This window comes from Chryseobacterium sp. X308 (assembly GCF_020733145.1).
In the GTDB taxonomy this organism is placed as follows: domain Bacteria; phylum Bacteroidota; class Bacteroidia; order Flavobacteriales; family Weeksellaceae; genus Chryseobacterium; species Chryseobacterium cupriresistens.
Window position 1 is genome coordinate 172,128 of sequence record NZ_JAJFZH010000005.1, and the last position, 115,343, is coordinate 287,470.

Sequence of the window (115,343 nt, forward strand, 5' to 3'; positions counted from 1 at the left end):
TCGATGTATTCTATATCGCTATAGCCTTCCAGATATCCCATTGATGCCTTCTGAGGAATAATTTCTATGGTATCATTTCCATGAGTATCCACTGCTACCGGAAGAACGATTCTGTTATCAGGAAGCTTTAGCATTTCATCTATCGGATGCTTCTCAATATCTACTGAAAGCATAAGATCAATACTCACATGGAAATACTTTGAAATTTTTACCAGCAGCTCGATAGGAGGCTCCGAAATTCCGTTTTCATATTTTGAATACCGGACTCTTGAAATCATGAGTTCATCGGCTACATTTTGCTGGGAGAGCTTTCTCCTGGCTCTTAAAAAGCGTATATTATTTGAAAAAACTGACATTGATATAAGTATGTCAGCAAAAATACAAAATTTGATTCCTTTATCAATCAACCCGTGTGGGTTTTACCCGATAAGAATACAAATTTCATTGATGTTTTTTTATTTTTTATCTAAAATGAGGAAATCCAGGTATTTCAGCTTATCCATTTTACCTTTTACAGCACCATTGGAAACTGTTTTAGTTACATTGAAAAATAAATATCAATAATTAACATTTAATGCAAAAATAATAACTCTAAATTCCACAAATTGAGTTATGTTTTTTAACTTTTAGAAAATCAATCACATATAAGTGAAAATATTATTCTCATTAATTCGTATTTATATTAATGAATTATTAAATAATATAAACATATAATTAATTTATTTAAAATTATTTGCAATTTTACTATTATTATTCATATATTCGTGATGTAATAATCATATAAAATTATAGTTATGAAAAACTTAAAAAAATTGGACAGAAACGAATTAAAAGCTATTTCAGGTAACGGATTACTAGATCCAATCGGCGGACTTCTAGGTGGACTAGGAGGAGTAGTTGGTGGAGTAGTAGGCGGTGTAGGTACTATCGTTGGTGGCGTAGTTACCGGCGTAGGATCTACAGTAGGTGGAGTAGTTGGCGGTGTAAGCACTGTTGTAACTAACGCTTTATGCCAGACACAATGTGTTGTTAATGGTGTAATCCACATCAAATTACTTGAGTGCGGATCAACTTGCTAGTCAGAAAGCATTACATGTAAAAAACAGACCGCCCTTTTCAGGGCGGTTTTTTTCTTATCCATATCATTCCTTTTCAATGACTTAGATTTATTACATGGCTTTTGATAAACCGCAATAAAGCAACAATGTTGCATTAATAAATTTAATTTTCTAGCTTTGCCGGATCATTAAAGTATATGCATATGAAAAGGACCTTTTATTTTTTGGCAGGCAGTTCACTTATTTGTTCGTCATCACTTCTGAAAGCACAGAAAATTATCCCCGAAAAAAGAACGGTAAAAGACATAGAGTCCATTCAGGTACAGGGAAAAACAAATTATAACTCTGCCAATATTTCAAGAAAAAAACTGAATTTCATTCAATCCAATACACTGGGAGAAACATTGAGTAAAATTCCAGGAATTCAAAATTCGGGATATGGACCGAATTCCGGAGCTCCCGTTATCAGAAGCTTAAGCGGAAACCGGGTAAAAATACTGGAAAACGGAATGGCAGTGAATGACCTTTCGGGAATAAGTCCGGATTTTAATACGGATATCGAAATGAACAGTGTTCAGAATATCACTGTTTACAAAAATTCTGCATCGGTTTTGTATGGTGGAAAAGCTATTGGAGGAGCTGTAGATATTGAAACAGATTATATTGCCAGACAGCTTCCGGAAAAAAAGATAAATTTCAAAGGACTCCTGGAGGGAGGCAGTAATAGTGGTCAGAAACAGGCTTTTTCAGCCAGAGGAATTATTGCTAAAAACTGGGTCTGGACGGTTGGAGCATCCAATCAGAAGCAGGAAATAGTCAGAATTCCGGGAAAATCAAAAGACGGCAGATGTTATGATCCTGAGCTTGTAGGTTTCAACAGTATTTTACAGTCACTTTGCCAGATCAATGTAGATTCCAGACGTGTCCTGAACAAGAGCCTTTTTCCTTATATCAGCCAGTTTGCCAAAGATCATATGATAGAGTATGAGCTTTCGGAAGATGATCTGTATACATTCAGTTCCACGTATTACAATCCTGCTGACGGTAAATATTATCCCAACCCGAAAAACGATTTGTATGTTCCTGGTCAGGATGCTGTGAAAGACCGATATAAAAGTGAAGTAAACGGAATCAAAGATTATGTGGAAACAAAAGATGGTGAGATCCCCAACAGTCATTCGGAAAGCAATTCATTTTATGTAGGCACCAGTTATATCGGAAAATCATTGTATGCAGGAGGCGCGTATCAGAATTCTTACTCCTATTTTGGGGTTCCGGGATATGCAATCCCTAAAATCCCCAAACATAGCCATGGAAAACCACAACCCAAAATAGAATATAGTCCCATCAACATCAGAAGCCTATCTCATAAAGCCATGTTTGAATCCGGTTACAAGTTTACCCATTCTCCGATTTCAAGCATCAAACTGAATTATATGGGGGTATTTTCAAAAAATGCTGAACTTCTGGATCGGTACCGTGCCAATCAGTTTACTGTAAATCAACACAATGGACGCCTGGAAATCAACCAGCAGAAATTACAATTTCTTACCGGAACTACGGGGCTTGAAATACAATACAGAGATATGGAAGGCACCGGAGGCCAGAGATACTTACCCAATAATATAAGCCGTGAAATTGGAATCTTTACCATGCAGCACCTTGATTTTAATTTTCTTCAACTGGATCTTGGGTACAGAAACGATCATGTACAACGCAGGGCAGAAGCAGATAACAAGTATGTCAGAAGCCGCGGACTTTCCGGAGGAAAACTCAGTGACAGAGATTTCACTCTTCATCAGTTCCATAGTTCCGCTCAATGGACTCTCTTTAAAAAAGGGTATCTGAAAGTACAATACAATCACTCGGAAAGGGCACCGGAGGTGAATGAGCTTTATTCAGGAAACAATCATTTTGCGATCCTGACAGAAGAAAATGGTGATGATACACTGGATAAGGAAACAGCCAATACCGTTGAAATCGGGACCGGAGTTAATCTGAAGAACCTGCGGGTATCTGCCAGCTGGTATCATACTTCTTATAAAAACTATATTTATCTTGCCCACACCGGAATTTCCAGAGAAGTTTTTCTGGTAAAAGAATGGCGCTCCGATGATACGGAAATCAATGGAATTGAAGCGGAAGCTGCTTATAAAGCAGATCTCGGAAAAGCAGGAAAGTGGGAGATAGGCGGATATTATGATCTGGTACGAAATATAAGCGTTGCCGACAGCTCCATAAGAAAATGGAGTGATGGCGATTATATGCCCAACATGCCTACCAGCCGTTTCGGATTCAATCTGGAAGGAACACTGCAGAACTTCAGCGTGAATCTCAGCTTAGACCATTACTTACAGCAAAAATATTTAGGTAAAAATATTAATCCTGAACTTCCGATGCCTGCATTTTCACTGCTGAATGCCCGTTTTTCTTATAAGGACAGCAGTCTGGGTTTAGGTGATCTCGAATATTATATCATAGGAAACAATCTGCTGAATGCTGAGGCCCGACTTCAGAACTCTCAGTTAAAATTCCTCAGTCCGCTTCCCGGAATTACTATTTCCGCCGGTGTGAAAATCACCATATAAATCAATCTGTTTTCTGCAGTTATTATTACTTAATAGCTGCAGATTTTTTTTAGGTTATCCATGTAAAACCACCTTTTAGGATACAGACTATTTCTGGTAGTTTTTATACAAAAATTAATCAAAAAAAAAGAAGGAAAAAATTTTAATACGACGAGTTTTGTCGCTGTGCGCCAGTACCTTTGTATCAGAGATAAGATAAAGAATCCCGGGAAATTAATTGTCTTACCCAAACCAATTTTAACCTTAAAACAACTTTTTTAAATTATGTGTAAAAAACAACTAATAATCATTTTTCTCCTTTTATTTTGCATTTCCTATGCGCAGAATGAATTTACTACCATCTGGAAACCCAATGCAAACGGCGTCATTGATCATTCAATAAGATTCGGCGGCACAGGAACCGATTACACCATTTACTGGCACGAAGTAGGATATCCTGAGCATAACGGGATGTTTGATTATGTAAACTCCAGCAGCAGTGAGCCTTTACTTATATATTTTGGGCCATCATTCCATCCAGATCCTCTGCAGGCCACTTACGAATTAAAAGTATCCAGCGGTAACGGATCATTTTACGGATTCAGGGCCAATACCGACATCATTCCTCCGGGTGGAAATCAGGAACTCATAGAACTCAGCCAGTGGGGAAATACGACATGGCTTCAGCAATTCGACAGAGCATTCGCCAACTGTCCCAATCTTAACGTAACGGCTGCAGATACTCCTGATTTGACACAGATAACCAGTTTATCACAAATGTTCCTTAACTGTTCATCTTTGACAGGCCATACTTCATTTTCTTACTGGAATCCATTCCGTATTACGGACATGAGCGGTATGTTCAGCGGAGCGACGCTGTTTAATCAGAATATCGGAAACTGGGATACGGCAAAAGTAACCAATTTCAGCAGCATGTTTTCTTCTGCATCTTCTTTCAATCAGGATATTTCTGCCTGGAATACGATATCCGGAACTGACTTTTCCTCTATGTTTGCAGATGCCATAGCTTTCAACCAGCCATTAAATTCATGGAATACAGAAAATGCAACTAATTTCCGCTATACATTCTATAATGCGGCAGCATTTAATCAGCCTCTTGATAACTGGAATACAGGTAAAGTGACAGATTTTGAGCATATGTTTGAAAATGCAGTATCGTTCAATCAGCCCATCGGAAACTGGGATGTAAGTAAGGCTGATTATTTCGCCGGATTTAATATGTTTGCAGGTGCTTCACGTTTTGACCAGGATATTTCTTCGTGGAATATCAAGCTTCAAAACTTCAGCTGGAATACAATCTATTTCGGATTTAAAAATGCAGGCTTATCATGTACGAATTACAGCAATTTTCTCATCGCTCTGAATAATAATCCTACCTGGGCGAACTCCACAATAACGTCCGGAACTATAGATGCAACAGGATTGGTTTATTCTACACCGCAAGCGATGCTGGCCAGAGCGCAGCTGATCAACAAAGGATTTAATATTATCGGAGATTCCTATATTTCAGGTTGTTTTCTGTCAACAAGAGAAGCTTCCCCAAAAACAAAAACTTCGGCTTATCCTAATCCAACGACAGGAGTGATCAACGTGGAATCCTCAGTAGACGAAAATGTGTATTTATATGATAATAACGGTAACCTCATTAAAAATATATTGTTCAGAAAAGGGAAAAATACCATCGACCTGACTGAATATCCTTCAGGAGACTATATCTTTAAAGGTGATACTTTTTTCCATAAAATCACCAAGCAATAGTACAACAGCCGAAAGGTTAGCTATTTAAACCCTGCTCCAAAATCTGCGGATTTTGGAGCTTTATGGTTTTCCTCATTTTATATATAAATAACTGTGCTATATTTGTGTACACTGGAATAATCAACTGCAAACTAAGAATTGAATTTCCAATATACAAAATAACAATTATGAAAAAAACAATTACTTTTTTTACTATTCTCTTATCGATAGTAAATATTCAAGCTCAGGAAAATATCAATTTATTGACCTACGAAAACACACAGGATATTAATTTCTTCAACACTATTAAAAACGGCGCCCAGGTTAAGGAATATATAACAACGAGTAAAAATAGTGTAAAGGTAGGTGATACTTTAATATTAGGATCTCCAACCTCTGAAGAACTAAATACAAGGACTTATTCAGGAAGTTACGGAAACAAAGCAAGAGGTGGGATTTCACAATCAAGAAGTACTTCCAAAAAGACTTATGAATTTGTACAAATGGGAAGGCCGGCTGGATTTGGAAGTATTATGTCTGCTATGGGTGGTGAAGCACAAAATATGGCAGATATCAGCTTAAAAAATACTAAAGTGATTGTCAGAGAAATAAAAACTTATCATAGAGGCAGCAAAAATAAGCCTTTGTACGTAGTTATGGTTTTGGGAGAAATAAATGACAGAGCTTTTGGAATCAATAAATATTTAAGCGTCATGGATACGGAGCTAGGGATTGAATCTGGTGAAATTCTTTTAAAAAATAGAAAAATGACCAGAGAAGAAGCGATTGCAAAATTAAAAGAAGCAAAAGAACTCGTGGAAATTGATATGATGAGCAAGGAGAAGTTTGAGGAATTGAAAAAAGAACTTGCTCCGATTATTAACAATAATAACTAAGAATTACACTTGTATTGATAGTATGGTCAGCAACTTCCCGGATATTTTAACGAACAAAAAGGATAATGTAAAAAAGCCAGAATTTCGAAATGCACTATTTAATTTAAACAAAAGTATTATCAGCAATGACAATATAGAACATCTGATTACTATTTACAACTCAGCAAAACAATTAGATATTCGAAATAAAATATTGAAATTGCTTTATGACTTTACTTATCCGTTACTGAAGGATTTTTTCCTGAATGCCTATAAGAAAGAACGTTATCTGGATATGAAAATATATGCCTTACGCGGACTTTCAAATTTTATTGAGGAAAAGGAAATCGCTCAGCTTTAAAAAAAATTTAACCAATCATTGGCTAAAAGACAGCAAACGACACCTTATAACTTTCAGGAGTATGAACTTTTAAAAGGAAGAAATGCTTTGCCGTACTTAGTTGAAAAATTCGGTTATCCTTGTTTTAAAGAAACATTAGAACAAGTAAACAGACAATACGATGCAATGCCAGATGCCTTTAAAGGGCATTATAGAATTGATGACAATGGAGATATCAAAATGCTGAAAAGCCCGGGAGAATCTAAGGCAATTATGGACAGATTCTGGGAAGAGGAGAGAAGCAAGCTAAAATAACTCATTTAAATTTTTAGAAAAAATTCATCAAATCATCTAAGACTTAGGATGATTTTTTTTGTGATTTCTTAACAATCCCATCATCAAAATAAACTTTATATTCGTAGCATAAATGGCTTTAGGAAAATTATATCAATTAAACTGAGCCTGTAAACAAACGTAACCATCTAAAATTTAAGAATTAAATACAGAAAAAATGAGAAACACTATTTATGCTTTGTTGTTATTATTTTTATTCACAGGCGCTAATGCTCAGGAATACTCAAAATTAATCATTGAAGCTGATCAATTATACAGGGCAAAAGATTATAAAATGTCTACGGATGTATATGGTAAAGCTTTTAAAATCGAAAGCGAAAATCCAAGTCACTTATATAATGGCGCATGCTCATCTTCCTTGGCAGGAAATACAAAACAAGCATTCAAATGGCTGAACCTATCCATAGATAAAGGCTGGACCAATCTCAAGCACTTAAAATCTGATTCTGATTTGGATAATTTACATTCAAAAAAAGAATGGGGGAAAACAATTGAAAAGCTAGAAAAGAAAATAGCGGTCATAGAAGCCAATTATGACAAACCATTACAGGCTGAATTACTGGCAATTCTTGAGGAAGACCAAAAATACAGAATGCAAATGGATGAAACACAAAAAAAATTCGGTCCGCAATCTAAGGAAATGAATGATCTTTGGAAAAAAACAATGCAGAAAGACTCTCTTAACCTGTTAAAAGTAAAAAAAATATTAGATGAAAAAGGCTGGGTGGGTAAAGACAAAGTAGGCGCACAGGCCAATAGTGCATTATTTCTTGTGATTCAGCATTCAGATCTGGAAACGCAGAAAAAATATTTGCCCATGATGAGAGAAGCTGTCACAAAAGGAAATGCAAGTGTCGGTTCTTTAGCGTTGTTAATTGACAGAATAGAAATCCGGGAAGGCAGAAAACAAATATACGGAAGCCAGATAGGAATCAATCAAAGTAATAATACTTACTATGTTTTACCTTTGCTAGATCCGGATAATGTAGATAAAAGAAGAACAGAAGTTGGCCTGGGTCCAATCTCTGACTACGTTAAAAACTGGAATTTAGCTTGGGACGTTGAAAAGTACAAAAAAGATTTACCTGAATTAGAAAAATTAAATAAAAAGAATTAAATCAATAGAAAAAACTTCTGATCACAGCAGTTTACAAGATGGTGGATTAAGGGTGTTAAAATTCTTTAATCCGCCATTTCTAATTAGTACAATCTTGAATAGAGTTGTGTATTACCTGAAAAACCCGATACAATAATCAAGAGAGCAAAGTAATGAAATCTAAGATGTTCTGTGAATCTTTGAAACCAGAATAATATACAATTTAACATAATATAAATTATAGGATTTTTATAATAGTAGTGAAATAGAGCATTTACTGTCTGAGAATCCGTTATTCTCAAACTTTTCCTACCCAATAGCTTTTAACGAATTCTCGGAACTCTTCTCTGTCGTAAACCTATCCGGAAAATCTCCGGCTTATCGTCATCCAATTCTTTAAAATTTTGTTAAGGATAAAACAAAACGAAAAATTCTATTTCAGAGCTTTTACAACTTCCCCTAAATCTTTTTTCTTTATAAGCCGTACAGCTCTTCATAATATTCTGAATTTTCTCTAAGCGATGTAAAACTCATTTATTGAAAAAATATTAATTGTGTGGCAATTCATGGTCAGAAAAATATTGTTTTTAAATTCAAATAATTTTTCTTGCCACTGACCGGGCGAAAATCTTTAATTTCTGATAAAGGTAAAATTCCTGATTCAATTATTTGAAAAAATTAGTTGTGGATAGCAACCCTTGTCAAGGTTCAAAACCTTGACAAGGGTCTTTAAAGGGTCTTAGATCATCAATTATAACTTAACTTCTTTTATATTATGTTAAATTACCCAACAGGAAATTTAGAAGGAAAACCATCTCCTGAAATATAGTTTTCATAATGTTCATTTACCCCTTAAAAATACGAAATCTTGCCACATGACAGTTTTTATTCTGTAAAAACCAAATACCTTTATCCTAACCAAAATATCACCGATATGAAACCTAAAATGATCTGGGCCAATCTGGCCGTAACCGACCTTGAACGCACACAGAAATTCTACACTGAACTGGGTTTCAGGCCCAATAATCCACATACGTCCAATGAACTGGTAAGTTTTTTTATGGCTGGAAATGAATTCATTATTCACTTTTTCTTACAAACTGTTATTGAAAACAACCTGAAAAGTATGAAGTTTGGAGATCCCCACCACTCCAACGAAATCATATTTACCCTTTCTGCAGAAAATAAAACTCAGGTAGATGATTGGGCTGAAGAAGTTAAAAATGCTGGCGGAACCATTGTATCAGAGCCTGAAACTTTTGGAGACAATTACTACGGTTTTGTATTTGCAGATCCGGATGGACACAAGTTTAATGTATTTTTTATGTAACCCTTTACAAAAACCAAATAATCAGGCTGAAATACAATTTGCCCGTAAATCTCCTCTGTTTTCAGTCAGATAGCATAGTTACTGACTCGATAAACACGGCTTATTTGGGTGGTTTTCATTGATTTTCATATAATTACATGATAATCAATGTTTTTTATAAAAAACGTAAGGTGAATTCTACCTTTATTGTCGATAATAAATCAATCTGTCGCTTTACATCGGATTAGTTTTATCATGCTTCTGTTGTTTAACAATTGATTTTCATAAAGAAAAACACTAAAAATCACCCCATATCAATAAAACATTCTACAATATCTCATTTTCGATTATTTTTTTATTTAAAATTATAAATTTGTACTTAAATAAAAATAACCGTGAGTAAGCCTATTATATTTGGTGAGATAGATGGAATTGAAGAAGGATATCATTTTAACAATAGACGGGAAATGATGTCCACCAGTTTTCATAGAAATTGGGCAGCAGGAATAGATGGGAATTCAAATGAAGGTACTTCTGCTATCGTTCTTTCTGGAGGATATGAAGACGATTTAGATTTTGGAGAAGAAATTGTTTATACAGGTGCAGGTGGTAACGATAGTAATACTGGAAAACAAATAAAAGATCAAGTATGGGAAAAAGGTAATGCAGGACTTGTCATAAGTATGGACCAAGGATTACCAGTAAGAGTTATCCGGGGTGCAACTCATAGATCGGAATTTTCACCTAAAGAAGGATATTTATATGCTGGGTTGTATAGTGTTGTAGATGCTTGGGAGGAAATTGGTAAAAGTGGGTTCAAAATTTGTAGATTCCGTTTAGAATATTCAGGCAATAATCAATCTAAAAAAACAATAAAGCAAATCGAATTAGATTATTCTAAAAGAATAAAAAGAACTGCAGAAAGTACAGTTCTAAGAATTGTACGAGATACAAAAGTAGCATGGCAAATAAAAAAATTATACGATTTCAAATGCCAAGTGTGCCAGATTACTATTCCAACCAAATTAGGTCAGTATGCTGAAGGTGCCCATATTAAACCATTAGGTAAGCCACATAGTGGAGATGATAATCCTGATAATCTTATTTGTCTTTGCCCTAATCATCATATTATGTTTGATAAAGGAGCATTTTCAATTGCTGATAATTTTCAATTAATTGGCTGTTTATCAGGAAAACTAACCATTCATGATCATCATAAATTGAATTATTTAAATCTAAAATATCACCGTCAAACACACGGTTTTGAATAAAAATAGCCTCTCAAAAAAAATTTGAGAGGCCTTTTTATTTAGTTTTGTATAGTGTTATGCTTATTTAATGTTGTGTTTATAATTAAATATAGAATACTACCCGTTCAATCCCAAACTGTTATACAGCTGCACCTGCCATATTCCCAGTACTTCTTTTAGCATCACAAAAGTAAATGCTGCGTTATAGCTGTTAGGAAACCAGGTAATTTCCGTATCTATAAAATCTGAAGCTTGCGGAACGGGATTTACCCCAAATGTCTGAAACAAAGCCACAGACCTTTTCATATGAAAACCGGAAGTCACCAGGTAGACATCAGAAGGAGCCATCTGTTTAAGGATCTTGCTGGAATATTTTGCATTTTCATAGGTATTCATACTTTTGTCTTCTTTGATGATATCAGCATCCGAAACCCCCATGTTTTTAAAATTTTCACTGAAGAGTTCTGCTTCACTTGTATGTCCTCTCCCCTTTCCTGAAATGACTATTTTACAAGGCAGATTATTTTTCCTGTATTCATGATACAGCTGATAGGCGGTCACCAGTCTGGAGTAAGACAATGTATGCAGTTTTTCTGTATGGTTAAAATCTACAACGCCGCCACCCAATACAACGATAACAGGATTCTGAGAAGTCCTGTTTTTATTCGCAATAGTATTCACATAACTTTTCTGCAGATAGTCTGCGGTGAACTTTCCGAGAAAACCGTTCCCTATAAAAATGATCATTAAAACGGCAACAATGCCAATTCCTATCCGTAGGTTTTTACGCTTGTTTTTTCTTCTTAAAAGTACAATGATAACCACTGCGAGAAATACTAAGAAATAAGGCTCTGTAAAAAGCTGGATCATACGAAACAAAAGGTCTAATAAAAACTTCATCTTCAAATACTATTATTTAATACCTGCAAACATTAAAAGCCCAAAGATAAAGCAATTTTCTGAGTATAACTTTCTACAGCAGCAGACCATTCCATATAATCAGGATGATTTCGTCTTATTTTTCTTTTGATTTTTTCCATTTATTTTATACATTTGCATACAACACACTTTTTAGTGTGTTAAATAAAAATACCTACCCCAGTGAAAAAGCAGAAAAGTATTACCGTTTTGATGACCGTACTCCATATATTTTTGGAAAGGCATTTTTGTAAAGGAAAAAACAAAAATTCTTCCTCACGTATAAAAAAACGATTTCTACTTTAAAAAACTGAAAGCCAGACTGATCTATTCAATTAAAAACAAGAAGAGATCTCACTGATAATTTCCGGACTGTATTTATTACAAAACCTTAACAGATTTACTGTTAAAATTAATGTTGCCTCAATGCAATATGGCCTTAAAAAAAAGTACATTTGCTGAAAACTATAATACAACATCTGTGAAATGTCAACAGTCCTCAAAACATTTGTAGCTTATCTTAAAAGGCCCCCTCTTTATCCTGAACTGGGCAGAAAAATCATTAAAAATACTTTCAACAGAAGAAGTCCTTTCAAAGGAAAAGCAAGAGCAAATTTCTGGGCTGCATCTATAGCCGTTTCTCAGGAAGAGGTGATCTCCAGACTGTTCTCCAGGGATGCTGATCATTTCAGATCTGATTATGCCGATATCCTGCAAAAAGCCAGTGTAAAAGAAAAAGAATGCCCTATCAAAATGGGTGGGCCAGGTGCATTGGAGCTTATTTATTATGCATGTGAATTCACCAAAGCACAAAACGTGCTTGAAACCGGAGTGGCTTATGGATGGTCTTCACTAGCTATATTGCTTTCGCTTCAAAAAAGAAACGGTATACTTTATAGTTCAGATATGCCTTATCTTGCTCAGGATGGTGATCAGTATGCAGGATGTGTTGTTCCGGAAAATCTTAAAAAATACTGGAAGCTGTTCCGTTTTGCCGATAGAGAATCTCTGCCTAAAATTTTCAAACAGGCTACCTCATTTGATGTTTTCCACTATGATTCCGATAAAAGTTACCACGGAAGAATGTGGGCGTATCATCAGATCTATAAAAAACTGAGACCTGGCGGAGTGTTTATCAGTGATGATATCGGAGACAATTCCGCGTATCAGGATTTTTGCAACAGAATGAATATCAGCACTTGTGTTGTAGAATATAATGGAAAATATATCGGCATTTTTGTAAAAGAATATATTCCGCTCATCAGAGCTAAATAACACAATTGATGAGATAAAACTATACTTAAATTTAAAAACCATTAAGAAAGCGGTAAGCTGTTAAGAATATGAAGAGAACACAAGACATTCATGAAGCCTTACCGCTCTATTTAAAAGCACTCTCATTAGGGGCCGAAACGAATCTTAATCCTCTTAACGTCTTCCTACAATCTTAATGGTTCAAAATAAAAAAACTTTAATTTTAAAAATTTAAGCCTCCTGATGGTTTAAAACCAATACTTTCACTCATAGCTCACTTCCCTTTCTAAAATAATCTGGTTCCTGCTTACGGTAACCAATATCTTATCTCCTGCCTGAAAGCCACATTGCTGTACCCACTTTCCTGTAATTCTTATTTCAGGAAAATATACAATTTTGCCATACGCTCTTGAAAACGATTTGAGGAAAACCGTAAGGTTACGATTATGCAGTTCATTATATTTGCTGCTGTTCATTCTTCTTTTTCTTTTCATCTTTGTTATTTTTCAACAAATGAAAGGATAATAAGAAGGATAAACCACCCGTATAAAGGATATTTTATTCAGAAAGACGGATATTTTAGAATAGTATTTATTTTAAAACAGAGCATTATTTTTTTGTTCTAAAGCTTTATATTTGTTATTATGACTTACACAGATATGCAAAATAAAAAAATACATCAGGGTAGAAATATAAAGCGTTTCCGCGAAATGCTGGGCATCAAACAGGAAGCTCTGGCTTTTGAGCTGGGCGACGACTGGAACCAAAAGAAAATTTCCCTTCTGGAACAAAAAGAAACCGTAGAATCTGATATTCTGGCGCAGGTAGCCCGGATTTTGAAAGTTCCCGCGGAAGCGATTGAGAATTTTGATGAGGAACAGGCAGTGAATATTATTTCTAATACTTTCAATGACCAATCAAATGGTTATAACTATTATCCTAATTTTACTTTTAATCCTCTTGATAAAATGGTAGAGCTTTATGAGCGTATGCTTCAGCAGCAGAAAGAAATGATTGAGAAGTTGGAGAGGTTGATTGAGAAAACATAAAATTTATTATAAAATATTAAAAAATGAAACTAACAGAATCAAAAATAACTATAGATTCTGAGCATTCAATTGAATTTGGTAAAGCACCATGGGATTCTAGTGTAGAAGTAATACGAAGAAGAAAAGATAATTCGTCTGGGGGATATGACCCTCGCAGTAGAAGTACAATACCTATTAATGGCGGATTTATTGATATAGCCGATTTAGTTAATACTTGTTTAGATTTCGATAAAGTTCCCCCTCACAATATGTACAAAATACAAGCTGCACTACATGCTTCAGCTACAAGATTAGGTATAACATTATGATGTATACTAAGATTATAATAAGTGATTAAAAGAAAGTAATCCGTTAATAATTATAACTTACAAATTTGTTTATAAACGATCATTAATAAACTTCTTTTTATTCCTTTCATAAGTGTACAAAGGAATGATCATGATTTGGATGATACTTAAAGAGAATCAATTTTATTTTCTAAGCAAGATATTCAATACATAAAAAATCAATATATTTGCACAATATGCAATTTTTATGAGTAAAAAGGCAATTAATAGATTGAAAGTAGTACTTGTAGAGAAAAATCTTAGTAGCAAGTGGCTTGCAGAACAATTAGGCAAAAATGAAGCTACCATCTCAAGATGGTGTACGAATGATGTACAGCCCAGTTTAAAAACATTGATGGAGATAGCAAGTATTTTAAAAATAAAGCCTGCGGATTTAATCAACAATATTGAGCAATAAGTATGGATAATCAAAATAAATTATTAGAGTTAAAACAAAGGTTGTCCGAAGAAATCTTAAAAAAAGAATCTGACAATAATATTATTATCTCTCTATCGAATGAAATAGCAAGCCTAGACGAATCTGCTGTAAGATTTTCCGTAGATGCCGGTATTATAAATAGGCTTGGTAAAGAATTGGTTGGAAAACAAGAAACAGCAGTTTCTGAACTTATAAAAAATGCATATGATGCAGATGCTACAGAAGTAAATTTGATTTTTGAAAATGCTTGGAATAAGGGTGGCATTTTAACTATTGAAGATAACGGACATGGGATGAACCGAGAACAATTGGTCAATGGCTTCATGAGATTGTCTTCATCAGATAAAATTCACAATCCGGTATCTACAAAATATAAACGTCAAAAAGCTGGCAAAAAAGGTATCGGGCGTTTTGCAACGCAACGTTTAGGTGAGAGGCTTATAATTATTACTCAAACTGAACAATCTCCTGATGCTTTAAAAGTAGTTGTCAATTGGGATGACTTCGCAACGGATAAAGATTTATTAACTGTTTCAAATAAAATAGAATTTATTCCTAAGACTAAAGAGAATGGTACAACTCTAACAATAGAAGGTCTCAGAGAAGGTTGGTCTGATGTTATGATTAAAAGAGTTTACCGCTATACCTCTGAATTACTACAACCCTTTCCCCTATCAAAAAAGAAAGAAAAAGAGAAAGAAAGCTCTATTGATGAGGGTTTTAAAAGCCATTATTATAGAAATGACAATGGTAATTTAGTAGCTATTGTAGATGAAGAAAAGGCTATTTTTCAACATGCTTTAGCAGAAATTGAAGGATATGTTTTGGATGATGGTCAAGGCTGTTGGGCATTGAAAAGTGATAAATTAAATTTTCCTCAAGAAGTATTTGCCATTGGTAACAATGAAAAAGATAAAGATGATACTACTACTCCATTTAATTTAATAAAAGGAGTTCATTTTAAGGCCTATTATTTTATTTATGACCCCAAACTCTTTTCACCCGGCACTATAACTTTTATTAGAGAATTAGGATATGAGAAAGGTGGCATAAAATTATATCGAAATGGATTTCGCGTTTTACCTTATGGAGAGCAAGGTGATGATTGGTTAGGATTAGATAAATCTAATAATAGAAATATTATATTAGCTCAACATCCTAATCGAAATTTTTTCGGTTTTGTTGAACTAGAAGATTTAAATAATGATTTTGAAGAAACTTCTAGTAGAGAAGGATTAATCGAAAATGATCGTCTTAATGAACTTACAAGTTTTATTTATCGTTCTTTAATAAGCGCAGTAATGAAAGTTCAAGAATTGAGAGGTAGAAAGGTTACAGCTTCTCAAAAAGGATATAAAAAAGAAAAAGAAAATCCATCTGAAAGGGTCGATGATACTATAGAACAAATAGAAGAATTATTCAAAAAACCAGAAATAAACAATGAGAATAGCCCAGAGTCTTCAAAACCTGAGGTTACAAACGAAAGAGCTAACGAATTAATTGTTGAACTAAAAAAAGCTAGAGAAGAAGAAAAAGTAAAAAATCAGGAATTGATAGATGAAAATAATATGCTTCGTATTCTGGCAGGATTAGGTTTAGTAATTGGTGAATTTGTACATGAAGTTAAACGCTTTTTACCTGGTTTTGACGCTGATATTAGTTTTTTGAAAGATGCGGTTAAAGATTATAAAGAAATATATGAAAGAACCGAATTATTAGAAACAAACGTAAAGTCCTTTAGTGCATATACTTCTTACTTTGATAAAACTATCTCTAGAAACGTGCACCGTGAATTAGAATCAATAGAATTAAGAGATGTAGTAAGAGATTTTGAAATAGTTATTTTGAATGATTTGAAAAGAGCATCAATCGAAATGATTCCAACAAAATTTGAAGGTTACGACTTATTTACTATTCCGATGCATCCTTCAGAATGGGCTTCAATATTATTTAATTTATATACAAATTCGAAAAAAGCTATTAAAAGGGCTAATTCAAATGGCAAAATTTTCATTAGATGTGGCAAGGATGAAAATATTGTTTTCTTAGAGTTTTCAGATAACGGAGATGGGATAAGTAAAGAAAATGAAGAAAACATTTTCAATGCATTTTATACTACCTCTACAGTTGCTAATCACACTGTAGATGATGCTACAGCCCTTACAGGAACTGGATTAGGATTAAAAATAGTAAAAGATATAATCGAGTTTTATAATGGTGAAATTTATGTTTCAACTCCATTAGATGGCTATAATACGACTATTAGAATAGAAATACCAAAAATTTAAATAACTAAAGCTATGTCAATACCCAAATATATATATGTTGATGATGAAAATGATACTTCAATTGAATCGTTAATAAATGGTTTTAACGATACCAAATTGATTGAAGTAAATCAGCTCACTATAACTAAAGGAATGGATTTTTCTGAATTAGAGAATTTAATAAAAAGCAAAATAGTAGATGAAAAATACGACGGGCTATTAATTGATTTAAGATTAGACGGAGAAGGACCCAATCAATTACGGTATAGTGCTATTTCAATAAGTTCTGAATTAAGAGCCGTTTGTGCAAGGAAAGAAATACCATCTTTTCCAATTGTATTATGTTCAACTTTAGATAAAATGAAAGAAACATATAAATCTGATAAAACGAGTCATGATTTATTTGATTATACTTTTAGAAAATCAGAAAATCCAGATTATGAAAGATTTTCACGAAAGTTAAAAGCGTTAGCTGAAGGATATAAAGGATTACCCAATGATATAGACACATTAGATAAAATATTTCAAAGAAAAGATTTAAATAACCTAGACCAAAGAATATTTGAACGCTTTTACAATCAAGATATAATAGTACCATATGATTTTGCTCATTTTACTGTAAAAACACTTTTCCATGCAACTAATCCACTAATAAAGGAAACTATTTTAGCTGCTAGACTAGGTGTAAGTATTAATAAAAGTGGGAAACATTGGATAGAGTTGCTATCAAAATTTGAAGATTGCAAATTTTATGGCCTATTTTCAAATGGTTGGGATAGATGGTGGGCTGATCTACTAAATATAAAATTAAAAGGAATTTCCGGAAAGAATTTTTCGTTCTTAAAAGCCGAAGAAAGAGTTGCCATTTTAAAAGAAACTTATAAAGTTGATGGTATTATAGCTGCAGAACCTTTATCACATAATAACAGTAGTGAATTTTGGACAATTTGTGAAGCTACTAAATGTCCATTAGACCCTTTAGAAGGATTTAAAGTAAGATTATCTCATGAGTTAAAAGCATGGCAGGAACCCAAATATATGTCATTGTATGCGATACTAGAAAGAATAGGCATAGATAAAGGGATAGAGCCTAATTATACAGAAATTGAACGGATTGAAGAATGTAAAAGAAACTTATAAGATATGGCAGTAAGTACTAAAAATATGAGTTTCAGAAATGAAAGAGCCAAAGACTTAAGACAATTAAGCCAATTATTATCAAGAGTTGTTGGTGGAGATGTAAATACTTATGTATTGGAATCTGTAATTTCTCAACTTCAAAATAAAGATTTCATACCAACATTAAAAGATGGGTCAACAGATGAGAATGTTTGGGGATATGATATTGAAGACTTTAAAATGCCCTTAGATACTTTAAGTCATGTAAAACCACAAGATATTACAAAAGGGGAAATTATATTGAATATGAAATTACGTGCCAAAATAGAACATTGGAATACATATCATGATCCTTTCATAGAATTGGCATATAACGTTATGATTAAAGGTGTTGGCAATAGAACTTATCATTTGGGATTCCACATTGATAAACATATTGCAAACACTCAAACTAAAGAACCACATCCTATTTATCACTTACAATACAATTTAAATCCGACAAAATCAAACAGTCCTAATCTAGGTAATTTATTCTATATTGATACACCAAGAATTATGCACAAACCTATTGATTTTATATTAGGAATTAGTTTTCTTACATCTAACTTTTATCCTATAGCATTTGAAAGTTTAAAAGATGAAAGAGAATTTGTAAAATTACAAGAGAATTATCAAGACGCAATTTGGAAACCATATTTTCATACTATAGCCAATAAATGGAAACCATTTCAAGAGACAAATATAGTATGGAATCCAATTAATGATATTTGCCCAATATTTATATGACAAACATATTCAGATACTTAAAAACTTATTCAACTCAACCATTAGATGTTGATAGGCTTATCGTGTCTGCTTTTTTAGAAATTAATCGGTTAACAATAATTGAAAACCGTTTTTTGTTAGAGTATTCAATCCAAAGAAATCAAACTCAAGAATGGAATAGCTTAACCCAATTTATTGAAATCATCAATAATGAAATAGCTGATTTTGATATCGAGAAACTTATTGAATTATTTGAATTTGTTATATCACCATCCGACAGAATCATAAATGGAGCAATATATACTCCTGCAGAAATAAGGGAATATATTGTAAATCAAACATTCGACAGAGCAGGCAATGAACTTCAAAATGCTAAAATAGCGGATATTGCATGTGGTTGTGCAGGATTTTTATATACTGCTGCTCAAGAATTAAGAAGAAGAACAGGAAATACTTATCAATATATTTTCCAGAATCAGATTTTTGGCTTGGATATACAAGAGTATTCTGTTACTCGTAGTACATTGTTACTAAGCTTATTAGCATTGTCCGAAGGTGAAGATATTAGAGAATTCGATTTTAATATTCATCAAGGTGACACCTTAATTTTTAAGTGGGAAGAGCATTATGAAAACTTTGAAGGCTTCCAAATTATTATTGGAAACCCACCTTACGTACGTGCTAGAAATCTAGAAGATGTGGTAAAAGAAAACCTGCAAAATTGGGTTGTATGCCGAACTGGAAATCCTGACCTTTATATTCCTTTCTTCCAAATTGGTTATGAGAGCCTTGCTCCAAATGGTATTCTTGGCTTTATAACAATGAATAGCTTTTTCAAAAGTTTAAATGGCAGGGCTTTAAGAAATTATTTTGAAAAAAATAGGGCTACAGTAAGAATTATTGACTTTGGTACACTTCAGGTTTTTAAATCTAAAAGCACTTATACTTGTATTTGCTTTTTAGAGAATGTAGAACAAAACTATGTTGAATATTACAAGTCGATTGAAAAAGAATTGCCTACAAATGAGAATCAATACAGCAGGATCAATTATCAGAATCTTAATGCAAAGAATGGCTGGAATTTAAACAACCATGAAACTATATCTCGACTTGAAGCTATTGGAAAGCCATTTGGAGAAAAATATAAAACTAGACACGGTATTGCTACTTTGAAGAATGATATTTATATTTTCAAGCCTGTAGCAGAAGACGATGATTTTTTCTATCTACAGAACGGCAACTTATACCCCATAGAGAAAGGCATATGTAAAGATATTCTAAACTCAAACAAATTAAGTAGAGATATTGATTTTGATTCAGTAAAAGAAAAGGTTCTATTTCCATATGATAACGAAGTAAAACCTAAAGCAATTGAAGAAGAATTATTGAGAGAGCAATTTCCAAATGCTTATGAATATTTGCAAATAAAAAAAAATATTTTAGCTGGAAGGGATAAAGGAAATGGAGAATATGAAAAATGGTTTGCTTTTGGAAGGACACAATCTTTGGAAAAGGTTACTAATAAATTGTTTTTCCCTAAATTTTCAGATAGAACGCCAAACTATTTAATTAGTGATGATGTTGATTTATTGTTTTATAATGGTCAGGCAATCATTGGACACTCGGAAGAAGAAATGCTACTGATTAAGAAGATTTTAGAATCTCGTTTGTTTTGGTATTATATAAAAACTACAAGTAAACCATATTCTTCGGCATATTATTCATTAAATGGTACCTATATCAAAAATTTTGGTATTCCTGATTTTAATAGTACCGATATTGATTTTCTAATTAATGAAACTAATAAGGATGTCATTGATAATTTTTTGGAGGATTATTATAATGTTAGGCTCAAAGAAGACTTAGTATATTGATAATAATATGTAATGTTATTTAAAGTGGAGAAACTAGTATTCTCCATTTTTCTTTTAATAATAAGGTTTTTAATTATTTAATCATTTTTTTCCAAAAAAACTTGCGTAGCTAAATAACTACACATATATTTGTAGTCAAATAACTACACGATGAATTTAAGAAGAGATGTATTTCAGGCAATAGCAGATCCTACGAGACGGTCTATATTGATGTTGGTGGCGGCACAGTCGATGACGGCGGGAGCCATTGCTTCCAATTTTGATACGGCGAGACCTACCGTTTCAAAGCATCTCCAGATCCTTACAGAATGCGAACTGCTGAGATCTGAACAAAACGGCAGAGAAATTATCTATCACCTAAATCCCAATAAAATGAAAGAAATAGCCGATTTTATAGAACCTTTCCGCAAAATGTGGGACGAAAAGTTCAACAAGCTGGAAAGTGTGATGAAAGCGTATCAGAACAGAGAAGCGTGATGCGAGGTGCGAGATACGTGTTTCGGGGTGCAAAGTTCCGAGATAGATTGGATAAATGAATGGCAATTTAAAATCTAAAATACCTCGAATTTCTTACCTCGAACCTCGCAAACACAAAACCCCGGATCCGCAAAAAACAAACCCCGAACCCCGAACCCCGAAACCCGCATCAAACTCTCCCACTCTAACACTCTCAAACCCTCAAACTTAAACACCCAACTCAAAATATGGAACTTAAAACAAAAATCCACGCAGAAGACGGCAAACAGGAAATCTTCATCATCAGAGAATTTGACCTTCCTGTAGAACTGCTTTTCAAGGCATATACAGAAGCTGAACTTTTCGGCCAATGGATGGGAACCAAAGTAACCAAATTCGAAAACAAACCGCACGGAAGCTACCGTTTTGAAACCTTAAATCCTCAGGGTGATGTGGTCTTCAGTGCCAACGGAACCATTCATGACATTGTTCAGAACGAGAAGATTATAAGAACTTTCCAGATGGAAAACACGCCTTTTCCCGTTCAGATGGAGTTTCTAGAATTTGAAAAATTAACGGATACCACCAGTAAAATTACCATCCAAACCATTTATAAATCTGTAGACTTCAGAGACCAGCACCTGAAAATGCCATTTGCACAGGGCATTAATATGGCGCATAACCGTTTGCAGGAATTGTTGGGTGGAAGGTAGCAGGTAGCAGATTATAGATAAAAGATAATAGACGAAGAGATAATAGACAATGGGCAACAGGGCTCAAATTGTGAACATCAATGTCAATAGTGAATTTTGCTTTGCAAGTGAATCGTCAATGATCAGTGAAGGATAACAACTTTAAACATCAAACTTTAAACATTAAACCTTGAACCCTTATACTCTCCCACTCTAATACTCTCAAACCCTCCGACATAAATAATCCCGAAACCCAAAACTCTCCCACTCTCAAACCCTCTAACCCAAAAACCCAGAACTATGAATCCAAAAGTTAATTTTTTCTTCGAAAATGCCGGACAATGGCAGGAAGAATTTGAGAAATTAAGAACGATTGCTCTTAGTACAGAACTTACAGAAGATTTAAAATGGGGTTGTCCCTGTTATACTTATGAAGGGAAAAATATTTTCCTGATCCACGGTTTTAAGGAATATTGTGCGCTTCTCTTTTTTAAAGGAGCTTTAATGAAAGACCCGGACCATATCCTGATTCAGCAGTCTAAAAATGTACAGGCGGCCAGACAGATCCGCTTTACAGAAGTAGGGCAAATCAATGATCTTGAAGATGTTCTTCGTGCTTATATGTTTGAAGCCGTTGAAATTGAAGAATCGGGCGCAAAAGTGGAAATGAAGAAAACAAAAGAGTTTGAAATGGCTGAAGAGTTTCAGGAGAAGCTGGATCAAAATCCTGCTTTACAGGAAGCTTTCAAAGCATTAACTCCCGGAAGACAAAGAGCTTATCTGCTCCACTTTTCTTCTGCCAAACAATCTAAAACCCGTGAAGCCCGCATTGAAAAATGCATCCCACAAATCATGGACGGAATAGGATTAAACGACTAATTATATAAAAAAACAATCATGAACACACCACAACCCTCACAAAAAAGAACAAAAATCATCTATTGGATATTTACCCTATGGATGGCTCTGGGCATGGTTTCAACAGCTATTGTCCAACTGATGAAAAACAAAGATGAACTGGCCAATTTTACCCATCTCGGCTATCCTTCTTATCTGATGACCATCATCGGAGTATGGAAAATTCTTGGCGTTATTGCCATATTAATCCCTAAACGACTAATACTGAAAGAATGGGCTTACGCAGGATTTTTCTTTGTAATGTCAGGCGCCGTCATTTCCCACCTTATCGTTGGCGATACAGCCGGCAGAACTTTTCCGGCAGTATTACTATTGGTATTAGTACTTATTTCCTGGTATTTCAGACCTGCAGAAAGAAAAATTACTATCATTGATTAATCATTTTGATATTAAAATTGTTTAAACTTTTATTTTTGAAACATTAAGATTGTATTAAGCTATTTAGAATATTAAGATGAGCTTCGCTTTAAGCTTAAAGTCAGAATAATTCATCTTAATATTTATCAATTAAATCCTTCTTAATGATTCAATATGTACTAAGTATTTTTTGATAAGTTTAAACAATTTTTTATAAAATCATTTTTAAAGATAAAGAGTGAGAAATTTTATTGAAGATAAAATCCTTGCGCCTTAAACACTCCTCAATAACAAAACTTGCGCCTTTGCGATTTCCAACAATACAACACAATAAAACAAAATTTGACATGAAAAATAAACTAACCCCGGAACAGACCAACGAGCTTTTAAAAACATTAAAAACCCGTTTCGAAAAGAATATGAACCGTCATAAAGATCTGAAATGGGAAAAAATCCAGCAAAAACTGGAAGCCCATCCCGAAAAAATCCGCTCTTTATATGAAATGGAAGCCACAGAAGGCGAACCCGACGTGGTAGATTATAATAAAAAAACAGATGAATACTCTTTCGTTGACTGCTCTCCCGAAAGCCCCAAACGCCGAAGCTTATGTTATGATTATCAAGCCTGGGATGCCAGAAAAGCCAACAAACCGGAAAGTAACGTCATCGACACCGCTAAAGAAATAGGTATTGAACTTTTGACAGAAGAACAATACCGTCATCTTCAGGAATTGGGAAAATTTGACCAAAAGACTTCAAGCTGGATCAAAACACCACCGCAGATCCGTGAACTTGGAGGTGCTGTTTTCTGCGACAGACGATACAATACCGTATTTACGTATCACAACGGTGCAGATTCTTATTATGCCGCAAGAGGTTTCAGAGGAATATTAAAAGTATAAGGAGAATAATCAACTGGGATCTCTCAGCCAGGGAGATTCCACACTCCAGAATATAATTTTTACGCCAAGATAGTTTTCAGCATATTCTGTAAATTCTTCTTTGGTGAAAGGCTTTTTAGTTTTGGGATTTGTATACGTCAAAGTCGGCTCCTGAACAGCCATCGCTACCAGAGAAAGTTTTCCTTTGTACTGATTAAAAAAAGGATAAGAATTTTTCATTTGGGCTTTCTTATCCGGAACAATATCCGGTCCGCCCAGTCCTATATTATTTTGGTAAGCAAAATCGAAAAGTCTTGACATATACTGGTGATCATTTTCCCATTCGCACGGAAAGAAATTGACATATTGCAGAACGTAAGAATAATGGAAAGCATTTCTTGCAAACTTTAGATTTTCCAATTCGGCCTGAAAATAACGGTCGCAGCTGAAGCCTGTTTTATCTTTCTTCATATCAATATCGATCGATGTTTCCGGAAGATTAATCCCCTGAATCTTTCTGTCAAATTTCTTTGCGAGTTCTCCTATCAGCTTCTGAAATCTCATCCGGACAGCCGGATTCCATTGCTGGGCAACCCAGCCGTTTCCAACAGGTTTATTCTCTCCCGGATTATCATATTGAGGCACCAATCCCCCGTTATATTCTTTATCTTTCAATATATAATCAGGAACATATCGTGCCTGCGGCTCAAAAAATCTGTCCTGAAGCTGGATAAATAGTTTTTTGTTAAGGCTCGTCAGATAATTGAGATCTTTCTCAATAGCAGAAAAATCATAGACATCTTCTGATTTTTCTAAAGCCTTCCAGTTGTAGACAATCTGTACACCGCCGATATCTTTACGGGTAATCAGTTTTTCAATTCCATGCAGATCTCCCGACGAAGTGTAAATATAATTCTGAGGAGCCTGTCCTTCGACAAAACATACACCTACAATAAATAATCCTAAGCTCAGCACTTTAGTAATCTTTTTCATTACAATCAATTTTAAAGAGTAAATCATTTTCCGTGCCTAAAAACATCAGACATTTTTAAGAGCATTAAAATAGTATTTCATTATGGACTATATTTTTAAACATTGTTGTCCAATTAGATTAAAATATAATTAACAGATCGCTCCTCTGGAGCTTTATTATTACGAAGACTTCATTTTTTCTATTAACAGTAGATCCCAATGGGATCAAATTCAGCTCCAATAGGAGCTAACTGTTAATAGGACGTATTTGTTTTAAAATTATAGCTCCAGAGGAGCGACCTGTTAATACATGCTGTAAGTATTGGTAATTTCAATGTATTTTTTAATTAATATTTTTCCTTAAAATCCATTTTATGAAATATTAATTTTCACCAAAAAATCATTATCTCTTCATATCCTATTTTTAATATATAAATACTATTATTATTTTAGCAGAATAGAAATTTGATTTTTAACAATGAAGGATATGAAAAAATTAATCTTATTGGGCGCTGTATCAGCTTTTTTAATCAACTGTAATAAGAAAACTGAAGCTCCGGCTCCCAAAGTGGAAGCAGACACCATTGCTGTGGAAGAAGCGGTAATTGATACCCTTGGGCCAAAATCGTTCTGTTATATCGGGGTTACAGGAAAAGACAGTGTTTTTGCTTCTATTGATGACAATTTAGGAACAATCACCGGAAAATTATCCTATAAAAACAGCGAAAAAGACAGTTCAAAGGGAGATGTAACGGGTTTCAAATCCGGAGATACCCTGAAACTAACTTATGAATTCAGCTCTGAAGGGAAAAAGAGCAAAAGAGATATTTATTTCCTGCAGAAAGATAATGTTTTAACGGAAGGTATTGGTGATCATAAGGAAGAGGACGGACAAACCAAATATGCTGACGAGAAAAAAATCAGTTATAAAGACGGACAGAAGCTAACGCCTGCAGACTGTAAAGTAGTCAATGAAGCTTTGAAAAAATAATCATTATAAAATAAAAAAAGGCTGTCTCAAAAGTGTCATTCTGAACACAGACTAAAAGTCTGCGAACGAAGTTCATAAATTAGTGAAGGATCTCATGTAGTTGTTTGTCATAGAGATTCTTCCTTCGTCAGAATGACAAAAATCCACTAGTGGACTTTTGAGACAGTCTTTTCATTCTATCTTAATTCTGTTCAATCATTTCAATAAAACGGTTCACAGCTTCATCCCCTGTACTCCACGAAGTAATAAGACGAATGGCTGAAAAATTTTCATCTACTTTTTTCCAGACATAGAATTCAAATTTTTCAGATAATACCTCTATAAGCTGGTTACTGAGAATAGGAAAAATCTGGTTGGTATAAGTGTCTGAAAGAAATGCAGTTCCTTTTTTTTGCAGAGCTTTCTTAATCTTCATGGCCTGCTGATTGGCATGTTGTGCCAGCTCAAAATACAGGTTATCTTTCATCAGCTCTGAAAACTGAATACCCAACAATCTTCCTTTCGCCAGTAATGCTCCTTTCTGTTTGATATTAAAAGCAAAATCTTCCTGCAGCAAAGGATTATTGATTACAATTGCCTCTCCTATTAATGCTCCGTTTTTCGTTCCTCCAAGATAAAAAACATCGGTAAGAGCGGCTACTTTCTCCAGGGTAAGATCACTGATTTCTGCAGTCAGTCCATGACCAAGCCTTGCCCCATCCATAAACAGGTATAATTTATTTTCCTTACAAAATGCAGAAAGTTCTTCCAGCTCTTTTGCCTGATAGATTGTTCCCAGCTCTGTAGAATTGGAAATATAAACCAGTTTAGGCATCACCTGATGCGGTACATTACTGTGTCCCTCTAAAATTGGAACAATATCTGATGGTTTTATTTTTCCGTCTGCCGTTTCGATGCTCAGTACTTTATGACCTGTAGCTTCAATGGCTCCCGTTTCATTATTCAGGATATGCCCCGGAGCAGCAGATATGACACACTGATAAGGTTTTAGAATTGCAGAAATAACAATTAAGTTAGCCTGTGTTCCTCCGGAAACAAAATAAATATCCGAATGCTGATTATTGATTTTCTCCTTAATCAAAGCCTTGGCCTTCAGTGAAAATTCATCTTCGCCATAGCCGGCCTGCTGAACAAGTTTATGCTGTAAAAGTGCCTGTAAGATATTAGGGTGACAACCCTCAGAATAGTCGTTTTTGAATGAAAATTTCATAGAGTAAAAGTAAAAAAAGTTAAAATAACAAGAGCGAACTTTTCATTTTATTTTGTTAGATTTGTAGTGAAAATCATCTAACATTTTGAGAACAACCCTAACAGAAGAGAATTACCTGAAAGCTTTGTTTCATTTAGTTGACAATGAAGGAAAGGTTACGATTAATGAACTCAGCAAATTTTTGAATGTAAAAATGCCGAGCGTCAATAACATGATGAAGAAATTTGCCGAGAAAAAATGGGTGGTCTATGAGACCTATAAACCCTTAATCGTTACAGAAAGCGGAAGACGTGAAGCTGCACTGGTAGTTCGTAAACACAGGCTTACCGAAATGTTTCTGGTTAAAAAGATGAATTTCGGATGGGAAAACGTTCATGAGATTGCAGAACAGCTTGAGCATGTACATTCTCAAATCTTTTTTGATAAAATGGATGAAATTCTGGATCATCCTAAATTCGATCCTCATGGAGAACCTATTCCTGATAAAGATGGGAATATCATTGCCCAGGATCTGCAAAAATTAAGCAGTTGTGAACCGGGAGAGACCGTCACCTTTGCCTCTGTTACCCTTTCCGACGATGCTTTCCTTACCTATCTGAATGACAGGAAATTGCTGCTCAATACCAAAGTGAAAATTGTAAAAATAGAAAGTTTTGATAAATCAATGACGATAGAAATTGAGGGAAAGACAGAAATTTTAAGCAAAAAAGCTGCTGAGAAAATACTCGTAAAGAAATAGTTCAGTAATGCTACTACTACGTGACGGAAGAACTTAAAATCCCTGTTAATATGTTGTTTTAATATCAAAAAATATAGCAAAGACGGCTACAGGAAACGCAACCACCTTTGCTATATTTATATACCTTCAATATTAAAAAGGAATTATCAGCTTTAAAGAGACATTTCTTCCCATATTATAGATACTTCCCAAATATTTTAACCGGCCGAGATGAGACTGATAAGCGCGGTCAAATACATTATTGACCTGAAACTGCAATACGGCAGAATGGCTTTCAGAATAATGAAGCTCTACGGATGTCCCGATATTGAACAATGTATAGTCCCGTGTAGCAGTTTCTGTATTATCCAATCCCAAATACCTGTTTTGAGCTGCTGAAAATTCCATTTCTGCGATGGGAGTCACTGATGAAATTAATTTTGAGCTTACATCTATTTTCTGAGACAGATTTCCAGATAATTTTAATGGAGAAATCAATGGTAAGTATTCTCCCTGAGTTTCTTTATTTTTAAATCTTTGATCACGATTGAACCCATAAATAACAGATAAACTGGTTTCAAAATTACACCCTTTCCATTTCTCAGGATGTAAGGAGAGCCGCGCTTCCATGCCATAAAGCTGTGCAGAAGCTTGCTGATATTGGTAGGTTTTATTTCCCTGTGCATCTACAACGGGGCTTCCATGTGAGTCTACAAGTAATGACAGATAAATATAATTCTGAATATTATTGTTGAACCAGCTTACCTCCGCTGAAAAGTCTTTGAAACGGGTACTGATTCCAAGATCTTCCTGTAATGAAAATTCGGGATCAAAATCTCTGTTTCCTTTGTAAATAATATGAGCTCCAGGATCCAGCCCGTTCGAACCAATTTCTGTAATATTGGGGGCCCTGTAGCTTCTTCCCACATTAGCTTTAAGACTGATATGTTTCGTCAATTGAAATGCAGATCCTATGCTGGCCGATAAACCACCGAATGTTTTATGATAAGCAGCAAAGCCAAGTCTGTTATCCGGTGATGGCTGAGCAGCCTGTTCTTCAAATTGTGTTACAGGATTGGTTTGTATATAGAAGTCGTTCCATCCGATTTTCCGGATATCATAACGGATTCCTCCGCTGATGTTCAGTCTTTTGTATTTCCATTTGATATAGGTATATACACCTCCTTCATTCAGATTATAATCGGGAATAGGAAAATCTGTCGCCGATTCATTCTTATTATTTTGCATCATTCCATTAACCCCTGCAGAAATTTCGATAGCGGAAAATTTAGGAAAATTGTAGCATAATCCATAGTTTAAAGTATTTAGACGGACATACATTCCCGGTTGTGAAGGCGCTGTAGGATGGTTATATTCTCTGCGGACATTCTGTTGCAAAGCCAGCTGCACATCCAGTTCTCCATTCCCTATCTGCTGATTATGCTGAGCATATAGTCTGTAATGCTGAATTCTCTGATGCAAAGGGGAAAGTCTGTATGAATTAAGATCTTTTTCTGAAACAGCAGGTCTATTTTCTATATCATCATCATCTCCCTCACCTATCTGGTATGTGAATTTTCCGGTCTTTGGATCTCTGCTCCCATCAGGAATTCCCTGCAGATTATCATATAATGTAAAATTGATTTTGGAAAAGCTGGTTGACGTTTTGCGCCCCAAAAGGAAAGAAAAGTTCTTTTCTTCAAAATTGGTGTTGTATACCCGTCCATCTATAGCATTTCTATAGTTTTTAGCCATCCTGTAAGAAGCGTTTAAAGAGGCTATGAAAGAATTCTTTTTATAACCCAGCTGCATCCCGTTACCGATAAGATCGTTATTTCCCTGATATTCACTAGTTACCTTTCCGTGCACTATACCATCATTCTGAGAAGGCATATAAGGAAAAAGGCTAACTACACCTGCCAAAGCATCAGAACCAAACATCAGGCTGGCAGGCCCTTTGATCACCTCTGCCCGTTCTACAATATATGGAGCGACTTCTATACCATGCTCATCTCCCCATTGCTGACCTTCCTGACGTATACCATCATAAAGAGTCAGTACCCTGTTATAACCCAACCCGCGGATAAAAGGTTTTGAAATGTTAGGCCCTGTTTCTACCACACTTAAACCCGGAGCAGATTTCACCAATGAACTGATGATGTTTGTAGCCACAGCTCTTTCTATTTGCTTGGTAGAAATGCTAAGAATAGCAACAGGTGTCTCTTTAATTAAAGTTTCTCTTGAAACTCCTGTTATGGCTATTTCATCTATGCTATGAGCATTGCGGAGCACGATATCCGGAATTAGTGTCATTTTTTTATCAACAGTGATTTCCTGTTCATACGTCTCATATCCTTTGGCTTTTACTAAAAGTCTGTAATTTCCTAAAGCCAGATTTTTGATTGTATAAGCCCCGTTTTTATTGACCATCGTTTTTCCCGGAGTATCTTTCAGCATTACCTCAGCAGGTATACTATCTCCATTTTCAAAAAGTACCTTCCCCACCACTTCTGCTTCCTGAGCACTGACTATCGAAGCAATAGAGATCGCAAAAGCTGACCACATCAATCTGAATTTCATATAACATTAATGTTTTTTATTGTATCTGTTAAACTTTTAAAAGAATGATTATTAACAAAAGCCAAAAATAATAAAAAAACAATAACGCAACAATGTTGCATTATTTAATTTTAAACTTTTACCTGAAACTATAGGAATAGAAATTACAGCTGTATAAAAATATCTTCTCTTCAAAAAGGATTAGCCTCTAATTGTTAAAAAACGGTTAAACCCTCCTTCTCTGAATATCCGAAAGTTTATTTTTAGTTAGGTTTGCAAAACAATCTGCAGACTTTGTCATTTCTGACAAATACAAACATTAATTATTACTCAAAAAAAATTATGAAAAAAAGCATTCCGTTTTTTATTATTTCGATGTTGCTAAGCCCATTGGCAAATGCTCAGGATACTCAGGTAAGAGATTTTGTCATTGAGCCTCAGATTCAGCCCAATTTTTATATTTACAAAACTTTCGGAGTATTCGGAGGGAAAGAATATTCTACCAATGCCGTTTATCTGGTGACCAAAAAAGGAGTTGTTTTATTTGATGTTCCATGGCAGAAAACCCAATATCAAAGTTTGATGGATACCATTCAGAAAAGACATAACCTTCCTGTGATTGCCGTGTTTGCCACTCATTCGCATGAAGACAGAGCCGGAGATTTAAGCTTTTATAATAAGAAAGGGATCAAAACCTACGCTACAGCGAAAACCAATGAGCTTTTGAAGAAAGATGGAAAAGCAACTTCTACTGAACTGATTAAAACAGGAAAACCTTACCGCATTGGTGGAGAAGAGTTTATAGTAGATTTTCTTGGGGAAGGACATACTGCTGATAATGTAGTGGTATGGTTCCCGAAATATAAAATACTGGACGGAGGTTGTCTTGTAAAAAGCAAAGCAGCAGCTGATCTTGGCTACACCGGAGAAGCCAATGTTGCAGAATGGCCGAAAACCATGACAAAACTTAAAAACAAATATTCGCAGGCAACTTTGATTATCCCCGGACACGATGAATGGAAAGGAGGCGGACACGTAGAACATACACTTGATCTTCTTAATAAAAAATAAATTAGAAGCGCCCTGGCGCATGCCAGGGCGCTTCGATTTTTAAACCATCATGTTAATGGTTACTGTTTTTTAAAAGCTGTGAAACCCTTTCAATTTCTTCCATTGTATTGAAGTAATGAGGTGATAAACGGATCGCATGATCTACATTTTTAGAGGTAAAATCTATTAATGCATCCTGTCTGCGGTTTTCCTTAAAAAACACGTTATGATCACTCAAAGCCTTATGAATTTTTTCAACCTTTCCATCTGCCTGGCAGAAAGTAACAATACTGCTTAATCTGTTTCCCTGATCCAACACTCTGAAACCGTAGTTCTGCAGATTGATTCTTAAAGTATCTGCCAACTTGCGGTTATAGCTTTCAATCTGATCCATTCCAATCGCATTGGCATAGCGTAAAGCCTCTGCAAATCCAGCCAAAGCAGCATAAGGTCTTTCAAAAAGTTCAAATCTTTTAGCAGAGTCATTGAGCTGAAAATCATCAAATAATGTCCATTGAGCCCCAAAACTATCTAAAAACAGAGGATACATCTTCTGGTTTAATACTTTATCTGAAACGTATAAAAATCCTGTCCCTCTAGGTCCCCGCATGAACTTTCTTCCGGTTGCCGTCAGAAAATCACAATGGATTTTTTCTACATCCACCACAATCTGTCCTACAGACTGACAGGCATCTACAAGATACAAAACATCATACTGTTTACACAACTTCCCCACTCCTTCCACATTCTGAATTAAACCGGAATTGGTAGGAATATGAGTAACCGCAATTAATTTCGGATTATGTTTTTTAATTAATCTTTCAAAGTCTTCCAGATCCAATTCATGGTCGGGAAGATTGGCAACCCTTACAATTTCAATATGACATCTTTTCTGCAGAGAAATAAAAGCAATCTGATTGGATATATAATCATCATTGGTGGTAATGATACAGTCACCTTCTTTAAAATCAATACTGGATAAAGCTTTTGCATAGCCATCTGTAGAACTGCTTACAAATGCTATATTGGAAGGTTTTGTATTAATCAGTTTTGCGGTTTCATCATAAAACCGGTTGATGAGACCTGTGTTTTTAGTTGCGGCTGTATAGCCTCCAAGCTGCTGCTCTTCATATAAAAACTTAATTGTTGCCTCTACAACGGTTTTTGGCATCAGTGATGCGCCTGCACTGTTTAAAAAAATCTTATCCGAACATCCCGGAGTCTCCTGTCTTATAACCTCTAAATTCATTTTTATCAATCCTTACAACAAATTTACTTTTAATTTTTCCTAAATACGACCATAAAAAATCCCGAATTTTCATCCGGGACTCTATTTTTAATTAATGATTTTAATCTAAAACACTCCAACCTCTTTTTGGATTCGTGTTCGTGGATACTTCCTGCTCATTAACGATAATATTTTCTTTTCTCTGACCAATATAATCAAGCTCGCTCAGTTTAGAGAAAATAATTTCAAGGCTTCTCAACATCTGTTGAATATAAAGCAATGGTTCACCACAATTATGGTGGTCATAATTCGTTTCTGCTACAATAGAAAGCTGATTTAATAAGGTATGAGGAGCAATCTCACTCCACTCTAAGCTGTAGTTCAGCATTTCCTCCAGTTCTGCCGGAACAAGAAGCTGGGTTGAATTGTATAAATGAAGCGCCAGTCTTGCAAAAGATTCAATTAAAAATACAGGTGGCTGCCATGGTGTTATATTTCTGAACTGGAAATACATATCACCAAAAGTATTGATCATGGTAGTACACAAAAACTTAACGTTTTGTGCTAAAGCTGTATTCTGATTTTTGTGAGAAGCTTTCTGGATAATTTTAAAAGCATACTGCTGAAGGTTTCCAATAGATTTTGCATAGCTGCTGTAATAATCTACCAAAGCCGGATGACTCTGCACAGAAGTACAAGGCGGAATAAAGTTGGAATCAACCTGGGCAATATTTCCTTTTAAATCTACCTTACCGATAATAAGATAATTTCCTCCTGAATAGCTGCTGTTCAAGGATGTTACTGGAAGCAGTTCAATATGATGATTCGGCTGTGCACTTGGGTGGCGTGGCGGAATTTCTTCAGGATCAATATCGCCGAAAGGTACTTTATCAAAAGGATTTACAGAGATCAGAATATAATATTCCCCGTCTGCCTGCTCTTCATTCATTGATTTCGCCAAAGACTTCACACTGATTCTTCTGTCTGTCAGTTCAATACGGTATCCTGCCATTGTCACAGCGCTGCAACGCTTAATTACCAGCTGTACGTCATTGGTTGCCGTATTGTGAACATCAAAAATGGTACGGTCTGTAAATTCATTGGAAATAGGCAGAAGCCCGTAGTTATATGTAGTAATTCCAAGGGAATTGGAATCTCTGATGGTATCAATTAAGAAATTATCCTGATCATTAAGGTGTCTCTGGGAAACTTTCATCCCATCCACCCAATTGATGGCAAAATGTTTAATAGGCTGTATCATGTTTAATACTTTTTAATTTTTTGTGTTATGATTTTCTTGTGACTCCCTCCTCTTCATGCTGAATAACTCTCTTACAAATCACCACTTCATTTTCAGAAATGTTGTTTGTCGTAATGTCGTGGTCGAAATCTATATATTTTCTAAAACTGAAAAACGATTTTTTGGTGTAAAAGATCCAGTAATAAGGCTCATTTCCCTCGTCTGAAAGATGAATAATGGAACCCGGATTTTTATGATTGTAATCATCTACTACCCTGTAGAACCAGTCTCCGAAAGTAACTCCGGTAGGAAGTGTTTTGGCTTTAATTCTGAAGCGGTTGGTATCTTCTAATTTTTTGCTCAGTTCAACATTCAGGACCATTAATCTGTCAAAATCAGCACCTTCAAAATCAGGCAGTTTCTGCTCCGGAGAATATCTCCACGTTTTATAAATATCAAAAGGAATGCTGATAAACTGAATATAGCAGTAATAAAAAACCATCGGAACCACAAAGATCACCATACTTGTCGCTGCCATTACAGCATATCCTGTACCTTTACTCATCAGGTTGAAGAGCAGTGTAAAAAGATATCCGCCCAAAGCGATACACGTCAGAGAAAGGATAGATTCAAACAGAATGCTCATTGCCAGAGAATCGATGTGCTTTTTGAAATATTTATGCAGCAGATTCACATGAATAATCCCAAAAATAAGATAGATCACCTGTGCAATAAGATACCAGTACGGATTAAAAAGGTTTCCCGCAAACCCGAAAACACCCGGAATAGCCAGACATAAGCTGCAGAGCAGTACGTATATAATAATTACTTTAATTTTTATCGCAGGTTTATTTCTCCTGATTACACCCAGTATAACCATCATAATAATAGCGATTAAAGGCATTAAGATATACCTTAGAAAAATACCTTTTACTGAAGAAATTTCCATTTGTTTCTTTTCGAATTTATACTTTGTTGGTAGTTGTAAATATAATAAAATAATTTAGAGGAATGTAGAGTATCCAAGGCGGCTGGCATTTCTTTCATCGTCCTCAAGACTGAATGAATATTCCTTCTTTTCGGTAACAAAATTCTCCTCTACGTCCACTGTTACAGGAAGAAAATAATCATACAGAGCCTGAAGCACATTTCTGAACGGACTTCCCGGAATATATTTCTTCATATCCCCGTAAGGAATAGGACCAATGTTTACCACCCAGTTTCGCTGCCCGTCCATATGAGGTCCGCTTGGAATATAGGTGACGCCCAATCTTGAATTTCCCAGTAACATGGAATCATCGTTTTTCTCGATTCCGTCAATAATATTAGGTGAAAAACTTACTTTTACCGGTACCTGCAGAAAAGCAGTCATACATCTTTCAAACCATCTTTTATCTCCTCTGATCTGATGGAAAAACGGTAAAATATGCATGAAAATATAAGCGTTCTGCTTGTCCAGCATTTTGATCAGAGGCCAAAGCTCACTCACTGTTTCCAGCAAAGAATCTGTATTGCTTGTAATATCAAATTCTGATTCTTTAAGCAAAGCACTTATTTCTGTAAAAAATACTTCCAGCTCAAAAGGCCGGAAAAACTTACGGGCATCATCTTCTACCCTTTTCTGCTTCCGGATTTCTCTTACCACAGTATCTACATTCTTTCTGGAAGCCCCGAGAGACGGCGGATGGAATAAACCTTCCGGAAGATAGTCATAAATACCTTCCCTGTAAGTCTCTATAGTAAAAACTTCCTCATCAAATCCTAAATAACTGCTTGAAATACTTTTAATATCTTTCAGGTAAGCACGGTCGTTTACGCCCACACGCTCAATGAATATATTACTTACCGCACGATGGTATTTCAAGAGGTTTACAGCCACAGCTTCAGCCTTAAAGTCTGTCTGCAGCTTATTGTAATGCATATCTACAATATTATTCTCATACATAGTGTTTCCTCTGATTATGACTTGTAAAGATAATATATCTCATAAGTTTGAAAAAATATTTTTACAACAATTTTATCCTAAAAATAATAATTTATTGACATTAATAGGAATAATTTTCTACAAATTCCGTGAAAATACGGTAAACAACCTATTTATTTGCTTTTTAAAATTTAAAATTAACTGTTCATAATCAATCGATTAAAGGGTTTTCATTTATAGTTCAAGGTTCAAGGTTCAAGGTTTAAAATTTAAAGTGTAAGTTGTGATTCAGATTTTACATTATAATCCGTATTGTTCTCTCCTGTTACCTTTATTACCGGAAAAATTCAAGCCGTCAAACCTACTTTAATTGCTTCTTTTATTTAAATTAAATTTTATTAACATCATCATATGGAATAAATTCAGGATAAAGCATGCTCATTCCGAAAGCGGGCCGTATCTTTGCAGACTGAAAATTGTTATTTAAAATGAAAAGTATTTATTCTAAAATTCTGATTTTAGCATTCATGGCCTCTTCACTTTATTCTTATGCGTGGGGATTAACGGGACACAGAGTGATTGCAGACATTGCACAAAACCACCTTTCCCGCAAAGCAAGAAGAGAGATAAAAAAGATCATGGGGAAAGAGCGTCTGGCTTATTGGGCAAACTGGCCGGATTTTATCAAATCTGATACAACAGGCGCATGGAAGCAGGCTTCATCATGGCATTATGTAAACATTGATCCGATGACTGATTTTAAAGCTTTTGAACAAAACTTAAAAGCACAGGCAGGGCCAAGCCTTTATACTCAGGTAAATACCCTTTCCAGCCAGATCAAAGATAAAAACACTTCTGAAAAAGACAGAAAAATTGCTTTGATCTTCCTTATTCACATTATGGGAGACCTTGCACAGCCACTACATGTAGGAAGAGCTGAAGACCTTGGTGGAAACAAAATCAATGTTACCTATTTCGGGGAAAAAACAAATTTACACTCTGTTTGGGATGGAAAATTGGTAGATTCTCAAAAATACAGCTACACCGAATATTCTAAGCTTTTAGATATCAAATCTAAAGAAGAAGTAGCACAGATTCAGTCCGGAACACTGGAAGACTGGTTGTACGATTCTCACAAAATCGCCAATAAGATCTATGCACAGACTCCAAATGATTCTAAATTAGCTTACGATTACCAGTACAAGTTTAATGAAACGATGGAAAGACAGCTTCTATACGGTGGATTGAGACTGGCAAAAGTATTGAATGAGCTTTTCTAAGTAGATTGCGAGTTGCGAGTTGCAGGTTCATTAACTATAATAGCCTGCAATAGTAATCTTAGATATAAAACGGGACTTTGGTTTCGTTTTTTTTGTTTAAGGTTTAAGGTTTAAGGAAATTATAGAGTTTGTAAATGAACTTACCTCTTTTAGAATTTATATTTATTTTTTTAAATGATAAACCAAAACACACAACAATTTAGTTATCAGTTATTTAATCTATTATTAAAAAATCATTAATACATTTTATAGTATACTTTGCAAAAAATATTGAATCCTGTGTAACCTTTTTACCTTTTCATACGTATATATTATAGTAACTCTTTTTTGAGGAAAAAATAAATGAGACAATTAAAAATCACTAAGCAGGTTACCAACAGGGAAACTGCTTCATTAGACAAGTATTTGCAGGAAATTGGTAAAGTGGAACTGATCACTGCGGACGAGGAAGTAGAATTGGCACAAAGAATACGTGCAGGCGACAGAGCCGCACTTGAGAAATTAATCAAAGCCAACCTTCGTTTCGTAGTATCTGTATCTAAGCAATACCAAAATCAGGGTCTTTCTTTACCCGATTTGATCAATGAAGGTAACTTAGGATTAATGAAAGCGGCAAAAAGGTACGATGAAACTAGAGGTTTCAAATTTATCTCTTATGCAGTATGGTGGATCCGTCAATCAATTTTACAGGCATTGGCTGAGCAGTCAAGAATTGTAAGATTACCATTGAACAAGATTGGATCTATCAACAAAATCAATAAAGCATACGCTCACCTTGAACAGGAAAATGAAAGACCACCTTCTCCGGAAGAATTGGCTGAAGTTCTTGACATGAGCGAGGAAGATATCAAAGAATCTATGAAAAACTCCGGAAGACACCTGTCTATGGATGCGCCTTTGGTAGAAGGTGAAGATTCTAATCTTTATGATGTATTACGTTCAGGAGAATCTCCAAGTCCTGATAAAGATCTGATGCTGGAATCTCTGCAAATTGAGATTGAAAGAGCATTGAATACTTTGACGCCAAGAGAGGCTGATTTAGTAAGATTGTACTTCGGACTGAACGGAAAACACCCAATGACTTTAGAGGAAATTGGTGAAACTTTCGATCTTACAAGAGAGAGAGTTCGTCAGATCAAAGAAAAAGCAATTAAGAGACTAAAACACAATACCAGAAGCAAGATCCTTAAATCTTACCTGGGTAAATAATTTTAGCGTAAAAATTTTATAGGCGGAGTCTGTTTTCAGGCTCCGTTTTTTTATGGATGTAACATTTTTCAAAGTTTGCTCAACTAATTAAAATCATATCCTTTAATCCCTTGTGGTAGCATTGAAATGATTAATTTTAATTGCTTTGGATATGATGCTGATTTTCAACCAAAACAAAACATACTATGAAAAAAATACTTTTCGCTTCTGCTGTGGTTCTTTCTTTACTTTCCTGCAGTGAAAACAAATCGCATCAGGCTCCTGTGGTAGAAAACGCAGTTGACAATGCCGAATCTTCAGTTTCAGGCGCTATTAAAAAAAATACCAGGTACTCCTCACGTGAAGGAAATCTTGTTCATGAAATCTATCAGGAGCTTATAAAAAATGATAAAACTTTACAGGATCTTGACTTAAGAATAGAAAATATTCAAAAGGAAGCTGAAACCTCCATTTCGGAATATGATGATATTATCGGTAAATCGGAAACATATTATAATGATGCAACGGCACTATCAAATTCGGTAACCGATTCTGTTACAAAGAAGCAAATTGAAAAAGAGATAAAAGCAAGCGCTGAAAAATATAATGTAAAAACACAGACGATCAGAGACCTCACCGCTAAAATAAAAGCAAACAGGACCACACTTCATGATCAATACCTTGTATTCAAAATCAGAAAAACACTTCCTGAAATTGAAAAATATCAAAAAGCTCATCCTCTGAAAACAGATAGTCTCAATCAATTTATCAACAAGCAGAATAAACTGCTGCAGGAACTGAAAAATCTAAAATAAAAACCATTACACCTCATGAAATATACGACCCAATGGCTTACCGATAAAAGCCGCGTGAAAGAACTTGTAGACTTTTTTATTACCCATAAAACAGATGCTTATATTTCTCATGGCGAAATGATGTCCGGCAGAGCCATAGACTCTCACCACTGGAATCCTGATCTTGAACTGATCCTGACAGAACAGCTGATCACCGATTTTAATTCCGATGGCAGTTCCAAACTGAATATCCTGATTGCAGAAAATGAAAATGGAGAAATTGTCGGTATGATGGTTTTTAACGTGATTAACAGTCCTTTTAAAAAATATGCCATTCTGGAGGATATGCTCCTGGATCAGTCTGTGAGAGGGCAATCCCTTGGAAGCAAACTGCTGGAGAAAGCTATTCAAGAATCTAAAAGCTGGAATATCAGTTTTATCTTATTAGAAAGTGGAGTCAACAACCATGGCGCTCACAACTTTTTCAGTAAGTACGGTTTCAAAAAAGTGTCGGAGAGTTATATTTTAAGTTTATAAATTAAAATCCAGGTCCTAACTTATGAACATCATTTCAATTATCGGAGCCGGAATCGGAGGACTTACCCTCGGAAATGTACTGAAACAACATCAGTATGATTTCGCGATCTATGAATCTGCGCCTGAAATAAAACCTGTAGGAGCAGGAATTATGATGGCCGTCAATGCAATGCAGATATTCGATAAATTAGGTTTAAAGGAAAAAATTGAAAAAGCAGGTAATAAAATTCACAGGATTATTATTACTGATGAATCTTTAAAAACTATTTCCAAAACGGAGATTAACAAACTGGAAGCCCTGTACAATTCCTGTAATGTTGCGATTCACCGGGCTGAGCTTCAGAAAATACTTGCTGAAAATTTAAGCCCTGATTCTATACAGCTTAATCATTCATTGCAAAAAATAAAGAAAGAAGAAAACTATATTTTGGATTTTGAAAATGGAACCGAGATTGAAAGTCAGATTGTTTTCGGTGCTGATGGCATAAAGTCGTCTGTCAGAAATCAGATCATGAAAACCGGCATAATAAGGGATTCCGGGCAGAAATGCTGGCGTGGCCTGGTAGATTTTGATCTTCCTGAAAAACATCATCAGGAAGCTTTTGAAATATGGGGCAAAGGAAAACGTTTCGGTTTTGTAAAAATTTCTGATAAAAAGGTCTACTGGTATGCCTGTATCAATGAGAAAAGCTTCGGAAAGGATTTGAAAATTGCAGAGATCTTTAAGGATTTTGATGCTTTGGTTTTAAAAATTATTGAGGCTACAGCCGATGAAAATATTATCTGCAACATTATTTCTGACCTCGCTCCTATTCCTCAGTGGTATTCTGAAAATCTCTGTCTGGTTGGTGATGCGGCTCATGCTACCACTCCCAATATGGGACAAGGTGCCTGCCAGGCCATTGAAGATGCTTATATCATCGGAAAATTGCTGGAGAAAAATCAGAATTTCAATGCAGTTTTTGAAGCGTTTCAAAGTATCAGAAGAAAAAAAGTAGATTATATTGTCAATACAAGCCGTACCATCGGAAAGGTTTCTCAATGGGAAAAAGGAAATTCACTCCGGAATTTTCTGATGGGTTTAATTCCGGAAAGCATCAATCAGAAAATGGCAAAAAGAATTATAGAACTGGAAATGTAGATTATTATGATAAGAAAAGATACAAATTAAATCATAAACAATTTATTAATAACAACTAAAACTTAAAAACATGAAAAAAATCTTTTATGTATTGCTCCTGCTCATAGGAGTTCATACGGCACAAGCTCAGGAAGTCCCTGTACTGGACAGAGCTTTATTCTTTGGTAACCCGGAGATTGCCGGAGGACAACTGAGCCCCGATGGGAAATGGATTTCCTTTACAAAAGAATATGAAGGGATTATGAATATCTGGGTAAAAAAAATTGATGAACCTTTTGAAAAAGCACGTCCTTTAACAAACAGCAAACGCCCGTTGAATGGATATTTCTGGACAGAAGACGGAAAATATATTCTGTATGTAAAAGATAATAATGGGGATGAAAATATGAATATTTTTGCAGTAGATCCTATGGCAAAAGTAACAAAAGGAGTTCCGGAATCAAGGAATATTACACCGCTTAAAGACGTTACTGCAAGTATCTACATGGCAAGCAGAAAAGATCCCGATTTGCTGATGATTGGATTGAATAACCGCGATAAAGCATGGCATGATCTGTATTCGGTGAAAATTTCTACAGGAGAACTGAAAAAGATTTATGAAAATAAAGACCGCATCACCAGCTATGAATTTGACTGGGATGAAAAATTAAGGGTTCTTTCCAAAACGGATGATAAAGGAACGACACAGTTTTTTTATAAAGAAGGTGATAAACTGACTCCTATTTACGAAACACTGGTAACGGAAAGTGCTTATATCTCCAACTGGAACGAAGACAATTCTAAGTTTTATCTGGTAACCAATAAAGGAGATCTTGATAAATCTGCTCTATTCCTGATGGATCCTAAGACAAAACAGATCACAAAAGTGGAAAGTGATCCTAAAGATAAAGTAGACTTTGGAGGGCTGTTTCTGGACAGAAATACAAGAAAGATGATTAACACCTCGTACACCGGAGATAAAACGGAGTATTACTGGAAAGATAAAGCATGGGAAGCTAACTACAAATTTCTGCAAAGCAAATTTCCCGGAAGAGAGGTGGCTTTTTCAAGCTCAACCAATGACTATTCTAAGTTTCTGGTTTCTGTAGGAGGAGATAAATATGCTTCAGAAGCCTATTTCTTTGATGCCAAGACAAAACAGCTGATATTCCAGTATACGCCAAGAACAGAACTGAAAAAAGTTGAAAAATACCTGGCTGCCATGACTCCTATCAGCTATAAAAGCAGTGACGGACTTGAAATTCCGGCTTACCTGACTTTACCTGTAGGTTCTTCTGGAAAGAATGTTCCTGTTGTGGTTTTAGTACACGGAGGCCCGAAAGGTCCAAGAGATTATTGGGGATATAACTCAACCGTACAATTTTTAGCTAACAGAGGATATGCCGTGCTTCAGCCTAACTTCAGAGCAAGTGGCGGATATGGTAAAAAGTTCCAGAATGGCGGAGATCTTCAGTGGGGAAAACTGATGCAGGATGACATTACCTGGGGTGTAAAATATCTGATCGATCAAGGAATTGCAGATAAAAACAAAGTGGTCATCATGGGAGGAAGCTACGGTGGCTATGCAACGCTCGCAGGTTTAGCTTTCACTCCTGATGTATATGCTGCCGGAGTAGATATCGTAGGACCTAGCAATTTATTTACGTTGCTGGATTCTGTTCCTGCTTACTGGGAATCTGCCCGTGCATTCCTTTATGGGATGGTAGGTGATCCAAAAACAGAGGAAGGAAAAAAGCGGATGCATGATGCAAGCCCACTATTCAGTGTAGATAAAATCAATAAACCATTACTGATTGTTCAGGGAGCTAATGATCCTAGAGTAAAGCAGGCTGAAGCAGATCAGATTGTTATTGCTCTTCGTGATAAAGGGAAAAAAGTAAATTATATCTTAGCCGATGATGAAGGGCACGGATTCCGTAAACCAGTGAACAGTATGGCGATGTATGCTGAAACCGAAAAATTCCTTGCTGAAGTAATCGGAGGAAGATATCAGAAAGAAATGCCTGAAAATGTGGCAAAACGTCTGAAGGAAATGACGGTTGATATTTCAAAAGTTACTTATACACCAGCAAAGACTGAAAAAGCCGTGGGAGCTTCTAAATAAAAGCATCCTATATATTACATAAAGCCATCTCGTGAAACTGAGGTGGCTTTTGTTTTTTACATAAACTCATAACGTTTGTAATCACCCATCAAGTCGTACAAGCAAGCATTTAAATTATAATAAAATTTACTATCCTCATAAATACCACAATAGTGACACACTACATTTGGATAATTAATAATGAAAATTACTATTATAATAGATTTAAAACGCAAAGGCTTCACTTTTTGAATAGTAAAATTTTAAGGGAGCAAAGCCGGAATCAATTTCATTGATTCTTTTTAAGCGAATGTATTATTTAAAGCTTCATCAGCGACAAAGTCGCAACTCTTTGCCCTCTAAAATTAAGCATTGCAATGATCTATTCTTTGCGTTTACATACAGTTTGCCAACAACTAACATCTATTTGAACTGCAGGAGCTTCTGAATAAAGTTTCTGTATCCATAAACAAAGCCATTCGTTTCAGAATGGCTTTTATTTTTTTTAATTCTTATTGGTTTTATTATTTTCAGTCTGCACCAACTCGATCCAGCGGACCATTTCTTTTATCTGACTTTCAGAAAGCACTGCTTTAGGATGTAGATAAGTATAAGACGTAAGCGGCATTTTTTTCTGCTGGATCTGATTAGCAACAGATTCTAATTTATTGGCCTGCTTACGTTGACTGTAGCTACCCCATTCATTAAAATTCAATTCTTCTTTTCCTTTTTTTATATGTTTTTCAATATAATACCGTAAAGGCTGTATATAGGAATAGAACGGATAATGCGTAGAATTGCTGTGACAGTCATAACAAGATTGCCTCAAAACAGACTGTACATTATCAGGAACTTTATAAACCTTTGAAATATCTGTTGAAGGAACCTGCCCGTAATCAATATTACGGGCAGGCTGAATGATCTGAATAAGTAAAAAAATGAGAACAAACCCTAAAAATATGCTTTTAATGTGCCGGTTCATTTCTTTTTACATTTTAAAATACTTTTTTTACAGAGCCACAGTTAATCATTTTCTGTCCCTCATATGGATTGACAATCTCCTCCGACTCGCTGATCCAGGTTCCACCTTTTCCGTTATTGTACATTGGACAGAAATCCTGGTATAATTTTAAACCGCCTGTTCCCTGTTCTTTTATTAAATCGGTGATATCATTACTCAGGGAAAGCAGATGTTCTCTCTGATGAGCTATATCTTCAGATTTTTTACCTATATGTTCTGCGTTGTCTGCTGCACTTTCTATAATATCACGCAACTCAGAATTGTTTTTTGCATCGGTTGTACTGATGTCTATTTTCTTTAAGATGGAAAACAGGCTTTTAGCCGCATCGGAAGCTTTTTTAGAATCATCCTGAGCAAGGGCATTTTTTAGAGGAAGGTAACCTTTGATAACTTGCTGAATCGGAAAAGCTGAAAGCTCATCTGCTTCTTTTTTATTTTCCGGGTTTTCTTTTACCACCTGATTTGAAGTTGCACCAGCCTCAGTTGTTTCTATTGTTTTAATTTCCGGTTCAGCGGCCTTGTTTTCGGCTATTTTATGATCGGGTTTATTACAAGAATATAATGTAGCTCCCACAAACAATACGGTTATTATATTTTTCATTGTTTCTTAAATAATAGGGTTAAAAAATTAATACGTTAAAGTGACACCTGCGCCCCAGCCCAGTTCGTTATCATAATTTCCTGAAAGAGACAGCCATTTTTGAACGATATATCGCAATCCGGTTGAAAACTCACCGTCTGAATTGACAGAGAAATTTCCTCTCAGCCTTCTGGAAAGCGGGATATCTTCGCGGCTAAGCTCCAGTAGTACTTTTCCGTTCTGATCTACACTTGCATCAGCAGTAATCAGCATTGGCAGCACATACTGCATACCCACCATGAATGTAAACTTATTTTTGGAGGCTTTCTGCTGTCCGAACCAGGTCTTTTTACCATGAAAATCCGTTCCCATATCTTCTGCCATCTGTCTTTCCATGATCTCATGATTCTTTTGAACTCTGATTCCGGCATAAGGAAGCGCCCACTGGAATTTACCTAAAAAACGTCCCACTTTCGCACTTCCTTCGAAATGATCAAAGTTCCAGTTGGAATGAAACTCATTAAGGTTAGCCCATCTAGGCCCGAACATCGTCATCGTTTCTGCATGGATTCTATTGCTTGCTACATCCAGCATCGCCATAGAACTGGTCATTTTATTATCCTGTATAAAATTTTTCCAGGCTAATTTCCTGTTGGGAAGCTGCGGATTGGGCTTTGAGTTTTCATAACTGAAGATTCTTCCCATACCTGCCATCATATGGTATAAAATGTGACAGTGGAAAAACCAGTCTCCATCCTGATTCGCAGCAAATTCTATCGTTACGGTTTCCATCGGCATGATATCCACAACATTTTTCAGTGGAGAATATTCTCCCTTTGAATTGATCAATCTGAAATCATGACCGTGAAGGTGCATCGGGTGGCGCATCATAGAATTATTATACATCTTGATTCTAAGAACCTCTCCTTTTTTGATCAGAATTTTATCTGTCTCTGTAACCGTTTTGTTATCCAGTGTCCACAGATAATGATTCATATTCCCTTCCAGCGTAAATTTCATTTCACGAATACTGTCTGTGGGAAGAATGGTTTTCTCAGGAGATTTCAAAATATTGTAAGACAGTCTTTTGATTGTTTTCTCTTCCTTCATATCCATTCCGGCATGTTGAGAATGATCCTCTTTCTGATCTTCCTTCGTCTTCACGCCCATCATTTCATTGATGTGCTTCGCTGTAGTCTTTCTCTGGCTTTCGGATAATTCAGGGTACATCACTTCGTTCATATCCATCATCTGATTTCCCATCGTCATATTCATCGGTTTCATATTTCCGCTCATCTCCATCATACCGTTCATCATTTTCATGCCTTCAAAAAGCATCAGCCTTGGAAGATTGGGAGCTTCAACTTTTTCTCCTGAACCCAGCCAAAGAGAAGCGTGTCCTATTCTGTCTTCAGAAGTCGCTCTGAATTCAAAGCTTTTGTTTTCAGGAATGGTCACTTCAATATCATAGGTTTCGGAAACTCCGACAATCAGGCGGTCAACTTCTATAGGAACCACATCATTTCCGTCATTTCCCACTACTTTTATCTTTCCTCCACCATAGTTCAGCCAGAAATAGGTAGAGGAACCTCCATTGGCAACTCTCAGTCTTACTTTATCACCAGCTTTTACATTAGAATAATCTGAGCTGGGAACACCATTAATTAAGAATTTATCGTAATAGACATCACTTACATCCATGGCTTCCATTCTTTTCCATTCATTCAGTACTTTTGTTCCAAAATTTCCGGATTTGATGGCTTCCCAGTAACTCTGTACGGCATTTTTCTTTACCGCATACCAGTCTGTATTCGCCATATGAAGCCTTCTTGCAATCTGCATCGGATCATCATCACTCCAATCTCCGAGTAATACCGGAATTTCAGCATTGTATGTTGTTTTCGGCTCACCTTCTCTTTTTTTGAAAACCAGAATACCGTTCATCCCAATCTGTTCCTGAAGGGCTTCGTGCGAATGATACCAATAGGTTCCGTTCTGAGAAATTCTGAATTTGTATAAATGAGTTTCCCCGGGTTTTACAGGTTTTGTGGTAAGGTATGGAACACCGTCATGTTCATTGGGAAGAATCACGCCGTGCCAATGCAGCCCTGTATTTTCTTTAAGCATATTGTGCAGGTAGATCTCAGCGGTATCTCCTTCTGTAAAATATAAGGTCGGAGCCTGAAGCTTCCCGTTGATTGCAATTGCTCTTCTGTTTTTTTCTGTAAAATTGACAATCGTATCTTTTACATAGAGATCGTAACGAACTGTTTTTCCTCCGAAAGTAATCTTTCCATTTTCTGAATTACGTTTTAAAACAGATTTTTCTTCTTTAGGATTTTCAGTCTGTGTATGGGAATGATCTTCTTTTTCTACCAGTTCCATCCCGCATTTCGGACATTTTCCCGGTTTGTCCGAAACTATTTCAGGATGCATCGGGCAGGTATACGTAGTTTGAGCCTGTTTCTGAGCTTTAGATTCCGATTGATTTAAATCCTGAGTTTTAGCCGGCAATACAGTCTTTGTTTCAGATTTAGCATCATTAACCTTTTTAGCTTCTGCTTTTTTCTCAACCTTTCTCTTATTTATTTTTGTTTCTGCAGGTTTTGCTTTAGTCTCTGTTTTAGGGGTAGGTTTTACTTCCGGTTTTGCTACTTTGGGTTTTATAACCACTGTTTTTTTCACGAGAGTCATTCCGCATTTCGGGCAGTCTCCGGGTTTTGATGACACCACTTCCGGGTGCATCGGACAGGTATAATACGTTTTTGTAGTTTGTGCGAAAGTAAAAACAGAGAATAAAAGCATCAGAAACATTATCAGTTTTTTCATAATATTTCGAACTTTTTAGAAGCTGTATGGATTAAAGTTAATTCTAACTTAAACCATACAACTCATTGCTTTTAATAATAATACAGCAATTAATTAATTTCTGACTTTACACTTCCGCAAGAAAGCATAGACTTCCCATAGTATGGGTTAGCGATCTGTTTTTCATCGCTTAGCCAGCTTCCCTCTGCCATTGGGCAATATTGTACATACACTGGTTTTTCAGAAAGTTTGAACTCTTTGGTCAAAGCAATCATATTGTCGGAAAGATTGAAAAAAGTTTCTCTTTGTGCGGCTACGGTTCTTGCTTCAGAAATGGCAGAAGCATCTTTTCTGAGAATATTAAGATTTCCTTCAGAAACAACTTTATAGTCGATGGCTGAAGCTGTTTTAATGAATTCTGTTGCTGCTTTTGAAGTTGTGTCAGCATCATCTGAAGCTAAAGCTGATTTAATAGCGATATAGTTCTGATACAGCTTAATAACCTGAGCATCCTTTTTAGATTGTGCTGATAATGAAATGATTGAAAATAAAGATAAGGCTGCTGTGATGATATATTTTTTCATTGTTTTAAATTTTAGAATTAATTTTTTAATAAAGAATAAAGGGTAACGCATCGGTAAGTGCGTCAGAACATGTCGTCTGTAACGGTATATGATTCATTATACCGGAAACGACTGACGGATTCTAAATTCTAAAATTACAATGATTGATATAAATAGGGACCGGCCGGTATTCAGGCGGCGCATTAATCTGGATCTGAGTAAATTTTGTAGCTGAAAAAGACTTGTCAACAACTGGAAACTGCTGTTTCACCGGAATTTCTGAAACTGCACTTAAGAAATCCACATTCAGATAATCTGATTTCTGTGAATCGTCTACTTTTACGATTTTGATCTCTGTTTTGCAGCATCCCTTTTTATCTTTAACTCCGCATTTTCCACAGATGTCATCTACTTTCTGGCTTACGGAAACAAATTCTTTCATGCAATAGTGAATGCTAAATGCTGCTCCGGAAGAGAATCCGAAGTAGAAAATAGAAAACAATATGGCAAGAATCTTTTTCATTGGTAAGACAAAGTTAAAAATATCTGTGATACCGTTGTTATAAAATTTGGTAATGTTGTTATAAAATTCGGGTAAATAAAAAGCTTCCAAAAAATTTGAAAGCTTTTATTTTACATATTTTCTGACAGATTAAGATAAAATCAACCTCAACCTTTATTTTTTACAGTTTGAATTCCAGTTTTACATTAAAGAAACGTCCTGTAAGACGTACCGGAACAGGATACATATAATTGCTGTTATAATCTGTGATCCATTGGTTCGCAACCGTATTGTTAATGTTAAATGCGTTGAAAACCTGAACGCCTAATGTCAGCTCCTCAAAATTACCCCAGAAACCGGATCTCTTATTTTTTTCTTTTGGATCAATAAATACCTTTGTCAATCCTAAGTCTACCCTTTTGTAGGAAGGCAGAGTCTGCTGATAATTATAAGCTGAACCAAAATCCGGCTGTCCGTTACTGTTAAACATTACGGGAGCTCCTGTAGGTAATCCCATAGCGTACACGAGGGTAAGGTTCACACGCATAGACGGAAAACTTGGCATATAATCCTGATAGAACATCGCAAACCTCAACCTTTGATCTGTAGGTCTTGGAATATCTCCTCTTCCATCAATATTTTCATACACTCTGGCATAACTTGCAGATAACCATGAATCTACACCAGGAACAAATTCTCCGAATAACCTGGTATCGATACCATACGCATATCCTTTTGAATTATTCTGCCCGGAATAACGAATCCTTACATTATCCATATAATAAGGGATCAGGTTATCCATTTTCTTGTAATAAAGTTCCGTTGTCAGTTTGAATGGTCTGTCATACATCTGGAACTCATAATCATTGGCAAGAATGACCTGGATAGAACGCTGCGATTTTATATTAGAGTTAAAATTACCATCCAAATCTTTAATTTCTTTATAGAAAGGAGCCTGATAGTAGATTCCCCCTGAAATTTTGAACAACATATCGCTGTCCCAATCCGGTTTGATCGCAAATTGGGCCCTTGGTGAGAAGATGGTTTCTTTATTGAAACTCCAGTTGGCAACACGTACTCCGGCATTCACAAACACTTTACTGGCTCCCCAGTAGAACTTCTGTGAATATTGTGCGTATGCTGAAAGTCTTGTAGGCTCAATATTATTTTGCCCGGCAATATAATAAGCAAGCTTAAGATCTCCTGTGGTTCCTGTTCTCGGATCAATAATTTCCGGCCTTGGAAGGCTGTATCCTGCAGAGTCTACCAACTTCCATTCATTGGTAAGATCTTTCAGGTTTTCTTTTTCATATTTAAAGCCTACCTCAAAGTCTGTGTTTACATTAGGTGAAAATTTAGCTCTGAATTGTGTTCCGTAGGTTCTTACAAACAAGTCGTTTCTTGCATGTTCTATTTGTCCTCCCACATCAAAAGACGTTACAGGCTGCTGTGTCACCGGATCAAAAGTCTGAAGCTCGTATGCTGACTGTATCGTGTAATATTCTCTTTCTCTGTTCTGATAAGCAAAGGCATCCAGGGTAAGCTTCCACTTGTCTGCCGGCTTATAGTTCATAGAGAATGTTCCCATCATATTTTTATATTGGTCATTTTCCTGACCTCCATAGCCAATATTTACGGTAATAGGCTGCTGAAGACTTCCGAAAGTAACACTTTTTGCCCTTGGGATCATCTCATAATCATTCTTGGAATAATATCCTATGAATGACATGGAGAATTTATCATTGACATGATAGTTCAGATAAGACTGGAAATCCCAATAGGTTGGATTAAAGTCTGTATCTTCTTTTAAGGTATTAAGGACAAGGTTGGTATTTCTGTATCTGCCGGAAAATAAAGCAGTAAATTTTTTATTTTTTGAAGCCAGACCTGTTGTAAGCCTTCCTCCAATTAAGCTTGCCTCTCCTGAAACTTCAAATTTTTCAGGCTCACGGTAATAGATATTTAAGGCAGAAGACATTTTATCGCCATACTTAGCTTCAAATCCTCCCGCAGAAAAATTCACTGCGGAAACCATATCCGGGTTGATAATACTCATCCCCTCCTGTTGAGAGTTTCTGATCAGGAAAGGTCTGTAGATCTCAATATCATTAATGTAGATCAGGTTTTCATCATAGTTTCCACCACGAACCATATATTGTGAAGACAGCTCGGTGTTGGAGTTTACGGAAGGAAGTGTTTTAAGCAATCCTTCAATTCCACCATTAATAGAAGCTACTGATTTCGCTTCTTTTGCTGAAATTCTTACGTTGGTAAGGTCGTTTGTTTTTCCTGTTGCTTTTTTCTGGAAGACAACTTCCTCTATATCGGTTACTTTAGTGGTCGCTGTATCTTTTTTCCTTTGCTGGGAGAAAAACAATACAGGGACCATAAGGCTTAGCGGTAAAACTAGTTTTTTCAAAAGAAATGTTTTAGAATTTCTAAAATTAATGTTTTTTTAACAATTACAAAATCGATTCTCTAATTCTTGTCAATTTTTGTAACAAATCTTCTAATAAATCTAATCTTAACATGTTGGCACCGTCAGATAATGCGGTTTCCGGTGTAGGATGTGTTTCGATGAAAATTCCGTCTGCTCCCACTGCAATTCCTGCTTTGGCAACCGTTTCAATAAGATCCGGTCTTCCGCCTGTAACGCCTGAACTTTGGTTAGGCTGTTGCAGAGAGTGTGTAACGTCCAGAATCACAGGAGCGTATTCTCTCATGGTAGGAATTCCTCTGTAATCTACGATAAGATCCGTATATCCGAAAGAATTTCCTCTTTCAATAATCGCTACTTTCTGGTTATCGGAATCTGTAATTTTCTGAACGGCAAACTTCATCGCCTCCGGAGAAAGGAACTGACCTTTCTTAAGGGTAACACATTTTCCTGTTTTAGCTGCAGCCACCAATAAATCAGTCTGGCGCACCAGGAATGCAGGAATCTGTAAAACATCCACATACTGTGCTGCTAATGCTGCATGTTCATTCTCATGAATATCTGTTGTGGTAGGAATATTGAATGTCTCTCCCACTTTTTTAAGAATTTCCAGAGATTTCTCTTCACCAATGGTTGTGAAAGAATCTACACGGCTTCTGTTAGCCTTTTTGAAGCTTCCTTTGAAAATATAGGGAATATTGTATTTGTCTGTAATACTGATTACTTTTTCAGCAATTCTTAATGCCATATCTTCCCCTTCAATAATACAAGGTCCGGCAATAAGGAAAAAGTTTTTTGAATCTTTGTGCGAAATATTATCTAAATACTGAATCATTTTGTTGTAATTAAAAAGTTCAGTAAAAATACTGAGAAAGTTTCACAAATGGAAATTATTTGATTGCTTTAACAGGCTATGGCTGCAATAGTTTTTGGCTTTTGGATTTCTTATTATTTATTGATAGATGCTTCCACAAGCTCAGCATGACAGCTCTCATACTAGCTGTTTTATTTATTTGAAAATTATAATACAAAGTATAAACCATCCATGTATAAACACCTACGTCGAAGCCACATTATATTAACGTTATTTTTTACCGGTGTCATGCTGAGCCTGTCGAAGCATTGCGATAATTATTTAAAATTTTTTTAAATTTTCTCATGCCCGTTCACCTTCCTGCTGGTAAACTGATCTTTAAGGCTTTTTTGCCCAATACTTTCCAAAGGTAGAATCTATGTAGATCAGCAAAATCTGTGGGAAACTCTACTATAACTTATAAGACAGGTTTTGGCTGAAGCCCGTTCCTATTGAATTTCCAATAAATGTTATAATATAACTGGATAAGCTATATCCGAAGGGTAATTCGTGTATTTTAATTCATCTTTTTCAAAATCTTTTCAAAAGTATTCACATTTCTGCTGGTAAACTGATCTTTAAGGCTCTTTTTACCTAATACTTTCCCGAAGGTAGAATCTAAGGTATTTCCTTTCGGAACCTGCCAGTAAAACATATCATTAACGATTGCAGCGTTTTCATTTTCTACCTGAGTGGCTTTCTGAAACTCCTCCATCAAAACCTTTTCCACTCCGGGAATTCCGACAAACCCATAAATATGAAGCTCGTCTTTTTTTCCAAAAGGAATACTGTTCCAGAAAACCTCAGTTTCTTTCTGAGATTTCACAAACAAAAAAGCTTCATAAGAAAAATGTTGCGACATCGCTTTTTCCAGAATAGTTTTTAATTCTGTCGTATTTTTATCTGACGAAAAAACAATATTTCCGGAAGCCAGTATGGAACTTACCTCCTTCATTCCTGCATCTTTAAAAACCTGGCAGACTTCCGCCATTTTCATATTGGTTCCTTTTACGTTGACGCCACGGAGAAAAGCACAGTATTTCATTTTTTCAGGTATTAGGTTTGTTTTGAGTTTGAGGGTTTGAGAGTATTAGAGTGAAAGAGTTATTTTAAACTGTTTCACTAAAATATTTCAATCTTTTAATCAACTCTAATGTACAAATTATAGTCTGTTCCGGAAGGTTTCAGATGGTAAATTTTTTCCAGAATCTTATTATCACTATTCAGATGATCTTTCACACGGAATTCCTTCAGAAGCTTATAATGAGTTTTATAGTATTCTGAATTGGCATTATTCCCTTCATAAAGGTTTTTATAGGAAAGAAGATATTTCGGTTTTCTTGTTTTTACAGTATTAATCCAGTAATTTGTTTTATCTTTTTTAATTTCCTCCTGAATCTGTTTATCAACCAATCCAACCTCATCAATCGTTTTTAATCCTGAGAAATAAGGAACATAACCTGCCGGCTCCAATAAAATCCATTGGTTTTTATCTTTTTCATATTGATTTAAAAAGGTACCAATCGTTCTGCGATAGTTCCACTCTCCGTTTCCTGTTGCAATACAGTGAACAGTCTGGAAAACAAACATCGGAAAAATGTAGAATACAATTAATAATGAAAGCCATAGGTTTTTCTTCTCTTTCTGTTCCAGTACGAAAATAAGAACAGGAACAAAAAGTAAAAGCTGCGGCACCCAGTAATACCAGTCGAATAAGCTTTTTTGAGAAATGAATATGATTTGTTTTGCCCATCCGAAAAGGAAAATCATCCATAAGAAGTAGTTTCTTTTTTCCCTTTGTCTGATCAGATAAATAAAGCAAAGCAATTCAAAAATCAATACTACGATAGTCAGCGGATTGAAATCTCCCGGAACTTTCAGCATTCCCCAGAAATTCCCAAAGCTTTTAAAGAAATACCCGATATGCTGCTGGATCGTAAAATTTTCACTGTAAAGTAATTTTTTCGCGGTAATGGTATTGTTCACCAGTTCCCCAAAGTAAAACCAGTTGAAAGCAACGGTTGATAAAACTCCAAAAGCTCCTCCAAAAATATAATTCCATCTTATTTTTCTGTTCCAGAACAGGTCCACAAGAAATACAATTCCAAGGAATATGACGGTATCAATTCTGGTAAACATGATTAAAACGGGAAGAAGTGTCACAACCCATTTTTTCCCTTTGTTAAATCCATAGTACAGCAATGCCATCTCCAGAAAAAACAGAATTCCGTATTCCATACCAAGGATTGAAATTTTAATGGATGGCGGCAAAATCCCGATCAGAAATATAAAGATTGCTTTATGCCATGGATTTTTTAAAACCAAATGAGACAGCCATAACGTTCCTACAGTAAACAGTAGAGAATTAAAAATCAAAAGGGGCTCAATAAAATTTTCTTTTCCAAAAATAAGATTGAAAATATAGGATACAAATACATACAGATGTGTGGTAGAAGCAGAAATCCTGGTATCTCCATTGAAGCCAATGACTCCGTAATCCAACAGATTCTGGGCAACCCTCCAGGTAATAAATGCATCTTCCTGAATGTAGTGCGTTAATAAAAAAAGAAGCTTAAAAAGAACCGTAGCAATGACGGCATAGATTGGGAATTTGCTATTTTGTGTTTCGGACATTATGTATTTTTACTTTCACAAATATAACCTTAATATTCATGATTGCCAATAATAAAAAAACGGAACCGAAGTTCCGTTTTAAAGTATTTTTATTTTGTCGCTTTGATAATCGCGTTGGTAATCTGACTTTCCTTTTCTTTTGAATACGTAGAATCATAAGGTTCCATGACATCAAATAAGTACTGATAGAATGGTGTGATCTGCTGAACATTTTCAGACTCTTTCATCGCCTTATCTCTTCCCATTTCCTGAAGATCTTTGATAAACACATTGAACTTCTTGTCAATCGGCTCTATGGATTTTACCAGATAAGCATATGCTTTTTCTTTCTGTCCGATCTTTGTATAAGCATCTGTTACTGCAGAAACCACAAGAGAATATTCCATTGGTTTTGTTCTCATCTGTCTTCTCAGATAACTTTGATCTGCTTTGGAAAGGCTTAAATAATAATCATACTCTTCAAAGATTCCTTTTTTAAGCACTTCAGCAATCTGAAGACCTTTCTGTTCCTGTCCTGCAATGATGTATCCTGAAACAATTGAACTTAATGAACGGGGATCATTATATTTCTCTGCCGGAATTTCTTTGGCTGCAAGATCCAGAATTTCCAATGCTTTCGCTTTCTGTCCGCTTAATGCAAGGGCAGCTGCCGCTCTGCTCGCTGACATTCTGTAGCTGATGATATTGGAAGTAGCCGTTTCATCAAAGTGAGCATTTAAGTTTTTGAAGTTCCCCCATCTGAAGTTTTTCACTACATTATAAAGAGAATTGGCATCTACTCTTCCCATATCGCCATCGGCTGTCGGAGGCGTCTGGATAGGAATCAATCTGTAACTGAATCCGTCAAACTGAAGGTAATCGTTCAGATAGAAAATATTCTCACTGTCATAAATACCTCCTGATGAGAAGTTGATCGGACGCTTCCAGTCGAAGTTTGCTAAAAGATCCATCAAAATCAGGTTATTCTTATAAAGCGTATTTCCTTTGTAAGTAATCATGATCTGATTGGCAACATTCGGAAGATCTTCTTTGTTGATGATGCCTGCTTTTAAAGCATTTTCTTTGTTAACAGGAAGGATGAATTTGTTTACCGGAAGGATATTGTATTTTTCAAATTTCTCTTCTCCGAAATACATTTTCAACAATTCATCTTTTTCAGGAGATTTGAACTTAATGAATTCAATTGCTTGTTTCAACGTTAACGAATCCTGAGTAAGATATTTTCTGAAAGACTGGAATTCTGTTTCCGGAGCTCCCTGTTCTTTCAACATAGAGAAAACACCTTCCCAATCTTCCTTCTTCATCATATAGATCTGATCGTTTACACCATCTCTGTAATCATCATGCGTCAATTGGCTAGGGATTCCCATCGCATTGTACGTTCTTCTTTTGATCTGATCCAGATTCCATGGAGTTGAAGCAAGGGTAAAGTTAACCACCTTCACATCATCCCTGAACTGCTCTGTCTCCTGAATAGCCCAAACCGGGTAAGTATCGTTATCTCCGTAAACGAAAAGGATATCGTTTTTCGGCAATGATTTCAATACTGAATACGCATAATCGTATGCAGTATATCTGTTGCTTCTGTCATGAACATTATAGTTCTGGAAGCCCATCATGAATGGTACTCCTAATAAAACCACTCCCAGAGCAATATTGGCCCCTTTTGATTTTATTTTAGATTGTAAGAACCAAAGAATAGCTCCGGCACCCAAACCGATCCAGATCGCAAATGCATAGAAAGAACCTACCATCGCATAATCTCTTTCTCTTGGTTCAAATGGTTTTACCCCAGTGTAGAAGATAATTCCTACACTTGTTAAAATAAATAAAGATAACAGTGCATAGAATCTTCCGAAGTCTCTGTTCAATTGGAAGAAGAATCCGATCAATCCTAAAATTAACGGAAGGAAGAAGAATTTTACCGTACTTTCATTCTTAAATTTAGCAGGCATTTTATCCTGATTTCCTACAGTAGCATTATCAATGAAAGGAATTCCGGAAATCCAGTTTCCTTTTGTACTCTCCATGTTTCCTTCAAGATCATTTTGTCTTCCTACGAAGTTCCACATCAGATATCTTACAAAGTAATATCCGTTCTGGAAAGTAATAAAATAATCCATATTCTGAAGAAATGAAGGCTTCTGAACATTGATCAGATTATAAGGTTTCACTTTCAGATAATCTGAAGCGGTAATTGATTTGTCTTCATATTTTGCTCTCAGTTCATCAAAGATTTGCTTTGCCTGTGGATTGTCTGCTACATCTTCATTCGCATAGTTGAATGTAAAATCAGGAGCACCATACATAGAAATATAGTTCGCCATTACATCCTTATCCTCATTAAACATTCTTGGCATTAAGCTCACCTGAGACTTGTTGAATACATAATTGAAACGGTCTCCGGTTTTTCTGTAGGTTCCGGTTTTTTCGTCTTTTTCGTAGATTTCTCCGGTTTTCTGTGTCTTAAAGCTTCCGTCTTCGTTTTTCTCAATTCCGTTAGCATCAAGGAAAGCCGTGTAGTTTTGTCCGTAAATAGTTGGCCAGTCACCATACTGCTCTCTGTTATAATAATCCAGCATACCAATTGCTGTATCCGGATCATTAAGGTTCATCGGCGGATTAGCATTCGCTCTGATAGGAATAACCATCCAACAGGAGAATCCGATCATCATGAAAACTACAGATAATGCAGCCGTCTGATAAATGTTTCTTTTTGCCTTTCTTGCATATTTAATTAAGAAGTAGCAGATCGCTACCATTAAAATAAAAGCTGCAATGGTTCCTGAGTGGAAAGGAAGTCCAAGACCATTCACAAAGAAAATCTCAAGTCTTCCGAACATCGTCATAATCAAAGGGAAGATAATTTTGAAAACGATAATCAAAATTCCCAGTGTAATAAGGTTTGCCCAGATAAAGTTTTTCCAGGTAAACTTGTAATTTCTTGCATAGTATACCAGACATACTGCAGGAATTGCCAGCATACACATCATATGCACTCCTACAGAAAGTCCTAAAACAAAGAAAATAAGAATAATCCATCTTTCACTGTCTCCCGCCTGATACTCATTCTCCCATTTGGTGATTAACCAGACCAAAAGCGCAATGAACATAGAAGCCATAGAGTAAACCTCTCCCTCTACCGCAGAGAACCAGAACGTATCTGAGAATGTAAAGCAAAGTGCTCCCACTGCTCCTGCAAATAAAATAGAGATTTCCTGATGTTTTGTAATTTCTTCAAAATCTTTGTTTAAAAGTCTTCTCACAAAATGAGTGATCGTCCAAAACAAAAATAAAATAGTCAGCGCACTGAACAATGCAGACATCGCGTTGATCACGATAGAATAGTTTTCGCCTTTCCCTAATGCAAAAATGGCTGCCACGGCACCCACTATCTGGAATAAAGCAGCCCCGGGAGCGTGCGTTACTTCAAGTTTTACTGCAGAAGAAATGTACTCGCCACAATCCCAGAAACTGAAATTGGGTTCTATGGTGGACAAGTACGTGAAGAAAGCAATAACGAAAATCACCCATCCTGAAACGGTGTTCCATTGCCTAAAAGTCCAATTTTTCATAGTATTAAATCAATTATGCGAAAATAAGGCTTTTATCTTATTTTATGCGGGTTTTAACAAAATTTAAAAATTTTGGCGCAGTATTTGCGATTATACTCGTGTCAAAACTGAAAATACTAAAATATTTTTTTACAAACTATGCCCTAGAAATCAAACAAAAGTTTAGTAATTATTTATTTTTTTGTATTTTTGCAGTCAGATTTTTATTGAAAATAACAAATAATGAGTAATGTTTACGATAATATTCTTGGCCTGATAGGACACACTCCGATGGTGAAGCTAAATACTGTGACAAAAGATATTCCAGCAACCATTTATGCCAAGTTAGAATCATATAATCCTGGACATTCTACCAAAGACCGAATCGCACTTCATATTATAGAAAACGCAGAGAAAAAAGGCCTTTTAAAAGAAGATTCTGTAGTTGTAGAAACTACTTCCGGTAATACCGGGTTTTCTATTGCGATGGTATGTATCATTAAGGGATATAAATGTATTCTTGCAGTAAGTGATAAAACAAAACCTGAAAAAATTGCTTATCTGAAAGCATTGGGAGCTACGGTGTATATATGCCCGGCCAATGTACCGGCAGATGATCCAAGGTCATATTATGAGGTAGCTAAAAGAATCGCTCAGGAAACTCCTAATTCTATTTACATCAATCAATATTTTAATGAACTGAATATTGATGCACACTATCAGACAACAGGTCCCGAGATCTGGGAACAAACACAAGGTAAGATCACTCACCTTTTTGCCTGCACCGGAACGGGTGGTACGCTGTCTGGTTCTGCCAAATTTTTGAAGGAAAAAAATCCTGATATCAAGATCATTGGTGTAGATGCAGACGGTTCTATCCTTAAAAGCTATCACGAAACAGGAGAAATACATAAAGAAGATGTACATCCTTATCAAATTGAAGGAATGGGTAAAAACCTGATCCCTTCTGCCCTGCTTTTCGACAAGGTGGATGAGTTTGTAAGGGTAAATGATGAAATGTCCGCGTACAGAACCCGCGAAATCGCTTTGAAAGAAGCCATCATGGGAGGTTATACTACCGGAGCTGTAACCCAGGGATTGATGCAGTATGCCCAGTCTCATGAACTTACAGAAAATGACGTAGTTGTTTTGATTTATCCTGACCACGGTTCCAGATACATCACCAAAGTGTACAGTGACAAATGGATGGCTGAACAGGGATTTGTTAACAACTGTGTTCACAACTATGACGAAGTTTTCAAAACCGAGTTTATCAAATAAGAACGAATAAAATCACGATACAAATAAATAAAGCCTTTTGCGTATTCAGACAAAAAAGGCTTTATTACTTAAAAATTACGATACAATGTTGGATATTTTTGAAAGAATAAAAGAAAATCCAGGACCACTTGGACAATTTGCAGATTATGGTGAAGGCTATTTTATTTTCCCAAGATTAGAGGGACCTATCGGCCCGAGAATGCAGTTTCAGGGGAGAGAAGTAATTTTCTGGAGTGCCAATGACTATTTAGGGCTGTGTAATCACCCTGAAGTAATAGAAGCGGATGCGAAAGCGGCTGCAGAATATGGAATGTTCTATCCAATGGGAGCAAGAGCAATGTCCGGAGAAACAGACCAGCACCTTCAGCTGGAAAGAGAACTGGCAGACTTCGTAAAAAAAGAATCAGCATATTTATTGAATTTCGGTTACCAGGGAATGGTTTCTACCATTGATGCTTTGGTAAGCAGAAATGATGTGATTGTTTATGATATGGATTCACATGCCTGCATCGTGGATGGAGTAAGACTTCATTCCGGTAAAAGATTTACCTACAAGCATAATGATATGGCAAGTCTTGAGAAAAACCTTCAGAGAGCCACTAAGGTAGCTGAAGAAACAGGTGGAGGTATCCTTGTGATCACAGAAGGAGTTTTCGGGATGAGAGGACAGCAGGGAAAAATCAAAGAGATCTGCGATCTTAAATCCAAATACCAGTTCAGACTTTTAGTAGATGATGCCCACGGTTTCGGAACTCTTGGTAAAACAGGTGCCGGTGTAGGTGAAGAGCAGGATTGCAATGATCAGATTGATGTGTATTTCTCAACTTTTGCTAAATCTATGGCTGGTTTTGGAGCATTCCTTGCGGGTGACAAAGAAATCATCAGATATCTTAAATTCAACCTGAGATCACAAATCTTTGCAAAATCTCTTACGATGCCAATGGTAATCGGAGGATTAAAAAGATTGGAGCTCTTGAGATCAAGACCCGAAATCAAGGCTAAACTTTGGGAGAATGTTTACAAATTACAGAACGGTCTTACCGAAAGAGGATTCAACATTGGAGACACGAATACTTGTGTAACTCCGGTAATGATGCAGGGAACTCCGGTAGAGGCTACTCTGTTGGTAAAAGATTTAAGAGAGAATTATGGTATCTTCACCTCTGTGGTGGTATATCCGGTCATTCCAAAGGGAATGATTCTTTTAAGACTGATTCCTACCGCTTCTCATACAGATGCAGAGATTAATGAAACTCTGGCAGCGTTTGAAGCTATTCACGATAAATTAGTAGGTGGCTACTACAAAGAGCAGGAACAAAAATTACTGCAGGAACAAGGATTAAGTTTTAAACCGATTTAATCTTAAAAAAATAAAGAAAGCCACTGATTAATTCAGTGGTTTTTTTGTTTAATAACTGTAATGCACATGAAACTTAGAGGTTACACACTGGGAATTTTGTCGGCCGTTTCCTATGGTCTGATTCCGATTTTTATCCTGCCCGTAAAACAGGCGCACTTTTCAATGGATATTACGCTGTTTTACAGATTTCTCTTTTCAGCATTAATGGTGGGAGGATATCTGCTGTATTCAGGGGAGAGTTTTAGAATCAATAAAAAAGAGGTCTTAATCCTGGCCATCCTGGGTATCTGTTATGCCCTTTCTTCAGAGTTTCTCTTTTTAGGGTATGATTTCCTGACACCCGGAATTGCCTCTACCGTTTTATTTATTTATCCGATTATTGTCGCATTGATCATGCTTTTCTTTTATAAGGAGAAGCTTACCAGATTATCCGGAGCATCTTTACTTCTTGCTTTCGTGGGAGTTATTGTTTTATGTTTAAAAGGAAAAGGACTGGAAATCAACTTTGCAGGGTTGGGGATTGTCATGCTCAGTTCATTGTTCTATGCTTTATATATGGTTATCGTCAACAAGTCGAATATCAAGGTTTCCGGATTCAAGCTTACATTTTATTCAATGCTTTTCACCTCAATGTTCTTTATGTCCAAAGCGGTCACAGTACACGCATCGTTTGCTATTCCTTCAACAGAGATCTTCATTAACTTCCTTATTTTTGCCTTTCTGACTACGGTGATCTCCAGTCTTTGTCTGGTATATGCTATTAAATATATCGGATCTACTCCTGTTGCTATTTTGGGAGCTTTGGAACCTGTAGTTGCTGTATTGATCAGTGTCCTGATGTTTCATGAAAAATTCACTCCGAATTTACTCATCGGGATTACTTTAATTCTTTTGGGAGTTACCCTAAACGTGATTGGAGACCAAAAGAAAATAAACCATATCTAAAATTCTTATTAACTGATATACAAAATAATACAAAAGCCGGACTTCTTTATGAGTCCGGTTTTTGTATGAAATAATCTAATTTTTCAGCTCAGGAAAGCATCAAAAAGAAAATATTTGAAAAAATCTATTTCTTTCTGGCGTAACACAATTTATCTGACTATATTGCATCAGTCTATTAACAGGTGTTTCCCCCACCGAATAGATAATGTATATACTTTTAAAAACCGATGAAAGAATTGCAAAAACTAACCAAAGACCAATTATACAAACACCTCAAAGAAAAATCAGAAAATCTATACAGCATTGCTCACGAAGCCCTGGAAAACAATTTTTTCAATGAAAGCGGCATCGATGAAGAAAGTCTTAGTGAATTTCTCGAAATGCTGGACGATGAAACAGCAGAAAAGTTAAAGGACGCTTCCCTGTACATCAATAATGAAAATGATGCTCCTGAAATTGTTCTTATACAAAATGACAGCAATACTTCTCTGGAACTGATTACTTCTGATGAGGAAGGATATAAAATTATTCTTATTGATGGTGATCTTCATTTATCAGAGAAACTTTTTGTGGAAGATTTTATTGTCCTTATAGTTACCGGTAATATACAGGCAGAAAATATCATCATCAACGGTTCGCTGTATTGCGCTGGAAATGTTACCTCAAAAGTATTGTTTGGTGCTTCGGGGAATGATAATGAAACCTACATCGGAGGAAGCATTATGACTTCACTTATTGCAGAAAACGGACATTACACAGTTGCTGAAGGTAATATTTATTCCAGATACTTAATCAGTTTTCACAATGAGATCATAGGCAAAACCGGAAAGTTTATTGAAAATATCAGCCTGGAAAAACCTAGTGAAATCGAATTATTAAATCCGGCAATTCTTGATGAAGACGGATATTTTGATGAAGATGCTTTTCTAAACTTTATCGATAACAATGCTACTGATGCTTTGTTTAACAAACCCGCTGATTTATTCTAAGATACATTTTCAAGATTGGAAATAAAACAATTGTGATAAAAAGGATGTAATAAAGCGAACTATTTCTGAAGACTTTTTCGGACTGTTTATAATCAGGAGAAAAAATTTTTTTCTAAAAAAACTTTAGAATAACTTTGCAAAAAATTTCTGTTGAAAGACCTGCTTCTTATTACTCCGCCTTTTACCCAACTTAATACTCCTTATCCTGCAACGGCTTATATTAAAGGGTTTTTAAATACCAAAAATATTTCCAGCTATCAGGTAGATTTGGGGATCGATGTTATTTTGGAATTATTTTCAAAGGACGGAATACTCAAGGTTTTCAATAAAGAAATTGATCTTCAGAACACCTCTGAAAATTCCCAGAGAATTTATGCCTTAAGAGAAGAGTATTTAAAAACGATAGATCAGGTGATTCCTTTTCTACAGGGAAAAACACCTACACTGGCAAGACAGATCTGCAGCATGAACTTTCTTCCCGAAGCTTCCCGTTTCAACCAGCTGGATGATATGGAATTTGCTTTTGGGAACATGGGTCTTCAGGATAAGGCAAAACATCTGGCAACACTATATTTAGAAGATATTTCCGATTATATTGTAGAAAATATTGATGCTGATTTTGGTTTCAGCAGATATGCGGAACGCCTTGGAAAAAGTGCTAATTCTTTTGATGAATTATATTCTAAACTATCTGGAGAGCCTACCTTTATTGATGAGTTTACATTAAAAATTCTTCAGGTAAAAATAGAAACTGTACAGCCAAAACTGGTTTGCTTTTCAATACCGTTTCCCGGTAATCTGTATTCCGGATTCAAATGTGCCCAATGGATCAAAAAGCATTATCCTCACATTAAAATTGCGATGGGAGGAGGATTTCCCAATACAGAATTAAGAGAAGTTAAAGACCGGAGAGTATTTGAATTTTTTGATTTTATTACTTTAGATGACGGTGAGCTTCCATTGGAACTTCTTCACCAAAATTTAGAAATTCCCACCGGGGAAGGCGAATTTAAAAGAACTTTTCTTCTCGAAAATAATGAAGTTGTTTACAAGAATAATTCTAAAAGACATGACTTCAAACAGTCTGAAATAGGTACTCCCGATTATACAGATTTAAAACTGGATCAATATATTTCCGTTATCGAAATCGCCAATCCGATGCACAGTTTATGGAGCGACGGACGATGGAACAAACTGACGATGGCACACGGATGCTACTGGGGAAAATGTACATTCTGTGATATTTCTTTAGACTATATTAAAATCTACGAACCTATTTCTGCAAAAATTCTGGTAGACCGGATTGAAGAACTGATCCGTACAACCGGTGAAACAGGATTCCATTTTGTGGATGAAGCCGCACCGCCTGCCTTAATGAGAGAAGTAGCTCTGGAAATTCTCAGAAGAAATCTGGTGGTTACCTGGTGGACGAATATCCGTTTTGAAAAAAGCTTTACCCGTGATCTCTGCTATCTTCTGAAACTTTCAGGATGCGTGGCTGTTTCCGGTGGGCTTGAAGTTGCCAGCGACCGATTATTGAAATTAATTGATAAAGGAGTTTCCGTGGAACAGGTTGCCAATGTAACAAGAAATTTTACAGAAGCAGGAATTATGGTTCACGCTTATCTGATGTATGGCTATCCTACCCAAACCATTCAGGAAACTGTAGACTCTCTTGAAATGGTAAGACAAATGTTTGAAATGGGAATTCTTCAAAGCGGTTTCTGGCATCAGTTTGCGATGACTGCTCACTCACCTGTCGGGATGAGCCCGGAAGATTTTGGAGTCATTCCAATAAAGCAGGAAATTTTGTTTGCCAATAACGATGTAGATTTTAAAGATAAAACCGGAATCGATCATAACAGATTCAGCTTCGGATTAAAGAAATCTTTATTCAATTATATGCATGGAGTCAATTTCGAACTGCCGCTCCAGGAATGGTTTGATTTTAAAATCCCAAGAACAACCATTCATCCGGATTATATTCACGACTGTCTTTTGGAAGATGGGCAGTTTCAGTTGAAGACTAATTCCAAAGTTGTCTTTTTAACCAAAAATGTAATCGCTGAGAATCGCGTAAAAAATAAAAAGAAATATTCTGGTACGTATACGCTTCTTACATTCCACTTAAAAACCAATATTGTGAAGGTTGAGCTGGAACAGGAAAAAGCAGAATGGCTGATGAATGTACTGGAAGAAAATGCTGTTGAAAATTCTAAAAAACCTACTATTCAACAACTTAAGAATCAATTTGAAGAAAATTTCGATGATTTTGAGCTGTTCTGGTTCTCAAAACCAATGCAGCAATTGAAGGAAAACGGCGTAATTTTAAGTTTATAAAAAATTCCGTTTTTTTCTCAGGGATTTTTAAAATTGGTGAATTTTCCGTGAATTCTTATTTTTCTGAATGAATAAGACTTGTTTTGATTAAAATATAATCTCTCACAGATTTCACGGATTACACAGATTCAAATTTTTATTTAAGAGAATAAAAAAACGGGCTAAAGCCCGTTCCTATTGATAAAATCTGTATTACATTAATTAGGGGTCTCTTTTGAAACAGTACCTACGTTTACTTTTTCCTGTATTTTGATAAAATTGGGATCCATAATCGCCATGCGCTCAGCCAGTGCTTTATAGGTCGGGAATTTCAGGATTGAAGCCCTTCCGGACATTTCTCTATAGATCGTAAAAGACTTTCCTCCCGCTGTTTTCAGCTGTTTTGTTGTGGTGATATACCTTCCGATAAGTTTACTTTTAGCATCATAAATTTCAATATCAATAGGTGTTTTGTCCATAATGGTATCTTCCGAACCAAAACTTACCGGCAGATTGGTAAAATATCCTACCGGAACGCCATTACTAAGGATCTCTCCCACTTTATTGACCTCAATATTCATCTTGTCTATTTTCTTTCTGATCGCATAAGCATCTTTTGTTTTAGCGTCCAGCTTCCTTTTCGGAACATTTGAAAAAAGCTCATCCAGATTTTTAACATTGATCCCTTTGTTATCAATAATTTTAAGATCTTTAACTGAAGTAAATACCGCAGATTTTTCTTCTCCGGAAAATGCAGAAGGTGACGAGTAATCAATTTCGATGGTTTTGTCCCTGTTATATACTCTGTTGACAATGATATAACTGTCGCGAACAGAATCCACGATGCTTTTATCAATGAATTTAATCGTATACATCGGGGTCTCTTTAAGATCCATAAACGTATATTCGCTGGATTTGTTGGAGAGCTTAGCTACCGGAATACCGTCAAGATTAATAATTCCTCTTTTGGTTTTGATATTCTGGGCATGGAGGAAAACACCCAGAACTGTAAATAATATGATTATGCCTCTCTTCATACAATCAGACTTTTACAAATAAAAAAAGTGTAACACAAAGTTACACTTTCTTGAAAATATATTTAGCTTTTCATTTAATTATTCACAAAGGATAATTCCTTTATTATGATTAAATTCTACAACACCGCTTTTGATAGCATAAGCAAAAACAGAGTCTTTTCCGGCTTCTTTAGTGAAGTTTTTAGCATAAGCCTCATCAATAGAATTAGCAAAAAGCTTTACATCACCTCCGATTAAAGAAGAAACAATTCCTGCGTGGTTTTTCATGATGTGAAATTCACCATTTTTTCCAGGCAATAATACTGAGTCTACTTCTCCTTCAAAAACTACGTACTCTGGTGTTAAAATTTTTATATTCATAGAAACAAATTTGAAATTTGATGTTTGAAATTTGAAATTACTCATCGAATTTCAAATTTCAAATCTCAAATTGTTAATAATTTATGCGTTTTCAGCTAACATTTTTTGTCCTGCTTCGATAGCTTCTTCGATAGTTCCTTTCAGGTTGAAAGCTGCTTCTGGTAAGTGATCTAATTCACCATCCATAATCATGTTGAATCCTTTGATTGTATCTTTGATGTCTACCAATGATCCTGGGATACCTGTAAACTGCTCTGCTACGTGGAAAGGCTGAGATAAGAATCTCTGAACTTTTCTTGCACGGTATACAACAGCTTTATCTTCTTCAGAAAGTTCTTCCATACCAAGGATTGCAATGATATCCTGAAGTGCTTTATATCTTTGAAGGATCTCTTTTACTCTTTGAGCACAGTTGTAGTGATCGTGACCGATAACTTCAGGAGCAAGGATTCTAGAAGTAGAAGCTAGTGGATCTACCGCTGGATAAATACCTAATGAAGCAATCTTTCTGTCAAGTACCGTAGTTGCATCCAAGTGAGCAAACGTAGTTGCAGGAGCCGGGTCAGTTAAGTCATCCGCAGGTACGTATACCGCCTGTACTGAAGTAATTGAACCATTTTTAGTTGAAGTAATTCTTTCCTGCATCGCACCCATTTCAGAAGCTAGCGTTGGTTGGTAACCTACCGCTGATGGCATACGACCAAGAAGTGCAGATACCTCAGAACCAGCCTGTGTAAAACGGAAGATGTTGTCTACGAAGAAAAGTACGTCTCTACCTTGTCCGCTTTCTCCACCGTCTCTGTAGTACTCAGCCAATGTAAGACCAGAAAGTGCTACTCTCGCTCTTGCACCTGGCGGCTCGTTCATCTGTCCGAAAACGAACGCAGCTTTTGAATCTTTCATAGCTTCTAAGTCTACTTTAGAAAGATCCCAACCTCCGTTTTCCATAGAGTGCATGAAATCATCACCATATTTGATAATACCTGATTCCAACATCTCTCTCAAAAGGTCATTTCCTTCTCTCGTTCTTTCACCTACTCCGGCGAATACAGAAAGACCTCCGTGTCCTTTTGCAATATTGTTAATCAACTCCTGGATCAATACTGTTTTACCTACACCGGCACCACCGAACAATCCAATTTTACCTCCTTTTGCATAAGGCTCAACTAGGTCGATTACTTTAATACCTGTAAATAAAACTTCTGCTGAAGTTGATAATTGATCAAATTTTGGAGCTGGTCTGTGAATTGGAAGACCACCATCCTTAGAAATATCTTGAAGTCCGTCGATAGCATCACCAACAACGTTGAATAGTCTTCCGTTTACAGCCTCTCCGATAGGCATCATAATAGGATTTCCGTATCCGATTACGTCCTGCCCTCTTTTAAGACCGTCAGTAGCGTCCATTGCGATACATCTTACTGTATCTTCGCCAATATGTTGTTCTACCTCTAAAACTACTTTTTCACCGTTTTCTTTTGTAATTTCTAACGCGTCATAGATTGCTGGAACAGCTTCCACATCTGTGAAGACAACGTCGATTACCGGACCAATAATTTGAGAAATTTTACCTTTAATTTGGTTTGCCATTGCTAAATTTTTTCTTGGTGCAAATATAGTGATTCTTCATAAACCCGCAATTGGTAAAAAAAAGATTTTTATCATGCTTTTGAAGAGAGGAAGGAGTTTGCCATTTACTATGTAAAATTCAATATTTATCATTATATTTAACAGCAAATAGGCAATTCATTAATTTGTCATTATTATCATACAATATAATGCAGGATATTTTCAGAATTTTTCATTTTTAAATTTTCAGGTTCTCTCCGTTACATTAAAAATAAAGGTTTTATATTTGCAATCAAAATTTTTCCGTTTTGAAAGTTTTCAAGAATTTTACAGATTACTCCTCACAGAAGCCTCTAGCCTTGTCTTTGGGAATGTTTGACGGGGTACATCTCGGGCACAAGAGTATTATCGATGAACTGACTAAAATAGGTACAGAAAATAACCTGGAAACTGCAATCCTTACCTTCTGGCCGCATCCAAGATTTGTTTTTAATCCGAATGAAGATTTAAAGCTTCTGAATACACTGGAGGAAAAGAAACAACTTGTAGAGAAATATGGCATTGATAATTTGTTCCTGAAAGAATTTGATGAAGAATTCAGAAATTTGACCGGAGAAGAATTTGTACGTCAGATTTTAGTTGATAAACTTAATGTAAAGTACCTTATTATAGGCTACGATCATTCTTTTGGAAAAAACAAAAGCGGAAATTTTGAGCTTCTTCAGAAATTATCAAAAGAACTTGATTTTGAAGTAGAACAGATGGAAGCGATTAATATTCATGAAAACAATATCAGCTCCACAAAAGTGCGTAATGCGCTTTTAGCAGGAAACGTTAAAGAAGCAAATGAAATGTTGGGCTACTCCTACTCTGTTTCCGGAACTGTAGTTCATGGGAAAAAGATCGGAAGAACCATCGGATATCCCACAGCTAATATTGATACCGAATCGATCAAGCTGTTGCCTAAAAAAGGAGCTTATATTGTAGAAGTATTTGTAAAAGGCAACCAATATAAAGGAATGCTGAGCATCGGAACCAATCCGACGGTAAACGGAGAAAAACTAACTGTGGAAGTTTATATCCTTGATTTTGATGATGATATTTATGAAGAAAAAATTACGGTAAGTTTCAGGGATTTTCTTCATGATGAAATCAAATTTGAAGGTCTGGACAAATTGATTGAAAGACTGGATGAGGATAAAAGAATAACAGAAAAATTTGATTTTTAAATATAGAGAAAGGCTATTCGGTGAGAATAGCCTTTTTGTTTATTTTAATACTTTTAAGTAGATTTTCTGGGTTTCATTATTCAGTTTCACATTCGGGAACTGCTTGTCATAATCAATAAAGATATCTCCTTTTTGATCTGCTTTTCCGTTTCCATCAGAGTCCCAGCTTATGGTTACATAATATTTTGCAGGTCCTGCAGGTTTCGGATTGATCTTGCTTTCAGCATCTTCAGGTATTGGCAGATTGATGGTGAAAGGTACTGATTTCTGTTCATATTCCTGTTCGGTAATTAAAGTAGCAGGAGCATCAGCCAGTTTTTCGTCCATTCCATATAAGCTCACTTTCAGCCGGGCATTTTTAATGGTAAATGCGTCTGTTCCTGAAAATTCTAATTTAAGAGTTTCGGGAGATTTTTCAGAGGCTGATACAGCAGAAGTGTTTTTTTCGGTAGAGTTCTTATTTACCGGCTTGGTGCAGCCTGACAGCATCAATGTTCCGGCTGCTGCGAATAATAAAAGGTGATTTCTCATTTGTTATTTATTTTATTAATGTCAAATATATTATTTCACCAGTAATAGATAACAAATCCCGTACCTCAATTTATTTTATTTACTATAATGAACTGACTTGATTCTGCGCTTTTTTAGTCAGGGATTTGAAAACCAGCTCGTAGGATTGATCAATGAGTTTAAAGATCAGATCTCTTTTCAATCCATCTACCGTTACAGAATTCCAGTGGGTTTTGTTCATATGATAGGCGCCAGTAATCTGAGGATATTGCTCACGAAGCTCTGCGCTCCATTCAGGATCTGTTTTTACATTAATGGCCAACGGCTGTCTCTCAAGTCCCATCAGTAAAAACATTTTAGTGTCTACTTTCATCACGAGAGTTTCGTTATCAAACGGAAAACTTTCTGTAACTCCTTTTTTGGCAAGACAGTAATCTAAAATTTCGTTGGCATCCATGTTCAATATAAGTAATAAGTGATAGTAATAGGTAATGATCAAATTAATTCTTTAATCTTTGATTCAAATTTAGTAAATTTAAGAAAGAAAATAATCTCACAAAACCGCAATTATTATGAAAGCTCTGGTAATAGGTGCTACAGGTGCCACAGGAAAAGATCTTGTCAATCAGTTACTGAATGACAAAGAGTTTGATGAAGTGGATATCTTTGTCAGAAAGCCTGTTGATATTCAAAATGACAAGCTTAAAGTTCATGTGGTGAATTTTGAGAAGCCGGAGGAATGGAAAAATATGGTAAAAGGAGATGTTGCCTTTTCCTGCCTGGGAACAACTTTAAAGGATGCCGGAAGCAAAGAAGCCCAGAAAAAAGTAGACTTTGATTATCAGTATGAATTTGCGAAAGCAGCGAAAGAGAATGAAGTGGAAGATTATATTCTGGTATCAGCCTACGGAGCAAATCCACAGTCTAAAATTTTCTATTCTAAAATGAAAGGCGAACTGGAAGAAGCTGTAAAACAGCTGCATTTCAACAAGATCACTATTTTTAAGCCGGGAATGCTGGAACGAAAAGATTCTGAAAGAACCGGAGAAGTATTGGGAAGCCGCATCATCAAATTTGCTAATAAATTAGGGCTATTAGAAAGTCAGAAGCCCCTGCCAACCGATATTCTGGCAAAAGCTATGATTAATTCTTCGAAAATAAAAAGTAACGGCTATTCCAGTATCAAGCTGGGAAATATTTTCTGTTTTGCGGAAAAGAGCAATGAATAGTTAAAAGATTCGGGATGCCTGATTCGCGGTTTGGGATGCGAGTAATATGTTTCGTCTTAAAGGGGAAAACCCCTTATTGATTCCCCTTAAGTTTAAGCACCAAATACTGCTACCTGTAATGTATTACCTATTTTGTAGTCTTGCTGCCCATTTTCTGTCCTAATTTTTCATATTCAATATCATTAGGCTCCCATAGCTCTATTTTATTGCCTTCAATGTCCATGATGTGGACAAATTTTCCATATTCATAAGTCTCAATCTTATCTACAAGGGTTACATTTTCTTTCTTCAACTGTTCAACAAGTTTTTCAAGATTATCCACCCTGTAATTGATCATAAAATCTTTCTCCGAAGGCTGAAAATATTTGGTCTTTTCACTGAAAGGGCTCCACTGGCTGAATCCTTTTTTAGAGTTATCACTACCCTGAAACCATTCAAATACAGCTCCATACTGATTGGTACTGAGTCCCAGATGATTTTTGTACCATTCTCTCATTTTCTCAGGATCTTTACATTTAAAAAAGATGCCGCCAATGCCGGTAACTCTTTTCATATCGTCAGACTTGTTTTCTGTAACCGCCTTAAAAGCAAATCCTAACATAAATGAAGCCAGGATACAAAGGGTAAAAATTATTTTCTTCATAAGATATATTACAATTTAAAAGGACTATATGCAATTTGATGCCATTGCCATTCTGACGAAGGAAGAATCTTATGGAAAGTCCGGATTCTTCATTTCACTGCGTTACCATTCAGAATGACAGAGTCATAATAAATAAGAAAGCAGGATTAATGTAAAATTGTATATAATTACCAATTTTAAAATAAAAAAGTGGATGTAAACACCCACTTGTAAAAATATAGTTTTTATTTCAGATACTTTGTAATTGCATCATCAGTAGGCTTTGTAGTACTTACAAAAGAATCAATCAGTTTTCCGTTTTCATCTACCAGGAATTTGGTGAAGTTCCAAAGGATGGTTGTGTTCTTTACTCCGTTCAATTCCTTTTCCGTTAAGTACTTGAAGATTGGAGCGGTATCATCTCCTTTCACGGAAACTTTGGCTGCCAAAGGGAACGTTACTCCGTAGTTTTTCTGGCAGAAAGCACCGATTTCAGTGTTTGTTCCAGGCTCCTGGCCTCCGAAATTGTTTGCAGGGAAACCTACTACAACCAGTTTATCTTTATATTGTTCGTACACCTTTTCAAGATCTGCGTACTGGGGTGTAAACCCACATTCTGAAGCGGTATTGACAATCAGGATTTTCTTTCCTTTGAAATCTGCAAAATTGATTTCTTTACCGTCAAGACTTTCTACTTTAAAGTCATATATTGTTTTTCCCATAAGTTCTGTGGTTTTAGCTTTAGAAATTTCACTTTTCTGGTTGGTGCAGCTTTGCAGGAATGCCATGAAAGAAAGCAGCAGTAAAAAAATCTTTTTCATTTCTTATAATTTTATGCAGCAGGCTGCAGTTGATTTAAAACTTAAAAATATTAGCCGGAAAAACTTTATTGATATCGATTCTGTTTAATAACATCACATAATCTCCGTCTTTTTTAGGACTTGAAGATTCGATTCTGAAGGGCATTATAATGTTCCCAACTTTTTTGAAATCAGAATAAATCAGTGTCTCATCTTTTTTCACTTCTTTAATAAGCATATACGTTTTTGTATCAAAATAGTACATGTTCTTATTTACATTCTTGGTAAGTTGTACCTTATGGCAGTAGATCTCTCCTACTTTTTCTTTTCCAAGATATTTGGCGTCAAATCCTTTGTTTTCCCAATCAATGAAATCATTATCAAAACTTTCCGGCACATATTCAGGATATTCCTGAAGTTTGTTGGCCGCATAGTTCATTGCATATCCTTTGGTACCATCAAAACCTTCAATTGCCGTTTCTTTCCCTCCGGTGGTAATCAATGTTTTAGTAAGATTCGGACGCTGCTGAAAAATTCTTATCGGATATTCATCTTTGACACCCAGGACTACTTTTCCCTGAAGCAATACTGAGTTTAACAGTTTCCAATTGGTTAACCCTCCGGATAATTCAATATTTTTGTCAATAATTTCCTTTGCGGTCTGTCCGAATATCACGTGCGAAAATATCAGTCCAAATACTAATAATAACTTCTTCATTAATTTTATTTATAAATTCAAATATAGGGGGATTTATGGAAAATTGCAAAAAAGGCAAAAGTTCAAAAAGGCCAATTTGTTAATTTCAGATAAGTTTCCGGGCTTTTTCCAGATCTTCCGGAGTATCAATGCCTACTCCTACGAAATTGGTTTCTACCATTTTGATTTTCATTCCATATTCAAGATAGCGGATGCATTCAATCTTTTCGGAGATTTCCAATGGCTTCATAGCCAACTTTGAAAACTGCAGCAAGGCATCTTTTCTGAAAGCATATACTCCAATATGTTTAAAATAACTTACATCATAAGAAACTTCTCTGTGAAAAGGAATGACGGAACGGCTAAAATACAGGGCAAAACCATTATTATCGGTAATCACTTTTACATTATTCGGATTTTCAATTTCTTCTTTTTCATGCAGCTGTATTTTCAAAGAAGCTAAAGATATTTCCTGTTGGGCATCATGCTTGAAAACTTCAATCAGTTGACGTAAAGGTTCTAACTTAAGGAAGGGCTCATCTCCCTGGACGTTGATCACAATGTCGCAGTCTATATTCTGTACAGCTTCCGCAATACGGTCGCTTCCGGTCTCATGCTGCCCTGTCATGACGGCTTTTCCATCGTTTTTTACGATTTCATCAAGAATAATTTCGGAGTCGGTGGCGACAAATACTTCATCAAACAGCCCCGTTTCCACTACATTCTGATAGGTTGTGGTAATAACTGTTTTTTCTCCTAAAATCTGCATTAATTTCCCCGGAAAACGACTTGCTTCATAACGTGCAGGGATGACAGCGATTATTTTCATTCAATACAATATTAAGTAATTCTTTTTAAATCAGGAAGTTTCATTCCGGTATTTATAAAAATCCGGATCAACCTTTTATCCTGAGATCAAATGTAGTGAAAAGTATCTTATTTCCTAAACAAAACAGAGATTTCAGAGTTTAAAAAGAGAGTTTTACTCCTACCATATTGTATTCCCATTGGCGGGATGCGGTGAAGTTGAGACTATATTTTGTCTTTCCTATGGTTCCCTGTGATGAAGTATATCTGCTTTTTGAAATGGTTTTTCCAATAAAATATCCCATGAATAAAGCCAGAGGATAGTCTGAAGCCCAGTGAACCTTACTCTGCATCATTTGAAAACACAATGCTCCGGCTAATGTATATCCTACAGGTTTGATCCATTTCGCATCCGGATAGTTATCAGCAATTACAGTAATCCCAGCCATAAATGTCGTTAAATGTCCTGATGGCATTGCGTCGTAATTTGAGGTGTTTTTGCTGAATGCTGAAAAGCTTGGAAACGGATTCCACGCGCCTCCTTTATGTCCGTATTCTTCTGCAATAAAAGGGCTTTCTCTTCCGGTAATTCTTTTCAGGGTTTGGGTAAAAACTCCGGAAAGAATTAAGCTTTCCATTAAACCACTGGCGGTAGCCTGTGCCCTGTAATCATTTTTTATCAATCCATAGGTTCCGAAACCAATTCCTAATAATACTAATGTAGACCCGTTTCCGATCAGGTACAAAACAGATCCGACATCTTTAGGAATTTTAAAAACACCTCCCACTTTGTGATAGTTGTTATCCTTATCCATTCCCCACCTTTCGGCCAGCTCTCTTGAATTGTCAATCAGTTTCTGATCAAACGGCAGGAGTATTAACGTAGCGGCAACAGCACCACCCAGATAATAAGCATGATCTTTTGCTACGAAATCTTTATTGGTATTGATGAAGTTTCTTGGTAATTTAGTGACAAAGTCCAGAAGCTTAGGTTTTGGATACGTCCGGACGGAACCGTCTTTTAAGGTGTAGGTTTGTACTTTTGGCAGCTCCACTTCCTTTGGTAACTCACTTACCTTCAGACTATCAACCTCCTGTGAGCATACCAATATTGAAACTGGTAAAAGTAGAAATCTCAGTTTTTTCATCGTGTAATTTTCGATTTATATATTCAGGTGTGTAAAGCCACAAATATAATTCCTTGTTGAATGTAGTGCAAAGCGGTTATCTAACTTTTAATATTTATTTAATTTTTTGAGAAGTAAACGCAACTTCAATTCAAATATTGGATCAAAAAAATAATCCCATATATCCATGAAATATAGATAAAAGAATAGAAAAGTCCGAGTCCAAGGCTTTTTACTATATTTCCTTTACATTTTCCTGAATTTTTAAAAACCAATCTGAGTGCTCTGAAAAATATCCAGTACAAGATGGCACCCAACAAGAATACGGCCGACCAAAAGAAAAGTCCGAAAAAATAAGAAAGAAAAATAAGTAGAATGGAAATTACAATCCAGGCAAGAATGGAAAGAATAGCGCCTCCTATTCCATCTCCGGCATCAGGAATGTCTACCTCAAAACCATCAAACTTCGGTGTTTTATCAGCATACCTTTGTATTCTTTCTTTGTTTAAAATATTTCCGATATTATCTTTTAATTTTAACCCAGAATACAGTCCTCCAGTGATAAAGAGGAAAAATACTCCCGCCAGAACAGAAGTTGATAATATTGAATTCAAAAACAGTGAACGATGATCAGCTTTCCCTGAAAGCCACACGCTTAAAATCACTATTATGATAATTGACAATGTTGAAAAAAACAAATATTTTGTCTCAAGTAAGGATTTCTGTGGAAGGCTCATGGTTTAAAAGACGTGTAAAAACGCTTCGACTCCGCTCAGCGTGACACAATTACTATTTTTTAAATTTAATGATGTCATGCCGGACAGAGTCGAAGCATATTTTTTATGTAAAGATTATTTTAAATTGTTCAAAGCACTTTCCAGTTTTGGAAGCATTACCTTGATCTCATCTACAGCCAATCCTCCTACAGAAGCACGGAACCAAGGTTCTGATTTTTCTTCTCCGAAAGCTGAGAACGGTACCAAAGCCACTCCTGCTTCATTGATTAAGTAGAATACAAGGTCTGAAGAGTTTTCAATGACAGCTCCGTCAGGTTTTGTTTTTCCGATATAATCAAGTTTGATGGTAAGGTAAAGAGCACCCATTGGTTCGATGCTGTCAACAGCAAGTCCTTTTGCCTTTAAATCCTGAACTCCGTTGTGAAGTACTTTTAAGCTGTTTTCAAGTTTAGCTTTAAAGTCGTTAACGAAAACATCAACGTTCTCTGAGTTTTCATAGAATTTAGCGGTTGCTTCCTGCTCAGGTTTAGGTGCCCAAGCTCCAACGTGAGTAAGAAGTGCCTTCATTTTATCAAGAACATGAGCAGGCCCGAATCCCCATCCTACACGTACTCCGGTTGCAGCAAGGCATTTTGAAATACCGTCAATATAGATGGTGTAGTCTTTCATTTCAGGGAAAAGAGAAACCGGATCTACATGTTCTGCTCCAAACGTAAGACAAGAATAGATCTGGTCATACATCAGGTATAGCGGTTTTTCGTCTGCTCCTCTTTTTTTGTTTTCAGCAATAACCAGTTCACAGATTTCTGAAAGCTGTTCTTTTGTAAACATGGTTCCTGTAGGGTTCAATGGAGAACATAATGCCAATAAAACAGCTCCATCCAAATGCGGTCTTAAATCATCAGCAGTCGGAAGGAAGTTGGTTTCAGGTTTTGTTTTCACTTCTACAGCATTGGCAGAAGTAAGATAAGCATAGTGATTGTTGTTCCATGATGGTGTAGGATACACTACTTTATCTCCTTCGTCTACAATGGTTTTGTATACGGCATAGATCAAAGGTCTTGATCCTGCCGTAATCAGAATATCGTTAGGAGAATAATCCAGATTCCATCTTTTTTTAAGGTCTTTGGAAACTTCTTTTCTTAAAGATAAAAGTCCGTTGGCAGGCGGATAGTTCGTCAGATTATTCTGATATGCTTTCTGAATCTCTTCCTTCAGCAATGCCGGAATAGGATAGATATTAGAATTCAGATCACCAATAGTAAGATTGGCAATTTCCGCTCCTTTTGCTTTTAGATCATTTACTTCGTTACCAATTTTTACAATTTCAGAACCGATCAGGTTCGCTGCTAATTTTGAAACTTTCACTTTTTCTTATTTTAAATTTATATTATCGTTCTCCATGAATCTTCTCATATTTTTGATTGATGGTGTTTTTAAGAGTATTAATCCAGCTTCAAATCTGTTTTAACGGCTCCTATTTTGGCTTCCAATGATTTTAATTTGTCTCTGAAATCTGCTTCTGAAGTAATGGAATCCTTTACAGAAACATAGAACTTGATTTTTGGTTCTGTTCCTGAAGGCCTTACGCATACTTTTGTTCCATCCTGTGTGTAATAAATCAAAACGTTAGACTTCGGGATATCATTCATTACTTTTTTCTCGTTGGTAGAAACGGTAAGGCTGGTTTGTTCTTTGAAATCCTTTACTTCTTCCACCGGTGATCCTGCCAGTTCCTTCGGAGGATTTTCACGGAAGTTTTTCATCATATTCTGAATTTCTTCAGCACCTTCTTTTCCTTTTCTTACAATATTGATCAATCCTTCGTAATACATTCCAAGGTCTTCATAGATCTCGATCATATACTGATACATTGTTCTTCCGTTCGCTTTACACCATGCTGCAATTTCGCAGGCTAAAAGGATACTTCCGCAAGAGTCTTTGTCACGAACGAAATCTCCGGTCATAAATCCGAAACTTTCTTCACCTCCGCATACAAATTTCTGCTTTCCTTCTGCTTCACGGATCATTTTTCCAATCCATTTGAATCCGGTAAGACCTACTTTGCATTCTACTCCGAATTTCTGAGCGATATCAAAGAAGATATCTGAAGTTACAATCGTAGAACCAATAAATTCTTTTCCTGTAATTCTTTCCTGCTTTCTCCACTCGTTTAAGATATAATACGTAAGGATGGTATTGGTCTGGTTTCCATTCAACAGCTGCATTTCGCCATCAAGGTTTCTTACCGCGATTCCTAATCTGTCTCCATCCGGGTCTGTTCCGATTACAATATCAGCATTGGTAATTCTTGCCAGATCCATTGCCATTTCCAATGCTGCAGGCTCTTCCGGGTTGGGAGAATCTACGGTAGGGAAATTTCCGCTTGGGATCATCTGTTCTCTTACAAGATCAACCTTTTTGAACCCTGCTTTTTCAAGTGCTTTAGGAACAGTTGTATACGTTGTACCGTGGATTGAAGTGAAAACAATATTTAAATTTTCTTTTCCAACATTCTGATAGGTAGAGTTTTCAATACATGCATCGATATATACATCGTCCTGCTCCTCTCCGATCCATTCGATCAGATCATCATTTCCGTTGAATTTAATTTCTTCAAATTTTACAGAATAAACTTCATTGATAATGGCTTCATCATTAGGCGGAACAATCTGCGCTCCGTCATTCCAGTATACTTTATAACCGTTGTATTCCGGCGGGTTGTGAGAAGCTGTTAAAACAATTCCTCCGTTACATTTTTTATCACGAACAGTGAAAGACAACTCAGGTGTCGGTCTGTGGTCTTTGAAAAGCAATACTTTAATTCCGTTGGCTGTTAAAACATCTGCTACCAGTTTCCCGAATTCTTTTGAGTTATTACGAACATCATAAGCGATGGCCACTTTAATCTCTTCACCTTTGAACTGCTGTAGCATGTAGTTCGCCAATCCCTGTGTAGCCTGCCCTAATGTATATTTATTCAAGCGGTTGGTTCCTACTCCCATTATCCCACGCATTCCTCCTGTTCCGAATTCCAGTTCTCTGTAGAAAGAATCTTCCAGATCAGGGGAATTGCTGTCAATAAGTAATTGTACAGCATCTCTCGTTTCCTTATCGAAGGTATCACTTAACCAAAGTTTCGCTTTTTCTAGTGTATTCATATTTATATGTTGTTCTTGTTCTTTATGATAGTTTATATAGTTCTATTTTTAAATTAGGCAGTTTTTCTCTTAATGAATTCAATCTTAACTGCAAATCTTCCCATTCAAATTCTAATTCTCCGAAAATCCCTTTACTCATTTCAAAACTGATTTGAGTTGAATCTTTAGAATTTTTACTGGTCAAAATTTCTTTAAAGGTGGTATATCCTTTTTCAAAAATAAAATATCCCTGTTTTTTGTTCCAAATAGTTTTAACTTCACATTTGTCTGTAACGGCATTCACTGTTGCCATTCCTAAGTGACAAAACTCTGCACCGACTTCCAGATGCTTTTTTTCGTTGCTGCAAGCTCCGATTTTTGTCATAATGCATTCGGCTTTGGTAAGTCCATTGGATGTCTCCAAAGACATTCCTGCATTATATTCTATAACCATTATATTTCCATTGATTCTTATAGAAATTTCATTGCAAATACCATCAAAATATTCATCAACAGCATGACACAAAGAATCTGAAACCAATGCGTTAAGGTTCTTCTTGTCAAAACATTCCTGGAAATACATTTGTGGGCGAAGCCTGACATGTACTATACCTTCCAAAGTCTGAATACTATCTGCTGTATATTTTTTTTCTTCCAATTACTCTAACTTTTATATTCTGCTATTTTTGACGGAAATAAAGTTGTTAATCCAAACAAGAAGTGTGAAAAACTAACATAGCTTCCAGCTTCTGGCTTCCAGCCAAAATTAATATAATTTTTTATTTTCGACCTTCGTCGTTTTATCAATTTTAAACGCTCTGATCGGATCGTTATAATAGACAAATTTTGCTGTGTTCTGAATATGCCCTTTTAATGAATCTTTTACGTTTACTTCTGCATAATTTCCGTTTTTGGAATCAATATTCAGGTTGGTAATTTTCCAGTAAGGCGCAATTAAACTTGCTGTGTCTGAAATCTTTATGACTGCATCTTTCGACAATCCAAGGAAATTAGCGCGGCTTCTGTTATGCATTTCTACTTCTGCTCTTCTGGTGTTGACAGAGCCCATGAAACTGGCATTATTTTTCATACTAAGCCTGAAATTGTCTGTCTTGATTTCACTTGAAATATTGACTTCAACAGAATCGGAAACAGCAACTTTTTCAAGATTATATTTTGAATAGATCGTTACATTATAAAAATCGACTCCTTTTGTACCTCTTTTTTCTTTGATGAAAAGTGTTTTGTCTTCTACATCCACATCCAGATTATTGGCTACATTCGGATAGGTCTCTATTTCTACAAAATTTTTCGGACCTCTGGCATAAAATACACGGAATTTCCCTTCCAGATCAAGGTTTACAAATTCCGGTACATCCACATCTTTCTTTTCAATATTTCCTTTTGGAGAAACTTTTCCGCAGGAAACAACTGCCATCAGCATCAATGTGTATACAACTTTTTTCATATTTAATTTTAAATATTACATTATTATCGTAACAATTCGTACTGAAAATCCCTGAAAGTTTTTTCATATCTCTCATTAGACTTTCAATATTACTTTGAACAAAAATAGGATTAAAATTTCTAAAAATCTTTGTCTTTTGACAATAAAATACCTGATCATTTTTAATTTTCTGCTTTTCAGGGAAAAGACTGTTTCCTATTTATACTTTGTCTTTATTTTTTTATAAAACCACGTTTTAGGGCTTCCCGTCATTGAAAATAAAAGCAGGTAATTTTTACTTACACCGGAAATTTTCATAGGAGTTACATTTTCATCATCATTATACTTCATTTTCAACAGATTATTTTCTATCTGATAAGTTCCGCTGTTGCCCATTGAAGTGAAAGTTTTATCCTGATAAAAAGTCAGAATTCCTGTTCCGTATCTGGAATTGTTTGTTTTGGTTTTCAGTGTGTCTGTCTGACTGATTTCACCATCATAAATATCAATAAATTCCCAGGAGCCGGAAAGTTTATTGGATGAACATGAAGCCGTTAAGAATAAAAGAAAATAAAAAAAGATTGATTTGAGTTGAAACATTGAGATTAAAAGTTTTTATAAAAATACAAAAAGCACCCTGTAATAGAGTGCTTTGTATGTATTGAAATTGGAATGATTATTTTTTGCGTAACCACCCCGTTAAAAATTCTTTGAATTTTCGCCACCCCTCCAAAGGATGGGAATGGCCATACATCAACTAAAGGTTTACATTAACAGATTAGTTTTCAGTACATTTATTAAATAATCACCTGAATTTATATTACTTCGTCAATATTATAATTCTTATGCTCACGGTTGGTTCTGATAATCATTTCTCCTAAGAATCCTGCGATAAAGAGAAGGGTTCCCATGATCATCATGGTTAATGCGATAAAGAACCATGGATTATTGGTAATCAAATGTCCGTAAATTCCTCTTGCCACATCAATCAGTTTAGAAATTCCCAGCCAAAGTGCTGAAAGAAATCCAACAATAAACATTAAAGTCCCTACCGCTCCGAAGAAATGCATTGGTCTTCCCCCGAAACGACTTACAAACCAAAGAGTTATCAGATCCAGAAACCCTCTGATAAATCTTTCCGTTCCGAATTTTGAAGTTCCGTAAGGTCTTGCCTGGTGCTGTACTTCTTTCTCGGTAATTCTTCTGAAACCTGCATTGGCAGCCAATACCGGAATATAACGGTGCATATCTCCATACACATCAACCGATTTTACCACCTGTCTTTTATAAGCTTTCAGACCACAGTTGAAGTCGTGAAGGTAAACTCCTGAAACTTTTCTCGCTGCCGCATTGAATAGTTTTGACGGAATATTTTTCGTCATTACATTATCAAAACGCTTCTTTTTCCAACCGGAAACGATATCATAATTATCATGAATCACCATATTGTACAGTTCCGGAATTTCTTCAGGAAAATCCTGTAAATCGGCATCCATTGTAATCACTACATCACCGTTTGTTCTTTCAAAAGCGGCATGAAGCGCCTGTGATTTTCCATAATTTCTGGAAAATTTAATAGCGTGGATCTGAGGATACTGAACTTTCATATTCTCAATAATACTCCACGACAAATCCGTACTTCCGTCGTCTACAAACCAGATTTCATAAGATAAATTACTGGTTGTACATACTTTATCAATTCTTGAAAAAAGTTCTTCCAGAGAGTCTTCTTCGTTCAGTAACGGAATAACTATAGATAAATTCATTTAATTTTAATAAAAATTAGGCTTGATTGGTTTCTTCGGGCTGATGTATTGTTCTTGTTCTGAAAAATGCTCCGAAAAACACCGACAAAACTACGTAAAATATAAGAATTGCTGCAAAATATCCTGAAAAATGACTTGCGGTAAGCATATCTTTTCCTTTAACTGCCTCAGGAGTGAAGCTTTGCAGTCTTTCCTTGTATTTCTGATCCAGTTCATCAATATCCTTCTGATGCTTCAGAATTTTTCTTGCAGAAGTATATTCTGTATCCAGTTCTGATTTTTGTCTCTGAACATATTGATAGTTCAAAAGGCTTTTTGCTGAAGGATCAACGAAGGTTAAAAACGCATAAATACTGAAGATGGAAAGAATTCCTCCGATAAACATCGGAACAAATGCTCTTTTGAAAGCATCTTTAAATTTTACCACTCTATGGTTGTTCCAGTAAGATTTTACAGACCAGAAAGCAGCTCCGGCATATAAAAGAGGCAAAACAAAAGCATTGGCTTTCAAAGAGATATCAAAATAATTGATTCCTGAGAAAAAAGTATATACTACAAAGAAAACGATCATTGTAGCAATAAAAAGTATAATTCCTAGTGTTGATGGACTTTTCGTCATATTTAAATTTTTAGAAAAAAGTTGAAAAATTTTCCCTCTAAATGTCAGGCGTTTAGCTTTACCACTGCATTTTTTCGACTAATTTTCTTTAATAAAGTTTTGAAGTTTATAAAATATTCCTACCTTTGCAACGGCAAGTCCTAAACAACCAGCTCCTGAGAATCCTCCAGGGTGGGAACGCAGCAAAGGTAATCGGTCGTAGCGGTGTGATTTAGGTAGCTTGCCATTTTTTTTTGTTTTAAAGTAAGAAGAGAGGTAATTTGATAATTATCTTTTTTTGTTTTTAATACCTTACGCATCATTTTCATTTTTCTAATTTTCAGATTACCTCCGGTTTTGTTATCAATTAAAATTCGAACGTCTCTCCCAATTTTGGTAAAACAAGTTCTACATTTTTATCGGCGAAATGCTTTAGTGCACTTTCATGGTTGATTTCAATGGCAGGAAAAGTATCAAAGTGACATCCGATTACTTTCGGTGTTTTTAATAGCTCTGCTGCTGCAAAAGAAGCTTTTCTGGGGCACATTGTGTAGTGGCTTCCGATCGGAAGGATAGAAAGGTCGATGTTTCCGTATAATCTCGGGAACAACTCCATATCAGCCATTACTCCTGTATCACCAGCCAGATAGATGTTCTTACCTTCAGGAAGTCTGAAGATATACCCTACAGGAACACCTCCATAGCTTCCATCCGGGAAAGAACTTGTATGGTGAGCCGGAACCATGGAAATTTTAAGATCGTCGATTTTTGCCGATCCTCCTAAGTTCACATCGTCTTTATTTTTAGCCTGCTGGAAATAACCGCATACTTCAGGAACTCCAATGATGGTAGCTTCCGGATAGTGCTGCAATACTTCTGCTACATCAGCAATATGATCACCGTGCGCATGAGTTAATAGGATGTAGTCGATTTTTTGGGCAGAAATGTCAAAACCTGATTCTGCTTTTTTGTAGTTGTAAAAAGGGTCACTCAAAATTGTTTTATCCTTGTAGGTAAACAGGAAACAATTTTGCCCTAAGAATTGTATTTTCATTTTAAATTTAATTTCAATTATTATTAAATATTAAACACAAATGACTCAAATAATTTCACAAATAGCACAATGAGATTAGTGGCGATTGTGAAAGCATTCGTGCCATCCGTGTTTCTTTAATCTATTATTTCGATGGAAACTTATCCTCAATAAGGTTAAGCTTAATCCTGTGTTCGAGATAAGCCTTACATCCGTCTAAAACTGTTGTAAAACCTCCTGTATTGTCATTAATTACTTTCATCAGATCTTCGCCTGTCTGGCTGAATCCATAGCTTTTAATGACCACGAGTGTTCCTTTTTCCATCGTTTTGAATTCATAGTCTACGTTTACTGCAGGCTCTCCCCATTCTGTTCTGATCAGTTGGTTCGGAATAATCTGGTGAACTTTTACTACGTTTTTTACTCCGTACATTTCCCATTCCCAGGTAACAGTCTTCCCTTCTTCCAGCTTTCCGGTAGATTTGGTAAACCAGAAACTGGTAGTTACTTCCGGATTGATGAATGCTTCGAAAACATCTTCAACCGGCTTCCTGATAAGCATTTGAGCTTCAACGTATGCATTAGAACTCATGGTATAATATTTTAGATTTAGTGAAATAAGTTAAGTCCGGCTGCTGTAAGAATTGCCATTACAAAAGTCATGATTCCTACCTGTTTTAAGTACTGGTCTAATTCTTTTGGTTCTTTCACCGACATGATGCTTCTTCTCAGCTTGGCTAATGGGAATAAAAGGATCATTACAATAAACACATAGTAGTTTTGCTGCTGTATAAACCCGTTTACTCCTAAAAAGATAAGGATAAGCACCAATGGTAACTGTAACAGAACCATTTCATAGATCATTGCATTTTTGAATCCGATTCTCAATGCAAAGCTATTTTTCCCTGATAATCTGTCGCTTTCAATATCTCTCATATTGTTCAGGTTAAGAACCGCCATACTCATCATTCCAACCGCTGTTCCGGGTAATAATATATCCCAGCTGAAAGTTTTTGTAAACAGGAAATAGCTTCCGCACACAGAAACCAGTCCAAAGAAGATAAACACGAAAATATCTCCCAATCCCATGTATCCGTAAGGTTTTTTACCTACCGTATATCCAATTGCGGCAAGAATGCATGCTACTCCCAATCCTATGAAGATATAGAATTCATTCATATAGTTTGGAATAAAAGCTACGTACAACAAAGCAATGGTAGCAATGAAGGATAATGCTGCGAAAAGGATTACTGCATTTTTCATCTGTTTTGCGGTAATTTTCCCTGATGCTACAGCTCTTGCTTCAGCTTCATTGATTCTTTTGGCGTCTGTACCTTTTACTCCGTCACCATAATCATTGGCATAATTTGATAAAATCTGGTATAAAAGCGTAACCAACAGAGCGAGTGCAAGGATTTTCCAGTCCCAGGTACCTCCTTCTCCGTAAAGTCTCCATTTTGCAATGAAAGCTCCCATAATAATTCCGCTTAAGGAAAGCGGTAAAGTTCTTAGCCTTGCGGCTTTTATCCAATGTGTCATAAATTTATCATTGATAATTGATAATTGATAAATGATAAATGATAATATCAATCATCATTCATCAATTATCAATTATATTTTTAAGATATCCATTGATCTTCTCCGAAGTTGGGCTTTCTCTTTTCAAGGAAAGCATTTCTTCCCTCCTGAGCTTCTTCTGTCATATAAGCAAGACGGGTAGCTTCTCCGGCAAAAACCTGCTGCCCTACCATACCATCATCTGTAAGGTTCATGGCAAATTTCAGCATTCTGATAGAAGTTGGTGATTTAGCTAATATTTCCTGTGCCCATTCGTAAGCTGTATCCTCTAGTTCTGCGTGAGGCACCACTTTATTCACCATTCCCATTTCGAAAGCTTCCTGTGCAGAATAATTTCTTCCTAAAAAGAAAATCTCACGTGCTTTTTTCTGTCCTACCATTTTAGCAAGATAAGCAGAACCATAACCACCATCGAAACTGGTAACATCGGCATCGGTTTGCTTGAAAATAGCATGTTCTTCACTCGCTAAAGTAAGGTCACATACTACGTGAAGTGAGTGTCCTCCACCAACTGCCCATCCGGGAACAACAGCGATTACCACTTTCGGCATAAAACGGATCAGACGCTGAACTTCAAGAATGTTCAGACGATGTCTTCCATCTTCTCCTACATATCCCTGGTGTCCTCTGGCTTTCTGATCTCCTCCGCTGCAAAATGCCCATCCTCCGTCTTTTGGACTTGGTCCTTCTCCTGACAGCAATACAACGCCTATTGAAGGATCTTCATAGGCATCATAAAAAGCATCATATAATTCTGAAGTTGTTTTAGGTCTGAAAGCATTACGTACTTCAGGTCTGTTGAAAGCAATTCTTGCTACTCCGTTAGATTTTTTATAGGTAATATCTTCGTATTCCTTGGCGGTTTTCCACTCGATCATCTTATAAAAATTTTTCTCAAAGATACGGAATTACAGAGAAATTTTCAGGTTGAAATTGAAGGTTCATCTCTATAAAAAAAGAAATTTTGAATGCATGAATCCGGTATGAACAATTTTCAACAGAAACTGCATAGGAGGACCGTTAATAAATCAAACCTGTTAGGTTTATAGATTTAATTCAAAAATATAAAAGGTCTGCAAACTTCTATATGAAACATAAAATCCTGATAAGAACTTCAACACTTTCTGTTTACAATAAAAAACCGGAACATTTCTGTTCCGGTTTTCATATCTGTTATGTCAAAAAATGATTATTTTGCTCCGGCAGCTGTAAGTTCAGCTTCTTTAGCTTTCATTTCTTTAACTTTATCCATGTTTTTAGTTACAATGTAAATTTCTTTTAACGCAGTAACCGCATCAAGACTCTTTGGATTGGCTTTATACCATCCTTCAGCATATGGTAATGCTTTTCCGAACCTTTCTCTTCTTGCATCAATCAGCTTAGAAGCTTCATCCGGCTTGTCTTTTCTTAATGCATTGATCTCTCCTACTACTTTAGCATCATCACCAATAGTCGTATATACTAAATTCTGATATGCATCAGAGAAATCTGGCTTCAGCTCAACAGCTTTTTTGAACGCTTCCAAAGCATCGTTAACAGTAGCTGGGTTTTTAGCCTGCATTACCCCAAGGTTATACCAGTTTGTAGCATCGTTAGGGTTTTTAGCCAACTGTTCTTTTAATCCAGAAACGAATTCGTCTGTATTTCCAGACTGAAGATATGCTGTAGTCTGAGCTTCTTTAAGCTTAGCATTGTTTGGGAATTTAACCAAACCTTTTTCGATAATCGTAAGAGCCTCAGTTGGTTTTTTAGCATTCAAAAGCAATGACGACAAAGTTTCATACAAATCAGGCTCTATACTTTTAGTCTGTTCTGTTTTGAAATCACTGTAATCAGGGTTCTTTTTCATCAGTTCCCACGTCGCTTTATCAAGATTTACAACCTGACCTGTCTTCTTCTCTTTTGCAGTGTATGTAGTTTCTACTCCTGTAAATCCGGAATTGATAAGGTCTGTATATATTTTGATAGACTGATCAGTGTTATTAGCTAATGCGTGGCTCAATCCTGCATAATACATATATATTTTATTATCCTGCCCGTTAGCCTTTAACAAGTCGTAGACTTCTATAAACTTAGGCGCTGCAGCAGCATAGTTTTTTGCATTATATGCATCCATAGCCACTTTATTAGCTTCCTGAAGCTGAGCATTTAATGCTGCCGCATCTTTTTTCTGCCCAAAAGCAAAAGCAGATGCTACGATAGCCATTCCTAAAATTAGTTTCTTCATAATAACTATTTTATATTTATATTGTACAATTTATTCGGAATCAGAATTCTCATTTTCCTCTGCAGAATTTTCATTTTCAGCCTGAGGAGCCTCTTCGTTTTCCTGGTTATCAAATAGTGATCCTACAACACCTTCTTCTGTTTCTTCAAGTTCTTCAGAATCTTCCTCTACATCTTTATCCATTTCTACTTTTGCAATGGCTGCAATTTCGTCATTTTTCTTAAGGTTGATCAGTTTTACACCCTGAGTATTTCTACCCATTACTCTCATTTCATCCATTCCCATTCTGATGGCAACACCGGATTTGTTGATAATCATCAATCCGTCTTCGTCTGTTACGTTCTGAATAGCAATCAGATTTCCTGTTTTTTCAGTAATATTAAGCGTAATAACTCCTTTTCCACCTCTGTTGGTAATTCTGTAGTCTTCTACCGCAGTTCTCTTACCATATCCTTTTTCAGATACTACAAGTACTGTTTCGTTCTCTACATCGTTCACAACAATCATACCAATAGCTTCGTCACCATCTTCAAGCAGGATCCCTCTTACCCCGATAGATCCTCTACCTACTTCTCTTACTTTCTCCTCAGGGAAACGAATACACTTACCGTTTTTAGTGGCAATCATGATTTGAGAAGTTCCATTCGTTAGGTAAGCTCCTAATAGCTGGTCATTATCTCTGATTTCGATAGCATTCACCCCGTTTACTCTTGGTCTTGAATAGGCTTCCAACGATGTTTTCTTGATGGTTCCGTTTTTAGTTACCATCACTACACTCATCTGATTTACATATTCGGAATCCTTAAGGTTGTTGGTTCTGATATATGCTTTGATCTTATCATCCGGTTCAATGTTGATAAGGTTTTGTACTGCTCTTCCTTTTGCCGTTTTGGAGCCTTCAGGAATTTCAAATACTCTTAACCAGTAACATCTTCCTTTTTCAGTAAAGAACAGCATATACTGGTGGTTGGTTGCAGAAACGATATATTCAAGGAAATCGGAATCCCTTGTCGTTGCCGCTTTATTACCTACACCACCTCTACTTTGGATTTTATATTCTGAAAGAGAAGTTCTCTTGATGTATCCTGCATGGGAAATAGTAAGAACTACAGATTCATTCGGGATAATATCTTCGATAGACATTTCTCCTCCTGAGTAATCTATTTCGGTTCTTCTTTCGTCTCCGTATTTTTCTTTGATCTCAAGCAATTCTTCTTTAATGATCTGGAATCTTCTCGGCTCGTTCGCTAAGATGTCTTCCAAATTTGCGATTTCTTTCATGATCGCATCATACTCATCACGGATCTTATCAAGCTCCATTCCTGTAAGACGGGCTAATCTTAGATCAAGAATTGCCTGGGCCTGAATATCAGAAAGTTCAAAAGCTTCGATCAAGCCTTCTTTTGCAGCCTGAGGGTTGGCACTGTGACGGATAATAGAGATTGCTCTGTCTAAAGCATCCTGAGTTCCGATCACCTTCATAAATCCTTCAAGGATATGTGCTCTCTCTTTTGCTTTCTTAAGCTCATACTGAGTTCTTCTTACGATGACCTCGTGTCTGTGCTCTACAAAGTGATGAATGATATCTTTAAGGTTCAGCTGCTCCGGTCTTCCGTGTACCAATGCAATATTGTTTACACTGAAAGAAGTCTGAAGTGCCGTATATTTATATAATAGGTTAAGAACGACATTCGGGATTGCATCGTTTTTCAGTTCGTATACAATGCGAAGTCCTTTTCTATCCGATTCATCTCTGATCTCATGGATTCCAGGGATTTTTTCGTCTTTAACAAGTTCTGCTGTTCTGGCGATCATTTCAGCTTTGTTCACCTGATAAGGGATTTCAGTAACGATGATAGCATTTCTGTTTCCGATTTCATCAAAGTTAACTTTAGCTCTTAAAACAACTCTACCTCTTCCTGTATGGAAAGCATCTCTTACTCCGTCATATCCATAGATGATACCACCTGTAGGGAAATCCGGTGCAATGATGTGCTGCATCAGTTCGTCAATCGTAATTTCTTTATTATCGATATACGCACAGATTGCATCTACAGATTCTGAAAGGTTATGAGGTGCCATATTGGTTGCCATACCTACCGCGATACCTGAAGTACCATTTACCAAAAGATTCGGAATTTTAGTAGGCATTACCGTCGGTTCCTGTAAACTGTCGTCGAAGTTATTCTGGAAATCAACTGTTTCTTTGTCCAGGTCTGAAAGAACCTCATCAGAGATTTTTTTCAATCTAGCCTCGGTATAACGCATTGCTGCAGGCGGGTCACCATCCATGGAACCAAAGTTACCCTGTCCGTCTACCTGAGGATAACGCAAGCTCCAGTCCTGAGCCATTCTTACCATAGCATCGTATACAGAGGAATCTCCGTGCGGGTGGTATTTACCCAAAACGTCCCCAACAATTCTCGCAGATTTTAAATATTTTCTATTAGAAAACACCCCTAGTCCATACATACCATAAAGTACTCTTCTATGAACGGGTTTCAAGCCGTCTCTTACATCCGGTAACGCTCTTGAAACGATAACCGACATCGAATAATCGATATAAGACGACTTCATTTCATCAACAATGTTGATAGGAATCAGTCTTTCTCCTTCTTTTTGCATAAACAAATTTTATTGTAATGATATTCAAACTCTTAGCTGTAAGTTTGAAAATTATTTATTTCCAATTTTTATTAACGGGCTAATTTACGAAAAAAAAGCCGATTTTTGCTGTAGAATTTATCCAAAAAATCTTAAAAATTCATAAAAATATGAGCGTATTAAGTATAACTTTCCACTGCACAAAAGATAACCTGGAAGAATGGGAAAATTATATTGATGAAACACTGGTTTTAATGACTGAAAACCTTATGGATGTCAACAAATATATTCTTTCTGAAGTGCACAGTGACTTTATTGAGGAAGGTAAAAATTATAATCTCCTGCTAATTTTTGATAATAATGAACTGAGGGAAGATTTTATTAAAAGTGAACTTTTAAATATTTCCGAAAGAATTGAGAAAAAGTTCGGACAGGAAGTAATGGTTTTCAACACTTTCCTTAATCCCAAAAAATCGAGATTATAATAGATCATAAAAAAAGCACTGAAAAAATTCAGTGCTTTTCTTTTTATCTGTGATGTCCATGACCGCGGCCTTTGTGATGATGCCCTCGATCGTCATAAATATACACTTTCTTTACCTGCCCTGGCGCGTAGTACCTCGCGCTTCCGCCATAATACCTTTTTGCATGGCCCGGAGGCATTCTCCTTCCATGATGCTCATGTACCACACATGAAGACAGCAATAATACTACCACAGCTACTCCAGCCACTTTAAACATACTTTTCATTATTTTCACTTTTTCAATTTCGATAGCGAAATATATCAATGTTAATGCCAAAAGAAATTGAAATTAAGCTAATGTATGTTAAAACTAACTGCTAATTTTTTATTTTTTGTGCCTGTTAGTAGCCGCTTCTTTTTTTCACCTGCCCAGGAGCATAGTCTTTTGCGCTTCCTCCAAAAACTTTTTTAGCCTGTCCTGGCGGAACTGTTTTCACCCGGCGTCCATTGTCATGCACCACACAAGATGATAACATGAATGCTACGATAAGAACTCCTGTAATTTTAATCAAATTTTTCATTATTTCTATTTTTCAACTTTATTTAATATAACAATGGTAGTGCCAAAGGTTAAAAAAATTAAAGTTCAAAGCTCAAAGTTTAAGGTTGGAATAGATGGCCTTTTATTGTCAATAGTCAATTTTGCTTCACAAGTCAATAGTGAATTTTGTTATGGAGAATTATATTACCAAACAAAATCATCTATCATCTATTATCTATTATAGTTCTCTAGACGATTTCACTTCTTTTTTCCATCAGGATAATGTCTTTCCACTCTCCATTGAGTTTTCCGATTTTTTTACGGACGCCTACGATTCTGAAACCATTTTTCTGATGAAATTTGATAGAAGTTTCATTTTCGGAGAAGATATTGGTCTGTAATGTCCAGAATCCGTGATCCTCGCTATCCAAAATCAATTTTTTAAGCAATACGGACCCCAATCCCTTTCCCTGATATTCGTTATCAAAATAAATGCTTACCTCTGCAACTCCTTTATAGCATTCTCTTTTGCTGACCGGCTTTAAGGCACACCATCCCACAACTTCATTTTTTTCATTTTCCAGTACCCAGCGGCAGTCGTTAAAATAGCCCATGCTCCAGGCTTCAGCAGTTGGAACTTCTGTTTCAAAAGTGGAAATCCCACCGTCTATTCCCTGGCGGAAAATTTCAAGGACCCTGATTTCGTCGCTGGGAAGCATTTCTCTTAATTCGTAATTCATCGTATTTAATGGTATTTTCTTTTGATTTTTCTTTTAATTCTTGAATAGTGTGTCTGCTTGCTTTTTTCATCCTGAGAAACCACACTGATATTTCCATCCACTTCCAGAACGGAAAGCTTTACATTGTTTATGTTTTCAATTCCGTGTTCTCTTATCGCTTCTTCCAATTCGCTTTCTGTAATCTTTACCCGATTCAGGGCTGCCTGATCGGCAATTCCATCCCTGATCAGAATAACCGGCTCATCTTCCATAAAAGTCTGAAAGGAACGGCTGGAAAACATGAATCTCTTCACAATGAAATTAGCAACAAACAAAACCAATGCCGCCACGATTCCTCCCTGAAGAGAGGTATCAGGACCTACCATTGCATTCTGAACAGCATTTGAAATTAACAACAGCAATACAACATCCCCTGCATTGAGCTGGGAAAGCTGATTTTTGCCAAATAAACGAATGGCAATTACCATGAATAGGTAAACGCAGAGGGAACGGACAGCAACGTTAAGAATAGGATCCACATTTTTTTTATCTACTCAAATGTATTGATTTTTGTGATTCGTGAGAAATATTTACAGACAGATTTTGGTATACATTTTGAGCCTGGAATTCACATAATACCACAAAATAATACCAATGAAAAAATTTTTTCTCTGTTTAGGAATATTCCTGTTTTTTTTATCCTGCAAAAAGAACGAGCCTCAACTTACCCGGCCTTCACAAACAGCCATTATTGAAAAAGTAAATGAACTGTATACTCAATATGGAAAATCCAACGAAGCTGTTTACAACCAGCCGATTCCGGATACTTTATTTTCTCAGGAGCTAAAAAAAGTTTTAGACGAGGCTATCAATGCATCAAAGGCTGATATTGAAAAGGTAAAAAATAGTGATCATCCTGATGAGAAACCTTTAATATTCGAAGGGGCTATTTTTTCCAGTCTGTATGAAGGATTTACAGATTATAAAATCAAGTCTGTTAAGATACAGGATAAGACTGCTGAAGCATTGGTAGCCTTCGAATATAATGAAGCTTCCCCCAAAGAAACCTGGATGGACACCGTGCATCTGATCAATACAGAGAAAGGATGGAGAATAGATAATGTTACTTTTGATACGATAGGAAATTCTAAAGATCTTAAAGCAAGATTAACAGAGTTTGTTCAGAGTACACAACAATAGAAAAGCCGCTTTTTGTAAGCGGCTTTATTTTTTACGGACATTGAACGATTGGAATATCGCTGCAGATTACTTTATTTGCCCACTCGCAAAACGTACAGTATTTTACAGGTTCTCCTCCGTTCACTGACTTCAACTCTGACTTTGTCAGCTTCTTTAAATTTTTCATATCGTTTTAATTTTATGGTAGCCCAAAACTAAAACATATCTGTTTATTCTTTATTACAATTTAATCTGGTAAGTTTTCATTATTCACACATAATTGAATAATATGCAATGAATATTATCTGCTGTGGATCTCTACTGTCACAGGCATTACATAGGTGTAAGCAACCATGTTATCAGTTAGTTTTTTGCGGTCTACTCTATAGTCAAGATCGCTTAACACTGTTTCAATTTCCTTACTAACGGTTTTACAGTCACCACTGGAATGAACATTAACGATTTTTCCGTTTTTTGCAATATCAAATTTCACCACAGAGTTTACGGTTCCCTGTTTGTAATCAGGATTGGTAAGATCAAAATTAGCTTCTAGTTTATTTCTGATATCATTAAATGTTTCACTCCTGTTCAACTGAATTTCCTGAATGGTATTATGATCTGTTGTTTGTGCTTTGGCAGTGTTCAAAACAGCAGCAAATCCGCAAACGAAAAGTGAAGCCATCAATATTTGAATTCTATTTTTCATAACTAACTGGTTTTAAATATTATACTAACCTATTTTTGTATCTCTTAACCAAAGTTATTAAAAATAATTCATATTAATTTTACATTCAGTTAACATTGAGTTAACATTAAAATTTAATTAACTGATTATCAGTGTAATAAATTTTAAAAATAATTGAAAATTTAATATTGGAGGGTTATTTTAGGCAAAAAAAAGGCTAAACTTTAATAGTTTAGCCTTTTATTATAAACATTCTCTAACGGAAATCATTTAGATTCCTTTGGAATGATAAAATAATACTGCATAATTATGAATCTACTCCAGTTCCCTCTTCAAGAACTTCCCGGTCAAGCTCTTCTTAGACTTCACAATTTCTTCAGGAGTTCCCTGTGCTACGATCTGTCCGCCGTGCTTTCCTCCTTCCGGACCAACGTCGATAATATGGTCTGCTAATTTGATGACATCCATATTATGTTCGATGATGATGAATGAGTTTCCGAGTTCTACCAACTGATTGATGGCATCCATCAGGATTTTTACATCTTCAAAATGAAGTCCTGTTGTTGGTTCATCAAGGATATAAAGAGTATTTCCGGTTTGTCTTTTTGCCAGTTCGGTTGCTAACTTGATACGTTGCGCTTCACCTCCCGAAAGGGTTGTCGACTGCTGTCCAAGCGTAATATATCCTAAACCGACATCCTGTAATGTTTTCACTTTTGCAAAAATCTTAGGAATCGGCTGGAAGAAATCTACCGCTTCATCAATCGTCATATCCAATACGTCAGAGATTGATTTTCCTTTGTAACGAACTTCCAGGGTTTCTCTGTTGAAACGTTTTCCGTTGCAGGTTTCGCAGTGTACGTATACATCCGGAAGGAAATTCATTTCGATCACTTTCAATCCTCCACCCTGACAGGTTTCGCATCTTCCGCCTTTTACGTTGAAAGAGAATCTTCCCGGTTTATATCCACGGATTTTACTTTCCGGCAGCTCTGCAAAAAGGTTTCTGATATCGGTAAACATTCCGGTATAGGTTGCAGGATTTGAACGTGGTGTTCTTCCGATTGGCGTCTGGTCTACGTCTACAATTTTATCAATATTCTCTAACCCTTCAATTTTCTTGTAAGGTAACGGTTCCTGAACCGCTCTGTAGAAGTGCTTGTTAAGGATCGGATATAATGTTCCGTTAATCAGAGAAGATTTTCCGCTACCTGAAATTCCGGTTACTACAACCAGTTTTCCAAGAGGAATATCCAGGGTTACGTTTTTAAGATTGTTCCCTGTAGCGCCTTTTAACACAATATTTTTACCGCTTCCTGCTCTTCTTTCTGCCGGAATTTCTATTTTTCTTTTTCCATTAATATACTGAGCCGTGATGGTATCAGCTTTCAAAAGATCTTTTGGTTTTCCCTGCCAAAGAATCTCTCCTCCGAATTTTCCTGCTCTCGGACCAATATCCAGCACCTCATCGGCTTCCAGGATCATGTCTTTATCATGTTCTACCACCAATACAGAGTTTCCGATATCTCTCAGGTTTTTCAGAGAATGGATCAGTCTTTCATTATCTCTCTGGTGAAGCCCGATACTTGGTTCATCAAGAATATATAATACATTCACCAACTGAGATCCGATCTGCGTTGCGAGACGGATTCTCTGTGATTCTCCTCCGGAAAGTGTTTTTGAACTTCTGCTCAAACTTAAATAATCCAATCCTACATCCAGCAAAAACTGAAGTCTGGTTTCAATTTCTTTTAAGATCTCGTGAGCAATGATTTTATTCTTTTCTGAGAATTTATCTTTAACATCAGCTAACCAGTCTTTTAAATCTGCTAAGCTTAATCCATTAACCTCAGCAATGTTCTTTCCATCAATTTTAAAACTTAAGCTTGAAGGCTGAAGACGGGTTCCGTGACATTCAGGACATATTTCTTCTGTAGTGAAACGTCTTTCCAATAAAACAGCTTCATAGGAATCTCTATCATCAATAATCTCCTCCATGAAAGCGATCAGACCATCGAAACCTATTTTTATTTTCTTGGTAATTCCCGCGTATTTCAGGTCTTTATTGAATTCTTTGTGACATCCGTTGTAGATATAATCCAGTGCTTCTTCCGGAATATCCTGCAATGGCGTTGTTAATCCTAATCCAAAGATCTCAAGAATGTTTTTGATCTGTGACAGGATCCATTTGTTGGACTTGATATCTTCCAACGGCAGTAATCCTCCCTGATTGATGGATAGTTTCGGATTGTCTATAAAGTAATCGGTATTGATTTTTTTAATGGTTCCCAGACCTTTACAATTCGGGCAGCTTCCTTTTGGAGAGTTGAATGAGAATGTATTGGGTTCAGGCAGCGCCAGAGAATGCCCGGTTTCCGCATCCATCAGGTTCTTGGAAAAGTATTCGATATCTGTACTTCCCAGTTTCTGAATTCCGATAATTCCTTCCCCCATTTCCATTGCAGTACGCAATGATTTTTCCATTCTGCTTTCCGAAGCATTCTCCCCGATAATCCAACGATCGATCACAATGTCGATATCATGGGTTTTATAACGGTCAAGTTTTAAATCATATTCAATATCCTGCAGCTCACCATCAATTCTTGCCTGCCCGTAACCTTTTTTAGCCATCTGAACAAAGAGTTCATGATAATGCCCTTTTCTGGAACGCACCACGGGCGCCAAAAGCATGATTTTCTCCTTTTTATAATTTTCTTTGATGGTTTCAAGGATCTGATCTTCGGTATAGCTCACCAGTTTCTGTCCTGTAGACAAAGAATAAGCATCTGAAACTCTGGCATACAATAGACGCAGAAAATCATACAGTTCGGTAACTGTTCCTACGGTAGAACGTGGGTTTTTATTGGTTGTTTTCTGCTCAATGGCAATAACCGGAGAAAGTCCTTCGATTTTATCTACATCAGGACGCTCCAATCCGCCCAGAAACTGGCGTGCATAAGCAGAAAAAGTTTCAATATAACGACGCTGACCTTCTGCAAAAATAGTATCAAAAGCCAACGACGATTTTCCACTTCCGGAAAGGCCGGTAATCACGACCAATTCGTTGCGCGGAATTTTTACGTTAATATTTTTAAGATTGTGTTCACGGGCTCCGTAAACTTCTATATATTCTGTTGATTTACTCATAATTTGGGGTGATTTGCCTGAAAATCACAACGTGCAAAAATACGAAATTTTATAGACTTTTTTTGAATATAAAAGGGATAAAAGTTTCATAAAAAATTCTTAGGTTTTGTTAATGCTTTGAACCCAATGTTATTGAATTTTTCCGGAGAGATTTTATAAGTTTTGGCTGAAGCCAATGGAAAGCTCATTGATAAAAAAACGGGCTAAAGCCCATTCCTATTGATATCACTCAAAAATGCCGCAATTGATACGGCATTTTATATTTTAAACTAATTGGGTATTGAAGAAATTACATATCCTGGAAGTCAACATCTTCATTGGTGATTCTTACAATATATTCAATTCCGTCGATAGCTTTAGCAATAATCTGATTCCTGATAATATTGGCCATATTTTCCCAATAGGCTCTTCCGTAGAAAGAATAGTTCTGAGGAATAATCTCTACCTCAACCGTTCTTACAAATCCTTCTTTTGGCTTGTTGCTGATCATCGTTCCTCTTCTTACCCTTACTTCTCTTACTTCATCTTTCAGAATCATGCGGCAATAATTTTTAACGTCTTCCAAAGAAATGATCTTATCTCTGGTTGTTAATGCATATTTATACGCCTGAATGCTATCCGTTCCTTTTTGTTCTTCAGCTCCCCCTAATGTTTCGGTAAGCAGTACCACAGTCTGGGATTTCAGCTGGTTGGAAAGTTCAGTTCCCGGACGCATATGATTGGCCAGCGTACAGTGTGTTACCCAAAAAGAAGCGTAGGTATGATCGGTTTTTTCCACCGGTTCCATGATCACGTAATTCAGCTCCTGTCTGATATTCCTTTTGGCATTATTTACTTTCTGCACCATGGATTTCATTTTGTCAGACATTTCACTTAAGACTCCTTTTACATTATCTCTGTTCAAAAGGGAAAATGCAGCAATTTCATCTCTTGTCAGTTCCAGAACATTGGCAATCATATCTACTGCATTTCGGCTGGTAAAACGTTCCATTCCTCCCTTTCTTACAGTATATAATCCTTTTTTAAGATCATCGGCCGGAGTAAAAGGAATTTCAGTATATCTTCTGCCGTCACCATCCTGTACCTCATCCACATAAAGAAAATGCTCGCCTTCGTCTGTTACCAAAGGGATATTATTCCCCATGATATCAAGGCTGTATTCTGTTTTTTTCCAGCCTCTGTTATAGATTGGAAAAGCATTCAATACAAATGAGAAATTATCCAGGATTTCTGCTGAAAACTGTGGTGGAAACTCAAACGTAAGCCACAGATAACTTTTATTATCCAGGAATTTAGTAATTTCTTCTTTTCCGGCAAGAAAATCCAGGTTCTGTGGAAGCTGTCCCGGTTCTGAGAACAGACTTTGAGAGATTCCTGTTACTTCAATAAATTTATGGCGATAGATACTTTTAATATCTTCAATCACCTTATTTCTGATGGATTGTTCTTTGAACATCTGCTCATAACCATCGTTCTGACTTTCCGTAAGATAGCTTAATCCTTCTCTTACAAACAGAGGGTTACCATTGCTTGAAACCGTGATATACGGTAATAATTTGTATACGAAATCAAGGTGCTCGAAAGCAGGATTGGAGCAGAATATGCTCAGGTATTTGGGAAAGTTTTCACTTACATATTTGCTTACATCTACTCCTATTGTGATTTTTCTGTAATCTTCAGGTCTTCCCTGAAATCTTGCAATAGGAATTTTGTTGAATCTGTCGTCGATGCTGTAGCAGGTATTTCCTACAAACATGATCGAAGTGTGAACTTTATTGATTCTCACATTTCCTACGGGGGTAAATGGAATGTTCAGCTGTTTGTCCGATTCCGATTTCACCGTGGAAGTCATCTGTTTACGGAAAAAGAATTCCGTGTGTTCCAATAAAATTTCAGAAGACTCATAAGGCTGTGTAAAAGCTACGGAATGAGCCGGAATAGGATGTGTATAAATGGACGGTGTAAGCAGTTTTGCCAGTTTTTCCAATATACGGGCATTCACCGTCTGTATTTCATTATTCGCTTTGAAAACCTCTGTACTGAATGCGTCTATCAGCAGTTTTACAAAAGGATCTAAAGACTGCGGGCTCCTTAATCCCCATACTTTAGTTGCATTCTGCAGCATTCTTGCTTTTACAGATTCTTTGGAATAAATATTCTGATCTAAATTCATAATTTTCTTTCGCTGTTAAAAATATTAATCAATAGACATCGGGCTTAGAAACAGTTCTGTTGAGAAGCTGAACCGTTCTCCTGTTTCTTCCATTTTTGCATTGATGGCAATTCTTACTTTCTTTTTAATTTCGGTGTGTTCTTTAGTATCGTAGCTGTGCTCTACAAATTGTATGTGAGCATCGATCTGCGGGTTTACGATTCTTGGTTCATATTCCTGAATCTGTCTTCTTAAGCTTTTGATAAAAACACTTTCCCAGATGGCACTTGTAACTCCATTATCGAATTCAAGGTTCCAGACATCGTTTCCATAGTTTTCATCATATCTGTTCTCCCCTTTTTTGGTGGTGATCAGCAGCATAATATTGTGGGCAATACTTTCCCCCATATCGCAGGTATCGATACTTCCGCCTTCGGTCATTAAAGTAGACGGTACGAAAGGCATTCTGTAATTTGGTGTATCCATAACTTATTGTTTTTACTTCATGGTCCTGTTCTAAAAACGAAATACCAAATTACACATTTTCGACAAATAATAATGATATACTTTAAAATATTATTCAAAAACAAGGGCCTTCAAACTGAATTGAAAGCCCTTTAATCTGTTATATTTTTGTTTTATTTTAAGTATTTGCTTTTTTTCTGTTGATAAAATAGTACACAGGAAGTCCCAGCAATACCAAAACAAAACCAGGCCATGTATATTGCTGCTTGTAAATAAGCAACAGGATACAGAAACATGTTCCTGTGACAAGATAAATAACCGGCGTTACAGGATAAAGCCATGTTTTATAAGGTCTCTCCAGCTGCGGCTGTTTGATTCTTAAATAAATAACTCCAAAAACCGTAATCATATAGAAAAGAACGATCACGAAAGAGATCATATCCAGTAAATTTCCATACTGCCCGCTCAGACACAAAATGGAAGCCCAGACTCCCTGCATCCACAATGCATTTTCAGGAACTTCATTTTTATTATTTTTTACGGCTGACTTAAAGAACATGCCGTCTTTGGCCATCGTCTGGAAAACTCTTGCTCCTGCCAGAATCAGTCCGTTGTTACATCCAAATGTAGAAATCATGACCAATAAGGCAATGATGATCGTTCCTGCACTTCCAAATATATTCTGGGATGCCGCTACCGCTACTCTGTCATTAGCAGCAAATGCAATTCCGTCTCTGTCCAGAGCATTTAAATAAACATAGTTTACCGCGATATAAAGGATCATTACGGCAGAAGTCCCGTAAATCATTGATTTGACTACATTCTTTTTAGGGTTTTCAATTTCACCTGAAACAAATGTTACACTTTCCCAGGCCACAGAGCTGAAGACAGAACCTACCATGGCAGCAGCAATTCCGCCTAGAAGAGTCATTCCTCCAATCGGTTCCCAGCCTTCTTTAAGGAAATTACCACTCAAATCTTTTTTAAGGTTATTAAAAGAATCTGTTCCCCAGCTAAAGTTTTCTGCTAAATGAGAAATGTCTACTAATATAAAACCGGCCGCAATCAGCCCAAGTAATGCAATAATTTTGGAACCGGTAAAGATATTCTGAAGGATTTTTCCGCTTTCTACACCTCTGGTATTGATATAGGTGAGCAAAATAATGACAGCAATGGCAAGAATCTGTATCCAGGTTATTTTAAATTCACCACTCTGGAAAATAGGAGCAGCATCGTTTAATGACGGAATCAGATAAGCGGTAAATTTCCCAAAAGCCATTGCCACCGCAGCAATAGTTCCGGTTTGTATCACCGTAAACAATCCCCATCCGTAAAGAAATCCCATTTTTTTTCCGAAAATCTCTTTCAGGTAAGTATATTGCCCTCCGGCCTTCGGAAACAGTGCAGACAGTTCTCCATAGCTTATGGCTGCAGCTACTGTCATCACTCCTGTAATTACCCATACGATAATCAGCCAAAACCCGGATCCCAGGTTTCGCATCATGTCAGCACTTACAATAAAGATCCCGCTTCCGATCATCGATCCCATCACAAGCATGATGGCATCCCATAGTTTCAGTTTTTTTTGCATAGTCAAGTATAGGGGTCAAATATAATCAAATCTGTCTTTGATTTTCAAATTTGTTGAAAATTCATCAAAACACCTGTCTTTTGTCATTTTTTATTCCTTTATGATTCAATTTTAATTAGTATTTTTGAGAAAAATATTAAACATGAAATTTAAAGCAATATTATTGGGTGCAGCTTTAACAGCTTCTTCATTAGCTTTTGCTCAATCCGGACCACCGGAAGGAAAAGCGTTGGTAGGTGATACTTACGGAGATCAGGTAACTTCATCCGCTGAATCCAAAGCGATCACCGCAGATAAATTGAATAAACAGCTTAAAAAAGATAACAAAAAAGTTGAGAATGTTTCCGTTAAGGGAAAAGTAACAGACGTATGTGACAAAAAAGGTTGCTGGCTAACGATCCAGACAGAAGATAATTCTAAGTTTTTTGTAAAAATGAAGGATTATGCTTTCTTTGTACCTACCGCATTAAAAGGAAAAAATGTTGTATTGGAAGGGAATGCAGAAAGAAAAGTAACTTCTGTAAATGAACAGAAACATTATGCGGAAGATGCTAAAAAACCTCAGTCTGAAATTGATGCTATCACTCAGCCCAAAGAAGAAATCAGATTTGTAGCGAATGGAATTAAAGTAGTTAACTAAACTTTATATTCTGAAATTAAGTTTTGGTTAAGCCGGATGAATATTCATTAATTGAATGGCTAAAGCCCACTCCTACTGAATCGCATTATAATTTAGTGCATAGCCATTTAAGTTTTGGAAATTAGTTATAAAAATAAAAGTTTCGGCAGCCCTGAAGGGGCTGCCGAAACTTTTTTATATGGAGATATTTAAAGTCTTTTAATCTTCTATTTTAAAATCCACAACTGCGTCCAGTTTGGGATATTTAGTTGCAGAAATAAATTTCTTTCCGGTACAGTCTATTTCCAGCCAGCCCTTCTTTTGTTTCACATCTCCGGCTTCCATTACGAAAGGAATAAATGAGATGTCACTTTTCCCCTCTTCTTTGATTTCCCTGTACTGTACTGCAATATCCAGAATACATTCATGGTCTGTATTCAGTTTTACATTTCTGTAAATTAAATCATAGTGGGTTTCCTGGTTCTCAGGGATTTCAAGATAAGTTTCCCATCCTGTAATATCAGAGTTCAGTTCACTGATTGCTTTCAAAGCATAATAAAGAGCAATGGTATAGTATTTTCTTGTTCCTTTTCTGCTATAATCATCTACAAAATGTCCCCCTTCAAATAATATCGTTGGCATACCTCCTTTGATAAAGTTGTCTCCGGTAGAAGTTGGATAAAATTCATCAGAATACCTACCAATCTGGTTGGGGATCATTTCTTTTAAATGGTTGTACACGCTTCCAATGACTGCCATACATTTTTTTCTGTTTTCGGTAATGGTACGTTCTACATTTTCAGAAGGTGCCAAAAAGGAAAGCGTAGCAGGATGAATACCATCAGTGGTAAAAATGGTTCTCTGCTCATGAAGATTTAAAGCATAATCATATTTTTTGGAAGCTGCTGCTTTTTTCAGGAATTTAATCTCCTTACTTGCTTCATTATGAAAATCTCTGTTCAGGTCAATATCGGCAGCATTCAGTCTGGTCCATCTTTCTGATCCATCCGGATTCAGCATGAATATAAAATCAAGTGTTATTTTACTGAATAAGTCCTCCTTCATTTCCGGAGCTTTATCAAGACTTACCAGAAGGTCAAGCATAGCATGAGTGGCATTGGATTCATTACCGTGCATTTGCGACCAGGCCAATACCTGAATGTTTCCGGTTCCGATACTTAACTGATAAATCGGTTTATCTAAATAGGATGTTCCGATCTCCTGAATATAATCGCTGAGATTGGCCTGTAGATAAGAAAATAATTTTTCAGGGGAAATATAGCGATTTGAGAAATCGGGGTTTTGAGAATAGATCTGTTCAAAATTCATTGTAGGAATAGTTTACAAGAATCAAATTTAGCCATTTTTAGCCAAAAACTTAAATTAACATTTGTAAATATAGGTAAAATACACGAATTTACATTTGACATCTGCTTTGAAAATTGTTTACAGAGTTTAAATTCTTCAATTTTACAGTTATAAAAAACAAGTTGACAATTGTAATATTATTAAACAGCACTGAAGGACAATTTGTCTGTGGATAAAATTGTGGATTGCGAATAATTTAATATTATGTATTTAAAATATTAAAAGTCAGTATTTTATAAAGTTTAATTCAACTGTATTTATAATAGTACTTTAAGTGTAAAAATAAGGTGTTTTTGCTATTTGAGAGTTATTTTGCTAAACATAAAAATTGTGGAAAACCAAGTTGCTTAGTAGTGTATACATATGTAAAACCACAGAAAAATCAAATGGATCTCTGAAAATTACTCAAATAATACTTTTATCAGGAGTTTTAATCTTTGATAAAATGAGTTGCTTAACAGGAACAGTATTTTCCCCCCAACTTACCCCAAATATGGGCTTAAAATAGTGATTTACATCAGTAATTTACCAATGTAACTCTTTTAAAAGTGCTTCTATATGCGTTTTATGAGGTATTTATTGATAATCTTATTACCGAAAACGATATGAGCAGTTTAATTATGTATACTCTGTTTTTAATGATATTTAATGGATAAAATAGCTCCATTGATGGGCTTAATTTACATTTTTAAATCAGTTTTTTTAAAGAATAGTAGTCTTTTACCAGATCGAAACTATCTGTCTACAGCGGTAATGGTAGATTGATCTGATAAGTAAATACAATTGTTATTTACATATAATGATTTGATTTTAAAACAATTAAAATCATGTTACAAATGTATACAAAAGAAATTTCAATTTATTTACATTTGTATTTTGCATTTGTAAATTATATAAGTTACATTTGTAAAATAATTAAAGGCTTATTTTTATGAGTTTAAATGAAAGAATTTCCAAAATTATAGAGTATTCTCAACTTACCCCTTCCGAGTTTGCTGATGAAATTGATGTGCAGCGTTCGTCCATTTCACATATCACGTCAGGGAGAAACAAACCTTCTCTTGAGTTTATCATAAAAATAAAATCCCGCTTCCCGGAACTTCTATGGGACTGGCTGGTTACTGGTGAAGGTGAAATGCTAAAATCCCAGCTGCCGGAATTAGAAATTAACGAAGAGCATACCGAAGAGGAAAAAATAAAGACAACTCCACTACCCGATCTTTTTACGATGATGAATGATGATGATGAATTCGGAAGTGATGAAACGGAAGCGGAACCTTCAATATCAAGTTCTGGAGAATCGTTTATACCTGCCCATGATAAAGCTCCGGAAAAAATATCGGATTCTCAGCGATTAGAAAATTCCGGGGATCATGTTTTGGGTCAACTACTTGGTAATCAGCAAAATAAAATAAAACGTATTGTTCTGTTCTACGAAAACGGAAAATTTGAAAGTTTTGAGCCTTAAAAAACCTGATCAAGGAAAATGATCAGGTTAAAAAAATATTTGAAGAAGAAAACTAAAGCTATTGCTTTATTTTATTTTAAAAAAATTTTCACGGATACCAGTGACAGAGTTTTTACCTTTTATGATCGTCTGATCCCCTACTATATTTTTATAATTTAGTTTTAATAAGAGTGATTAGTGTATTGGATAGTTACTGTCATAGGACAGAAGTGTACTAGTAAATGAAGATATTGTTTATGTTTTTTTATAGCTTTATCAAATATAACTATTTAAAATCAAATCAGCAATAAAAATTGAATTATTTTACACTATAACCAACACATCTTATCATTACATTCATTATCATTAATTTACTATTCATTTCCATCTTTTAATTCCAATAAAAAAGACCTGCAAAACTGCAGGCCCGATATATATTGTGGACAATATTATTATTTCTTTCTTCTTTCCAATTCTTTTTTGATCAGTCCAAGCTCTCTTCCGGTTTGTCCGGCTACAGAGGTGTTTTCCTGGGCTCTTCTCGTCAAATAAGGCACAACATCCTTTACAGGTCCGTATGGAAGATATTTAGCCACATTGTAGCCTTTATCAGACAAATAGAAGGTGATATTATCACTCATCCCGTAAAGCTGTCCGAAATAAACGTGCGGATTGCTGCTTTCCAGAGATTTTGCTTTCATTTTATCCATAATCAGCTCAGAAGAGATTTCATTATGGGTTCCAAAGAATGCTGACACTTTATCCAGATGATCCATCACAAAATCAATTCCTGCATTATAGTTCTTATCTGAAGCCTCTTTGGTTGGCTGAATAGGATCTGCGTACCCTTTTTCTGCGGCTCTGGCTCTTTCTTTTTCCATATAAGCACCACGAACGATTTTGTAACCGATGAAATAATTTTTCTCTCTTGCTCTCTGAAGATGTGCCTCCATATACTCCAGTCTTCCGGTTCTGTACATCTGGATGGTATTCCAAACGATAGGTTTTTGCTGGTTATATTTCTCCATCATTTCTTCACAAAGATGGTCTGCTGCGTCCTGCATCCAGGTTTCTTCAGCATCTACCATTACTTTTTTATCATGTTCGTGACAAAGACTGCATACGTCATCAAATCTTTTTACCACTCTTTCCCATTCTTCTTTCTGGCTGGTAGTAAGCTCAGCGCCTTTTCCAACAGCTTCATAAAGATCAATTCTTCCGAATGCGGTAGGTTTAAATACAATAAAAGGAATCGCCGGATTTCCTACTGAGAATCTTACAATGTCCTTGATTTCTTTGCAAACCGCATCAAAAGTTTCTTCATCTTCTTTCCCTTCAATGGAATAATCAAAAATACTCCCAACTCCTCTTTTGAACAGCTGTTTTACAACTTTCATACTTTCTTCACGGGTTTCACCACCGCAGAACTGCTCAAATAAGGTATTTTTTACAATTCCGGTAACGAAAGGGAAATTGTTGTGTACTGTGAAATTCAGAACAGATGTTCCAAGGCTTGTAAGAACGGGCTGTTCAATCATTTTAAACATCCAGTAAGCCTTTCTCAATTGTGCATCAGACTTGTCTGCAAATGCAATTTTAGTATCATTAAAAATGGGCATTCCTATTTATTAAATTTAGTTATGCAAAGGTAATAATAACCTCAGTTTATTTAAAGAATTTTTTTACAATTTATGCTCTATTCCATTTAAAAGCATGGCGATGATTCCGACAAAAACCCAGAATCGTAATACATTCAATGTAAGGAAGTTACTTCTTCTGGAAGCATTTAAAAGAAGATATATGCATACAATCATGACAAAAAGCCCTCCGGCAAAATAATAAGCCATGAATCCGGTAGTGCCGGTTTTCGTAATAATATTCATTGAAACTGCCATGGTAACGATCAATAAAGAAGTCAGAATAATTTTTGTATTTCTGCTTTTAAAATAATTGGGAATGGTAGTATATCCGAAAGCTTTATCCACACTTCTGGTAAGAGTATCTTTCACAATATCAATACATAACAGGATAAGGAATAGAAAAACAGCCATCAGGAAAACCTTTTTGGAAAAAGTTTCGTAATACACCATCATTCCAAAGAACGGATACAGCGTGAGGCTGACAAAAGTAAGGTTGTTCAGGATCAGTATTCTGCTCAGTTTATGGCTGTAAAACCACATAAAGAACTGATAGACCAGGAAAAAAACAAATACATTATGAGAAATTATCCAGGCTACCCCCAGAGAAATTGCACTTAGTGCCAGGTAGGCATAGAGAAAATATTTCTGTTTGATGAAACTCTGAACCCTTGTTCTGAAAGGCTTTACTACATGATCTTTCTCCAGATCGTAAAACTGATTGATAATACCACCTGCCAGAATCGTAAGGACGGTACAAAAAATAATACCGTGTACTTTGAAATCGAAGACAAATTTTCTGAAGGATTCATCCTGATTGAAAAGGAAAAAAGTAGAAACATAGAGAGCAAACGTAAGCAGAGCCGCTACAAAAAACCGTGCTCCGAGAAGAAAGCCCACGAATTGTGAAAATCTGTAAAATAGAGATTTTGATAAATAGTTTTTAGATTGGAAAGGTTCTTTTTCAGAATTCATTCCAATCTGTTTAAAATCTGTAAATCACTTCTTTTTGGAAGCCGTCAAGCATTTTTTCTGCTTTTGCATAGTCTTTGGTAAATCCTAAGATATAGCCGCCTCCACCGCTACCGCACAGTTTCAGATAATAAGCGTTAGAATCCAGACCTTTTTTCCAGATGTTAAAAATACTTTCAGGGATCATAGGACGGAAATGTTCATAAGCCCAGTGAGAAAGCTTTTTAAGGTTTCTGAAGAATGGATTCATGTCTTTTTTAAGGAAAGATTCGATACATGCGTTGTTATAACGGATGAACTCTTCTTTCAGGGTTTTACGGAAACCTTCTGTTTTCATTTTTTCGAAGAAAATCTGAATCATGGGACCTGTTTCACCAGTCATTCCGGAATCGATCAGGAAAATAGCTCCTTTTCCTTCTTCCCCTTCAGGAATATTTACCCTGTCTAAATTTTCTTTATTTTCGATAAGGATTGGCAGATTCATATAACAGATCAGTGGATCCATTCCTGAACTTTTTCCATGGAAATAGCTTTCCATTTCACCAAAAACAGCTTTTAATTTTTTAAGATTATCTTTTGAAATGTTTTCAGGATTCAGTTTGCTGACTGAATATTTTTCAAAAATAGCAGCTACCAAAGCACCGGAACTTCCCACTCCATACCCCTGAGGAATATTGGAATCAAAGAAAAGTCCGTTTGAAATATCATTTTTGAAGCTCTCTATATCCAGCTTAAAGTCGTCGGAAAGATCAAGTGCTGTAAGAAATTCAGAATATTTCTGCAAATGTCTGTTGGAATTAAGTTCGAAATCAGAACTCAAATCTGAGAATTTCAAAGTCCCTTTATAGAAGCTGTAAGGTACAACAAGCCCCTGGGAATCTTCAATCATTCCGTATTCTCCAAACAGGATTATTTTTGCATAAAATAAAGGATTGGTCATATTGACAATAAATCTTTTTGCAAAGTTAAAAATTATTCCGCTGAATATAAGCAAAACTCAGGCCGAATTGTCTTCTATTTTTACTTTCTTCAGTTCTTCTATTAAAAATACGAAAAAAATATGGTAAATACATCTAATTTCATAGATAAAATTCAATGAATTATCTTGATAAAAAAAGACGTTAAAAATAACGTCTTTCAATATTATAATGTTTCTCTGTCTTTTCTCATTTTAACCTTCAGAAATCTGATTAAAACCAATCCTGCGGCGAAGAATATAGTCATAGACAATGCTGCAATACGCATATTATTGAAATGTTCGATCAATGTTGCAAAGATAAATGTTCCGATAATGATAGCAATTTTCTCCAATACATCATAGAAGCTGAAATAGGTTGTATTCTCCATTGAGTTCTCAGGAAGTAGTTTTGAATAGGTGGATCTCGACATAGCCTGAAGACCACCCATTACCAACCCTACTACTGCAGCAACTCCATAAAACTGGTATTCTACTGTTGGGTTTTCTTTGTTCAGGAAATAAGCCCAAAGACAAGCTACAATCCATAAGATGATCGCAATTGAAATAACATTTTTGTTACCGATTCTCTTAGATAATCTTGAGAAAATAACGGCTCCGATGATCGCTTCAATCTGAATCACCAAAAGAGTTCCGATCAGTTTATCCTGAGCAAGGTTAATTTCACTTTTTCCAAATAATGTTGCCATAAGGAAAATCGTCTGCATTCCTACACTGTAAAAGAAGAAGCTCGACAGAAAGAATTTCAGATTTCTATCTTTGAAAAGCTCTCCACCTACTTTAAACAGTTCGTGAAAACTTTCTTTTGCAATATCTTTATAGAAGCTCAGGTTATCTTTAAATACTTCAAAGAATCCTCCCTGTTCTTCATGTTTTTTGAAGATATTCTTATAGTTCAGCAGTACTAAATCTTTAGGCAGTTTATCTTTTACATCCCCAAACTGAGGAAGGTGCTTGAATGTATATTGAGAAAACCCGAACCACCATGCTCCTGTTAAAAGGAAACTTATTCTTGTGAACAGTAGCTGCTGGGCTGCTCCTTTCGCAAAAACCTGAATCAGTACTAAACAGATTACGACCAAAACTACGGAACCGATGTATCCGTAAACATATCCTCTGGCAGAAAGTGCATCCTGTCTGTCCGGTGTTGCGATATCCGGAAGAAACGAGTTATAAAATACCAAACTCCCCCAGAAACCTACACTGGCTGTAATACTGAATAAAAGTCCTAAAAATACATTATGCATTCCTGTAAACATAGCCAATCCCATACAAGATGTGGCACCAAGATAGCAGAAAAACTGCAGGAAAGATTTTTTGTTTCCGATGGTATCGGCCAGAGAAGATAAAAACGGAGATAACAATACTACGATAAAGAATGATATCGTGAGAGAATATCCATACACGGCATCCGGCTGATATTCTTCTCCAAAAATTTTGATCATATGCCTTACCGGAACATCAATCCATGTTTTTGTTTCTGCCACGTATTCTTTTTTCTCGTAAGCAGTAGTAAGGATAGAGTAATAAATGGGAAAAATGGTAGAGGTAATCACCAGGGAATAAACAGAATTTGCCCAGTCATATACAGCCCAGGCTTTCATAATTTTCGGATTATTCTTTATGTTTTTAGGCTGTCGATTCTCAGTTTCAGACATTTCAAATATATATTAGTAGCACAAAAATAGAAAAACTACGGAATATTCTACGGTTTTTAATATTATTTTGAAAATAATAATTGTAAAGTATTGAAATAATTCAGCAAAGTTTTAATCATATTTTATACCATCAAAGGTTAAATCATATCTGTTGAAGGTATATGGCCTGCTATATCTATGTCGATAAATTATCTGGCTGAAATAGTAATTTTCAGACCCTGTAACTAAAAAATCGGGGTTCAAAGACCCCGATTTTTATATTTTAAACCACAAAATGCTGTTATATCCTTATCAATTATAAGTTTTCAATCACGATAGCAGAAGCACCACCACCACCATTACAGATAGCAGCAGCTCCGTATTTCGCATTATTTTGCTTCAATACATTGATCAATGTAACAATGATTCTTGAACCTGAACTTCCCAGTGGGTGTCCTAATGCTACAGCTCCTCCGTTTACGTTTACTTTAGCAGCATCCAGCCCTAAGATTTTGTTGTTTGCCAGTCCTACCACTGAGAAAGCTTCGTTGAATTCGAAGAAATCGATATCGGAAACTTCTAATCCTGCTTTTTTAAGCGCGATAGGTAACGCTTTTGCCGGAGCTGTTGTAAAGTTTTCAGGCTCCTGTGCTGCATCAGCATAAGAAACGATTTTTGCAAGAGGCTTCAATCCAAGTTCTTCCATTTTTTCTTTGGAAACAAGGATCAATGCAGAAGCACCATCGTTCAGAGTAGATGCGTTTGCTGCTGTTACTGTTCCTTCTTCTTTTTTGAATACGGTAGGAAGTGTTGAAATTCTGTCAAAGTTGACTGCTTTGTATTCTTCATCTTCAGCAAAAATCACAGGCTCTCCTTTTCTCTGAGGGATAGAAACCGGTACAATTTCTTCGCTGAATTTACCTTCGCTCCAGGCTTTTGCTGATCTTTTGTAAGATTCGATAGCGAAGTTATCCTGATCTTCTCTTGTAATATTATAGTCTGTAGCACATTTTTCTGCACATACTCCCATATGTACTTTGTTGTACACGTCTGTAAGTCCGTCAAGTACCATTCCGTCAAGCATCTTGATATCGCCTAACTTTGTAGCCACTCTTGCATTATAATAATGAGGAACTAAAGACATGTTTTCCATACCTCCGGCAACAATTACATCAGCATCACCAGCTTTAATCGCCTGAGCTGCCATTGTTACAGCCTTCATTCCTGAAGCACAAACTTTATTAACTGTAGTAGATGGTGTATTGATTGAAAGACCTGCTCCTATAGCAACCTGACGAGCTGGCGCCTGGCCTTCTCCAGCCTGAAGAACATTCCCCATATAGATTTCCTGAACAATATTAGGATCTAAACCAATTTTATCTAATGCTCCTTTTACGGCAGTTGCTCCCAGTTTTGTAGCCGGAACTGTAGATAAGCTTCCCATAAAACTCCCCATAGGTGTTCTTACCGCGGAAACAATGAATACTTCTTTCATGTATATAATTTTTATTTAGCTGAAATGGAATAAAAATCCCATTTTTATAGTTAGAATTTATTTCACTTTTATGTATACCACGTCAAATTGAGTCCCTTCAATTTTGGTATTCACTTTCAAAAGATTATCCTGAGTAGCGACTATTTTATTATTGAAGACGTCTCCTATCTGTGCGGGATCATTTTTATCGGACTTCTCCATCACGATTGCTTTATAATTGCAATCATCCACAAAAACCAATGTTGATTTGATATAATCCTTTCCATTATTGAAATATTCGGTTTGAACATTATCTTTAATGGTCATATGCCATATTGATTCCGGATAATTGGGTCTTAGAAATTTTCCTTCTTTTATGTTAGTACACTTAGGCGGATTATCCGGTTTTTTCTGTTCTGTTGTCTGAGCATGCACCTGTACAGCGGTCGTCAACAAAATTCCTGCTGAAAATATTTTTAAAAAGTTCATACTATATTTGTGTTCTGTTATTTACTTTTTTATTTCCTCCGGCAAAAACCATCAGAAAAGCACCTAAAAACTCTACAGCCCAACCCCATTTCAGCTTAACGATCCCCGCAATAGTTTCCTGCCAGGATTTGAATGGTAAAAAGCTAAAGTATTGCAGCGACTGCATTTTCACAGCAACTAAGGTAAATCCGAATAGAAGAATAAGGAGAATACCAAAGAACCTTACAATTTTTGCACTATTGTTTACAATCCCGAAAACTGCACATGCGGAGAAAATCCAGCATGCGATAGCCAAATAATGATCAAGCTTCCAATAGTTCCAGTTCCCTATTACAGGTACATGTACCAAGGGTAGAAAACTACCTACAATTACTAACAGTAATCCTAATAACTGAATATTTTTCATATTTACTAAAGTGCCAAAATACAAAAAAAAACACAGTTTTAAAGAGTGTGTTTTAAAAATAGAAATTCCGGACCCGAACACTTGTTAGTCATAAAAATGATTCAATATTTTTAATTATTATATAAAGAAAAATGAAATTTATTATCAAATTAAAAATTAACATTTGCTATTTCTATATCAATCTGAAGTCCATATTTTTCTTCGGCAAAGCATTATTTGATAAAAGGATATTTGAATATAAAAAAATTGCATCTTTTTTCAAAAATGCAATTTAATATCTTAATAAATATAAGGTCTAATTAATGTTTAACTGATGAAACATCTTCCGGGTTATGTTTATGCTTGAACAATACCGCAAAGAAAACTGCCAGTATTAATGCATAGATTGCGAAAGAAAGCCATATCTGCTGCCAGTCTTTTACCATCACTACAGAGGAAAGAGTTCCATCTGAATTCACAGCTGCGTTGAAGCTGTTCTTTAAAATGTTCAGGAATGTAGGATTATCAGGTGTCGTTTGCAGATAAGCAGACAGATCTGAAGCTGTAGAAAACTTATGGGTAAAGAACTTGTCAATAGCCCATCCTGCAGCATAACTTCCAAAAACAGCTCCAAAACCGTTCGTCATCATCATGAATAATCCCTGAGCTGAAGAACGTATCTTTTTATCGGTAGTTGTTTCCACAAAGAGTGATCCTGAGATATTGAAGAAATCAAAGGCCATTCCGTATACAATACATGAAAGAATGATCAATGAAAGTCCAAATCCGTCCGGCACCCCATAAGCAAAGAAACCGAACCTTAATACCCAGGCCAGCATAGACATCAGCATTACTTTTTTAATTCCGAATTTCTTCAGGAAGAAAGGAATTGCCAAAATAAACAGGGTTTCTGAAACCTGGGAAATTGACATAATGATGGTAGATCTCTGTACTACAAATGAGTCGGCATATTTAGGGAAATTAGCAAATTCACTTAAGAATACGTCACCATAGGCATTGGTAAGCTGAAGCGCAGCTCCCAAAAGCATTGAAAACATAAAGAATAATGCCATTTTATAGTTTCCAAAAAGCTTGAAAGCATTTAAACCTAATTGTTCAGATAATGGTGAGTTTTTATCAATCAGTTTTTGTGGTGGGCATTTTGGAAGTGTAAGGGCATAAATTCCTAAGAAAATTGCTACAACACCTCCGATATAAAACTGGCCTTCTGTTGCTTTATTTCCACTAAGGTTGGTGATCCACATGGCAACAATAAAGCCAATAGTTCCCCATACACGAATCGGTGGAAAGTCTTTTACTACATCCAGATTGTTATTTTTCAGGATTGTATAAGAAATTGAATTGGCCAATGCGATAGTAGGCATGTAGAAACACATGGCCACAAGCATTACCGAAAAGAAGGAATTCGGATCTGCAGAATGAGGCAGTATAAAAAGAATAACCCCATAAAGAATGTGTAATACTGAAAATATACGCTCCGCATTTACCCAGCGGTCAGCGATAATTCCAGTAATGGTTGGCATAAAGATGGAAGCAATTCCCATTGTTCCGAACACAGCTCCAAACTGAGTTCCGTCCCAATGCTTTGTACCAAACCAGAAGTTTGCCATCGTAATCAGCCAGGCTCCCCAAACAAAAAACTGGAGAAAACTGAGGATGGTCAGTCGTAATTTTAAATTCATAGTTTATATAAAAAGTATCTCTTTAGTCAATTTTCTTTTTCCTCCTCTTGATTTCTTCCTGGATTTCAAGGGCGGTATCATAGTCTTCTTCTTTAACGGCTTCATCCAATAATTTCTGAAGTTCTTCCATTGAAAGAGATTTTAAGTTATCTTCTGTCTGTACAGTTTCTGAGAAAGATTGATCTTCTTTTGAAACATCTTCCAGTTCCAGTAAAATTCCGGCTTCATTTAAGACCTGCTGTGTTGTAAATATAGGCGCATCAAATCTTACAGCCATTGCAACGGCATCAGAAGTTCTGGCATCTAGGATCAGTTCTTCGTCGGTTACTTTATTTTTAAAGTTGATATTGGAGAAGAAAACTCCGTCTACAATCTGATAGATAATGACAGAAACCAGCTCATAATTGGCAGAAACTATAAATTTTGTAAATAAATCATGAGTAAGAGGACGCGGTGGATGAATATCTTTCTCCAATCCGAGAGAGATAGACTGAGCTTCGAAATTTCCTATAACAACAGGTAATTTTATGTGTGTTTCTTCATGCTCCAGTAACAATGCGTACGCCCCCGACTGGGTCTGGCTGTACGATATTCCGCGAATAATTAGCTGCTTATAATCCATAGCTACAAATATAGATTAATTTTTTATTGTGTTTTCACTTTTTTACGCAAAAATAAAAGCCCGGAAAGCCGAGCTTTTATCTGTATTGTTGATGATTGTCGAACGTCAATAGTGAATTTTGCTTCGCAAGTGAATTATTTCATTAAAAAATTGACAAGCAAAGCGAATTGACTATTCACAATTCACTTTCTTATCCTTTTATTGCTTTAATTTTCTCTGTTAGTGCAGGAATAATCTGGAAAGCATCTCCTACTACTCCGTAGTCAGCAGACTTGAAGAACGGTGCTTCAGGATCACTGTTGATTACTACGATAGTTTTTGAAGAGTTAACTCCCGCAAGGTGCTGAATCGCTCCTGAAATTCCTACTGCAACGTAAAGATTCGGAGAAATTGCTTTACCTGTTTGTCCTACGTGTTCTGTGTGAGGTCTCCATCCGATATCAGAAACCGGCTTGGAACAAGCTGTAGCTGCTCCTAAAACGTTTGCCAGATCTTCAATCATTCCCCAGTTTTCAGGTCCTTTCATACCTCTACCTGCAGAAACAACAATTTCAGCTTCTTTAAGGTCTAATTTACCTGAACTCTGCTCGTGAGAAATCACCTTAGTATCTTCATTGGCAACAGATAAATTTTTCACTTCTTCTGAACCTGACACTGCATTTTCTTTAACACCGAAAGCGTTTTGAGAAACAGTAACGATTACTCCGCTTCCTTCTGCTTTTGCGTGCATGAAACCTTTTCCTGAGAATGCTCTTCTTTTTACCTGGAAAGGAGAAAGGCTTTCTGGAGCTTCCAATGCATTGGTAATTAAAGAATAGTTCTTCATTACAGCAAGCATAGGAGCTACGGAAGAAGCGTCAGTAGTGTGAGGGAAAACGATAATATTTCCGTCTGCTACTTCACTTACAGCTTGTGCAAATGCTTTTGCTGAGAAATTTTTAAGACCTTCGTCTTTGATATTGATAACGTTTGATGCTCCATATTTGTATAATAAATCTGAAGAATCAGTTGGGTTTACAGAGATTGCCGTAACGGTATCTCCCGCTTTATCAGCAATAGCTTTAGCATAAGAAACTGCTTCGAAAGCTGCTTTTTTGTAAACTCCGTTTATATTTTCTGCGTATACGAATACTGCCATTTCTAATTTGTTTGAGGTTTAACGTTCAAGATTGAAGGTTATTAATGTATTACAAGGAATGAACTAAAATCAGTTCTGAAGCACATCAATACCATCCTGAATCTTTTTACTTTTTACTTGGTTCTTATTAAAT

107 protein-coding genes and 1 other RNA gene (2 of these 108 cut by a window edge) are annotated in these 115,343 nt (G+C 36.0%); 43 read left to right on the plus strand and 65 right to left on the minus strand.

Features of this window, described 5'->3' with window-relative positions:
* Positions 1 to 356, minus strand: the beginning of a protein-coding gene (locus LIV57_RS07820) for an XRE family transcriptional regulator (RefSeq protein WP_110011579.1). It extends 433 nt beyond the left edge of the window; 356 of the gene's 789 nt are visible here — the first part of the coding sequence; its start codon is at positions 354 to 356; its stop codon lies beyond the left edge, outside the window.
* A gap of 438 nt (positions 357 to 794) precedes the next feature.
* On the opposite strand from LIV57_RS07820, the gene LIV57_RS07825 reads away from it, so the two are divergent.
* From LIV57_RS07825 to LIV57_RS07865, 9 genes are all read left to right on the plus strand, one after another.
* Positions 795 to 1,079 (plus strand): bacteriocin-like protein, encoded by a 285-nt coding sequence (locus tag LIV57_RS07825; RefSeq protein WP_002979306.1) that lies wholly within the window; start codon positions 795 to 797, stop codon positions 1,077 to 1,079.
* A 182-nt stretch (positions 1,080 to 1,261) separates the two neighbouring features.
* The gene (locus LIV57_RS07830) at positions 1,262 to 3,646 is read left to right on the plus strand and encodes a TonB-dependent receptor (RefSeq protein ID WP_227942175.1); all 2,385 of its coding nucleotides are present in this window, start codon (positions 1,262 to 1,264) and stop codon (positions 3,644 to 3,646) included.
* 264 nt (positions 3,647 to 3,910) lie between these two features.
* On the plus strand, positions 3,911 to 5,404 hold the full coding sequence (locus tag LIV57_RS07835; protein ID WP_227942176.1) for a BspA family leucine-rich repeat surface protein: 1,494 nt from the start codon (positions 3,911 to 3,913) through the stop codon (positions 5,402 to 5,404).
* A 167-nt stretch (positions 5,405 to 5,571) separates the two neighbouring features.
* On the plus strand, positions 5,572 to 6,279 hold the full coding sequence (locus tag LIV57_RS07840) for a hypothetical protein (RefSeq protein WP_227942177.1): 708 nt from the start codon (positions 5,572 to 5,574) through the stop codon (positions 6,277 to 6,279).
* A 22-nt stretch (positions 6,280 to 6,301) separates the two neighbouring features.
* A complete protein-coding gene (locus LIV57_RS07845; protein ID WP_227942178.1) occupies positions 6,302 to 6,619 on the plus strand; it encodes a hypothetical protein in 318 nt (105 codons plus the stop codon).
* Positions 6,620 to 6,637: 18 nt separating this feature from the next.
* The gene (locus LIV57_RS07850) at positions 6,638 to 6,913 is read left to right on the plus strand and encodes a hypothetical protein (RefSeq protein WP_227942179.1); all 276 of its coding nucleotides are present in this window, start codon (positions 6,638 to 6,640) and stop codon (positions 6,911 to 6,913) included.
* Between the two features lie 196 nt (positions 6,914 to 7,109).
* Positions 7,110 to 8,069, plus strand: coding sequence for a DUF6624 domain-containing protein (locus LIV57_RS07855; RefSeq protein ID WP_227942180.1), 960 nt, complete (start codon positions 7,110 to 7,112; stop codon positions 8,067 to 8,069).
* A gap of 847 nt (positions 8,070 to 8,916) precedes the next feature.
* A complete protein-coding gene (locus LIV57_RS07860; protein WP_227942181.1) occupies positions 8,917 to 9,378 on the plus strand; it encodes a VOC family protein in 462 nt (153 codons plus the stop codon).
* Positions 9,379 to 9,752: 374 nt separating this feature from the next.
* Positions 9,753 to 10,628, plus strand: coding sequence for a YDG/SRA domain-containing protein (locus LIV57_RS07865; RefSeq protein WP_227942182.1), 876 nt, complete (start codon positions 9,753 to 9,755; stop codon positions 10,626 to 10,628).
* Positions 10,629 to 10,724: 96 nt separating this feature from the next.
* On the opposite strand, the gene LIV57_RS07870 is transcribed toward LIV57_RS07865, so the two are convergent.
* Complete coding sequence (locus tag LIV57_RS07870) at positions 10,725 to 11,507, minus strand: YdcF family protein (protein WP_227942183.1); 783 nt, start codon at positions 11,505 to 11,507, stop codon at positions 10,725 to 10,727.
* Between the two features lie 504 nt (positions 11,508 to 12,011).
* Here LIV57_RS07870 and LIV57_RS07875 point away from each other — a divergent pair.
* Positions 12,012 to 12,800 carry an O-methyltransferase gene (locus LIV57_RS07875; protein WP_227942184.1) on the plus strand — a complete coding sequence of 263 codons (789 nt, stop codon included), beginning with the start codon at positions 12,012 to 12,014 and terminating at the stop codon, positions 12,798 to 12,800.
* Positions 12,801 to 13,042: 242 nt separating this feature from the next.
* Here LIV57_RS07875 and LIV57_RS07880 read toward each other — a convergent pair whose 3' ends face one another.
* A complete protein-coding gene (locus LIV57_RS07880; protein ID WP_227942185.1) occupies positions 13,043 to 13,273 on the minus strand; it encodes a SymE family type I addiction module toxin in 231 nt (76 codons plus the stop codon).
* A 150-nt stretch (positions 13,274 to 13,423) separates the two neighbouring features.
* Here LIV57_RS07880 and LIV57_RS07885 point away from each other — a divergent pair, with 150 nt between their 5' ends.
* The 12 genes from LIV57_RS07885 (at position 13,424) to LIV57_RS07940 (ending at position 23,943) form a co-directional block, all read left to right on the plus strand.
* Positions 13,424 to 13,828 carry a helix-turn-helix transcriptional regulator gene (locus tag LIV57_RS07885; RefSeq protein WP_227942186.1) on the plus strand — a complete coding sequence of 135 codons (405 nt, stop codon included), beginning with the start codon at positions 13,424 to 13,426 and terminating at the stop codon, positions 13,826 to 13,828.
* A 23-nt stretch (positions 13,829 to 13,851) separates the two neighbouring features.
* Positions 13,852 to 14,136, plus strand: a complete 285-nt coding sequence (locus tag LIV57_RS07890) for a hypothetical protein (protein WP_227942187.1) — start codon at positions 13,852 to 13,854, stop codon at positions 14,134 to 14,136.
* 226 nt (positions 14,137 to 14,362) lie between these two features.
* Positions 14,363 to 14,572: a helix-turn-helix transcriptional regulator gene (locus LIV57_RS07895; RefSeq protein WP_227942188.1), complete on the plus strand. Its 210-nt coding sequence runs from the start codon at positions 14,363 to 14,365 to the stop codon at positions 14,570 to 14,572.
* Between the two features lie 2 nt (positions 14,573 to 14,574).
* Positions 14,575 to 16,881, plus strand: a complete 2,307-nt coding sequence (locus LIV57_RS07900) for an ATP-binding protein (RefSeq protein WP_227942189.1) — start codon at positions 14,575 to 14,577, stop codon at positions 16,879 to 16,881.
* A 12-nt stretch (positions 16,882 to 16,893) separates the two neighbouring features.
* Positions 16,894 to 18,000, plus strand: coding sequence for a hypothetical protein (locus LIV57_RS07905; protein ID WP_227942190.1), 1,107 nt, complete (start codon positions 16,894 to 16,896; stop codon positions 17,998 to 18,000).
* Positions 18,001 to 18,003: 3 nt separating this feature from the next.
* Positions 18,004 to 18,765 carry a hypothetical protein gene (locus LIV57_RS07910; RefSeq protein WP_227942191.1) on the plus strand — a complete coding sequence of 254 codons (762 nt, stop codon included), beginning with the start codon at positions 18,004 to 18,006 and terminating at the stop codon, positions 18,763 to 18,765.
* Complete coding sequence (locus tag LIV57_RS07915; RefSeq protein WP_227942192.1) at positions 18,762 to 20,618, plus strand: Eco57I restriction-modification methylase domain-containing protein; 1,857 nt, start codon at positions 18,762 to 18,764, stop codon at positions 20,616 to 20,618. The genes LIV57_RS07910 and LIV57_RS07915 overlap by 4 nt, the downstream gene beginning before the upstream one ends.
* 150 nt (positions 20,619 to 20,768) lie before the next feature.
* Positions 20,769 to 21,095 (plus strand): ArsR/SmtB family transcription factor, encoded by a 327-nt coding sequence (locus tag LIV57_RS07920; RefSeq protein WP_126650691.1) that lies wholly within the window; start codon positions 20,769 to 20,771, stop codon positions 21,093 to 21,095.
* 227 nt (positions 21,096 to 21,322) lie between these two features.
* A complete protein-coding gene (locus LIV57_RS07925) occupies positions 21,323 to 21,787 on the plus strand; it encodes an SRPBCC domain-containing protein (protein ID WP_227942193.1) in 465 nt (154 codons plus the stop codon).
* Positions 21,788 to 22,066: 279 nt separating this feature from the next.
* Positions 22,067 to 22,645 carry a YdeI/OmpD-associated family protein gene (locus LIV57_RS07930; RefSeq protein WP_110011568.1) on the plus strand — a complete coding sequence of 193 codons (579 nt, stop codon included), beginning with the start codon at positions 22,067 to 22,069 and terminating at the stop codon, positions 22,643 to 22,645.
* Between the two features lie 18 nt (positions 22,646 to 22,663).
* Positions 22,664 to 23,062: a DoxX family protein gene (locus LIV57_RS07935; protein WP_227942194.1), complete on the plus strand. Its 399-nt coding sequence runs from the start codon at positions 22,664 to 22,666 to the stop codon at positions 23,060 to 23,062.
* Between the two features lie 326 nt (positions 23,063 to 23,388).
* Positions 23,389 to 23,943: a DUF4256 domain-containing protein gene (locus tag LIV57_RS07940; RefSeq protein WP_227942195.1), complete on the plus strand. Its 555-nt coding sequence runs from the start codon at positions 23,389 to 23,391 to the stop codon at positions 23,941 to 23,943.
* A gap of 9 nt (positions 23,944 to 23,952) precedes the next feature.
* On the opposite strand, the gene LIV57_RS07945 is transcribed toward LIV57_RS07940, so the two are convergent.
* Positions 23,953 to 24,915, minus strand: a complete 963-nt coding sequence (locus tag LIV57_RS07945) for a hypothetical protein (protein ID WP_227942196.1) — start codon at positions 24,913 to 24,915, stop codon at positions 23,953 to 23,955.
* Positions 24,916 to 25,381: 466 nt separating this feature from the next.
* Here LIV57_RS07945 and LIV57_RS07950 point away from each other — a divergent pair, with 466 nt between their 5' ends.
* Positions 25,382 to 25,885: a hypothetical protein gene (locus tag LIV57_RS07950; protein WP_227942197.1), complete on the plus strand. Its 504-nt coding sequence runs from the start codon at positions 25,382 to 25,384 to the stop codon at positions 25,883 to 25,885.
* A 181-nt stretch (positions 25,886 to 26,066) separates the two neighbouring features.
* Here the strand turns inward: LIV57_RS07950 and LIV57_RS07955 are convergent, their stop codons facing one another.
* Positions 26,067 to 27,095, minus strand: coding sequence for a threonine aldolase family protein (locus tag LIV57_RS07955; protein WP_227942198.1), 1,029 nt, complete (start codon positions 27,093 to 27,095; stop codon positions 26,067 to 26,069).
* 85 nt (positions 27,096 to 27,180) lie between these two features.
* Between LIV57_RS07955 and LIV57_RS07960 the strand changes: the two genes are divergently transcribed.
* Positions 27,181 to 27,834 carry a metal-dependent transcriptional regulator gene (locus tag LIV57_RS07960; RefSeq protein ID WP_202840590.1) on the plus strand — a complete coding sequence of 218 codons (654 nt, stop codon included), beginning with the start codon at positions 27,181 to 27,183 and terminating at the stop codon, positions 27,832 to 27,834.
* Positions 27,835 to 27,966: 132 nt separating this feature from the next.
* Here LIV57_RS07960 and LIV57_RS07965 read toward each other — a convergent pair whose 3' ends face one another.
* Positions 27,967 to 30,393 (minus strand): TonB-dependent receptor, encoded by a 2,427-nt coding sequence (locus tag LIV57_RS07965; RefSeq protein ID WP_227942199.1) that lies wholly within the window; start codon positions 30,391 to 30,393, stop codon positions 27,967 to 27,969.
* A gap of 321 nt (positions 30,394 to 30,714) precedes the next feature.
* On the opposite strand from LIV57_RS07965, the gene blaIND reads away from it, so the two are divergent.
* Positions 30,715 to 31,443 carry an IND family subclass B1 metallo-beta-lactamase gene (blaIND, locus tag LIV57_RS07970; RefSeq protein WP_227942200.1) on the plus strand — a complete coding sequence of 243 codons (729 nt, stop codon included), beginning with the start codon at positions 30,715 to 30,717 and terminating at the stop codon, positions 31,441 to 31,443.
* A 52-nt stretch (positions 31,444 to 31,495) separates the two neighbouring features.
* Here blaIND and LIV57_RS07975 read toward each other — a convergent pair whose 3' ends face one another.
* The 4 genes from LIV57_RS07975 to LIV57_RS07990 all read right to left on the minus strand — a co-directional run bounded on the left by LIV57_RS07975 (position 31,496) and on the right by LIV57_RS07990 (position 35,811).
* Positions 31,496 to 32,671: an aminotransferase class V-fold PLP-dependent enzyme gene (locus LIV57_RS07975; protein ID WP_227942201.1), complete on the minus strand. Its 1,176-nt coding sequence runs from the start codon at positions 32,669 to 32,671 to the stop codon at positions 31,496 to 31,498.
* 100 nt (positions 32,672 to 32,771) lie between these two features.
* Entirely contained in the window at positions 32,772 to 33,911 is a 1,140-nt protein-coding gene (locus LIV57_RS07980) for a hypothetical protein (RefSeq protein WP_202840598.1), read from the minus strand.
* Between the two features lie 25 nt (positions 33,912 to 33,936).
* Positions 33,937 to 34,839, minus strand: coding sequence for a TssN family type VI secretion system protein (locus tag LIV57_RS07985; RefSeq protein ID WP_110011562.1), 903 nt, complete (start codon positions 34,837 to 34,839; stop codon positions 33,937 to 33,939).
* Positions 34,840 to 34,893: 54 nt separating this feature from the next.
* A complete protein-coding gene (locus LIV57_RS07990; protein WP_227942202.1) occupies positions 34,894 to 35,811 on the minus strand; it encodes a type VI secretion system baseplate subunit TssG in 918 nt (305 codons plus the stop codon).
* Positions 35,812 to 36,302: 491 nt separating this feature from the next.
* Here LIV57_RS07990 and LIV57_RS07995 point away from each other — a divergent pair, with 491 nt between their 5' ends.
* The 6 genes from LIV57_RS07995 (at position 36,303) to LIV57_RS08020 (ending at position 42,858) form a co-directional block, all read left to right on the plus strand.
* Positions 36,303 to 37,094 (plus strand): S1/P1 nuclease, encoded by a 792-nt coding sequence (locus LIV57_RS07995; RefSeq protein ID WP_110011560.1) that lies wholly within the window; start codon positions 36,303 to 36,305, stop codon positions 37,092 to 37,094.
* A 342-nt stretch (positions 37,095 to 37,436) separates the two neighbouring features.
* Positions 37,437 to 38,303, plus strand: a complete 867-nt coding sequence (locus tag LIV57_RS08000) for an RNA polymerase sigma factor RpoD/SigA (protein ID WP_002979276.1) — start codon at positions 37,437 to 37,439, stop codon at positions 38,301 to 38,303.
* A gap of 185 nt (positions 38,304 to 38,488) precedes the next feature.
* On the plus strand, positions 38,489 to 39,097 hold the full coding sequence (locus tag LIV57_RS08005) for a hypothetical protein (protein ID WP_227942203.1): 609 nt from the start codon (positions 38,489 to 38,491) through the stop codon (positions 39,095 to 39,097).
* Positions 39,098 to 39,112: 15 nt separating this feature from the next.
* Positions 39,113 to 39,613: a GNAT family N-acetyltransferase gene (locus tag LIV57_RS08010; protein ID WP_227942204.1), complete on the plus strand. Its 501-nt coding sequence runs from the start codon at positions 39,113 to 39,115 to the stop codon at positions 39,611 to 39,613.
* Between the two features lie 22 nt (positions 39,614 to 39,635).
* Positions 39,636 to 40,754: an FAD-dependent monooxygenase gene (locus LIV57_RS08015; protein ID WP_227942205.1), complete on the plus strand. Its 1,119-nt coding sequence runs from the start codon at positions 39,636 to 39,638 to the stop codon at positions 40,752 to 40,754.
* 70 nt (positions 40,755 to 40,824) lie between these two features.
* Entirely contained in the window at positions 40,825 to 42,858 is a 2,034-nt protein-coding gene (locus LIV57_RS08020; RefSeq protein ID WP_227942206.1) for a S9 family peptidase, read from the plus strand.
* A 484-nt stretch (positions 42,859 to 43,342) separates the two neighbouring features.
* Here the strand turns inward: LIV57_RS08020 and LIV57_RS08025 are convergent, their stop codons facing one another.
* The 10 genes from LIV57_RS08025 to LIV57_RS08070 form a co-directional block, all read right to left on the minus strand.
* Positions 43,343 to 43,819: a heme-binding domain-containing protein gene (locus LIV57_RS08025; protein ID WP_227942207.1), complete on the minus strand. Its 477-nt coding sequence runs from the start codon at positions 43,817 to 43,819 to the stop codon at positions 43,343 to 43,345.
* 13 nt (positions 43,820 to 43,832) lie between these two features.
* Positions 43,833 to 44,459 carry a DUF3347 domain-containing protein gene (locus LIV57_RS08030; RefSeq protein WP_227942208.1) on the minus strand — a complete coding sequence of 209 codons (627 nt, stop codon included), beginning with the start codon at positions 44,457 to 44,459 and terminating at the stop codon, positions 43,833 to 43,835.
* 27 nt (positions 44,460 to 44,486) lie between these two features.
* Positions 44,487 to 47,252, minus strand: coding sequence for a multicopper oxidase domain-containing protein (locus LIV57_RS08035; protein ID WP_410673494.1), 2,766 nt, complete (start codon positions 47,250 to 47,252; stop codon positions 44,487 to 44,489).
* A 104-nt stretch (positions 47,253 to 47,356) separates the two neighbouring features.
* On the minus strand, positions 47,357 to 47,830 hold the full coding sequence (locus LIV57_RS08040; RefSeq protein ID WP_227942210.1) for a DUF3347 domain-containing protein: 474 nt from the start codon (positions 47,828 to 47,830) through the stop codon (positions 47,357 to 47,359).
* Between the two features lie 121 nt (positions 47,831 to 47,951).
* Positions 47,952 to 48,332 (minus strand): HYC_CC_PP family protein, encoded by a 381-nt coding sequence (locus tag LIV57_RS08045; protein WP_227942211.1) that lies wholly within the window; start codon positions 48,330 to 48,332, stop codon positions 47,952 to 47,954.
* A 160-nt stretch (positions 48,333 to 48,492) separates the two neighbouring features.
* Complete coding sequence (locus LIV57_RS08050) at positions 48,493 to 50,730, minus strand: TonB-dependent receptor plug domain-containing protein (protein ID WP_227942212.1); 2,238 nt, start codon at positions 50,728 to 50,730, stop codon at positions 48,493 to 48,495.
* Positions 50,731 to 50,773: 43 nt separating this feature from the next.
* The gene (kdsA, locus tag LIV57_RS08055; RefSeq protein WP_110010208.1) at positions 50,774 to 51,583 is read right to left on the minus strand and encodes a 3-deoxy-8-phosphooctulonate synthase; all 810 of its coding nucleotides are present in this window, start codon (positions 51,581 to 51,583) and stop codon (positions 50,774 to 50,776) included.
* Positions 51,584 to 52,118: 535 nt separating this feature from the next.
* Positions 52,119 to 52,646, minus strand: a complete 528-nt coding sequence (locus tag LIV57_RS08060) for a DUF1697 domain-containing protein (RefSeq protein WP_227942213.1) — start codon at positions 52,644 to 52,646, stop codon at positions 52,119 to 52,121.
* A gap of 95 nt (positions 52,647 to 52,741) precedes the next feature.
* Complete coding sequence (locus tag LIV57_RS08065; RefSeq protein WP_227942214.1) at positions 52,742 to 54,235, minus strand: hypothetical protein; 1,494 nt, start codon at positions 54,233 to 54,235, stop codon at positions 52,742 to 52,744.
* Positions 54,236 to 54,324: 89 nt separating this feature from the next.
* Positions 54,325 to 57,810 carry a DUF2723 domain-containing protein gene (locus LIV57_RS08070; RefSeq protein WP_227942215.1) on the minus strand — a complete coding sequence of 1,162 codons (3,486 nt, stop codon included), beginning with the start codon at positions 57,808 to 57,810 and terminating at the stop codon, positions 54,325 to 54,327.
* A gap of 222 nt (positions 57,811 to 58,032) precedes the next feature.
* Between LIV57_RS08070 and LIV57_RS08075 the strand changes: the two genes are divergently transcribed.
* The 5 genes from LIV57_RS08075 to LIV57_RS08095 all read left to right on the plus strand — a co-directional run bounded on the left by LIV57_RS08075 (position 58,033) and on the right by LIV57_RS08095 (position 64,704).
* Complete coding sequence (locus LIV57_RS08075) at positions 58,033 to 59,070, plus strand: PLP-dependent cysteine synthase family protein (protein ID WP_110010212.1); 1,038 nt, start codon at positions 58,033 to 58,035, stop codon at positions 59,068 to 59,070.
* An 88-nt stretch (positions 59,071 to 59,158) separates the two neighbouring features.
* A complete protein-coding gene (locus LIV57_RS08080; protein WP_174525202.1) occupies positions 59,159 to 60,430 on the plus strand; it encodes an aminotransferase class I/II-fold pyridoxal phosphate-dependent enzyme in 1,272 nt (423 codons plus the stop codon).
* A 66-nt stretch (positions 60,431 to 60,496) separates the two neighbouring features.
* Entirely contained in the window at positions 60,497 to 61,375 is an 879-nt protein-coding gene (locus LIV57_RS08085; protein WP_227942216.1) for a DMT family transporter, read from the plus strand.
* Positions 61,376 to 61,602: 227 nt separating this feature from the next.
* Entirely contained in the window at positions 61,603 to 62,364 is a 762-nt protein-coding gene (locus LIV57_RS08090) for a hypothetical protein (RefSeq protein ID WP_227942217.1), read from the plus strand.
* Between the two features lie 150 nt (positions 62,365 to 62,514).
* Entirely contained in the window at positions 62,515 to 64,704 is a 2,190-nt protein-coding gene (locus LIV57_RS08095) for a B12-binding domain-containing radical SAM protein (RefSeq protein ID WP_227942218.1), read from the plus strand.
* A 197-nt stretch (positions 64,705 to 64,901) separates the two neighbouring features.
* Here the strand turns inward: LIV57_RS08095 and LIV57_RS08100 are convergent, their stop codons facing one another.
* From LIV57_RS08100 to atpD, 3 genes are all read right to left on the minus strand, one after another.
* Positions 64,902 to 65,720, minus strand: a complete 819-nt coding sequence (locus LIV57_RS08100; RefSeq protein ID WP_227942219.1) for a hypothetical protein — start codon at positions 65,718 to 65,720, stop codon at positions 64,902 to 64,904.
* A gap of 78 nt (positions 65,721 to 65,798) precedes the next feature.
* Complete coding sequence (locus tag LIV57_RS08105) at positions 65,799 to 66,080, minus strand: FoF1 ATP synthase subunit delta/epsilon (RefSeq protein WP_062674884.1); 282 nt, start codon at positions 66,078 to 66,080, stop codon at positions 65,799 to 65,801.
* Positions 66,081 to 66,161: 81 nt separating this feature from the next.
* Positions 66,162 to 67,670, minus strand: coding sequence for a F0F1 ATP synthase subunit beta (atpD, locus tag LIV57_RS08110; protein ID WP_062674887.1), 1,509 nt, complete (start codon positions 67,668 to 67,670; stop codon positions 66,162 to 66,164).
* 287 nt (positions 67,671 to 67,957) lie between these two features.
* On the opposite strand from atpD, the gene LIV57_RS08115 reads away from it, so the two are divergent.
* Positions 67,958 to 68,878 carry a bifunctional riboflavin kinase/FAD synthetase gene (locus LIV57_RS08115; RefSeq protein ID WP_227942220.1) on the plus strand — a complete coding sequence of 307 codons (921 nt, stop codon included), beginning with the start codon at positions 67,958 to 67,960 and terminating at the stop codon, positions 68,876 to 68,878.
* A gap of 39 nt (positions 68,879 to 68,917) precedes the next feature.
* Here the strand turns inward: LIV57_RS08115 and LIV57_RS08120 are convergent, their stop codons facing one another.
* Positions 68,918 to 69,409, minus strand: a complete 492-nt coding sequence (locus tag LIV57_RS08120; RefSeq protein ID WP_227942221.1) for a hypothetical protein — start codon at positions 69,407 to 69,409, stop codon at positions 68,918 to 68,920.
* Between the two features lie 82 nt (positions 69,410 to 69,491).
* Positions 69,492 to 69,845, minus strand: a complete 354-nt coding sequence (locus LIV57_RS08125; RefSeq protein ID WP_227942222.1) for an MmcQ/YjbR family DNA-binding protein — start codon at positions 69,843 to 69,845, stop codon at positions 69,492 to 69,494.
* A gap of 115 nt (positions 69,846 to 69,960) precedes the next feature.
* Between LIV57_RS08125 and LIV57_RS08130 the strand changes: the two genes are divergently transcribed.
* Entirely contained in the window at positions 69,961 to 70,617 is a 657-nt protein-coding gene (locus LIV57_RS08130) for an NAD(P)H-binding protein (protein ID WP_202840627.1), read from the plus strand.
* 127 nt (positions 70,618 to 70,744) lie between these two features.
* Here the strand turns inward: LIV57_RS08130 and LIV57_RS08135 are convergent, their stop codons facing one another.
* From LIV57_RS08135 to LIV57_RS08195, 13 genes are all read right to left on the minus strand, one after another.
* Positions 70,745 to 71,260 (minus strand): VOC family protein, encoded by a 516-nt coding sequence (locus LIV57_RS08135; protein ID WP_317259036.1) that lies wholly within the window; start codon positions 71,258 to 71,260, stop codon positions 70,745 to 70,747.
* A gap of 224 nt (positions 71,261 to 71,484) precedes the next feature.
* Positions 71,485 to 72,060, minus strand: a complete 576-nt coding sequence (locus tag LIV57_RS08140; RefSeq protein WP_227942223.1) for a glutathione peroxidase — start codon at positions 72,058 to 72,060, stop codon at positions 71,485 to 71,487.
* A 34-nt stretch (positions 72,061 to 72,094) separates the two neighbouring features.
* On the minus strand, positions 72,095 to 72,757 hold the full coding sequence (locus tag LIV57_RS08145; protein WP_110010222.1) for a histidine kinase: 663 nt from the start codon (positions 72,755 to 72,757) through the stop codon (positions 72,095 to 72,097).
* An 85-nt stretch (positions 72,758 to 72,842) separates the two neighbouring features.
* Positions 72,843 to 73,565, minus strand: coding sequence for a 3-deoxy-manno-octulosonate cytidylyltransferase (gene kdsB / locus LIV57_RS08150; RefSeq protein WP_227942224.1), 723 nt, complete (start codon positions 73,563 to 73,565; stop codon positions 72,843 to 72,845).
* A gap of 139 nt (positions 73,566 to 73,704) precedes the next feature.
* The gene (locus LIV57_RS08155) at positions 73,705 to 74,691 is read right to left on the minus strand and encodes a phosphatase PAP2 family protein (protein ID WP_227942225.1); all 987 of its coding nucleotides are present in this window, start codon (positions 74,689 to 74,691) and stop codon (positions 73,705 to 73,707) included.
* A 125-nt stretch (positions 74,692 to 74,816) separates the two neighbouring features.
* On the minus strand, positions 74,817 to 75,284 hold the full coding sequence (locus LIV57_RS08160) for a hypothetical protein (protein ID WP_227942226.1): 468 nt from the start codon (positions 75,282 to 75,284) through the stop codon (positions 74,817 to 74,819).
* Between the two features lie 237 nt (positions 75,285 to 75,521).
* Entirely contained in the window at positions 75,522 to 76,775 is a 1,254-nt protein-coding gene (locus LIV57_RS08165; RefSeq protein WP_227942227.1) for a pyridoxal phosphate-dependent aminotransferase, read from the minus strand.
* Between the two features lie 77 nt (positions 76,776 to 76,852).
* Positions 76,853 to 78,568, minus strand: a complete 1,716-nt coding sequence (locus LIV57_RS08170) for a phospho-sugar mutase (RefSeq protein WP_227942228.1) — start codon at positions 78,566 to 78,568, stop codon at positions 76,853 to 76,855.
* Between the two features lie 22 nt (positions 78,569 to 78,590).
* Positions 78,591 to 79,205: a hypothetical protein gene (locus LIV57_RS08175; protein ID WP_227942229.1), complete on the minus strand. Its 615-nt coding sequence runs from the start codon at positions 79,203 to 79,205 to the stop codon at positions 78,591 to 78,593.
* A 108-nt stretch (positions 79,206 to 79,313) separates the two neighbouring features.
* On the minus strand, positions 79,314 to 80,015 hold the full coding sequence (locus tag LIV57_RS08180) for a GIN domain-containing protein (RefSeq protein ID WP_227942230.1): 702 nt from the start codon (positions 80,013 to 80,015) through the stop codon (positions 79,314 to 79,316).
* 195 nt (positions 80,016 to 80,210) lie between these two features.
* A complete protein-coding gene (locus LIV57_RS08185; RefSeq protein WP_227942231.1) occupies positions 80,211 to 80,594 on the minus strand; it encodes a lipocalin family protein in 384 nt (127 codons plus the stop codon).
* Between the two features lie 215 nt (positions 80,595 to 80,809).
* On the minus strand, positions 80,810 to 81,760 hold the full coding sequence (locus tag LIV57_RS08190) for a glycosyltransferase family 2 protein (RefSeq protein WP_110010230.1): 951 nt from the start codon (positions 81,758 to 81,760) through the stop codon (positions 80,810 to 80,812).
* 16 nt (positions 81,761 to 81,776) lie between these two features.
* Positions 81,777 to 82,379, minus strand: a complete 603-nt coding sequence (locus tag LIV57_RS08195; protein ID WP_227942232.1) for a DUF4199 domain-containing protein — start codon at positions 82,377 to 82,379, stop codon at positions 81,777 to 81,779.
* Between the two features lie 131 nt (positions 82,380 to 82,510).
* Here LIV57_RS08195 and ffs point away from each other — a divergent pair.
* Positions 82,511 to 82,608, plus strand: an RNA gene (gene ffs, locus LIV57_RS08200) — signal recognition particle sRNA small type.
* 117 nt (positions 82,609 to 82,725) lie between these two features.
* Here ffs and LIV57_RS08205 read toward each other — a convergent pair.
* From LIV57_RS08205 to gyrA, 6 genes are all read right to left on the minus strand, one after another.
* Positions 82,726 to 83,412, minus strand: coding sequence for a metal-dependent hydrolase (locus tag LIV57_RS08205; RefSeq protein WP_227942233.1), 687 nt, complete (start codon positions 83,410 to 83,412; stop codon positions 82,726 to 82,728).
* Positions 83,413 to 83,536: 124 nt separating this feature from the next.
* A complete protein-coding gene (locus tag LIV57_RS08210) occupies positions 83,537 to 83,983 on the minus strand; it encodes an SRPBCC family protein (RefSeq protein WP_227942234.1) in 447 nt (148 codons plus the stop codon).
* Positions 83,984 to 84,000: 17 nt separating this feature from the next.
* A complete protein-coding gene (menA, locus tag LIV57_RS08215) occupies positions 84,001 to 84,930 on the minus strand; it encodes a 1,4-dihydroxy-2-naphthoate octaprenyltransferase (RefSeq protein WP_227942235.1) in 930 nt (309 codons plus the stop codon).
* A gap of 80 nt (positions 84,931 to 85,010) precedes the next feature.
* On the minus strand, positions 85,011 to 85,847 hold the full coding sequence (locus LIV57_RS08220; protein WP_034697698.1) for a 1,4-dihydroxy-2-naphthoyl-CoA synthase: 837 nt from the start codon (positions 85,845 to 85,847) through the stop codon (positions 85,011 to 85,013).
* Between the two features lie 311 nt (positions 85,848 to 86,158).
* The gene (locus tag LIV57_RS08225) at positions 86,159 to 87,196 is read right to left on the minus strand and encodes a tetratricopeptide repeat protein (protein ID WP_227942236.1); all 1,038 of its coding nucleotides are present in this window, start codon (positions 87,194 to 87,196) and stop codon (positions 86,159 to 86,161) included.
* A 30-nt stretch (positions 87,197 to 87,226) separates the two neighbouring features.
* Positions 87,227 to 89,821: a DNA gyrase subunit A gene (gene gyrA, locus LIV57_RS08230; RefSeq protein ID WP_227942237.1), complete on the minus strand. Its 2,595-nt coding sequence runs from the start codon at positions 89,819 to 89,821 to the stop codon at positions 87,227 to 87,229.
* A 149-nt stretch (positions 89,822 to 89,970) separates the two neighbouring features.
* Here gyrA and LIV57_RS08235 point away from each other — a divergent pair, with 149 nt between their 5' ends.
* Positions 89,971 to 90,285 (plus strand): DUF4286 family protein, encoded by a 315-nt coding sequence (locus LIV57_RS08235; protein ID WP_227942238.1) that lies wholly within the window; start codon positions 89,971 to 89,973, stop codon positions 90,283 to 90,285.
* Positions 90,286 to 90,665: 380 nt separating this feature from the next.
* Here the strand turns inward: LIV57_RS08235 and LIV57_RS08240 are convergent, their stop codons facing one another.
* The 3 genes from LIV57_RS08240 to LIV57_RS08250 form a co-directional block, all read right to left on the minus strand.
* Positions 90,666 to 90,800: a quinol oxidase subunit 4 gene (locus LIV57_RS08240; RefSeq protein WP_394361450.1), complete on the minus strand. Its 135-nt coding sequence runs from the start codon at positions 90,798 to 90,800 to the stop codon at positions 90,666 to 90,668.
* A 253-nt stretch (positions 90,801 to 91,053) separates the two neighbouring features.
* Positions 91,054 to 91,545, minus strand: coding sequence for a GNAT family N-acetyltransferase (locus tag LIV57_RS08245; protein ID WP_227942239.1), 492 nt, complete (start codon positions 91,543 to 91,545; stop codon positions 91,054 to 91,056).
* Between the two features lie 5 nt (positions 91,546 to 91,550).
* Positions 91,551 to 92,063 (minus strand): DUF421 domain-containing protein, encoded by a 513-nt coding sequence (locus LIV57_RS08250; RefSeq protein WP_137904929.1) that lies wholly within the window; start codon positions 92,061 to 92,063, stop codon positions 91,551 to 91,553.
* Between the two features lie 115 nt (positions 92,064 to 92,178).
* On the opposite strand from LIV57_RS08250, the gene LIV57_RS08255 reads away from it, so the two are divergent.
* A complete protein-coding gene (locus tag LIV57_RS08255) occupies positions 92,179 to 92,724 on the plus strand; it encodes a DUF3828 domain-containing protein (protein WP_227942240.1) in 546 nt (181 codons plus the stop codon).
* Positions 92,725 to 92,755: 31 nt separating this feature from the next.
* On the opposite strand, the gene LIV57_RS08260 is transcribed toward LIV57_RS08255, so the two are convergent.
* From LIV57_RS08260 to LIV57_RS08285, 6 genes are all read right to left on the minus strand, one after another.
* On the minus strand, positions 92,756 to 92,890 hold the full coding sequence (locus LIV57_RS08260; protein WP_082798797.1) for a bacteriocin-like protein: 135 nt from the start codon (positions 92,888 to 92,890) through the stop codon (positions 92,756 to 92,758).
* 114 nt (positions 92,891 to 93,004) lie between these two features.
* Positions 93,005 to 93,409 carry a hypothetical protein gene (locus tag LIV57_RS08265; RefSeq protein ID WP_062674942.1) on the minus strand — a complete coding sequence of 135 codons (405 nt, stop codon included), beginning with the start codon at positions 93,407 to 93,409 and terminating at the stop codon, positions 93,005 to 93,007.
* A gap of 294 nt (positions 93,410 to 93,703) precedes the next feature.
* Positions 93,704 to 96,535 carry an excinuclease ABC subunit UvrA gene (gene uvrA / locus LIV57_RS08270; protein ID WP_227942241.1) on the minus strand — a complete coding sequence of 944 codons (2,832 nt, stop codon included), beginning with the start codon at positions 96,533 to 96,535 and terminating at the stop codon, positions 93,704 to 93,706.
* A 289-nt stretch (positions 96,536 to 96,824) separates the two neighbouring features.
* Positions 96,825 to 98,708, minus strand: a complete 1,884-nt coding sequence (locus tag LIV57_RS08275; protein WP_227942242.1) for a type VI secretion system baseplate subunit TssF — start codon at positions 98,706 to 98,708, stop codon at positions 96,825 to 96,827.
* Positions 98,709 to 98,732: 24 nt separating this feature from the next.
* Complete coding sequence (locus LIV57_RS08280; RefSeq protein ID WP_002979175.1) at positions 98,733 to 99,173, minus strand: GPW/gp25 family protein; 441 nt, start codon at positions 99,171 to 99,173, stop codon at positions 98,733 to 98,735.
* A gap of 157 nt (positions 99,174 to 99,330) precedes the next feature.
* Positions 99,331 to 100,743 carry an APC family permease gene (locus LIV57_RS08285; protein ID WP_227942243.1) on the minus strand — a complete coding sequence of 471 codons (1,413 nt, stop codon included), beginning with the start codon at positions 100,741 to 100,743 and terminating at the stop codon, positions 99,331 to 99,333.
* A 142-nt stretch (positions 100,744 to 100,885) separates the two neighbouring features.
* On the opposite strand from LIV57_RS08285, the gene LIV57_RS08290 reads away from it, so the two are divergent.
* Complete coding sequence (locus LIV57_RS08290) at positions 100,886 to 101,383, plus strand: DUF4920 domain-containing protein (RefSeq protein WP_202840669.1); 498 nt, start codon at positions 100,886 to 100,888, stop codon at positions 101,381 to 101,383.
* A 198-nt stretch (positions 101,384 to 101,581) separates the two neighbouring features.
* Here LIV57_RS08290 and LIV57_RS08295 read toward each other — a convergent pair whose 3' ends face one another.
* Positions 101,582 to 102,691 carry a M14 family zinc carboxypeptidase gene (locus LIV57_RS08295; RefSeq protein ID WP_227942244.1) on the minus strand — a complete coding sequence of 370 codons (1,110 nt, stop codon included), beginning with the start codon at positions 102,689 to 102,691 and terminating at the stop codon, positions 101,582 to 101,584.
* 970 nt (positions 102,692 to 103,661) lie between these two features.
* Between LIV57_RS08295 and LIV57_RS08300 the strand changes: the two genes are divergently transcribed.
* The gene (locus LIV57_RS08300; protein ID WP_227942245.1) at positions 103,662 to 104,198 is read left to right on the plus strand and encodes a helix-turn-helix domain-containing protein; all 537 of its coding nucleotides are present in this window, start codon (positions 103,662 to 103,664) and stop codon (positions 104,196 to 104,198) included.
* 431 nt (positions 104,199 to 104,629) lie between these two features.
* Here LIV57_RS08300 and LIV57_RS08305 read toward each other — a convergent pair whose 3' ends face one another.
* The 11 genes from LIV57_RS08305 to LIV57_RS08355 all read right to left on the minus strand — a co-directional run.
* The gene (locus tag LIV57_RS08305; RefSeq protein WP_227942246.1) at positions 104,630 to 105,796 is read right to left on the minus strand and encodes a proline dehydrogenase family protein; all 1,167 of its coding nucleotides are present in this window, start codon (positions 105,794 to 105,796) and stop codon (positions 104,630 to 104,632) included.
* 63 nt (positions 105,797 to 105,859) lie between these two features.
* Positions 105,860 to 106,789 carry a UbiA family prenyltransferase gene (locus LIV57_RS08310; RefSeq protein ID WP_227942247.1) on the minus strand — a complete coding sequence of 310 codons (930 nt, stop codon included), beginning with the start codon at positions 106,787 to 106,789 and terminating at the stop codon, positions 105,860 to 105,862.
* Between the two features lie 10 nt (positions 106,790 to 106,799).
* A complete protein-coding gene (locus LIV57_RS08315) occupies positions 106,800 to 107,726 on the minus strand; it encodes a mevalonate kinase (protein WP_227942248.1) in 927 nt (308 codons plus the stop codon).
* Positions 107,727 to 107,929: 203 nt separating this feature from the next.
* Positions 107,930 to 109,420, minus strand: a complete 1,491-nt coding sequence (locus tag LIV57_RS08320; RefSeq protein WP_202840676.1) for an MFS transporter — start codon at positions 109,418 to 109,420, stop codon at positions 107,930 to 107,932.
* 295 nt (positions 109,421 to 109,715) lie between these two features.
* Positions 109,716 to 110,894 carry an acetyl-CoA C-acyltransferase gene (locus LIV57_RS08325; protein WP_227942249.1) on the minus strand — a complete coding sequence of 393 codons (1,179 nt, stop codon included), beginning with the start codon at positions 110,892 to 110,894 and terminating at the stop codon, positions 109,716 to 109,718.
* A 57-nt stretch (positions 110,895 to 110,951) separates the two neighbouring features.
* Positions 110,952 to 111,362, minus strand: coding sequence for a hypothetical protein (locus LIV57_RS08330; RefSeq protein WP_227942250.1), 411 nt, complete (start codon positions 111,360 to 111,362; stop codon positions 110,952 to 110,954).
* Between the two features lies 1 nt (position 111,363).
* Positions 111,364 to 111,768, minus strand: coding sequence for a hypothetical protein (locus tag LIV57_RS08335; protein WP_227942251.1), 405 nt, complete (start codon positions 111,766 to 111,768; stop codon positions 111,364 to 111,366).
* 299 nt (positions 111,769 to 112,067) lie between these two features.
* Positions 112,068 to 113,450, minus strand: a complete 1,383-nt coding sequence (locus LIV57_RS08340; RefSeq protein WP_227942252.1) for a nucleoside permease — start codon at positions 113,448 to 113,450, stop codon at positions 112,068 to 112,070.
* 22 nt (positions 113,451 to 113,472) lie between these two features.
* On the minus strand, positions 113,473 to 114,072 hold the full coding sequence (locus tag LIV57_RS08345) for a bifunctional nuclease family protein (RefSeq protein ID WP_002979146.1): 600 nt from the start codon (positions 114,070 to 114,072) through the stop codon (positions 113,473 to 113,475).
* 190 nt (positions 114,073 to 114,262) lie between these two features.
* A complete protein-coding gene (locus LIV57_RS08350) occupies positions 114,263 to 115,210 on the minus strand; it encodes an electron transfer flavoprotein subunit alpha/FixB family protein (protein ID WP_227942253.1) in 948 nt (315 codons plus the stop codon).
* A gap of 127 nt (positions 115,211 to 115,337) precedes the next feature.
* Positions 115,338 to 115,343 carry the end of an electron transfer flavoprotein subunit beta/FixA family protein gene (locus tag LIV57_RS08355; RefSeq protein ID WP_047429867.1) on the minus strand. The gene runs 741 nt beyond the window's last position, so the window shows 6 of its 747 coding nt (coding positions 742-747); its start codon lies beyond the right edge, outside the window; the stop codon is at positions 115,338 to 115,340.

What these genes read in the sequence shown, in the direction of transcription:
- LIV57_RS07885 (WP_227942186.1), top strand. Translation starts at nt 13,424, where the DNA reads ATGACTTACACAGATATGCAAAATAAAAAAATACATCAGGGTAGAAAT.
- LIV57_RS08005 (WP_227942203.1), top strand. Translation starts at nt 38,489, where the DNA reads ATGAAAAAAATACTTTTCGCTTCTGCTGTGGTTCTTTCTTTACTTTCC.
- LIV57_RS08220 (WP_034697698.1), bottom strand. Translation starts at nt 85,847, where the DNA reads ATGATCGAGTGGAAAACCGCCAAGGAATACGAAGATATTACCTATAAA.
- LIV57_RS08015 (WP_227942205.1), top strand. Translation starts at nt 39,636, where the DNA reads ATGAACATCATTTCAATTATCGGAGCCGGAATCGGAGGACTTACCCTC.
- LIV57_RS08065 (WP_227942214.1), bottom strand. Translation starts at nt 54,235, where the DNA reads ATGTCCGAAACACAAAATAGCAAATTCCCAATCTATGCCGTCATTGCT.
- LIV57_RS07875 (WP_227942184.1), top strand. Translation starts at nt 12,012, where the DNA reads ATGTCAACAGTCCTCAAAACATTTGTAGCTTATCTTAAAAGGCCCCCT.
- LIV57_RS08255 (WP_227942240.1), top strand. Translation starts at nt 92,179, where the DNA reads ATGAAAAAATTTTTTCTCTGTTTAGGAATATTCCTGTTTTTTTTATCC.
- LIV57_RS07905 (WP_227942190.1), top strand. Translation starts at nt 16,894, where the DNA reads ATGTCAATACCCAAATATATATATGTTGATGATGAAAATGATACTTCA.
- LIV57_RS08265 (WP_062674942.1), bottom strand. Translation starts at nt 93,409, where the DNA reads ATGAAAAATAGAATTCAAATATTGATGGCTTCACTTTTCGTTTGCGGA.
- LIV57_RS07900 (WP_227942189.1), top strand. Translation starts at nt 14,575, where the DNA reads ATGGATAATCAAAATAAATTATTAGAGTTAAAACAAAGGTTGTCCGAA.
- LIV57_RS07890 (WP_227942187.1), top strand. Translation starts at nt 13,852, where the DNA reads ATGAAACTAACAGAATCAAAAATAACTATAGATTCTGAGCATTCAATT.
- LIV57_RS08170 (WP_227942228.1), bottom strand. Translation starts at nt 78,568, where the DNA reads ATGAATACACTAGAAAAAGCGAAACTTTGGTTAAGTGATACCTTCGAT.
- LIV57_RS08300 (WP_227942245.1), top strand. Translation starts at nt 103,662, where the DNA reads ATGAGTTTAAATGAAAGAATTTCCAAAATTATAGAGTATTCTCAACTT.
- LIV57_RS08100 (WP_227942219.1), bottom strand. Translation starts at nt 65,720, where the DNA reads ATGAAGAGAGGCATAATCATATTATTTACAGTTCTGGGTGTTTTCCTC.
- LIV57_RS07935 (WP_227942194.1), top strand. Translation starts at nt 22,664, where the DNA reads ATGAACACACCACAACCCTCACAAAAAAGAACAAAAATCATCTATTGG.
- LIV57_RS08245 (WP_227942239.1), bottom strand. Translation starts at nt 91,545, where the DNA reads ATGAATTACGAATTAAGAGAAATGCTTCCCAGCGACGAAATCAGGGTC.
- LIV57_RS08345 (WP_002979146.1), bottom strand. Translation starts at nt 114,072, where the DNA reads ATGGATTATAAGCAGCTAATTATTCGCGGAATATCGTACAGCCAGACC.
- LIV57_RS08240 (WP_394361450.1), bottom strand. Translation starts at nt 90,800, where the DNA reads ATGTTATCATCTTGTGTGGTGCATGACAATGGACGCCGGGTGAAAACA.
- LIV57_RS08070 (WP_227942215.1), bottom strand. Translation starts at nt 57,810, where the DNA reads ATGAAAAATTGGACTTTTAGGCAATGGAACACCGTTTCAGGATGGGTG.
- LIV57_RS08205 (WP_227942233.1), bottom strand. Translation starts at nt 83,412, where the DNA reads ATGAAAATACAATTCTTAGGGCAAAATTGTTTCCTGTTTACCTACAAG.
- gyrA (WP_227942237.1), bottom strand. Translation starts at nt 89,821, where the DNA reads ATGCAAAAAGAAGGAGAAAGACTGATTCCTATCAACATTGTTGATGAA.
- kdsB (WP_227942224.1), bottom strand. Translation starts at nt 73,565, where the DNA reads ATGAAAATAATCGCTGTCATCCCTGCACGTTATGAAGCAAGTCGTTTT.
- LIV57_RS07845 (WP_227942178.1), top strand. Translation starts at nt 6,302, where the DNA reads ATGGTCAGCAACTTCCCGGATATTTTAACGAACAAAAAGGATAATGTA.
- LIV57_RS07925 (WP_227942193.1), top strand. Translation starts at nt 21,323, where the DNA reads ATGGAACTTAAAACAAAAATCCACGCAGAAGACGGCAAACAGGAAATC.
- LIV57_RS08330 (WP_227942250.1), bottom strand. Translation starts at nt 111,362, where the DNA reads ATGAACTTTTTAAAAATATTTTCAGCAGGAATTTTGTTGACGACCGCT.
- LIV57_RS08035 (WP_410673494.1), bottom strand. Translation starts at nt 47,252, where the DNA reads ATGTTTCTGATGCTTTTATTCTCTGTTTTTACTTTCGCACAAACTACA.
- LIV57_RS07980 (WP_202840598.1), bottom strand. Translation starts at nt 33,911, where the DNA reads ATGATACAGCCTATTAAACATTTTGCCATCAATTGGGTGGATGGGATG.
- LIV57_RS08145 (WP_110010222.1), bottom strand. Translation starts at nt 72,757, where the DNA reads ATGAAGAAGTTATTATTAGTATTTGGACTGATATTTTCGCACGTGATA.
- LIV57_RS08225 (WP_227942236.1), bottom strand. Translation starts at nt 87,196, where the DNA reads ATGAAGAAACTAATTTTAGGAATGGCTATCGTAGCATCTGCTTTTGCT.
- LIV57_RS07830 (WP_227942175.1), top strand. Translation starts at nt 1,262, where the DNA reads ATGAAAAGGACCTTTTATTTTTTGGCAGGCAGTTCACTTATTTGTTCG.
- LIV57_RS08075 (WP_110010212.1), top strand. Translation starts at nt 58,033, where the DNA reads ATGAGTAATGTTTACGATAATATTCTTGGCCTGATAGGACACACTCCG.
- LIV57_RS07995 (WP_110011560.1), top strand. Translation starts at nt 36,303, where the DNA reads ATGAAAAGTATTTATTCTAAAATTCTGATTTTAGCATTCATGGCCTCT.
- LIV57_RS08350 (WP_227942253.1), bottom strand. Translation starts at nt 115,210, where the DNA reads ATGGCAGTATTCGTATACGCAGAAAATATAAACGGAGTTTACAAAAAA.
- LIV57_RS07835 (WP_227942176.1), top strand. Translation starts at nt 3,911, where the DNA reads ATGTGTAAAAAACAACTAATAATCATTTTTCTCCTTTTATTTTGCATT.
- LIV57_RS08275 (WP_227942242.1), bottom strand. Translation starts at nt 98,708, where the DNA reads ATGAATTTAGATCAGAATATTTATTCCAAAGAATCTGTAAAAGCAAGA.
- LIV57_RS08340 (WP_227942252.1), bottom strand. Translation starts at nt 113,450, where the DNA reads ATGAATTTAAAATTACGACTGACCATCCTCAGTTTTCTCCAGTTTTTT.
- LIV57_RS07950 (WP_227942197.1), top strand. Translation starts at nt 25,382, where the DNA reads ATGAAAAAATTAATCTTATTGGGCGCTGTATCAGCTTTTTTAATCAAC.
- LIV57_RS07825 (WP_002979306.1), top strand. Translation starts at nt 795, where the DNA reads ATGAAAAACTTAAAAAAATTGGACAGAAACGAATTAAAAGCTATTTCA.
- LIV57_RS07975 (WP_227942201.1), bottom strand. Translation starts at nt 32,671, where the DNA reads ATGAATTTAGAGGTTATAAGACAGGAGACTCCGGGATGTTCGGATAAG.
- LIV57_RS07930 (WP_110011568.1), top strand. Translation starts at nt 22,067, where the DNA reads ATGAATCCAAAAGTTAATTTTTTCTTCGAAAATGCCGGACAATGGCAG.
- LIV57_RS08130 (WP_202840627.1), top strand. Translation starts at nt 69,961, where the DNA reads ATGAAAGCTCTGGTAATAGGTGCTACAGGTGCCACAGGAAAAGATCTT.
- LIV57_RS07910 (WP_227942191.1), top strand. Translation starts at nt 18,004, where the DNA reads ATGGCAGTAAGTACTAAAAATATGAGTTTCAGAAATGAAAGAGCCAAA.
- LIV57_RS07965 (WP_227942199.1), bottom strand. Translation starts at nt 30,393, where the DNA reads ATGAAATTCAGATTGATGTGGTCAGCTTTTGCGATCTCTATTGCTTCG.
- atpD (WP_062674887.1), bottom strand. Translation starts at nt 67,670, where the DNA reads ATGGCAAACCAAATTAAAGGTAAAATTTCTCAAATTATTGGTCCGGTA.
- LIV57_RS08155 (WP_227942225.1), bottom strand. Translation starts at nt 74,691, where the DNA reads ATGAAAAAACTGAGATTTCTACTTTTACCAGTTTCAATATTGGTATGC.
- LIV57_RS08185 (WP_227942231.1), bottom strand. Translation starts at nt 80,594, where the DNA reads ATGTTTCAACTCAAATCAATCTTTTTTTATTTTCTTTTATTCTTAACG.
- LIV57_RS08295 (WP_227942244.1), bottom strand. Translation starts at nt 102,691, where the DNA reads ATGAATTTTGAACAGATCTATTCTCAAAACCCCGATTTCTCAAATCGC.
- LIV57_RS08325 (WP_227942249.1), bottom strand. Translation starts at nt 110,894, where the DNA reads ATGAAAGAAGTATTCATTGTTTCCGCGGTAAGAACACCTATGGGGAGT.
- LIV57_RS08140 (WP_227942223.1), bottom strand. Translation starts at nt 72,060, where the DNA reads ATGAAAAAGATTTTTTTACTGCTGCTTTCTTTCATGGCATTCCTGCAA.
- LIV57_RS07940 (WP_227942195.1), top strand. Translation starts at nt 23,389, where the DNA reads ATGAAAAATAAACTAACCCCGGAACAGACCAACGAGCTTTTAAAAACA.
- LIV57_RS08045 (WP_227942211.1), bottom strand. Translation starts at nt 48,332, where the DNA reads ATGAAAAAGATTCTTGCCATATTGTTTTCTATTTTCTACTTCGGATTC.
- LIV57_RS08305 (WP_227942246.1), bottom strand. Translation starts at nt 105,796, where the DNA reads ATGCCCATTTTTAATGATACTAAAATTGCATTTGCAGACAAGTCTGAT.
- LIV57_RS07895 (WP_227942188.1), top strand. Translation starts at nt 14,363, where the DNA reads ATGAGTAAAAAGGCAATTAATAGATTGAAAGTAGTACTTGTAGAGAAA.
- LIV57_RS07990 (WP_227942202.1), bottom strand. Translation starts at nt 35,811, where the DNA reads ATGCATTACAATAAGCTGCAGACAGACTTTAAGGCTGAAGCTGTGGCT.
- LIV57_RS08090 (WP_227942217.1), top strand. Translation starts at nt 61,603, where the DNA reads ATGAAAGAATTGCAAAAACTAACCAAAGACCAATTATACAAACACCTC.
- LIV57_RS08105 (WP_062674884.1), bottom strand. Translation starts at nt 66,080, where the DNA reads ATGAATATAAAAATTTTAACACCAGAGTACGTAGTTTTTGAAGGAGAA.
- LIV57_RS08030 (WP_227942208.1), bottom strand. Translation starts at nt 44,459, where the DNA reads ATGAAAAATATAATAACCGTATTGTTTGTGGGAGCTACATTATATTCT.
- uvrA (WP_227942241.1), bottom strand. Translation starts at nt 96,535, where the DNA reads ATGAGTAAATCAACAGAATATATAGAAGTTTACGGAGCCCGTGAACAC.
- LIV57_RS08040 (WP_227942210.1), bottom strand. Translation starts at nt 47,830, where the DNA reads ATGAAAAAATATATCATCACAGCAGCCTTATCTTTATTTTCAATCATT.
- LIV57_RS08020 (WP_227942206.1), top strand. Translation starts at nt 40,825, where the DNA reads ATGAAAAAAATCTTTTATGTATTGCTCCTGCTCATAGGAGTTCATACG.
- LIV57_RS08060 (WP_227942213.1), bottom strand. Translation starts at nt 52,646, where the DNA reads ATGAAATACTGTGCTTTTCTCCGTGGCGTCAACGTAAAAGGAACCAAT.
- LIV57_RS08085 (WP_227942216.1), top strand. Translation starts at nt 60,497, where the DNA reads ATGAAACTTAGAGGTTACACACTGGGAATTTTGTCGGCCGTTTCCTAT.
- LIV57_RS08120 (WP_227942221.1), bottom strand. Translation starts at nt 69,409, where the DNA reads ATGAGAAATCACCTTTTATTATTCGCAGCAGCCGGAACATTGATGCTG.
- LIV57_RS08010 (WP_227942204.1), top strand. Translation starts at nt 39,113, where the DNA reads ATGAAATATACGACCCAATGGCTTACCGATAAAAGCCGCGTGAAAGAA.
- LIV57_RS07880 (WP_227942185.1), bottom strand. Translation starts at nt 13,273, where the DNA reads ATGAAAAGAAAAAGAAGAATGAACAGCAGCAAATATAATGAACTGCAT.
- LIV57_RS08290 (WP_202840669.1), top strand. Translation starts at nt 100,886, where the DNA reads ATGAAATTTAAAGCAATATTATTGGGTGCAGCTTTAACAGCTTCTTCA.
- LIV57_RS08235 (WP_227942238.1), top strand. Translation starts at nt 89,971, where the DNA reads ATGAGCGTATTAAGTATAACTTTCCACTGCACAAAAGATAACCTGGAA.
- LIV57_RS08025 (WP_227942207.1), bottom strand. Translation starts at nt 43,819, where the DNA reads ATGAACCGGCACATTAAAAGCATATTTTTAGGGTTTGTTCTCATTTTT.
- LIV57_RS08310 (WP_227942247.1), bottom strand. Translation starts at nt 106,789, where the DNA reads ATGAATTCTGAAAAAGAACCTTTCCAATCTAAAAACTATTTATCAAAA.
- LIV57_RS07945 (WP_227942196.1), bottom strand. Translation starts at nt 24,915, where the DNA reads ATGAAAAAGATTACTAAAGTGCTGAGCTTAGGATTATTTATTGTAGGT.
- LIV57_RS08260 (WP_082798797.1), bottom strand. Translation starts at nt 92,890, where the DNA reads ATGAAAAATTTAAAGAAGCTGACAAAGTCAGAGTTGAAGTCAGTGAAC.
- LIV57_RS08315 (WP_227942248.1), bottom strand. Translation starts at nt 107,726, where the DNA reads ATGACCAATCCTTTATTTTATGCAAAAATAATCCTGTTTGGAGAATAC.
- LIV57_RS08000 (WP_002979276.1), top strand. Translation starts at nt 37,437, where the DNA reads ATGAGACAATTAAAAATCACTAAGCAGGTTACCAACAGGGAAACTGCT.
- LIV57_RS08190 (WP_110010230.1), bottom strand. Translation starts at nt 81,760, where the DNA reads ATGAATTTATCTATAGTTATTCCGTTACTGAACGAAGAAGACTCTCTG.
- LIV57_RS08210 (WP_227942234.1), bottom strand. Translation starts at nt 83,983, where the DNA reads ATGAGTTCTAATGCATACGTTGAAGCTCAAATGCTTATCAGGAAGCCG.
- LIV57_RS08195 (WP_227942232.1), bottom strand. Translation starts at nt 82,379, where the DNA reads ATGACGAAAAGTCCATCAACACTAGGAATTATACTTTTTATTGCTACA.
- LIV57_RS08180 (WP_227942230.1), bottom strand. Translation starts at nt 80,015, where the DNA reads ATGAAAAAAGTTGTATACACATTGATGCTGATGGCAGTTGTTTCCTGC.
- LIV57_RS08335 (WP_227942251.1), bottom strand. Translation starts at nt 111,768, where the DNA reads ATGAAAAATATTCAGTTATTAGGATTACTGTTAGTAATTGTAGGTAGT.
- LIV57_RS08125 (WP_227942222.1), bottom strand. Translation starts at nt 69,845, where the DNA reads ATGGATGCCAACGAAATTTTAGATTACTGTCTTGCCAAAAAAGGAGTT.
- LIV57_RS08285 (WP_227942243.1), bottom strand. Translation starts at nt 100,743, where the DNA reads ATGCAAAAAAAACTGAAACTATGGGATGCCATCATGCTTGTGATGGGA.
- LIV57_RS07915 (WP_227942192.1), top strand. Translation starts at nt 18,762, where the DNA reads ATGACAAACATATTCAGATACTTAAAAACTTATTCAACTCAACCATTA.
- kdsA (WP_110010208.1), bottom strand. Translation starts at nt 51,583, where the DNA reads ATGATTCAGTATTTAGATAATATTTCGCACAAAGATTCAAAAAACTTT.
- LIV57_RS08320 (WP_202840676.1), bottom strand. Translation starts at nt 109,420, where the DNA reads ATGTCTGAAACTGAGAATCGACAGCCTAAAAACATAAAGAATAATCCG.
- LIV57_RS07870 (WP_227942183.1), bottom strand. Translation starts at nt 11,507, where the DNA reads ATGAAGTTTTTATTAGACCTTTTGTTTCGTATGATCCAGCTTTTTACA.
- LIV57_RS07920 (WP_126650691.1), top strand. Translation starts at nt 20,769, where the DNA reads ATGAATTTAAGAAGAGATGTATTTCAGGCAATAGCAGATCCTACGAGA.
- LIV57_RS07855 (WP_227942180.1), top strand. Translation starts at nt 7,110, where the DNA reads ATGAGAAACACTATTTATGCTTTGTTGTTATTATTTTTATTCACAGGC.
- LIV57_RS07840 (WP_227942177.1), top strand. Translation starts at nt 5,572, where the DNA reads ATGAAAAAAACAATTACTTTTTTTACTATTCTCTTATCGATAGTAAAT.
- menA (WP_227942235.1), bottom strand. Translation starts at nt 84,930, where the DNA reads ATGACACATTGGATAAAAGCCGCAAGGCTAAGAACTTTACCGCTTTCC.
- blaIND (WP_227942200.1), top strand. Translation starts at nt 30,715, where the DNA reads ATGAAAAAAAGCATTCCGTTTTTTATTATTTCGATGTTGCTAAGCCCA.
- LIV57_RS08135 (WP_317259036.1), bottom strand. Translation starts at nt 71,260, where the DNA reads ATGAAGAAAATAATTTTTACCCTTTGTATCCTGGCTTCATTTATGTTA.
- LIV57_RS08280 (WP_002979175.1), bottom strand. Translation starts at nt 99,173, where the DNA reads ATGGATACACCAAATTACAGAATGCCTTTCGTACCGTCTACTTTAATG.
- LIV57_RS07955 (WP_227942198.1), bottom strand. Translation starts at nt 27,095, where the DNA reads ATGAAATTTTCATTCAAAAACGACTATTCTGAGGGTTGTCACCCTAAT.
- LIV57_RS07985 (WP_110011562.1), bottom strand. Translation starts at nt 34,839, where the DNA reads ATGGAAATTTCTTCAGTAAAAGGTATTTTTCTAAGGTATATCTTAATG.